This is a genomic window from Methylococcus geothermalis (assembly GCF_012769535.1).
Classification (GTDB): domain Bacteria; phylum Pseudomonadota; class Gammaproteobacteria; order Methylococcales; family Methylococcaceae; genus Methylococcus; species Methylococcus geothermalis.
The window spans coordinates 2,831,389-2,943,963 of sequence record NZ_CP046565.1 but is presented as its reverse complement, the minus strand read 5'-3'; the positions used below and the strand labels follow the sequence as shown (position 1 = coordinate 2,943,963).

At 64.1% G+C, this 112,575-nt stretch carries 104 protein-coding genes, 3 tRNA genes and 2 pseudogenes (1 of these 109 only partly in view); 62 read left to right on the top strand and 47 right to left on the bottom strand.

The features are described from left to right. A protein-coding gene (gene dksA / locus GNH96_RS13675) for an RNA polymerase-binding protein DksA (protein WP_169604176.1) crosses the window boundary here: on the top strand, positions 1–107 show its 3' end. The gene continues 325 nt to the left of window position 1, outside the view; the window shows 107 of its 432 coding nt (coding positions 326–432); its start codon lies beyond the left edge, outside the window; it ends in the stop codon at positions 105–107. Between the two features lie 18 nt (positions 108–125). Beyond that, positions 126–1,034: a tRNA glutamyl-Q(34) synthetase GluQRS gene (gene gluQRS, locus GNH96_RS13670; RefSeq protein ID WP_169604175.1), complete on the top strand. Its 909-nt coding sequence runs from the start codon at positions 126–128 to the stop codon at positions 1,032–1,034. Here gluQRS and GNH96_RS13665 read toward each other — a convergent pair. Continuing rightward, positions 1,015–1,494 (bottom strand): NUDIX domain-containing protein, encoded by a 480-nt coding sequence (locus tag GNH96_RS13665; RefSeq protein ID WP_169604174.1) that lies wholly within the window; start codon positions 1,492–1,494, stop codon positions 1,015–1,017. The genes gluQRS and GNH96_RS13665 overlap by 20 nt on opposite strands. A 154-nt stretch (positions 1,495–1,648) precedes the next feature. Between GNH96_RS13665 and GNH96_RS13660 the strand changes: the two genes are divergently transcribed. The 5 genes from GNH96_RS13660 to GNH96_RS16390 all read left to right on the top strand — a co-directional run bounded on the left by GNH96_RS13660 (position 1,649) and on the right by GNH96_RS16390 (position 4,096). Then, on the top strand, positions 1,649–2,284 hold the full coding sequence (locus tag GNH96_RS13660; protein ID WP_228719874.1) for a DUF2959 domain-containing protein: 636 nt from the start codon (positions 1,649–1,651) through the stop codon (positions 2,282–2,284). Further along, positions 2,284–2,730 (top strand): YcgN family cysteine cluster protein, encoded by a 447-nt coding sequence (locus tag GNH96_RS13655; protein WP_169604172.1) that lies wholly within the window; start codon positions 2,284–2,286, stop codon positions 2,728–2,730. The genes GNH96_RS13660 and GNH96_RS13655 overlap by 1 nt, the downstream gene beginning before the upstream one ends. A gap of 31 nt (positions 2,731–2,761) precedes the next feature. Continuing rightward, positions 2,762–3,223 carry a hypothetical protein gene (locus tag GNH96_RS13650; RefSeq protein ID WP_169604171.1) on the top strand — a complete coding sequence of 154 codons (462 nt, stop codon included), beginning with the start codon at positions 2,762–2,764 and terminating at the stop codon, positions 3,221–3,223. Positions 3,224–3,248: 25 nt separating this feature from the next. Next, complete coding sequence (locus GNH96_RS13645) at positions 3,249–3,719, top strand: FKBP-type peptidyl-prolyl cis-trans isomerase (protein WP_169604170.1); 471 nt, start codon at positions 3,249–3,251, stop codon at positions 3,717–3,719. 131 nt (positions 3,720–3,850) lie between these two features. Further along, the gene (locus GNH96_RS16390) at positions 3,851–4,096 is read left to right on the top strand and encodes a heavy metal-binding domain-containing protein (RefSeq protein WP_223163430.1); all 246 of its coding nucleotides are present in this window, start codon (positions 3,851–3,853) and stop codon (positions 4,094–4,096) included. Here the strand turns inward: GNH96_RS16390 and GNH96_RS13640 are convergent. Genes GNH96_RS13640 through GNH96_RS13625 form a run of 4 tightly spaced genes read right to left on the bottom strand, consistent with a single transcriptional unit; the run spans position 4,063 to position 6,565 of the window. Then, entirely contained in the window at positions 4,063–4,548 is a 486-nt protein-coding gene (locus tag GNH96_RS13640) for a cytochrome P460 family protein (protein WP_169604169.1), read from the bottom strand. The genes GNH96_RS16390 and GNH96_RS13640 overlap by 34 nt on opposite strands. Positions 4,549–4,596: 48 nt before the next feature. Next, positions 4,597–4,998 (bottom strand): hypothetical protein, encoded by a 402-nt coding sequence (locus GNH96_RS13635; RefSeq protein ID WP_169604168.1) that lies wholly within the window; start codon positions 4,996–4,998, stop codon positions 4,597–4,599. A gap of 44 nt (positions 4,999–5,042) precedes the next feature. Beyond that, positions 5,043–5,675 carry a class II aldolase/adducin family protein gene (locus GNH96_RS13630; protein ID WP_169604167.1) on the bottom strand — a complete coding sequence of 211 codons (633 nt, stop codon included), beginning with the start codon at positions 5,673–5,675 and terminating at the stop codon, positions 5,043–5,045. Continuing rightward, entirely contained in the window at positions 5,672–6,565 is an 894-nt protein-coding gene (locus GNH96_RS13625) for a CPBP family intramembrane glutamic endopeptidase (RefSeq protein WP_169604166.1), read from the bottom strand. The genes GNH96_RS13630 and GNH96_RS13625 overlap by 4 nt, the downstream gene beginning before the upstream one ends. Before the next feature lie 143 nt (positions 6,566–6,708). On the opposite strand from GNH96_RS13625, the gene GNH96_RS13620 reads away from it, so the two are divergent. The 10 genes from GNH96_RS13620 to GNH96_RS13575 all read left to right on the top strand — a co-directional run bounded on the left by GNH96_RS13620 (position 6,709) and on the right by GNH96_RS13575 (position 16,095). Beyond that, positions 6,709–6,793, top strand: a tRNA-Leu gene (locus GNH96_RS13620). A gap of 103 nt (positions 6,794–6,896) precedes the next feature. Then, a complete protein-coding gene (gene tig / locus GNH96_RS13615; protein ID WP_169604165.1) occupies positions 6,897–8,219 on the top strand; it encodes a trigger factor in 1,323 nt (440 codons plus the stop codon). Between the two features lie 11 nt (positions 8,220–8,230). Next, on the top strand, positions 8,231–8,869 hold the full coding sequence (gene clpP / locus GNH96_RS13610) for an ATP-dependent Clp endopeptidase proteolytic subunit ClpP (RefSeq protein WP_169604164.1): 639 nt from the start codon (positions 8,231–8,233) through the stop codon (positions 8,867–8,869). Positions 8,870–8,966: 97 nt separating this feature from the next. Continuing rightward, positions 8,967–10,250, top strand: a complete 1,284-nt coding sequence (gene clpX / locus GNH96_RS13605) for an ATP-dependent Clp protease ATP-binding subunit ClpX (RefSeq protein ID WP_169604163.1) — start codon at positions 8,967–8,969, stop codon at positions 10,248–10,250. A 132-nt stretch (positions 10,251–10,382) separates the two neighbouring features. Further along, a complete protein-coding gene (gene lon, locus GNH96_RS13600) occupies positions 10,383–12,809 on the top strand; it encodes an endopeptidase La (protein ID WP_169604162.1) in 2,427 nt (808 codons plus the stop codon). Between the two features lie 154 nt (positions 12,810–12,963). Further along, positions 12,964–13,236: an HU family DNA-binding protein gene (locus GNH96_RS13595; protein ID WP_169604161.1), complete on the top strand. Its 273-nt coding sequence runs from the start codon at positions 12,964–12,966 to the stop codon at positions 13,234–13,236. A gap of 14 nt (positions 13,237–13,250) precedes the next feature. Next, positions 13,251–13,326: transfer RNA gene (locus GNH96_RS13590), tRNA-Val, on the top strand. Between the two features lie 16 nt (positions 13,327–13,342). After that, a tRNA-Asp gene (locus tag GNH96_RS13585) sits at positions 13,343–13,419 on the top strand. 238 nt (positions 13,420–13,657) lie between these two features. Beyond that, the gene (locus GNH96_RS13580) at positions 13,658–15,523 is read left to right on the top strand and encodes a SurA N-terminal domain-containing protein (protein WP_169604160.1); all 1,866 of its coding nucleotides are present in this window, start codon (positions 13,658–13,660) and stop codon (positions 15,521–15,523) included. Positions 15,524–15,561: 38 nt separating this feature from the next. Next, complete coding sequence (locus GNH96_RS13575) at positions 15,562–16,095, top strand: hypothetical protein (RefSeq protein WP_228719873.1); 534 nt, start codon at positions 15,562–15,564, stop codon at positions 16,093–16,095. A gap of 4 nt (positions 16,096–16,099) precedes the next feature. Here GNH96_RS13575 and GNH96_RS13570 read toward each other — a convergent pair whose 3' ends face one another. Further along, positions 16,100–16,510: a hypothetical protein gene (locus GNH96_RS13570; RefSeq protein ID WP_169604159.1), complete on the bottom strand. Its 411-nt coding sequence runs from the start codon at positions 16,508–16,510 to the stop codon at positions 16,100–16,102. A gap of 124 nt (positions 16,511–16,634) precedes the next feature. Between GNH96_RS13570 and GNH96_RS13565 the strand changes: the two genes are divergently transcribed. Beyond that, the gene (locus tag GNH96_RS13565; protein ID WP_228719872.1) at positions 16,635–16,943 is read left to right on the top strand and encodes a hypothetical protein; all 309 of its coding nucleotides are present in this window, start codon (positions 16,635–16,637) and stop codon (positions 16,941–16,943) included. A 3-nt stretch (positions 16,944–16,946) separates the two neighbouring features. On the opposite strand, the gene rsgA is transcribed toward GNH96_RS13565, so the two are convergent. Continuing rightward, positions 16,947–17,849 (bottom strand): ribosome small subunit-dependent GTPase A, encoded by a 903-nt coding sequence (rsgA, locus tag GNH96_RS13560; protein WP_169604726.1) that lies wholly within the window; start codon positions 17,847–17,849, stop codon positions 16,947–16,949. Between the two features lie 17 nt (positions 17,850–17,866). Continuing rightward, positions 17,867–19,108, bottom strand: coding sequence for a M48 family metallopeptidase (locus GNH96_RS13555; RefSeq protein WP_169604157.1), 1,242 nt, complete (start codon positions 19,106–19,108; stop codon positions 17,867–17,869). A 99-nt stretch (positions 19,109–19,207) separates the two neighbouring features. Here GNH96_RS13555 and orn point away from each other — a divergent pair, with 99 nt between their 5' ends. Continuing rightward, positions 19,208–19,753, top strand: coding sequence for an oligoribonuclease (gene orn / locus GNH96_RS13550; RefSeq protein ID WP_169604156.1), 546 nt, complete (start codon positions 19,208–19,210; stop codon positions 19,751–19,753). A 5-nt stretch (positions 19,754–19,758) separates the two neighbouring features. After that, the gene (locus tag GNH96_RS13545) at positions 19,759–20,667 is read left to right on the top strand and encodes an SDR family oxidoreductase (RefSeq protein WP_169604155.1); all 909 of its coding nucleotides are present in this window, start codon (positions 19,759–19,761) and stop codon (positions 20,665–20,667) included. On the opposite strand, the gene GNH96_RS13540 is transcribed toward GNH96_RS13545, so the two are convergent. The 5 genes from GNH96_RS13540 to GNH96_RS13520 all read right to left on the bottom strand — a co-directional run bounded on the left by GNH96_RS13540 (position 20,624) and on the right by GNH96_RS13520 (position 27,616). After that, the gene (locus GNH96_RS13540) at positions 20,624–21,748 is read right to left on the bottom strand and encodes a glycosyltransferase (RefSeq protein ID WP_169604154.1); all 1,125 of its coding nucleotides are present in this window, start codon (positions 21,746–21,748) and stop codon (positions 20,624–20,626) included. The two genes, GNH96_RS13545 and GNH96_RS13540, sit on opposite strands and share 44 nt — an antisense overlap. Positions 21,749–21,752: 4 nt before the next feature. Beyond that, on the bottom strand, positions 21,753–23,573 hold the full coding sequence (gene asnB, locus GNH96_RS13535; protein WP_169604153.1) for an asparagine synthase (glutamine-hydrolyzing): 1,821 nt from the start codon (positions 23,571–23,573) through the stop codon (positions 21,753–21,755). Positions 23,574–23,669: 96 nt separating this feature from the next. Continuing rightward, positions 23,670–24,032 (bottom strand): hypothetical protein, encoded by a 363-nt coding sequence (locus GNH96_RS13530; protein ID WP_169604152.1) that lies wholly within the window; start codon positions 24,030–24,032, stop codon positions 23,670–23,672. Between the two features lie 201 nt (positions 24,033–24,233). Then, positions 24,234–26,318: an elongation factor G gene (fusA, locus tag GNH96_RS13525; RefSeq protein WP_169604151.1), complete on the bottom strand. Its 2,085-nt coding sequence runs from the start codon at positions 26,316–26,318 to the stop codon at positions 24,234–24,236. Positions 26,319–26,470: 152 nt separating this feature from the next. Next, the gene (locus GNH96_RS13520; RefSeq protein WP_169604150.1) at positions 26,471–27,616 is read right to left on the bottom strand and encodes a calcium:proton antiporter; all 1,146 of its coding nucleotides are present in this window, start codon (positions 27,614–27,616) and stop codon (positions 26,471–26,473) included. A gap of 148 nt (positions 27,617–27,764) precedes the next feature. On the opposite strand from GNH96_RS13520, the gene GNH96_RS13515 reads away from it, so the two are divergent. Then, on the top strand, positions 27,765–28,799 hold the full coding sequence (locus GNH96_RS13515; RefSeq protein ID WP_228719871.1) for a hypothetical protein: 1,035 nt from the start codon (positions 27,765–27,767) through the stop codon (positions 28,797–28,799). A gap of 37 nt (positions 28,800–28,836) precedes the next feature. After that, complete coding sequence (locus GNH96_RS13510) at positions 28,837–32,616, top strand: EAL domain-containing protein (protein WP_228719870.1); 3,780 nt, start codon at positions 28,837–28,839, stop codon at positions 32,614–32,616. Here the strand turns inward: GNH96_RS13510 and GNH96_RS13505 are convergent. Then, the gene (locus GNH96_RS13505) at positions 32,579–33,169 is read right to left on the bottom strand and encodes an rRNA large subunit pseudouridine synthase E (RefSeq protein ID WP_169604148.1); all 591 of its coding nucleotides are present in this window, start codon (positions 33,167–33,169) and stop codon (positions 32,579–32,581) included. The genes GNH96_RS13510 and GNH96_RS13505 overlap by 38 nt on opposite strands. A gap of 145 nt (positions 33,170–33,314) precedes the next feature. On the opposite strand from GNH96_RS13505, the gene GNH96_RS13500 reads away from it, so the two are divergent. Then, entirely contained in the window at positions 33,315–33,884 is a 570-nt protein-coding gene (locus tag GNH96_RS13500) for a Uma2 family endonuclease (RefSeq protein WP_169604147.1), read from the top strand. Positions 33,885–33,948: 64 nt separating this feature from the next. Beyond that, positions 33,949–34,779: a TrmH family RNA methyltransferase gene (locus GNH96_RS13495; RefSeq protein ID WP_169604146.1), complete on the top strand. Its 831-nt coding sequence runs from the start codon at positions 33,949–33,951 to the stop codon at positions 34,777–34,779. Positions 34,780–34,989: 210 nt separating this feature from the next. On the opposite strand, the gene GNH96_RS13490 is transcribed toward GNH96_RS13495, so the two are convergent. Further along, the gene (locus tag GNH96_RS13490) at positions 34,990–36,762 is read right to left on the bottom strand and encodes a serine/threonine-protein kinase (protein WP_169604145.1); all 1,773 of its coding nucleotides are present in this window, start codon (positions 36,760–36,762) and stop codon (positions 34,990–34,992) included. 11 nt (positions 36,763–36,773) lie between these two features. Further along, positions 36,774–37,217, bottom strand: coding sequence for a putative lipoprotein (locus GNH96_RS13485; protein ID WP_169604144.1), 444 nt, complete (start codon positions 37,215–37,217; stop codon positions 36,774–36,776). A gap of 207 nt (positions 37,218–37,424) precedes the next feature. Here GNH96_RS13485 and GNH96_RS13480 point away from each other — a divergent pair. Together GNH96_RS13480 and GNH96_RS13475 are read left to right on the top strand one after the other, a co-directional pair. Continuing rightward, positions 37,425–37,562 (top strand): annotated as a pseudogene (locus GNH96_RS13480) (IS3 family transposase); the annotation flags it as partial. A gap of 445 nt (positions 37,563–38,007) precedes the next feature. Next, on the top strand, positions 38,008–39,765 hold the full coding sequence (locus GNH96_RS13475) for a patatin-like phospholipase family protein (protein ID WP_169604143.1): 1,758 nt from the start codon (positions 38,008–38,010) through the stop codon (positions 39,763–39,765). A 44-nt stretch (positions 39,766–39,809) separates the two neighbouring features. Here GNH96_RS13475 and GNH96_RS13470 read toward each other — a convergent pair whose 3' ends face one another. After that, positions 39,810–41,972 (bottom strand): RelA/SpoT family protein, encoded by a 2,163-nt coding sequence (locus GNH96_RS13470; RefSeq protein ID WP_169604142.1) that lies wholly within the window; start codon positions 41,970–41,972, stop codon positions 39,810–39,812. Positions 41,973–42,149: 177 nt separating this feature from the next. Here GNH96_RS13470 and GNH96_RS13465 point away from each other — a divergent pair, with 177 nt between their 5' ends. Together GNH96_RS13465 and GNH96_RS13460 are read left to right on the top strand one after the other, a co-directional pair. Continuing rightward, the gene (locus tag GNH96_RS13465) at positions 42,150–43,148 is read left to right on the top strand and encodes a CHAD domain-containing protein (protein WP_228719869.1); all 999 of its coding nucleotides are present in this window, start codon (positions 42,150–42,152) and stop codon (positions 43,146–43,148) included. A gap of 37 nt (positions 43,149–43,185) precedes the next feature. Continuing rightward, entirely contained in the window at positions 43,186–44,508 is a 1,323-nt protein-coding gene (locus GNH96_RS13460) for an NAD(P)/FAD-dependent oxidoreductase (protein ID WP_169604141.1), read from the top strand. A gap of 41 nt (positions 44,509–44,549) precedes the next feature. Here GNH96_RS13460 and GNH96_RS13455 read toward each other — a convergent pair whose 3' ends face one another. From GNH96_RS13455 to GNH96_RS13425, 7 genes are all read right to left on the bottom strand, one after another. Next, positions 44,550–45,398 (bottom strand): 23S rRNA (adenine(2030)-N(6))-methyltransferase RlmJ, encoded by an 849-nt coding sequence (locus tag GNH96_RS13455; protein ID WP_169604140.1) that lies wholly within the window; start codon positions 45,396–45,398, stop codon positions 44,550–44,552. A gap of 54 nt (positions 45,399–45,452) precedes the next feature. After that, positions 45,453–45,866: a hypothetical protein gene (locus GNH96_RS13450; protein ID WP_169604139.1), complete on the bottom strand. Its 414-nt coding sequence runs from the start codon at positions 45,864–45,866 to the stop codon at positions 45,453–45,455. 66 nt (positions 45,867–45,932) lie between these two features. Further along, positions 45,933–46,070 (bottom strand): hypothetical protein, encoded by a 138-nt coding sequence (locus GNH96_RS13445; protein ID WP_169604138.1) that lies wholly within the window; start codon positions 46,068–46,070, stop codon positions 45,933–45,935. A 209-nt stretch (positions 46,071–46,279) separates the two neighbouring features. Continuing rightward, positions 46,280–48,640, bottom strand: a complete 2,361-nt coding sequence (locus tag GNH96_RS13440; RefSeq protein ID WP_169604137.1) for a P-type ATPase — start codon at positions 48,638–48,640, stop codon at positions 46,280–46,282. A 42-nt stretch (positions 48,641–48,682) separates the two neighbouring features. Next, positions 48,683–48,874: a hypothetical protein gene (locus tag GNH96_RS13435; RefSeq protein WP_169604136.1), complete on the bottom strand. Its 192-nt coding sequence runs from the start codon at positions 48,872–48,874 to the stop codon at positions 48,683–48,685. 56 nt (positions 48,875–48,930) lie between these two features. Next, positions 48,931–49,452 carry a hypothetical protein gene (locus tag GNH96_RS13430; protein ID WP_169604135.1) on the bottom strand — a complete coding sequence of 174 codons (522 nt, stop codon included), beginning with the start codon at positions 49,450–49,452 and terminating at the stop codon, positions 48,931–48,933. Positions 49,453–49,627: 175 nt separating this feature from the next. Then, positions 49,628–52,156 (bottom strand): heavy metal translocating P-type ATPase, encoded by a 2,529-nt coding sequence (locus tag GNH96_RS13425; RefSeq protein WP_169604134.1) that lies wholly within the window; start codon positions 52,154–52,156, stop codon positions 49,628–49,630. On the opposite strand from GNH96_RS13425, the gene GNH96_RS13420 reads away from it, so the two are divergent. Next, positions 52,155–52,295, top strand: a complete 141-nt coding sequence (locus tag GNH96_RS13420; protein WP_169604133.1) for a hypothetical protein — start codon at positions 52,155–52,157, stop codon at positions 52,293–52,295. The genes GNH96_RS13425 and GNH96_RS13420 overlap by 2 nt on opposite strands. A gap of 43 nt (positions 52,296–52,338) precedes the next feature. Here the strand turns inward: GNH96_RS13420 and GNH96_RS13415 are convergent, their stop codons facing one another. Continuing rightward, positions 52,339–52,680: a hypothetical protein gene (locus GNH96_RS13415; protein ID WP_169604132.1), complete on the bottom strand. Its 342-nt coding sequence runs from the start codon at positions 52,678–52,680 to the stop codon at positions 52,339–52,341. Between the two features lie 249 nt (positions 52,681–52,929). Further along, positions 52,930–53,997 (bottom strand): calcium/proton exchanger, encoded by a 1,068-nt coding sequence (cax, locus tag GNH96_RS13410; protein ID WP_169604131.1) that lies wholly within the window; start codon positions 53,995–53,997, stop codon positions 52,930–52,932. A 209-nt stretch (positions 53,998–54,206) separates the two neighbouring features. Here cax (GNH96_RS13410) and cax (GNH96_RS13405) point away from each other — a divergent pair, with 209 nt between their 5' ends. After that, the gene (cax, locus tag GNH96_RS13405) at positions 54,207–55,292 is read left to right on the top strand and encodes a calcium/proton exchanger (RefSeq protein WP_169604130.1); all 1,086 of its coding nucleotides are present in this window, start codon (positions 54,207–54,209) and stop codon (positions 55,290–55,292) included. 4 nt (positions 55,293–55,296) lie between these two features. Here the strand turns inward: cax (GNH96_RS13405) and GNH96_RS13400 are convergent, their stop codons facing one another. Next, a complete protein-coding gene (locus GNH96_RS13400; protein WP_169604129.1) occupies positions 55,297–56,469 on the bottom strand; it encodes a cytochrome-c peroxidase in 1,173 nt (390 codons plus the stop codon). 246 nt (positions 56,470–56,715) lie between these two features. Between GNH96_RS13400 and GNH96_RS13395 the strand changes: the two genes are divergently transcribed. The 4 genes from GNH96_RS13395 to GNH96_RS13380 all read left to right on the top strand — a co-directional run bounded on the left by GNH96_RS13395 (position 56,716) and on the right by GNH96_RS13380 (position 60,163). After that, the gene (locus GNH96_RS13395; protein WP_169604128.1) at positions 56,716–58,233 is read left to right on the top strand and encodes a hypothetical protein; all 1,518 of its coding nucleotides are present in this window, start codon (positions 56,716–56,718) and stop codon (positions 58,231–58,233) included. Positions 58,234–58,257: 24 nt separating this feature from the next. Then, a complete protein-coding gene (locus GNH96_RS13390) occupies positions 58,258–58,956 on the top strand; it encodes a hypothetical protein (RefSeq protein WP_169604127.1) in 699 nt (232 codons plus the stop codon). A gap of 83 nt (positions 58,957–59,039) precedes the next feature. Then, positions 59,040–59,630 (top strand): FMN-binding protein, encoded by a 591-nt coding sequence (locus GNH96_RS13385; protein ID WP_228719868.1) that lies wholly within the window; start codon positions 59,040–59,042, stop codon positions 59,628–59,630. Then, complete coding sequence (locus tag GNH96_RS13380; RefSeq protein WP_169604126.1) at positions 59,627–60,163, top strand: hypothetical protein; 537 nt, start codon at positions 59,627–59,629, stop codon at positions 60,161–60,163. Before GNH96_RS13385 ends, GNH96_RS13380 begins: the two co-directional genes overlap by 4 nt. 4 nt (positions 60,164–60,167) lie before the next feature. Here the strand turns inward: GNH96_RS13380 and GNH96_RS13375 are convergent, their stop codons facing one another. Further along, entirely contained in the window at positions 60,168–60,989 is an 822-nt protein-coding gene (locus GNH96_RS13375) for a hypothetical protein (RefSeq protein WP_169604125.1), read from the bottom strand. A 170-nt stretch (positions 60,990–61,159) separates the two neighbouring features. On the opposite strand from GNH96_RS13375, the gene GNH96_RS13370 reads away from it, so the two are divergent. The 5 genes from GNH96_RS13370 (at position 61,160) to GNH96_RS13350 (ending at position 66,325) form a co-directional block, all read left to right on the top strand. Further along, on the top strand, positions 61,160–62,044 hold the full coding sequence (locus GNH96_RS13370) for a cation diffusion facilitator family transporter (RefSeq protein WP_267313375.1): 885 nt from the start codon (positions 61,160–61,162) through the stop codon (positions 62,042–62,044). 116 nt (positions 62,045–62,160) lie between these two features. Then, on the top strand, positions 62,161–63,048 hold the full coding sequence (gene cysM, locus GNH96_RS13365; protein WP_169604123.1) for a cysteine synthase CysM: 888 nt from the start codon (positions 62,161–62,163) through the stop codon (positions 63,046–63,048). A gap of 1 nt (position 63,049) precedes the next feature. Further along, a complete protein-coding gene (gene rlmD, locus GNH96_RS13360; protein ID WP_169604122.1) occupies positions 63,050–64,381 on the top strand; it encodes a 23S rRNA (uracil(1939)-C(5))-methyltransferase RlmD in 1,332 nt (443 codons plus the stop codon). Between the two features lie 15 nt (positions 64,382–64,396). Further along, positions 64,397–65,902 (top strand): hypothetical protein, encoded by a 1,506-nt coding sequence (locus tag GNH96_RS13355; RefSeq protein ID WP_169604121.1) that lies wholly within the window; start codon positions 64,397–64,399, stop codon positions 65,900–65,902. A 180-nt stretch (positions 65,903–66,082) separates the two neighbouring features. Continuing rightward, positions 66,083–66,325 carry a hypothetical protein gene (locus GNH96_RS13350; protein WP_169604120.1) on the top strand — a complete coding sequence of 81 codons (243 nt, stop codon included), beginning with the start codon at positions 66,083–66,085 and terminating at the stop codon, positions 66,323–66,325. A gap of 94 nt (positions 66,326–66,419) precedes the next feature. On the opposite strand, the gene GNH96_RS13345 is transcribed toward GNH96_RS13350, so the two are convergent. The 4 genes from GNH96_RS13345 to GNH96_RS13330 all read right to left on the bottom strand — a co-directional run bounded on the left by GNH96_RS13345 (position 66,420) and on the right by GNH96_RS13330 (position 69,915). Beyond that, complete coding sequence (locus GNH96_RS13345) at positions 66,420–67,949, bottom strand: AAA family ATPase (protein ID WP_169604119.1); 1,530 nt, start codon at positions 67,947–67,949, stop codon at positions 66,420–66,422. Between the two features lie 204 nt (positions 67,950–68,153). Continuing rightward, positions 68,154–68,549 (bottom strand): cupin domain-containing protein, encoded by a 396-nt coding sequence (locus GNH96_RS13340; RefSeq protein WP_407658829.1) that lies wholly within the window; start codon positions 68,547–68,549, stop codon positions 68,154–68,156. A gap of 101 nt (positions 68,550–68,650) precedes the next feature. Continuing rightward, complete coding sequence (locus tag GNH96_RS13335; RefSeq protein ID WP_169604118.1) at positions 68,651–69,229, bottom strand: beta-class carbonic anhydrase; 579 nt, start codon at positions 69,227–69,229, stop codon at positions 68,651–68,653. Positions 69,230–69,270: 41 nt separating this feature from the next. Further along, positions 69,271–69,915, bottom strand: a complete 645-nt coding sequence (locus GNH96_RS13330; protein WP_169604117.1) for a DUF938 domain-containing protein — start codon at positions 69,913–69,915, stop codon at positions 69,271–69,273. A gap of 294 nt (positions 69,916–70,209) precedes the next feature. Between GNH96_RS13330 and GNH96_RS13325 the strand changes: the two genes are divergently transcribed. The 15 genes from GNH96_RS13325 to GNH96_RS13260 all read left to right on the top strand — a co-directional run bounded on the left by GNH96_RS13325 (position 70,210) and on the right by GNH96_RS13260 (position 85,273). Beyond that, positions 70,210–71,775, top strand: coding sequence for a sigma 54-interacting transcriptional regulator (locus tag GNH96_RS13325; RefSeq protein WP_169604116.1), 1,566 nt, complete (start codon positions 70,210–70,212; stop codon positions 71,773–71,775). Between the two features lie 223 nt (positions 71,776–71,998). Then, positions 71,999–72,271: a phosphopantetheine-binding protein gene (locus GNH96_RS13320; RefSeq protein ID WP_169604115.1), complete on the top strand. Its 273-nt coding sequence runs from the start codon at positions 71,999–72,001 to the stop codon at positions 72,269–72,271. After that, positions 72,271–72,945 (top strand): COG4648 family protein, encoded by a 675-nt coding sequence (locus tag GNH96_RS13315; protein WP_169604114.1) that lies wholly within the window; start codon positions 72,271–72,273, stop codon positions 72,943–72,945. The genes GNH96_RS13320 and GNH96_RS13315 overlap by 1 nt, the downstream gene beginning before the upstream one ends. A 21-nt stretch (positions 72,946–72,966) precedes the next feature. After that, positions 72,967–74,298, top strand: coding sequence for an AMP-binding protein (locus tag GNH96_RS13310; protein WP_223163429.1), 1,332 nt, complete (start codon positions 72,967–72,969; stop codon positions 74,296–74,298). Beyond that, positions 74,295–74,600: a hypothetical protein gene (locus tag GNH96_RS15900; RefSeq protein WP_223163428.1), complete on the top strand. Its 306-nt coding sequence runs from the start codon at positions 74,295–74,297 to the stop codon at positions 74,598–74,600. The genes GNH96_RS13310 and GNH96_RS15900 overlap by 4 nt, the downstream gene beginning before the upstream one ends. Then, the gene (locus tag GNH96_RS13305) at positions 74,597–75,544 is read left to right on the top strand and encodes an LpxL/LpxP family acyltransferase (protein WP_169604113.1); all 948 of its coding nucleotides are present in this window, start codon (positions 74,597–74,599) and stop codon (positions 75,542–75,544) included. Before GNH96_RS15900 ends, GNH96_RS13305 begins: the two co-directional genes overlap by 4 nt. A 5-nt stretch (positions 75,545–75,549) precedes the next feature. After that, positions 75,550–76,131, top strand: a complete 582-nt coding sequence (locus GNH96_RS13300) for a LolA-related protein (RefSeq protein ID WP_169604112.1) — start codon at positions 75,550–75,552, stop codon at positions 76,129–76,131. After that, positions 76,128–78,500 carry an MMPL family transporter gene (locus tag GNH96_RS13295; RefSeq protein WP_169604111.1) on the top strand — a complete coding sequence of 791 codons (2,373 nt, stop codon included), beginning with the start codon at positions 76,128–76,130 and terminating at the stop codon, positions 78,498–78,500. The genes GNH96_RS13300 and GNH96_RS13295 overlap by 4 nt, the downstream gene beginning before the upstream one ends. Then, positions 78,497–79,309, top strand: coding sequence for a polysaccharide deacetylase family protein (locus GNH96_RS13290; protein WP_228719867.1), 813 nt, complete (start codon positions 78,497–78,499; stop codon positions 79,307–79,309). Before GNH96_RS13295 ends, GNH96_RS13290 begins: the two co-directional genes overlap by 4 nt. Beyond that, a complete protein-coding gene (locus tag GNH96_RS13285) occupies positions 79,306–80,031 on the top strand; it encodes a class I SAM-dependent methyltransferase (protein ID WP_169604109.1) in 726 nt (241 codons plus the stop codon). Before GNH96_RS13290 ends, GNH96_RS13285 begins: the two co-directional genes overlap by 4 nt. A 783-nt stretch (positions 80,032–80,814) precedes the next feature. Then, positions 80,815–82,005 (top strand): beta-ketoacyl-[acyl-carrier-protein] synthase family protein, encoded by a 1,191-nt coding sequence (locus GNH96_RS13280; protein WP_169604108.1) that lies wholly within the window; start codon positions 80,815–80,817, stop codon positions 82,003–82,005. Further along, positions 82,002–82,802, top strand: coding sequence for a beta-ketoacyl synthase chain length factor (locus GNH96_RS13275; RefSeq protein ID WP_169604107.1), 801 nt, complete (start codon positions 82,002–82,004; stop codon positions 82,800–82,802). The genes GNH96_RS13280 and GNH96_RS13275 overlap by 4 nt, the downstream gene beginning before the upstream one ends. Then, entirely contained in the window at positions 82,793–83,254 is a 462-nt protein-coding gene (locus GNH96_RS13270) for a hotdog family protein (RefSeq protein ID WP_169604106.1), read from the top strand. Before GNH96_RS13275 ends, GNH96_RS13270 begins: the two co-directional genes overlap by 10 nt. Further along, positions 83,251–83,970, top strand: coding sequence for a 3-oxoacyl-ACP reductase FabG (fabG, locus tag GNH96_RS13265; protein WP_169604105.1), 720 nt, complete (start codon positions 83,251–83,253; stop codon positions 83,968–83,970). The genes GNH96_RS13270 and fabG overlap by 4 nt, the downstream gene beginning before the upstream one ends. A gap of 10 nt (positions 83,971–83,980) precedes the next feature. Further along, positions 83,981–85,273, top strand: coding sequence for a cation:proton antiporter (locus GNH96_RS13260; RefSeq protein ID WP_169604104.1), 1,293 nt, complete (start codon positions 83,981–83,983; stop codon positions 85,271–85,273). Positions 85,274–85,677: 404 nt separating this feature from the next. On the opposite strand, the gene GNH96_RS13255 is transcribed toward GNH96_RS13260, so the two are convergent. The 11 genes from GNH96_RS13255 to GNH96_RS13205 all read right to left on the bottom strand — a co-directional run bounded on the left by GNH96_RS13255 (position 85,678) and on the right by GNH96_RS13205 (position 99,691). Next, positions 85,678–86,214, bottom strand: coding sequence for a DUF2726 domain-containing protein (locus tag GNH96_RS13255; protein ID WP_169604103.1), 537 nt, complete (start codon positions 86,212–86,214; stop codon positions 85,678–85,680). After that, complete coding sequence (locus tag GNH96_RS13250) at positions 86,211–86,348, bottom strand: hypothetical protein (RefSeq protein ID WP_169604102.1); 138 nt, start codon at positions 86,346–86,348, stop codon at positions 86,211–86,213. Before GNH96_RS13250 ends, GNH96_RS13255 begins: the two co-directional genes overlap by 4 nt. Then, complete coding sequence (locus tag GNH96_RS13245; protein ID WP_169604101.1) at positions 86,345–87,511, bottom strand: Fic family protein; 1,167 nt, start codon at positions 87,509–87,511, stop codon at positions 86,345–86,347. The genes GNH96_RS13250 and GNH96_RS13245 overlap by 4 nt, the downstream gene beginning before the upstream one ends. 456 nt (positions 87,512–87,967) lie before the next feature. Further along, a complete protein-coding gene (locus tag GNH96_RS13240; RefSeq protein ID WP_169604100.1) occupies positions 87,968–90,937 on the bottom strand; it encodes a type III restriction-modification system endonuclease in 2,970 nt (989 codons plus the stop codon). Continuing rightward, complete coding sequence (locus tag GNH96_RS13235; protein WP_223163427.1) at positions 90,934–91,545, bottom strand: DUF4276 family protein; 612 nt, start codon at positions 91,543–91,545, stop codon at positions 90,934–90,936. Before GNH96_RS13235 ends, GNH96_RS13240 begins: the two co-directional genes overlap by 4 nt. Further along, positions 91,542–92,747 carry an AAA family ATPase gene (locus GNH96_RS13230; protein ID WP_169604099.1) on the bottom strand — a complete coding sequence of 402 codons (1,206 nt, stop codon included), beginning with the start codon at positions 92,745–92,747 and terminating at the stop codon, positions 91,542–91,544. The genes GNH96_RS13235 and GNH96_RS13230 overlap by 4 nt, the downstream gene beginning before the upstream one ends. Further along, complete coding sequence (locus GNH96_RS13225) at positions 92,747–94,813, bottom strand: site-specific DNA-methyltransferase (RefSeq protein WP_169604098.1); 2,067 nt, start codon at positions 94,811–94,813, stop codon at positions 92,747–92,749. The genes GNH96_RS13230 and GNH96_RS13225 overlap by 1 nt, the downstream gene beginning before the upstream one ends. Next, positions 94,810–95,259, bottom strand: coding sequence for a GxxExxY protein (locus GNH96_RS13220; protein WP_188114778.1), 450 nt, complete (start codon positions 95,257–95,259; stop codon positions 94,810–94,812). The genes GNH96_RS13225 and GNH96_RS13220 overlap by 4 nt, the downstream gene beginning before the upstream one ends. Before the next feature lie 37 nt (positions 95,260–95,296). Next, a complete protein-coding gene (locus GNH96_RS13215; protein WP_169604097.1) occupies positions 95,297–96,121 on the bottom strand; it encodes a DUF4391 domain-containing protein in 825 nt (274 codons plus the stop codon). Beyond that, entirely contained in the window at positions 96,118–99,321 is a 3,204-nt protein-coding gene (locus GNH96_RS13210; RefSeq protein ID WP_169604096.1) for a helicase-related protein, read from the bottom strand. Before GNH96_RS13210 ends, GNH96_RS13215 begins: the two co-directional genes overlap by 4 nt. After that, positions 99,296–99,691, bottom strand: a complete 396-nt coding sequence (locus tag GNH96_RS13205) for a type I restriction-modification system subunit M N-terminal domain-containing protein (protein WP_169604095.1) — start codon at positions 99,689–99,691, stop codon at positions 99,296–99,298. The genes GNH96_RS13210 and GNH96_RS13205 overlap by 26 nt, the downstream gene beginning before the upstream one ends. A gap of 187 nt (positions 99,692–99,878) precedes the next feature. Here GNH96_RS13205 and GNH96_RS13200 point away from each other — a divergent pair. Next, a pseudogene (locus tag GNH96_RS13200) lies at positions 99,879–100,108 on the top strand (IS110 family transposase); the annotation flags it as partial. A 330-nt stretch (positions 100,109–100,438) separates the two neighbouring features. Here the strand turns inward: GNH96_RS13200 and GNH96_RS13195 are convergent. The 3 genes from GNH96_RS13195 to GNH96_RS13185 are packed head-to-tail and all read right to left on the bottom strand — an operon-like array spanning position 100,439 to position 106,098. Beyond that, positions 100,439–101,167, bottom strand: coding sequence for an esterase family protein (locus tag GNH96_RS13195; RefSeq protein WP_169604093.1), 729 nt, complete (start codon positions 101,165–101,167; stop codon positions 100,439–100,441). Next, positions 101,164–102,117, bottom strand: a complete 954-nt coding sequence (locus tag GNH96_RS13190) for an acetylxylan esterase (protein ID WP_169604092.1) — start codon at positions 102,115–102,117, stop codon at positions 101,164–101,166. The genes GNH96_RS13195 and GNH96_RS13190 overlap by 4 nt, the downstream gene beginning before the upstream one ends. A 27-nt stretch (positions 102,118–102,144) precedes the next feature. Next, positions 102,145–106,098 carry a non-ribosomal peptide synthetase gene (locus tag GNH96_RS13185; RefSeq protein ID WP_169604091.1) on the bottom strand — a complete coding sequence of 1,318 codons (3,954 nt, stop codon included), beginning with the start codon at positions 106,096–106,098 and terminating at the stop codon, positions 102,145–102,147. A gap of 251 nt (positions 106,099–106,349) precedes the next feature. Here GNH96_RS13185 and GNH96_RS13180 point away from each other — a divergent pair, with 251 nt between their 5' ends. Genes GNH96_RS13180 through metA form a run of 6 tightly spaced genes read left to right on the top strand, consistent with a single transcriptional unit; the run spans position 106,350 to position 111,024 of the window. Then, complete coding sequence (locus tag GNH96_RS13180; protein WP_169604090.1) at positions 106,350–106,751, top strand: hypothetical protein; 402 nt, start codon at positions 106,350–106,352, stop codon at positions 106,749–106,751. Continuing rightward, positions 106,748–108,040, top strand: a complete 1,293-nt coding sequence (locus GNH96_RS13175; protein ID WP_169604089.1) for a glutamate-5-semialdehyde dehydrogenase — start codon at positions 106,748–106,750, stop codon at positions 108,038–108,040. Before GNH96_RS13180 ends, GNH96_RS13175 begins: the two co-directional genes overlap by 4 nt. 12 nt (positions 108,041–108,052) lie before the next feature. Next, positions 108,053–108,685 carry a nicotinate-nucleotide adenylyltransferase gene (gene nadD / locus GNH96_RS13170; protein ID WP_169604088.1) on the top strand — a complete coding sequence of 211 codons (633 nt, stop codon included), beginning with the start codon at positions 108,053–108,055 and terminating at the stop codon, positions 108,683–108,685. A gap of 13 nt (positions 108,686–108,698) precedes the next feature. After that, on the top strand, positions 108,699–109,097 hold the full coding sequence (locus tag GNH96_RS13165) for a group II truncated hemoglobin (protein WP_169604087.1): 399 nt from the start codon (positions 108,699–108,701) through the stop codon (positions 109,095–109,097). Positions 109,098–109,103: 6 nt separating this feature from the next. Then, positions 109,104–109,943: an ATPase gene (locus GNH96_RS13160; protein ID WP_169604086.1), complete on the top strand. Its 840-nt coding sequence runs from the start codon at positions 109,104–109,106 to the stop codon at positions 109,941–109,943. 13 nt (positions 109,944–109,956) lie between these two features. Then, positions 109,957–111,024 carry a homoserine O-succinyltransferase MetA gene (gene metA, locus GNH96_RS13155; RefSeq protein ID WP_169604085.1) on the top strand — a complete coding sequence of 356 codons (1,068 nt, stop codon included), beginning with the start codon at positions 109,957–109,959 and terminating at the stop codon, positions 111,022–111,024. Here metA and GNH96_RS13150 read toward each other — a convergent pair. Further along, positions 110,981–111,985: a bile acid:sodium symporter family protein gene (locus tag GNH96_RS13150; protein ID WP_169604084.1), complete on the bottom strand. Its 1,005-nt coding sequence runs from the start codon at positions 111,983–111,985 to the stop codon at positions 110,981–110,983. The genes metA and GNH96_RS13150 overlap by 44 nt on opposite strands. Positions 111,986–112,046: 61 nt before the next feature. Here GNH96_RS13150 and GNH96_RS13145 point away from each other — a divergent pair, with 61 nt between their 5' ends. Beyond that, on the top strand, positions 112,047–112,556 hold the full coding sequence (locus GNH96_RS13145) for a L,D-transpeptidase (RefSeq protein WP_169604083.1): 510 nt from the start codon (positions 112,047–112,049) through the stop codon (positions 112,554–112,556). Positions 112,557–112,575 lie beyond the last annotated feature (19 nt).

The following is a 112,575-nucleotide window of genomic DNA, read 5'->3' as shown; positions in this document are numbered from 1 at the left end:
CCTGCGGCGTCGAAATCGGCCTGCGCCGGCTGGAAGCGCGTCCCACGGCCACCCAGTGCATCGACTGCAAGACCCTGGATGAAATCCGCGAACGCCAGCTCGGCTGACGGGCAAGCCGCGCCGGTTTGAAACCCCTCCTTTCATCCGCCCCCTACCGGGGGCGTTTCGCTCCCTCTCCCACCGGTCCTCTTCACCTCGGTTCGCTCTACACCGCGCTGGTCGGATTCTGCGAGGCCCGCCGCCGGCGTGGCGCATGGCTGGTCCGCATCGACGACGCCGACCGGCTGCGCTGCCGGCCGATTCATGCCGACGACATCCTGCGCACCCTGGAAAAACACGGCCTGTGGTGGGATGAAAACGTCCTGTTCCAGAGCCATCGGGACGAAATCTACCGCGCGGCGCTGGAGCGGCTTGTGAGCGACGGCCTGGTGTTTCCCTGCACCTGTCCGCGCCGTGAGCTGGCGGCCTCCGGCCAGGTCTATCCCGGCAATTGCCGGACCCGCGACCGGCGTCCGCCCGCCGGCGAACACGCTCTGCGGCTCAGGGTGGACGAGGCGGTCGTCGGCTTCGACGATCGCCTCCAGGGGCGGTTCGAACAGGACTTGGGCAACGAAGTGGGCGACTTCGTCGTCCGCCGGCGCGATGGCATCCCCGCCTATCACCTCGCCACCGTCATCGACGACGCCGAGCAGGGGGTCACCGAGGTGCTGAGGGGTGTCGATCTGCTCGATTCCACCCCCCGCCAGATACTGTTGCAGGAACGCCTCGGTCTGCCACGTCCGGATTATTGCCACATCCCGGTACTGACTGACCGCGGCGGCATCAAGCTGAGCAAGCAGGCGGGAGCTCGCGCCGTGGACGCGAACACGCCGTCGAAGAACCTGTGGACTCTGCTGACATTGCTGGGATTCGCGCCGGAGCCGGGATTGCTCGGCGCGCAGCCTGCGGAGATTCTGGACTGGGTGGTAGCGCGTTGGGACATCCGTTGCCTTCCGGCCGGTCAGGGGATCGACGTCAGCGGGCTGGCGCCTTGATGCCTCCTGGCGGCTCGCTTCGATCGACGCGCAATGGCGCGGGTCGCCCCTGCTCCCGGAACCGCCGGTAGTCGGCGAGCACCTGGGCGTGATCGAACACGAGGGGGCTCGGCAGCTCGTCCAGGCCGACGATCCGGCAGGTCTTGGCATCGTCCGCGGCCTGCGGGTTGCCGATGGCTTCGGCGACGTAGACGGCAGTGACGGTATGGCCGCGGGGATCGCGCGCGGGGTCGGAATAGAGCCCGAGCAGGGCGGTGAGGCGCACCGCCAGGCCGGTTTCTTCCAGCGCTTCGCGGATCGCGGCGCGTTCCACCATTTCGCCGACGTCGACGAAACCGCCGGGGATGGCCCATCCCAGCGGTGGAAACCGTCGCTCGATCAGCACGATGGGGCGGCCGGGGCGGTCGGTCAGTTCGATGATCGTGTCGGCGGCGAGGGAGGGCGTTTCGGGACGGGGCATGGCCTTCCTTTTGTACGTGGGCGGTGTCTTGGGAGTAAAATCCGCAGCTCCCGCGGGTGTGCCCGCGGAATTTCTCGGAGTGGTTTCGACGATGCGTAAATCGGGTTTCGGTTGCGGAAATGATTTTACCTTGGCCGGGCTGCTGAGTCCGATCATGCGGTTGATCGGCGGCAGATTCCAGAAAATCTATTTCCAGGTGGTCGAATCGGCCGGGCGCCACAAGCGCGACATTCTGGTGGCGCGGGTCGACAGCGCCCGCGGCAGCCTGGAGGAGGCGAAGGAGCAGTTCCAGACCGCCCTGGAAAAATTCAGCGCCCTGACCCATTTCGACGGCGGCGCGCTGGAAGACGTCTACCGGCAGCTCAAGATCGAATTCGACTATTCCACCTCCAAGGCGCTGGCCGTGCGCGACCGGATCGACGCGGTGCAGGACGTGGCCGAGGCGCTGTTCCGGGAGTGGGAGGACGAGCTCGACCAGTACACCAACCGCAGCCTGCGGGCGGCGAGCCGGCAGAAGCTCAAGCTGACCCAGCAGCATTATGCCCAGCTGATGAGCGCCATGCGTCGCGCCGAGGGCAAGATCGACCCGGTGCTGCGGGTGTTCCGGGATCAGGTGCTGTTCCTCAAGCACAATCTCAATGCCCAGGCCATCGCCTCGTTGGAAAGCGAGCTGACCGGCATGAGCCACGGCGTGGCGGGTCTGATCCAGGCGATGGAGCGCTCCATCGACCATGCCGAGGTGTTCATGCGCACCTTGAGCGGTCCCAAGGCCTTGCCGGCCGGATCCTGATGGATGCGGCGGTTCCCTTTTGGCGCGCCAAGGCGCTAGCCGATCTGAGCGATACCGAATGGGAATCGCTGTGCGACGGCTGCGGCAAGTGCTGCCTGCACAAGCTGGAAGACGAGGACACCGGCGAAATCCTTTATACCCGCGTGGCTTGCCGCTTGCTCGACATTGCCGCCTGCCGCTGCACCGGGTACGAAGACCGTTTCCGCCTGGTGCCCGATTGCGTGAATCTGCGTCAGGTGCCGGATCAATTCCACTGGCTGCCCGCCAGTTGCGCCTACCGCCTGCTGTCCGAAGGGCGTCCGCTGCCGGACTGGCATCCCCTGGAGTCGGGCGCGGCGGATTCGGTTCATCGGGCGGGCCAATCCGTCCGGCGATTCGCGGTTTCGGAAACGGTGGTGGAGCGCATCGAGGATCATGTCATCGAAGGTTTGGGCGATGCCGTATGATGTCGCCCTTTGCAACGGATTTGAGGATGCGATGGATTCCAAGACTGTAGTCGATGCCTCTCTTGCCAGGCTCGATACACTGCTGGCCGAGGACTACGGCGCGAAGGGCCAGGGCCTCGCCGACAGGATTCGTGGCCTGACCGCAGTCCTGCCGGCGGATACCCGCAAACGCCTGCTCGACCTGGTGGCGCAGGGCGAATCCCTGGCGCGGACGGGGGCCGGAGAGCGGGCGTTGGCCGAGTTCGTGTTCGACTGCGGCGTGGCTTACGAGCGGGTCGATTTCCTGCGCAAGGCGCAACTGGCGGAGGACCTGGGGCTGGTCGGAATGAACGGGCTGCCGCCGGCCGAGCTGGAGCGCAGCGATCTGGATGCGATGGCCCGCTTCATAGCCGCCCGCGATCGGCTGGTGGCCAAGGTGGCGAGCTTCACGCTCAAGGCGCTCGCGGTCATGGGGGCTTTGTTCGTCATCGGATTGGTTTTCGGGGTCGTCTGACGGCTGCCGGCTTAGGGGGAATAAGATGTTTTCAGCAGCGACATCGATGTGGCGCGGGTTTTTGCCGGCGCTGTTTGCCATCGGCCTCGCAGCGTGCGGGCCTTCGTTCGACGGAGAGAAGAATCTGATGGAAGCCAAGCAGTTCATGGAAGCCAACAAGCAGAAAGCCGGCGTGGTCACCACGGCCAGCGGCTTGCAGTATGAAGTGATCCGCGAGGGCGCGGGCGAATCGCCCAAGGCGACGGATACCGTGACGGTCAACTACAAGGGTGGCTTTCCCGACGGTTCGACCTTCGATGCGGGGGACGGCATCAGTTTCCCGCTGAACGGGGTGATACCGGGATGGACGGAAGGTCTGCAGCTGATGAAACCGGGCGCCAGGTACCGCTTTTTCATCCCGCCGGAACTGGGTTATGGCGAGTATGGCGCCGGCCGGGTCATTCCGCCGAATGCCGCGCTGATCTTCGAGGTGGAACTGCTGAAGGTTGGCGGCTGACCGAACGCCGACGCACTTCATTTTTCCCTCGGAGCCGTTTTAGCGCGGCGCTGGGGTGAACTCGATGCCAACCGGAGAGTGACCGAAGCCAGGGCAGGCGGCGACGTGTTCGACTTCAGGGGGGACTCGACATGGCGGAAACAACCGAACCGTTCGCTGGGGAAAGGCAGGTTTACACCTGCCCGATGCATCCGGAGGTGGTTCGCCTCCAGCCCGGCCACTGTCCCTGCCTTTGTTCATTCTGGCGATGGGGCATGATTTTTTCCCGGAAGTCGTGGGGGCTTTCTGGAACCCTCAACGCTGCAGCGTCTCGAGGGCGAAAGCCCCTCCTGATACCGGGGAGTTACGGCAGTTTCGCGGGATGGGTGAAGACGTAGTCGGCGGCTTTGGCGCCGCTGTGGCAACCCATGCATTCCTGGGCGAAATCGGCGTTCACGCCGTAGGGCTTCTGTTCCATTCCCAACCAGCGGGCATAGCCCCAGCCGCCGGTCGAGGCGTACTTGGCGGCATCCTTCACCATGAAATCCGCTTGCGTGAAGTCGCCCGGTACCTCGGCCGACGGGAACAGCTCGTGGGTGCCCTTCTTCCAGGACAGCTTGACGAGAATCGCGCCGTCCGGCCAGGGATGGGTCTTGCCTTCGCGCGCGGCCTTGACGGCGATGTCGTTGCCGAGGATCGCGCGCAAATTGTTCTGCTCGATCCGTGAGGAAACGCCGATCATCTTCCAGTCCTTGTAGCCGGCAGGGAGCGAAATGCCGTTGGGCGCGGCTGCCGGTTCGGCAAGGGCCGCGGCGGCGGGAAACAACAGGGCGATGGCAAGTTTGCGCATGGGTAGTCTCCTTATGATGAGGACGTTGCTCTGGGATGTCAGGTCGAGTCAGGCCTTGGGGCCGACGTGCACATAATAGGCATGGCTGCGTTCGCAGCCATCCTTGCTGAAGCCGTTGATCAGTATCCGGACCCTCGCGCCGGGTTGGCCGATCGGGGCCTCGGGGCGGCCTTCGACGGTCAGGCGTCCGCTGCGCTGCGGCGTGATCGTGGGCGTGACCGGCTTTCCGTCCACCCAGATTTTCAGCGTGGCGCCGTCGGTATTATCGGAAGCCGTGAAGGAAAACCGGTCGAAGACTTCCACGCTCGACTCGTTCGCGGGCGACTCTTCGAAAAACAGGGGCGGGGTGCAGTCGAGGATCAGGCCGCCGTGATGGCTGAGCGCGGCGCCCGAGGCCGTCGCGGCGATCAGCGGCAGCGTCGCGCAGGCGATGATGGTCTTGAGTCTCATGACGTAGCTCCGTGGTGCGGTGTTCTTGCTGGTTGCCCCGCGACTCAGGTGTCGTCCAGTTGCAGGGCTTCGGCGAGGTAGCCTATCAGAATCCGGGCGGTGGCTTCGACCGTCCGGCCGTAGGCGATGATGCCGTCGGCGTGGCCCAGCATGGCGATCAGCGGTATGCCGGGCCGGGCGGCAATTGCTTCCACCGCCAGCGCCATCTCGGGCGTCCCGTAGTCGATGGCCGGGGAGGTGGTGGGAAGGCCGAGCCTCCCGGCGTGGCGCCAGATTTCCGGGGAATGGGCGTGCATGACGCAGTGCCAGGCCGGATCGGCCCGGTAGACGGCGGCATGGGTCAGGGCTTCGGAGGACGGCGGGACGGGGCCGCTTGCTTCCAGCCGGTTCGCCTCCAGATTGAAGCCATGCACCTCGCAATAGTCGCTGGCGCTCAAGCGAACTCGGCCCCCGGTCTGCGTGCCGCTGATCAGGAAGCGGATGCCGTCGCCGGGCAGCCGGAGGCTGACGTTGCCGTAGGCAAGGCCGCCGTAGCGTTCGGGGTCGCGGCCGTTGAGGCCGAGCATCCGGATGATGCTGCGCCAGGCATTCAGCTCCCGGATCGGGTCTGGCGAGGGCGCAGGGGCTACGGTGAAATTCAACCTGTATTTGGTGACGCCTTCGCTGCCTGCCATCATCGGGCGTTCGCTCCCGGGCGGGTGGCGAACAGGAACAGCAGCGTGCAGGCGCTGATCCAGCCGGCGGAGAGATAGCCGATGATGGCGTCGTAGGAACCCACCAGTCCGCCGAACGGCCCGGCGTTGCCGTCGTAGGTGAACGACTTGCAGGTCTTGATGACGAAGACCCAGCCGGCGTGGATGCCGATGCAATAGCCCAGACCCTGCGCGGTCCGCGCACGTACGCAGCCCAAGAACACGCCGGCGCAGACCAGCGCCAGAAAGGAGCTGAAGTCGGCTTCCGCGATGCCGTTGCCCACCGCGTCGGCCAGTACCGTGAAGCCGCTGTCCCAGTTCAATTCGCTCTCCGCCAATTTCAGCCGGCTGCGAAGGAAATGCGGCAGCACGTAATAGAAGGACGTGATGGCGATGACGTAGACGGGTCTTACGAACTTTGCCAGTATCGCGAAGGTCAAACCCCGAAACAGCAGTTCCTCGCTGGTCCCCAGCAGCAGTGCGGCGCCGATGTGCTTCAGCAGCAGTATCGGAAGGGAAGGGTGGCGGGCCGCCTGGACTTCACTGAAGACGCGGATGTCGAGCGCCATGATCACGGCGACGTGCAGACCCAGCATCAGCAGGCCCAAGCCGAGCCCGATGCCGATCTGGCGGCCGAATAGGGCGTAACCGGCGGGAAAACCCACCGACTGCCAGCCGATCCCCAGCCGCCGTGCGCCCAGGATGAGACCGGCGAAGACCAGCAGCAGCGTACCGCGGCTCAGGATCGTGGTGAGGGAGAGTGCGCCGCCGCTCAGCCGGGTCAGCGGGTAGCTGAGGGCGGCGACGAGGATCAGGGCAAGGGCGAGACAGACGAAAGGAGCAAGCGCGGCGGCGAGAACGGAACGGAGGCGCATCGGGGAGGATGTGAAAATTTGTCGAAATCCCTATAATACGGCGTGATTTTTTGCCGAAACCGGCCCCATCGTCTGCCATTTCCGCGCTTCCATGGCGCCCGTCTTGCCAGACGCCGCGAGTATAATTGAACCGTGAATTCATTGCGAATGTGGCGAAACTGGTAGACGCGCTGGATTTAGGTTCCAGTGGGGAAACCCTTGAGAGTTCGAGTCTCTCCATTCGCACCACCCTTGTTTGCCTGTCCGCCATCCGCGCTTGCGCGATGAGGCGTGTCCGGCACATCCCTGATTGAAGCGCCCAAGCCCAAGTTGAACCCGAGGTATTTTGAGTATGCAAGTGTCCGTTGAAGCCGTCTCCGAGTTGAACCGGAAAATGACCGTGAACGTGCCCGAAGAGAAGATTCGGGAAGAGGTCGAATCACGCCTGAAGTCACTGACCCGCGAGGTCAGGCTGGACGGCTTCCGTCCCGGCAAGGCGCCCTCCGGCCTCATCCGCAAGCGCTATGGCGCGCAGGTGCGGCAAGAGGTGCTGTCGGAGATGATCCAGTCCAGTTTTCAGCAGGCCGTGAACGACGAAAACCTGAAGCCGGCCGGCATGCCGCGGATCACCGCGACTGCCATCGGCGACGGCGAAGGTCTGTCCTACATCGCGGACTTCGAAGTCCTGCCGGAGTTCGAGCTGGCGCCTCTGGAGGATCTCCAATGCCGCCGCTTCACCAGTGAAGTGACGGACGGCGACCTCGACGCCATGATCCAGCGGCTGCGGGAGCAGCGCCGGATCTGGCGCGCCGTGGAGCGTCCCGCCGCCTTGAACGACCAGGTGGTGATCCATTTCGAAGGCAAGCTGGATCACGAGAGCTTCACCGATGGCCGGGTCGAAAATTTCCGCATCGTGCTGGGTTCGGGGCAGTTGATTCCGGGCTTCGAGGACAAGCTGGTCGGGGCCGAACGGGGCGCGCGGATGAGCTTCGATCTCGAATTCCCGGCGGAGTACGACAACGAGAAACTGGCCGGCAAGATGGCCTCGTTCGATGTCGAAGTCGCCGAGATCAACGAGAGCGTGCTGCCGGAAGTCGATGCCGATTTCGTCAAGGCTTTCGGGGTGGATGGCGATGTCGAGGCGTTCAAGTCCGACGTCCGGGACAACATGGAGCGCGAAATGCGGCGCGCTCTGAAGGTTCGCACCAAATCGGCCGTCCTGGACGCATTGCTGGCGGCCAACTCCTTTACCTTGCCCGAAGTCCTCGTGGCCGACGAGCTGAACGACCTCCTGCAGCCCTACCACAAGGCGGCCGAACAGGGGAATCCGGGCGTCGAGCTGGAAACGCTGAAAGAGCGTTACACCCCGCTGGCGAAGCGGCGCGTGGCCCTGGGTCTGATCCTGAGCAAGCTGATCGACGCCAACAAGCTCAGCGTAGATCGCAAGCGCGTGCGCGCCACCATCGAGGAACAGGCCCGGAGCTACGAAAATCCCGATCAGGTCGTCAATTGGTACTATTCCGACAAGAACAATCTGCGCGAGATCGAGAACCTGGTTCTGGAAGAGCAGGTCGTCGATCTGATCCTGTCCAAGGCAGCGGTGACGGACCAGAGCGTGGACTTCGCAAAGCTCATGGCGCCGGCAGGCACCGCCGAGCAGCAACCCCAAGCATGAGGCGGCCGACGATGTTTGGCGACATGGGCCTGAAACAGGCGGAAACCGCAGCGGGCGGGCTGGTGCCCATCGTGATCGAGCAGTCGGCGCGGGGCGAGCGGGCCTTCGACATCTATTCGCGGCTGCTGAAGGAGCGGGTCATCTTCCTGGTCGGCCAGGTCGAGGACTACATGGCCAACCTGGTGATCGCCCAGCTGCTGTTCCTGGAGTCCGAGAATCCCGACAAGGACATCCATCTCTACATCAACTCCCCGGGCGGCGTGGTGACGGCGGGCCTGGCCATCTACGACACCATGCAGTTCATCAAGCCGGACGTCAGTACCCTGTGCGTCGGGCAGGCCGCCAGCATGGGTGCGCTGCTGCTGGCCGGCGGCGCCGCCGGCAAGCGTTACTGCCTGCCGCATTCGCGGATCATGATCCACCAGCCGCTGGGCGGTTTTCAGGGCCAGGCGTCCGACATCGACATCCATGCGCGGGAGATTCTGGCGGTCCGCGACCGTCTCAACAAGATTCTCGCCCACCACACCGGCCAGCCCATGGAAAAGATCCAGATCGATACCGATCGCGACAACTTCATGGGCGGAGACGATGCGGTGAGTTACGGTTTGATCGATAAGGTGTTGACTCAGCGGGCCGTGACAGCGGTGTGAATGTCGGATAGATTTGGACCCTGAAGAAGGGTACCAGCCGCGATCGTGAGTCCGTCCCGAGGGCGGATTCCGGTGCGGAAGACGAAGAGGTAAAGCGATGAGCGAGGATAAACACGGCAAAGACAGCGGCGGCAAGCTCCTGTACTGCTCGTTTTGCGGGAAAAGCCAGCACGAGGTGCGCAAATTGATCGCGGGCCCGGCGGTGTTTGTCTGCGACGAATGCGTCGAGCTGTGCAACGACATCATTCGCGAGGAGTTGCAGGAGAGCGCGTCCACCGGCGCCGACAAACTGCCCAAGCCGAAAGAGATCAAGAGCGTCCTGGATGAGTATGTGATCGGCCAGGAGAAGGCCAAGCGCATTCTTTCGGTCGCCGTCTACAACCATTACAAGCGGCTGCGCGCCCACACCCACGGCAAGAAGAACGAAGTCGAGCTGGCCAAGAGCAACATCCTGCTGATCGGGCCGACCGGTTCGGGCAAGACGTTGCTGGCGGAAACGCTCGCCCGCCTGCTCGACGTACCCTTCACCATCGCCGACGCGACCACGCTGACCGAGGCGGGCTATGTCGGCGAGGACGTGGAGAACATCATCCAGAAAATCCTGCAGAAGTGCGACTACGACGTTGAGAAAGCAGAGCAGGGTATCGTCTATATCGATGAAATCGACAAGATTTCGCGCAAGGCCGACAACCCCTCGATCACCCGCGACGTCTCCGGCGAAGGCGTGCAGCAGGCCTTGCTCAAGCTGATCGAAGGCACCGTGGCTTCGGTGCCGCCGCAGGGCGGGCGCAAGCATCCGCAGCAGGAATTCCTGCAGGTCAATACCGCCAATATCCTGTTCATCTGCGGGGGCGCTTTCGCCGGCCTGGAGAAAATCATCCGCTCGCGTTCCGAGCAGGGCGGCATCGGTTTCGCGGCGGACGTCAAGAGCAAGGATGACAGCCGCAATGTCGGCGAGGTGTTGGCCGACGTCGAGGCCGAGGATCTGATCCGCTATGGCCTGATTCCGGAGTTCGTGGGCCGCCTGCCGGTGGTGGCGACGCTCGAAGAGCTGGACGAGCCGGCCCTGGTGCGCATCCTGACCGAGCCCAAGAATGCCCTGGTCAAACAGTACAGGCGGCTGTTCGAGATGGAGTCCTGCGAACTGGAAATCCGCGAAGACGCGCTGGGCGCCATCGCCCGCAAGGCCATGGCGCGCAAGACCGGAGCGCGGGGCCTGCGGACCATACTGGAGCATACGCTGCTGGACACGATGTACGAGCTGCCTTCCTCGGACCGGATTTCCAAGGTGGTGGTCGATGAAAAGGTCATCAACGGCGAAAGCGAGCCCCTGATGATTTATGACAACAGCCTGGAAAAGCAGGCGGCGGCAGCGGATTGAGCGGCCGCTGCGGGGAGGCGGCCCTGGGCTCCCCCTCCGGCGCGTGCGCATTTTGTCATGAACGACGCTTGTAATCGCGCGCCGCGCCCTCAATTCACTGACGTGGCTTAAGACAATCGAGAGGGTGCTCCGATGGAAAATTCAGGCGTCGAACATGATTTGAGCGGTGAGCGGTGGGTTCCAGTACTGCCTTTGCGCGATGTGGTGGTCTATCCGCACATGGTCATCCCCCTGTTCGTCGGGCGTGAAAAATCGATTTTCGCGCTGGACAGCGCCATGCGGGATAGCAAGCAGGTCCTGCTGTTGGCGCAGAAGGACGCGGAAGTCGACGATCCCGGATTCGAGGATCTCTATCGCGTCGGCACGCTCTCCAATATCCTGCAATTGCTGAAATTGCCGGACGGCACCGTGAAGGTGCTGGTGGAAGGGGCGCAACGCTGCCGGGTGGAGGACATCCGCCTCGTAGACAAGTATTACAGCGCCAGCATCTCCGAGCTCCGGGATGTCCCCGGCGTCGAGGAGCGGGAGCTGGACGTGCTGATGCGTACCGCGACCAATACCTTCGACCAGTACGTCAAGCTCAATAAGCGCATCCCCCCCGAAGTTCTCAATTCGCTGTCGGGCATCGACGATCCGGCACGGCTGGCGGATACCATCGCCGCCCATATGACGGTCAAGATCGAGGACAAACAGGCGATCCTGGAGAACCGCGCCGTGTCGGCCCGGCTGGAAAAGCTGATCACGCTGATGGAAAGCGAGGTCGACATGCTGGAAATGGAACGGCGCGTGCGCGGTCGCGTCAAGCAACAGATGGAGAAGAACCAGCGCGAGTACTATCTGAATGAGCAGATGAAAGCCATTCAGAAGGAGTTGGGCGAGATGGAGGAGGTGCCCAACGAATTCGAGGAGCTGGGACGGAAAATCGAAAAGGCCGGCATGCCGGAAGCGGCGCGCGCCAAGGCGGAAACCGAACTCAACAAGCTGAAGCTGATGTCCCCGATGTCCGCCGAGGCCACGGTGGTCCGCAACTACATCGACTGGATCGTGAACCTGCCCTGGAAGAAGCGCACCAAGGTGCGCCACGATCTGCGGCAGGCCGAGGAAATCCTCGAAGCCGAGCACTATGGGCTCGAGAAGGTCAAGGAGCGCATCCTGGAATATCTGGCGGTGCAGCAGCGCGTCAAGAAGATCAAGGGGCCGATTCTCTGTCTGGTGGGGCCGCCCGGTGTCGGCAAGACCTCCCTGGGGCAATCCATCGCCCGCGCCACCAATCGAAAATATGTCCGCATGGCCTTGGGCGGCGTCCGTGACGAGGCGGAGATCCGCGGCCATCGGCGGACCTACATCGGTTCGATGCCGGGCAAGATCCTGCAGAATCTGTCCAAGGTGAAGACGCGGAATCCGATGTTCATGCTGGACGAAATCGACAAGATGGCCATGGACTTCCGCGGCGATCCGGCGTCCGCCCTGCTCGAGGTGCTGGATCCGGAACAGAACCACACCTTCGCCGACCATTACCTGGAAGTGGACTTCGATCTGTCCGAAGTCATGTTCGTGGCCACGGCGAATACGCTCAACATTCCGCCCGCGTTGCTCGACCGCATGGAAATCATCCGCCTCCCCGGCTATACCGAGGACGAGAAGGTCAACATCGCGATGCGCTATCTGGTGCCCAAGCAGATGAAGAACTGCGGTCTGAAGGAAACCGAGCTGCATATCAGCGAGGCGGCCGTTCGCGACATCATCCGGTACTACACCAGGGAGGCTGGAGTTCGCGGCCTGGAGCGGGAGATCGCCAAGATCTGCCGGAAGGTGGTCAAGAACCTGCTGCTCAAGCCCAGTCACAAGAAGGTATCGGTGACCCCGCGCAATCTCGACGATTACCTGGGCGTGCAGCGTTTCCGCTTCGGGCGCGCCGAGGAGAGCGACCAGATCGGTCAGGTCACGGGGCTGGCCTGGACGGAAGTGGGCGGGGAGCTGCTGACCATCGAAGCGGTGGTCATGCCTGGCACCGGCAAGCAGACCTATACCGGCAAGCTCGGCGAAGTCATGCAGGAATCGATTCAGACCGCGGTGACCGTCGTCCGCAGCCGCGCCGAGAGGCTGGGTATCGATCCCGCGTTCTACCAGAAGCACGACATCCATATTCACGTGCCGGAAGGGGCGACGCCCAAGGACGGGCCGAGCGCGGGCATCGGCATGTGCACCGCTCTCGTTTCTTCCCTGACGGGCATCCCGGTGCGCTCCGACGTGGCGATGACCGGCGAGATCACCTTGCGCGGCGAGGTGCTGCCCATCGGCGGGCTGAAGGAAAAGCTGCTGGCGGCGCACCGGGGTGGCATCACCACCGTCCTGATTCCCAAGGAGAACGAAAAGGATCTGGCCGAGATACCCAGGAACATCAAGCAGGACCTGGATATCCGGACCGTCCGGTGGATCGACGAAGTCCTGGCCGTGGCCTTGCAACGCTTGCCGGAACCCTTGGAAAGGGCAGCGCTCCCCGCCGAGGAGTGCTCCCCGAAAGCAGTGGGGGCGGCCGGTGGCCTGACGGCACATTGAACCGCCGCATGGCGAGGAATTCCGGGGCTTGCGCGCCTTGACACGGCTTTTTTGCCGCTGCTAAGCTTCGGCAGCTAGGGGGACTGCCAGTTCCACTGGATTGACGGCCCGGCTTTTCGATGCAGCGATACAGTCAACTCAATAGGGGAAAGAAATGAATAAAGCGGAACTGATAGAAGCTATCGCCGATTCGGCCAATCTCACGAAGGCCGATGCGAGCCGCGCTCTGGATGCCATGATCGATGCCATCACCGGTGCGTTGAAGAACGGCGATACCGTCTCGCTGGTCGGGTTCGGGTCGTTTGCGGTCAAGGAGCGCGCGGAGCGCCAGGGACGCAACCCACAAACGGGCGATAGCATCACCATCAAGGCTGCAAAAATTCCGTCGTTCAAGTGTGGCAAAGCACTTAAAGATGCTGTAAACTAGTCATTCTTCAGTTGGGGTGCTTAGCTCAGCTGGGAGAGCATCGCCCTTACAAGGCGAGGGTCGTAGGTTCGATCCCTACAGCACCCACCAAGAGAAACGGTTCATTGGAGCGGTAGTTCAGTTGGTCAGAATACCGGCCTGTCACGCCGGGGGTCGCGGGTTCGAGCCCCGTCCGCTCCGCCACATCGAAACCCCAGGCATCCGCCGGGGTTTTTTTTTGCTCATGGTTCGTCCAAAGGCGCGCCGGAAAGTCCGGGCGTCCGCACGGGACATGGCGTGTCACGCGTTTTTTGGCCGCTCGAGCGGAAAAGATAGGAGTCAACCCCAAACCGGGTTTGGGATTGGCGCAGGAAAAATGGCCGGGAAAGCGATTTTTCCCGATTCCAAACGATGTCAACGAGAGTCATTCCGGTACTGATATATGCTGCAGGCCATTCGTGATAAAGCGCAGGGTATTTTCGCCTGGGCGATGTTGATCCTGGTGGGTATTCCTTTTGCCTTTTGGGGAATCAACAACTATTTCGATTCGGGCAAGGAGGCGCCCGTGGCGGTCGTCGGTGACCGGGAATTCTTCGAGCGTGATCTGGTTCAAGCCTATCAGCAGGATCTGGCCAACTTGGTGGGGTTGGGGGATGTCGACGAAAAACAACTGAAGCGGCAGGCCCTCGAACGTCTGGTACGCGACGAGCTGATCGCGCAGGCGGCAGCGGGCGAGGGGCTGGCCGTCCCCGATACCGCGGTGCGCGCCTTCATTCAAACCCTGCCGTATTTTCAGACCGACGGCAAATTCGACAAGGATAAGTACAACGTCATGCTTTCGGCTCAAGGGATGAGTTCGCCGGCATTCGTCGAGCAGGTGAAGCGCGCTCTGTTGATGGAGCAGTTTCAACGGGGCATTACCGACACCGCTTTCGCCACCAGGCAGCAAGCGGAAGCCTTCTTCCGCCTGAAGAATCAGGAGCGCGAAATCGAGTTTGCGACACTGCCATTGGCAAAGGCCGACGGAGAAGTGTCCGACGCGGCTGTCGACGAGTATTACCGCTCGCACCAGGAGGCGTTTCAATCCCCCGAATCCGTGACCGTGAGTTTCCTGTCGTTGAGCCTCGACGATGTGGCCAGAGAGGTGAAGCCCACCGAGGAAGACCTCAGGAATTTCTACGAGGAACAGAAGGCCGCGTTCACCACCGAAGAGCGGCGGAGGGTGAGCCATATCCTCGTGACGGTGGATCCGGCCAAGCCCGAAGAGGAGTCTGCTGCGCTGGCGAAGATCAACCAGATCCGGGATCGCCTGCTCAAGGGAGAGGATTTCGCCAAGGTCGCCAAGGAAGCATCCGACGACCGGGTTTCGGCCGAGAAGGGCGGCGATCTCGGTATGGTCGCCAAGGGCGCCATGGAGCCTAACTTCGAGAAGGCGGCGCTGGCCCTGGCCCAGGGCGCGGTATCCGAGCCGGTCAAGACATCTTTCGGCTATCACTTGATCAAGGTGACCGAACTGGTGCCCGCCTCGACCAAGCCATACGAGCAGGTCAAGGACGAGGTGGCCGCCGGCTTCCGGAGGAACGCGGCGGAAAACAGATTCTACGACTTGGGGCAGAAACTTACTGAGTCTGCTTTCGAACACCCCGACACGCTGGAGCCGGCGGCGCAGGCGCTGGGGCTGAAGGTCGAGGAAAGTCAGCCTTTCACCCGAGATGGGGGGGGAGGGATCTTTGCGGAGGAGGCAGTGCGCAAGGCGGCTTTCAGCGAAGAGGTGCTCGGCGGCAAGAACAGCGATCCCGTGGAAATCGGCGCGGACAGGGTCGTCGTGCTCAGATTGAAGGAGCATCGTCCGGCCGAAGTCAAGCCTCTTCCCGAAGTGCGCGGCGAGATCGTCGCCCGCCTGCGCGATCAGGCCGCGCGGGACAAGACCCGCAGCATGGCCGAAGCGGCAATCAAGGCTATCCAGGCGGGTAAGACCTTGGGCGAAGTGGCGAAGGTCCACCACTGGGAAGTCACCGGGCCTCTCATGATCAAGCGCGACGCATCGACCGTGCCTGCGCCCATCGTGAATGCCGCCTTCGGAACGCGGGAATTGGACCGCCCGAATCTGGTCGCGCTGGAAAACGGCGACCATGCCATCCTCCGCCTCACTGCGATCAGGGATGGAGAAGCGTCCCCGGAAGCGGACAAGGGAATGGAGACCGTGCGCCAGTCGCTGGCTCGCGGCGCGGGCCAAAAAGAATTCGCCGCCTTCGTGGCGGAAATGCGCAGGCATGCGGACGTCTATATCAAACCCGAACAGGATTGATCCGGTTCTCGGACATAAGCCCGCGATGAGATGATCGGATGCAGGGAGGCCGGCGGGTATTCGAGGTCCTTCTAGTCGTCGGGATCGATGCCATCGGCATCACGCGTTTTCCTCGTATTCTGCACGATGCCGGCTGTCGGGTGACGCTGTTTGCAGGCGTCGGGGCGCTGTGCGGATTCCACGGTTTCGCCGGGGTGGACTGGATGCACGATACGGACAAGGACCGCGTGTATCTGATCGAGTTCAACCCCAGGCCCACGCCGACCTACCATCTCGATGCGCATTCGAGGGTCAGCTTCGCGCGCAGCTTCCGCGCCATGCTCGAAGGCGCGCGCCGGATCGGCTGTCCGGACCCGTCGGCGGCGGCGTGCGGGTCGGTGATCCACCTGTTCCCGCAAAGCCTTTACCGTGCCGTCAGCGAACGCGACCTCAACAGTCTCTTGCGGTGTTGGAGCGATGCGCCCTGGAGTGATCCCCTGCTGATGGCCGCCTATCTGCGCCGGGTCTTCACCCATTTTCTGCCGATGCGATGGCGGCAGGCCGTGAAGCGCCTGTTGCGCAGACGAGCCTGAGCCCTCATCGGGTGGCGACGAAGGCAAGAATGAGGCCGGCCACCACGTTGCCGACGATGCTCACGACCAGTTCCCGGGTGAAGAATGCCCCCGGCCTCATCTTGCCGATGCGGGGATTCTTGTGCTTGGCCGAGATTTCTATGCTTCCCGTCGAGAGGTTTTCGACGGTCGCCCGCACCAGCTCCACCACATGGGCTTCGGTGTGGATGGCTGGATGATACTTGACGAGCAGAGTACCGGTCGTGATGTTGGGCTCGGCGTGGTAAATGCCCTTGCCAGCCGCGTCCCTGAGGATCGACTGCTTGAGGATTTCGGCGTAGGTCTGCCGGTACCGGATGAGCGGTACCCGGAAGCGAATCCGGTTGGGAACTTTGTCGTGGACGATGGAAACGAGTTCTGGCGTCGGATGCGTCATGGGGAATGGTCCGGTGTTGAAATCAAAGTCCGTCCAGGAGGCCGGCGGTGACCTGCCGCGTTCCCGATAGATCGGGAATGTTATCATCCTTGCTCCTTATTTCATGATGACGGAATGCCCGCCCGTGTTACCCAGAATCCCGCCGCTGCTTGTACTGCTGTTGCTTGGCCCGGCGTCGGCCGGGGCGGGACTCACCGGGCCGTCGAGCTATTGGGAGTGCATTCTTCACGGCATGGAGGACGTGAAAAACGACCGGGTGGCTCAGGAAATCATGAAAATCTGCCTCGCCGATTTTCCCGAGAGCCTTTCCGTGGACGAGCCGCTGGACGGGACGCCGACCGAATGCATCCTGAAATACGGGGAAGACGTGTCCAGCGCATTTGCCGCCCAGCAGATACAGACTGCCTGCAATGTCCTTTATTCCCGGCCATGAGGCTCAGCCGGCGCTGAACTCCACGGCCGAACCGAGCCGATCCAGCAGCTTGAGGTAGCGTTCATAGCGGGCCGATGCGAGCGTTCCGGCTTCAACGGCTTCGCGCACCGCACATCCCTTGTCCTTGACATGGCGGCAGTCGTTGAACCGGCATTTTCCGAGATAGGGCCGGAAATCGCGGTAAGCCTGGGCGAGCTCCGTAGGCGCCATTTCGGCCAGGCCGAACACGGCGACGCCCGGACTGTCGATCAGTTCTCCCCCCTCGGGCAAATGGTAGAGCGTCGCCGACGTGGTGGTATGGCGGCCCAGCCCGCTGTGGGCGGAGAGTTCGCCGACCCGCAAATTCCGGTCCGGCAGCAGCGCGTTGGTCAGGGAGGATTTTCCGACGCCGGACTGGCCGCTCAGCATGCTGCAGCCGGTGTGCAGGACCTGTTTCAGGGTATCCAGTCCCGCCCCGGTCCGTGTGCTGATGCGGAACACGCCGTAGCCGGCGGACTCATAATCGCGCAGGGCCTCGTCCAGCGCTGGCGCGCCCGGCAGATCGGTCTTGTTGAGGACGAGGAGCGCCGCGATGTCCCGGCGCTCGCACACCGCCAGGATCTGGTCGGCGAGCAGCCAGTCCGGTTCGGGTTCCGGCGCCAGGACCACGCAGACCCGGTCCAGATTGGCCGCAACGATGCGCACGCGCCCGCCGTAAGCGGGCCTCACCAGGCTCGAACGGCGCGGCAGGATTTCCAGCACCCGGCCCTGCTCGCCTTCACAGGGCTCCCACCGCACCCGGTCGCCGACGGCGGCATCGCCCAGCCGGCGCCGGGTGTGGCACAGCACGATATGGCCGTTTTCATCCTCCACCGCCAGCCCCTTGCCGAGATGGCAGACCACCCGGCCCTCCCGGACTTCCTCCATGACGGACGGAGCCGCCACTAGATTTTCGCGGTCAGGTGGTCGATGCGTATCGCGGCGGGCGGGTGGCTGTAGTGGAAAGCGGCGTACAGCGGGTCCGGGGTGAGGGTGCTGGCGTTCTCGCGGTAGAGCTTCACCAAGGCGTTGATGAGATAGCGGGTGCGGGTATGGCTGGCGGCGAAATCGTCGGCCTCGAATTCGTAGCGCCGCTGCACATAGGCCATGAGCGGCTGAAGGAAGACCGAGAACACCGGCGACACCAGCATGAACAGCAGCAAAGCGATGGCGTTGGATTGCTCACTGACACCGAGACCTTGGTAGAACCAGGCCTCGCCGCTCAGCCAGCCGAGCAGGCCGAAGCCGGCCAGCGTCACCAGCGACGTGCCGGCCAGCATCTTCAGCACGTGGCGGCGCTTGAAATGGCCGAGTTCGTGGGCGAGCACGGCTTCGATCTCGTCATGGTTGAGCGAGTCGACCAGGGTGTCGAAGAACACGATGCGCTTGTTGTTGCCGATGCCGGTGAAATAGGCATTGCCGTGGCCGGAGCGCTTGGAGCCGTCCATGACGAAGATGCCCTTGCTATGGAAGCCGCAGCGTTCGAGTAGAGCCTCGATGCGCGTCTTGAGCGTCACGTCCGCGAGCGGGGTGAATTTGTTGAACAAGGGGGCGATGAAAGTCGGGAAGGCCCAGCTCATCAAGATAGAGAACGCCATCAGGATGGCCCAGGCGATGATCCACCAGTGCGTGCCCGCGCTGTCCATCACCCACAGGATCAGCGCCAGCAAGGGGCCGCCGATGACCACGGAAAGCGCGGTCTGTAGCCCCAAGTCGATCATGAACTGGCGCGGCGTGGTGCGGTTGAAGCCGAAGCGCTCCTCGACCCAGAAGGTCTGGTAGACCCTCAGCGGGAGCTCCAGCAGCTGGGAAGCCAGCAGCGTCGTCAGTACGACGCCGACCCCGGTGGCGATCGGTGCAAGCCCGAAACCGTTCCAGAATGCGGCGATGGCGTCGATCCCTCCGCCCAGGGTGAATCCCAGCAGAATCGCGATGCCGACGATCCGCCCCACGTCGTCCAGGTTGCCCTTGGCCAGGGTATAGTCCGCCGCTTTCCGGTGCTCCTCCAGCGACACGCTGTCCCGGAACGCGTCCGGCACACGATCGCGATGCAGGCGCACATGGTTGGCCTGGCGCCGGGCCAGCCAGTATTCGATGCCGGAGGAGACGGCCAGGGCCGCCAGGAACAGGGAGGTGAAGGTATTCATGCGGTTTTATTGGATAGCGGTTTCGGAATCGGCGCTAGAGGGTAGCCTTTGATAAAATCCCTGACAAGTTGGGACACCCAAGCATTTTGAAGGATCGGCATGGCTCAGGACGCACAAAATCTCATCTGGATCGATCTGGAAATGACCGGGTTGGATACCCAGAACGACGCCATCATCGAAATCGCCACCATCATCACCGACAGCCAGCTCAACGTGCTCGCCGAAGGCCCGGTACTGGCGATCCACCAGCCGGAATCGGTGCTGGAGCGCATGGACGACTGGAACCGCAAGCAGCATGGCGAGTCCGGGCTGATCGAGCGGGTGCGGCGCAGCACGGTCGACGAAGCCGAGGCCGAACGGCTGACGCTTGGTTTCGTCGGCGAATGGGTACCGCCGAACGAGTCCCCCATCTGCGGCAACAGCATCTGCCAGGACCGCCGCTTCCTCGCCCGCTGCATGCCCAGGCTGGAGGCGTATTTCCACTACCGCAACCTCGACGTGTCGACGCTGAAGATCCTGGTCGAGCGCTGGGCGCCGGCGCTGAAGGAAGGCTTGCGGAAGCAGAGCGCCCATCGGGCGCTCGACGACATCCGCGAATCCATCGCGGAACTGCGGTATTACCGCGACACCGTGCTCAAGATCTGAAGGCCGTGACGCGAACGGTCCTGATCGTCGGCTGCGGCGACATCGGCAGCCGGGTGGCCCGGCTGGAACGGGCCGAGGGGCATGGAGTTTCCGGCTTGGTGCGCTCGGCGCAAACGGCGGCACGGCTGGCGGCGCAGGGTATCCGCCCAGTCGCCGGCGATCTGGACAAACCCGATTCCTTGGCCGGCCTGAAGGGCGGTTGGGCCACACTGTATTATCTCGCCCCGCCGCCAGCATCGGGCGCCGACGATCCGCGGCTGGCGGCTTTGCTCGACGGCCTTCCGGCACGGCAACTGCCCGATAGGGTGGTTTATGTCAGCACCAGCGGCGTCTACGGCGACTGCGGCGGGGATTGGGTGGGGGAGGACCGTCCCCCCCATCCTCAAACCGGGCGCTCCCGTCGGCGCCGGGCGGCGGAGGAGGCGCTTACGGCGTGGAGCCGCCGGCACGGCGTCACTGCGGTGATCCTGCGGGTGCCCGGCATCTACGGGCCGGGACGCCTGCCGCTCGATCGCCTCCGCGCGGGGGTCCCCGTCGTACGCGAGGACGAGAGCCCCTATTCCAACCGCATCCATGCCGACGATCTGGCCGAGGTCTGTTTCGCCGCGGGCTGGCGGCCTGCAGCCGAAGGCGTCTACAACGTCAGCGACGGCCATCCCACCACCATGACCGATTATTTCTATCGGGTCGCCGACCGCTTCGGCTTGCCGCGGCCGCCCGCGATTTCCCTGGAGGAGGCCAGGCGCGTCTTGAGTCCAGCCATGCTGTCGTTTCTCGAAGAGTCCAAGCGGCTCGACAACGGCCGGATGACGAGGGAGTTGCGACCCAAGCTGTTTCATCCCGATCTGGAGAGCGGTCTGGCCGCTTGTTTCAACGCGTCAGGCCCAGCGCTTCCAGGTATTTCCGCGCGCTGATGGCCGCCGTGTATTCGGACACGGCCTGCCGCAGCATCTGCGGCGGCAGGGGGTGATCCAGCGCATGCACCATGGCCGCGGCCAGCGCTTCGACATCGCCGACCGGCACCAGCGGCCCATATTGGCCGCCATCCAGCAGCTCGGCCGGGCCGCTGGGGCAGTCGGTCGAGACCACCGGCCGGCCCAGGGCCATCGCTTCGGTCAGGGCGTTCGGCGAGCCCTCCCACAGCGAGGACAGCACGAACAGGCGGCAGCGCGCGATCAAGGCATGCGGGTTCGCCAGGAAGCCCGTGAAGGCTACGTCTCCGCTCACCCCGAGCTCCTCCGCCAGCCGCTCCAGTTTTTCCCGGTCTCCGCCCTCGCCGACGATGACGAGCCGGCAGACGCGGTCCTGGCGGAGCCGGGCGAAGGCGGCGATGAGATCGGGAAATCCCTTCTGACGGGTCAGCCGGCCCATGCCGACGATGGCGGGGACGGCCGGATCGTTCAGCCAGGGGTGTTCGCAAGGGAGGGCGGCCTGCCGCTCCAGTGCCGGGGTGATGACGGGATTGCGGATGACCCGGACCCGCTCGGAGGGCAGTCCGGTGATGGCGAGGATGTCGTCTTTCACGCCTTGCGAGACCGCGACGATCGCGTCCATGTGCGGGTAGAACAGCCGCATGCCGCCGAACCAGGCCAGTTCCCTCAGCCGGCCCTTGCCTTTGAGGGCGGCCGAGACCGTCGTGCCCAGCCGTCCCACCAGCCGGGCATTCGAGCCGGCCAGCCGGCGGGCAAGCAGGGCGACCCGGATGGCGCGGTCCTTGGCGGCGAGGATGGCGTCCGGTTTTTCCTCGCGGAGGTAACGGGCCAGACCCGGCAGGGCGGTGAAGGTGTGGCGGACGTTCAGCTTGACGATGCGCACGCCGGCCGGGATCGAATCCAGGTGCTCCCCTTGGGCGCGCGCCAGCACCAGATCCACGGCGATACCGGCGTCGAGAAACCCGGTGGCTAGATTGGCGATCATCTTCTCCACCCCGCCCTGGCCGGAGAAGGAGGCGAAGATGGCCAGGCGGCGAGGATTGGACGTTTCGGAAACGCTCATGGGTTCAGCCCTGCAGGATGTCCAAGGGGTCGGCCAGGGCCGCCGGCCGCTCTCCTGTGCCCGAAATGAACAGCCGGTGCCAGATCGCGAACTGGATCACGGCCCAGAGCATGCTGCTGCCCTGGCGCTCGTCGCGGCAGCCGGCGATCAGCGTGCGGATGCCGTCGGGCTTAAGCCAGGGGGCGAGTGCCGGGTGCTCCGGCAGGATCTGGTTCAGCCGTTTGAGGAAAGGCTCGTCCAGCCACTCGCCGAGAGGGACGTGGAAGCCCCGCTTTCTGGCATAGAGCTGCTCCGCCGGTACCAGCCGCTCACCCCAGCGCTTGAGGAACAGCTTGCCCTGGCGTCCCTCGACCTTGAGCCGGTCGGGCAGGCCCAGGCCGAATTCGACGATGCGGTGGTCCAGGAACGGCACCCGTCCCTCCACACCCCAGGCCATCAACATGCGGTCGGCTTTGACCAGCAGGTTGTCGGGCAGCGCGTGGCGGAGGTCGACGTACTGCATCCGCTGCAGATCGCTCCATTGGCGTGGTGTCTCCCGCCAGGACTCCAGCACCGGCCGCCGGGCGTGTTGCGAGGCGGCCAGGAGCGCAGGGCCGAACAGCGTCTTCGGCCAGCGTCCGCGGAAGCTGCCGCGGGTGCGGAAGCCGCCGGAGCCGGGCGCCAGCAGGCCCTTGAACATGCGCTCGATGGGTGAGGTCCGGTAACGGCCGTAGCCGGCGAACACCTCGTCGCCGCCTTCGCCGGAGAACACCACTTTCAGTTCTTCGCTCGCAGCTCGGGCCAGCAGCGAGGTCGGCAGGTTGGCGTTGTCGCGCATCAGCTCGTCCGCTGCCCACACGGTCAGCGGCAGGCTGTGGAAGATGTCTTTCGGGTCGGGCCGGATCTCGCGGTGGCGGCTGCCGAAACGCTGGGCGATGGCTTGGGCCAGAGGCAACTCGTCGGTCAACGAGGTGCCGGGAAAACCGACCGAGAAGGTGCGGATGGGCTGGTCGGCGTAGCGGCTCAGCAGGGCGAGCAGCAGGGAGGAGTCGACGCCGCCGGACAAAAACAGCCCGAACGGCACGTCCGAGCGCATGTGTTCGACCATCACCCGTTCGATCAGCGTATCGAAGCGTAGCGCTGCTTCGTCGAAGGAAAGGTTTTCGGTGCGTACGCTCAAGGGCGACCAGTAGCGGAAGCGGCGGGACATTTGTCCGGCTTCGACGACCACGGCCTCGCCGGGCAGCACCCGCTCCACCCCTTGCAGGACCGTCGTGGCGCCGGTGGAAAACTGGTTCTGGAAATACTGGGCCAGCCCCTCCGGATCGATTTCGGGCGGCCGGTCGAGCAGCGGCAGCAGGGCCTTGAGCTCGGAGGCGAAAGCGATGCCGTCTGGACGTTGCGCCAGGAACAGCGGCTTTATCCCTAAACGGTCGCGGGCCAGGATCAGCCGTCCCCCGGCGGCATCGTACAGCGCGAAGGCGAACATGCCTTGGATGCGATCCAAAAAGCCGTCGCCGAAGGCGCGATAGGCGTGGAGGATGACTTCCGAATCCGAATGGGTCTGGAAGCGCTGGCCCAAAGCCTCCAGCTCCGCGCGCAGTTCGACGAAGTTGTAGATTTCGCCGTTGGCGATCAGCGCCAGCTTGTGGTCTTCGGAAAACAGCGGCTGGTGGCCGCCCGCCAGGTCGATGATCGAGAGGCGCGTGTGTCCCATGCCGAAGCGGCCGTCGAGGAACACGCCCCGGTCGTCGGGGCCGCGGTGGGCCAGCTTGGCTACCGCGTTTTCGAGACGGATTCCGTCGACGGGCGTGCGGGTGTTGAACAGGCCGGCGATGCCGCACATGGTGGCAGGTTCTTGAAGAGTCGGTAGGGGAGAGAGCGTCGCCGCCCGGTCGTGTCGGTGGGAGCCGTGTTTTGCGGCGGCTTGCCGGCCGTGCCTTTAGTCGGAATTGCCGAACGGCAGTCCCAGCCATTCCGGACCGGAGTCGGATTTCACGCCCATGGCTTTTTCCAGAGCGCCCAGCCGGTTTTTCACGACGTTGGATTCATGTGTCTTGCGCAGCATGTCGAGCACATAGGCCAGGCGGGTGCCGTCGTTGCAGTCGATCCGGCCCGCACGCATGTCGCGGTAGACGGCGGCCATTTCCTTGCGGATCACCTCGAGCGAGGCATCCACCGCCGGTTCCCGGCCGAGCCGGTCGTAGAGTGCTTCGACGTCCTCGAAGTCGGCCTGTCCGGCCTTTTTCCTTTCCTCGGTCATCCGTTTCTCTTTCCACCAATCGGCCATGCTCTTTTTGCTCATGAAATCCACCCCTCGAATCATTGTGTGGGCAAGCAAATGCCGCCATTAAGTTACAACGGCCGCAATCGGAAGGATAGGGATGACTGCGGTCAGGGAAGCCGCCGGGAAGGGCAAGGTGCGCCGTCGAATGCGGGAGAAGGGCCGCGAAAGGCGACCCTGGGGCCGCCCTTCGCGGTGAAGCTAAGGATGTGCGGATGGCCGCTATTTCTTGGCCACGCGTTCCTGGGCTTCCTTGATGACTTCGTCCGCGACGTTCTTCGGGCACGGCATGTAGTGCGAGAACTCCATGGAGAACTGGCCGCGACCGGACGTCATGGTGCGCAGGTCGCCGATGTAGCCGAACATTTCGGACAGCGGTACCTCGGCCTTGATGCGCACGCCGGTCACGCCGGCTTCCTGGGACTTGATCATGCCGCGGCGGCGGTTCAGGTCGCCGATCACGTCACCCACATGAGCGTCCGGGGTGAACACATCCACTTTCATGATCGGTTCCAGCAGCTGCGGAGCCGCTTTCGGCACGGACTGGCGGAAGGCCGCCTGAGCCGCGATTTCGAAGGCGATCGCCGACGAGTCCACCGCGTGGAAGCCACCGTCGGTCAGGGTGACCTTGAAGTCCACGCACGGGTAACCCGCAAGAACACCCTTGCCGAGCATGCTCTTGAAGCCTTTTTCAACGGCCGGCCAGTATTCGCGCGGCACGTTGCCGCCGGTGACGGTGGATTCGAACACGAATCCCGAGCCCGTTTCGCCGGGCTCGATGATGTAGTTGATCTTGGCGTATTGGCCGGAACCGCCGGTCTGCTTCTTGTGGACGTACTCGTCCTCGACGCGCCTGGTGATGGTCTCGCGGTACGCCACCTGCGGTTTGCCGACGTTCACCTCCACGCCGTGGGTACGCTTGAGGATGTCGACCTTGATGTCGAGGTGCAGCTCGCCCATGCCCTTGAGGATGGTTTCGCCGGACTCCTGGTCGGTTTCCACGTGGAAGGACGGGTCTTCCTGCACCATCTTGCCCAGTGCGACGCCCATCTTCTCGTTGCCCGCCTTGTCCTTGGGCGATACCGCGATGGAGATGACGGGATCGGGGAAGACCATCGGCTCCAGGGTGGCCGGCTTGTCCGGATCGCACAGGGTGTGGCCGGTCTGCACGTTCTTCATGCCCAGCACGGCCACGATGTCGCCGGCCTGGGCGGAATCCAGCTCGTTGCGGGCGTTGGCGTGCATCTCCACGATGCGGCCGATGCGCTCGGTCTTGCCGGTAAAGGTATTGAGGACGGTCATGCCTTTTTCCAGCCGGCCCGAGTACAGGCGCAGGAAGGTCAGGGCGCCGTAGCGGTCGTCCATGATCTTGAACGCCAGGGCCCGCAGCGGACGGTCCGGATCGACGATGGCGAATTCGCCGGTTTCGTGGCCTTCCAGGTCCACTTCGGGCTGCGGCTTGACTTCGGTCGGGTCGGGCAGATAGTCGACCACGGCGTCCAGCACCAGCTGCACGCCCTTGTTCTTGAACGAGGAGCCGCAGTAGGTGGGAAAGAAGTCCAGGTTGATGGTGCCCTTGCGGATCAGACGCTTGAGGGTGTCGATGTCCGGTTCCTCGCCCTCCAGGTACTTTTCCATGACCTCGTCGTCCTGCTCGACGACCTTTTCCACCAGGTCCGCGCGCCATTTTTCGACCTCGTCGGCCATGTCGGCGGGGACGTCCTTGATCTCATAGTTCATCGGGTCGCCGGAGTTGTCCCAGATCCAGGCCTTGCGGGTCAGCAGGTCGACTACGCCGACGAAGCTTTCCTCGCGGCCGATCGGCAGGGTCATGACCAGCGGGTAGGCCCCCAAAACGTCCTTGATCTGCTTGACCACGCGGAAAAAGTCGGCGCCGATCCGGTCCAGCTTGTTGACGTAGATGACGCGGGAGACCTCGGAGTCATTGGCGTAGCGCCAGTTGGTTTCCGACTGGGGTTCGACGCCGCCGGAGCCGCAGAACACGCCGATGCCGCCGTCGAGGACCTTGAGCGAGCGGTAGACTTCGATGGTGAAGTCGACGTGTCCGGGCGTGTCGATGATATTGAAGCGGTGATCCTTCCAGAAACAGGTGGTCGCCGCGGACTGAATGGTGATACCGCGCTCCTGCTCCTGCTCCATGAAGTCCGTCGTCGCGGCGCCATCGTGCACCTCGCCGATCTTGTGGATCTTGCCGGTGAGTTTCAGAATCCGTTCGGTGGTGGTGGTCTTGCCCGCGTCGACGTGAGCGAAGATGCCTATGTTTCGGTAACGCGATAAATCAGTCATGTCGATACTTCTGGGGTTGGAAAAAAATTCGCCAATTATATAGTGACGACGCGGTCTTTGTCTGCCCCTGTGGGGTGTCGCATCCACCGGTCTCGAGCGCGGCCGATGGTACAACGGCTTGGTTGACGGCGTTTGCTGCGCACGTTGCCGGTTCAGGGAACGAATACGAAAAACAGGTACGCTACGAACAGCATGAGGTGAACCAGGCCTTGCAGGACGTTGGCGGATCCGCTGACGAACGTCATGACCGAGACCAGAAGGGTGGCGTACAGCAGGGTTTCCTGAGCGCCGTCCAGGCCGAGGGTCAGCGCATGCCCTTGGAGGCTGGCGGCCACCACGATCGTCGGCACGGTCAGGCCGATGGTGGCGAGCGCCGACCCCAGGCAGATGTTGACCGCCCGTTGCATCAGATTCAGCGCGGCCGCCCGCTGGGCGCCGACACCTTCCGGCAAAAGGACCAGTGCCGCGACCACGAGCCCGCCGAGGGCCGCCGGCGTGTGGGATCGCTCGATGGCGAAATCGATGACCGATCCGAGGTGCTCCGCGAGCAGGACGACGGGCAGCAGCGCGGCCAGGAGGTTCATCGCCCCATGAAGGATGGCGCCGCGGCGTCGGTGTAATGCCGGGGCAGCATTGCCGTTGCCGTTGTCCTCGGGCTCTTCGTCCAGGACGGCGCTCAGGTTGGCGAAATAGGAGCGGTGCCTGCCGGTCTGGATGAGCAGGAACACCCCGTACATCAGCAGGCAAAGCAGCCCCAGGAACGCTTCCTGAACGGGATCCAGAGTCGGCCCGTCCGTGCTGCTGGTATAGTTCGGAAGCACCAGCAGCAGCAGCGAGAGAGGGGCGATGAGGTGCAGGAACGACAGGGCGCCGCGCAGGTTGAACGACTGTTCGACGTTGATCCATCCGCCGCTGACCAGGGACACGCCGACCATGCCGTTGAGGACGACCATCAGGGTGGCGAAGATGGTGTCGCGCAGCATCGCGGGATTCTGGCCGCCACCGGCCATGACCATCAGCATCAGGCTGACCTCGATGGCGGTGGCCGACAGGGTCAGGACCAGCGTGCCGTAGGGTTCATCGAGCAGTTCGGCCAGCTCGTCGGCAGATCGCACCACCGAAAACACGCAGCCCAGCATGATGCAAAAGGTCAGCGCGGAGCCTGCGGCCAGCGTTCCCAGGCTGTCGCCGTCCCCGAACTTGTGGCCGCTGAGTTGAAGGGCAATCCAGATGAGCCAGCCCAGGATGACGAAAACGTGGTCGCGGAACAGCTTCCCAAGCCTTAAACGCTTGTACATGTTTGTGGCGCAATTTTCATTTTGTTCTCCTGTCTTAAGGATACCATTCGCCAATGGGGCATCTCGGCCGGCTGGCTGGCCGTCCGTGGAGGAGCCTTGGCGGGCAAAGAGCCGGCCATTGCGGGGCGGCGGAAACGAGGATTGAGCGATGCCGGATTTTCGGATATCCCTTTTGCTTTCGCGGTTGACGGCGTTGTTTCTGCTCGCCGTTCCGGCATTCGCCACCGAGGCCGCCGCCTCACGGCCTCCTCCGTCCGTAACGGCGACGCTCGGCATCGAGGATACCGCCGGCCTCGAGCGGGGCGAAATCGTCGCCTACGATGTCCGCGAGCCGAACGACAAGACCCTCGCCGCCGGTCTGGCCATGCATGTCGAGGCGGCGCCCGAGCGGCTGATCGCGGCGGTCCGGGAAGGCGCTCTTCTGGCGGGAGATCCCGAAGTCATCGCCTCGGGCACGATCCTCCCGGACAACGGCCCGGAGGCGCTGGAGAGATTCGAATTCAGGCCGTCCGACAGCGAGGAAGTGGAAGCGTTGCGCGAAGTCGAACCGGGCTCGGAATTCAACCTGTCGGAGGCGGAGATCGAGGGATTCAGGACGCTGGCGCAGACGTTGGAGAATGAACCCGAGGCGGCGAAACTGCGCGCCATCTCGCGCCGGTATCGCGAGGTTCTCTGGCAGCGGCTGGCCAGCTACCGGAAGGACGGCCTGGGCGGCATCGCGCCTTACGCCCGGTCGAGCGGACAGGCCGTGGACGTCGCCGCGGAGCTGCGCCTGTTCACGGAGCAAAACGCGGTGCTCCGGCATTACTCGCCCGAACTGCAGATGGCTTTGCTGACATTTCCGTCGGTCCTGCCGGCAGGTGTGACCAGCACGCTGCAATGGGTCGAGCGCAAGGTGGAGGGCCGGCCTACCCCGATTCTGGTTCACCAGATGATTCAGCGCGGAGGCGGCGGAGCCGTTGTCGCCGTACGCGATTTCTATGTCGGCCATTCGTTCAATTCCAGCCAGATGGTTCTCGGCATGCTGCCTGATCGGAATGGCAGTCTGGTGTTTTACAGCCATTACACGTCGACTGACCAGGTCGCCGGCGTGGGAAAGGGTCTCAAGCATGCGATCGGCCGGGAACGCTTGAGGGCGGTCATGTTCGGACGCATGGAGCGGTTCAGGGCGTTGGCGCGTTGACGCCGGCCATTTCCAAAGTCGACGGGATTTTATGGGCATGAGTCTCCTGTACGGCCGACCGGATCTGATTTATTTCCTTTACGGCCTGTCATTCATCCTGCTGGCGGCCGTTTGCGGGGCGATCCACGACAGGGTCCGTCAGCGCCTGCCTTGGCTGTGGCTGGGGATGTTCGGCGTCGCTCATGGCGCCAACGAATGGCTGGATCTGTTCGCCTTTTCCCTGGGCGATCATCCGGTCTTCGCTTGGGCGCGGTTGGCCGTTCTGACGATCTCCTTTCTCTGTCTGCTCAATTTCGGGCGGCAAGGGCTGGCCGGTCAGGGAGTCCGGCTTCCTGCGCGATGGTTTTATCCCGCTCTTGCGGCCCTGTTCGTCGGCGCCGGAGGCTGGCGCGTCGAAGGGCTGAGCGGTGCGGTGCATTACGCCCTGGGGCTGAGCGGCGCGTTGGCAGCGGCCTGGGCGCTCGGCCTCGCGGCACGGATGATGGACCGGCGGCATGATCTCCCTCTCGGTCTGGGGGCATTCGCCATGGTTGTCTACGCCGCGAGCATGGGAGGCGACGTTCCCGGAACTCTTCCCTTCCCGCCGGCCGGCTCCGGCGTGGTGCCGACCGGGACCGCGCTGTCCCTGGCGTTGCTGCGAAGCCTCTGCATGCTGGCGATGACCTCCGGCATCTGGCTCCATTACCGCCGCAGCGGGGAACTTCCGGTTCCTGTGGAAGAGCTCAGCGCCGGGATGGGATTCGGTCTGCGGCTCGCTCTGATTGCATCGATCGTCCTGGGGGTTGCGTTCGTACTGACGGAATTTTTCGCACACGCCGCCGACCGGGGCATCCGCCGGGAGTTGTCTGTCCAGGCCGAGACCGTGGCGGCGTCGATCGACCCGGAGCGGGTTCGCCGTGTACGCACAGGGTCGGCGGAGGCCCGGGAAAGGGAGGGGCGCCGGCTTGCCAGCGTGTTGCAGCGTATCGATGCGGCGGATCCCAAACTCGAGCGTCTGTATCTGCTTTTTCCGGAGGGGGGAAGGTCCGTAGGTGCCATCGGGTCCGAAACGGCTGCCCGAGGGGCCGGCGCGGCGATTTTGCAGGCGTATGCCGAGCATGCGGCGGCCCTGGCCGGGTTATTCGCCAGCGGCAGGTCCCTGCTGGTAGGTCCTTACGGCGAAGGCGGCAAGGACACGGTTTCCGCTTTCGCGGCGGTGCGGGATGCCGACACTGCCGAGGTACTCGCCGCGCTGGGTCTGGACATCGACGGCACCGTGCGGCGGGAGCGGCTGGCGGCCTATCGCGTGGTTGCCATCGCAATCACGCTGTTGATCGCCATGGGTACGCTCGGCTTCGAGGTGAGCCGGCAGCGCCTGTGGCTGTCTTCGCGGATCGCCAAGGCGGAGCGGCGGCGTCTGGCCGAAGCCCAGCGCCTCGCCCACGTCGGAAGCTGGGTCTACGATCCGGCGACGGATCGTATGACCTGGTCGGACGAGACCTCCCGGATCTTCGGGCTTGCCCCCGACCGGGAGGCTCCGCGCCGCTTTGGTGAATTCGTGGCAATGTTCGCGCCGGAGGACCGGGAGGCCGTCGAGGCGGCGCTGCGTGAGGAACGCGACGACGCGTTCGGCGTGGAACATGCGCTGCGGGTGCGGCGGCCGGACGGAGTGGTCCGGCATGTGAACTTCACGGTGGAACTGCTGGGGCGGCGGGGGGATTCAAGGCCCGTGCTGCAAGGAACTGTGCAGGATGTCACCGACCAGTGGGAGGCGGGGCAGGCTCTTCGGCAATCCGAAGAAAGGCTTCGCCTTCATGTCGAGCACCTGCCGCTGGCGGTGATCGAATGGGACTTGGATTTCATCGTCACCCGGTGGAATCCGGCCGCGGAAAAAATCTTCGGCTATAGTGCGGACCAGATGATCGGCCGTTCCGTCGACGCGCTTTTCCTGCAGGAGGTGGGGGAGCGCGTGCACGCGGCTTGGCGGGAGGTGTTGGCGGGCAAGGGAAACCGCAGCGTCAACCAGCATCTGACGGCGGACGGCCGCAGAATACTTTGCGAATGGTACAACACCCCGTTGACGACGCCGGAAGGCAGGGTGATCGGGGTGGCGTCGCTGGCGGAGGACGTCACCCAGCGCGAAACGGTCGAGGCCGAGCTGCGGCTGGCGGCGACGACCTTCGAGACCGACGAAGCCATCATGATTACCGACGCCGACGGCCGTGTCCTCAGGGTCAACGCCGCATTCACCCGGATGACGGGCTACCGGCAGGAAGATGTCGTCGGAAAGAATCCACGGCTGTTCAAGTCCGGCCTGCACGGCGCCGAGTTTTACCGGGAGGTCTGGCGAAGCCTGGAGCAGACGGGACGGTGGCAGGGCGAAATCTGGAATCGCCGGAGGAACGGCGAAGTCTATCCCGAGCGCAAAACGATCACGGCGGTTCGGTCCGGCAGCGGCGAGGTCACGCATTATGTCGCGATCTCGTCCGACATTTCCGAACTCAAGCGTACCGAGGGAAAGATCCGCCAGCTCGCCTACTACGATTCCCTCACCGGGCTGCCGAACCGCAGCCTGATTCTCGAGCGCCTCGCCGAGCAGATGAAGATGGCTCGCCTGCATGGAACCTATGGCGCGCTGCTGTTCATGGACCTGGACTATTTCAAGACCTTGAACGATTCTCTGGGACACCATATGGGTGACCGGCTGCTGGTGCAGGTCGCCGAGCGTCTGAAAAATTGCATGGAGGACGAGGAGGCGGCGGCGCGTTTGGGCGGAGACGAATTCGTCATGCTGCTGCCGCCGGTCAAGCCCAGCGCATCGGTGGCGGCCGGGCAGGCGATCGTCCTTGCGCGGCGGGTGCGCGAGCTCCTGTCGGCGCCTTTTTCGCTCGAGGATCACGTCCATTACGTTTCCGTGAGCATCGGCATCACCGTGTTTCCGGACGGCGTCGATAGCGCGGACGATGCGCTCAAGCAGGCCGACACGGCCATGTACGTGGCCAAGAACGAGGGGCGCGACGGTATCCGCTTTTACAAGAGTGCCATGGAGGCCGTCGTCCGCGGCCGTCTGGAACTGGAAAAGGCGCTGCGCAAGGCGTTGGCCAACGACGAGTTCGAGGTCTACTACCAGCCGCAGATGCTCGGCGACGGCCGGGTGGTGGGCGCCGAGGCGCTGATCCGCTGGTTCCACCCGGAACGCGGAGCGATCTCGCCCGATCAATTCATCCCGGTCTGCGAACAGAACGGCATGATCCTTCGGGTCGGCGCCATCGTCCTGCGGCGGGCGTGTTTCTGCCTTGCGGAGATGAACGGCAAGGGGCTGTCCCTTCCCAAGCTTTCCGTGAACGTCAGTCCGCGCCAGTTCCTGCGCAGCGATTTGATGAGTCAGTTGGAGCAGTTCTGTCTGGAGGCCGGTATTTCGCCGGCAGGCCTTTGCCTCGAACTGACGGAAGGCGTGCTGCTGAACCACACCGATCTCGCCGTGGCGCAGATCGAGCGCCTGAAGAACCTCGGCGTGGCTTTCTCCATCGACGATTTCGGAACGGGCTATTCCTCCCTGGCCTATCTGAAACACCTGCCGCTGGACGACCTCAAGATCGCCTCGGCGTTCGTCCGCGACCTGGAGCAAGACAGCAACGACGCGGTCATCGTTGAAACCATCGTCAGCATGGCCCGCCATCTTGGGCTCGACGTCATTGCCGAAGGCGTGGAAACCCGGGCCCAGGTCGATATCCTGGAGCGCTACGGCTGCCGCCGGTTCCAGGGCAATTACTTCGCCCGGCCGATGCCCAAGGACGAGTTCATCCGCTTCGTCGCCGAGCGCCAGCGCTCCGGCTGAGGCCGTTTCCGGGAGGCGGCGGCAGTTCCCGCCATGTCCCCGGCGCCAGCCCTTCGAGAGTCCAGGCGCCGATGGCCCAGCGGATCAGGCGCAGGGTCGGGAAGCCCACGGCCGCCGTCATCCGCCGCACCTGGCGGTTGCGGCCTTCGCGCAGCACCAGCTCCAGCCAGGCGGTCGGGATGGCCGCGCGGTAGCGGATCGGCGGTTCGCGCGGCCACAGCCAGGCCGGTTCGGGGATCATGCGCGCCTCGGCCGGACCGGTGCTGCCGTCGTTCAGCCGCACCCCTTGCCGCAGCCGCTCCAGCGCCGCTTCATCGGGCAGCCCCTCGACCTGGGCCAGATAGGTCTTCGCCATCTTGTGGCGGGGGTCGGCGATGCGGGCCTGAAGACGGCCGTCGTCGGTGAGGACCAGCAGACCCTCGGAATCGCGATCGAGGCGGCCGGCAGGGTAGATGCCGGGGATGGGAATGAAGTCGGCCAGCGTCGCCCGGCCGTGTTCGCGGTCGGTGAACTGGGTGAGGACGTCGTAGGGTTTGTTGAAGAGGATGATCATGGGTAGTCCTCCGAGGTCTATGCAACGGCGCCGGGACGCTTGGCGGCGTTGCCGGCCCTATTGTCAATCACGAGGGTTCGGTTGTGGGCTTCGGCGGGGGATAATGGGCGCGTGCCAGGCCATCTGATCGCTGGAGGTAGGAACGATGTCGGCTGTTATCCAAGATGCGAGCCCATACGCCCGGCTGCTGGCCTTGCCGGAAACTCTGGTCGGGGAAATCATAGGCGGCGAGCTGTATGCGCAACCCCGGCCAGCCGGTCCTCACGCGGTGTCGGCTTCTGCGCTGGGCGGGGAGCTGTACGGCTTCTTTCACAAGGGCCGGGGTGGTCCGGGGGGCTGGTGGATCATCGACGAGCCGGAGGTTCATTTCGTGCGCGATACCGAAGTGCTGGTCCCGGATATCGCTGGCTGGCGCCGCGAGCGGATGCCGAATCCGCCGCAGGACCATCGCTTCGAGATTGTCCCCGACTGGCTGTGCGAAATCCTTTCTCCCGCCACGCAAAGGAAAGACCGGGTGGTCAAGATGAAAGTCTATGCCCGTTACGAAGTGGCCTATCTATGGCTGGTCGATCCCTTCGCGCGGATTCTTGAAACCTATGCCCTCGACGGCGGTCATTGGAGCGTGACCGGCTTGTATCAGGACCAGGACGAAGTTTGCGCCCCGCCTTTCGAAGCCGTCACGCTCGCTCTGGGCGACCTTTGGGGAGGAAGCTGACCGGCTTTACCGCGGGGGCGGCCGATGTGCCGTATCGTAGCGATTTTTCGAAAGGGATGTTTTAGTGAAGCAAAAAACCAGACAGCCCGCAGGTTCCGGCAGGCGTAACGCCGGAGCGGTTCGCCGGAAGCCGGTTTCTGCACGGGTGGCCGGAGCCGCGGAAGAGAAGCTTACCAAAGTTGCCGGGCTGTCGGCCGTGGCGGCGGTGTTCCGGCGCGATCCCGAGCGGGTGGTGCGGCTGTATTACGACGAGTCGCTGAAAACAGCGGCAGGGCCGTATTGCGCCGAGCTGGCGCGGCGGCGCCGGCCGTACCGCCTGCTGGCACCGGACGAACTCGCCCGTGTCGCCGGCACCGTCTTGCACGGCGGCATCGTGGCCGCGGTCAGGCCCCGAGAGGTGCCGGACCTCGCCCTCGAAACCGCGAAGCAATGGGCGAAAGCGGGCGCTGCGGCAGTGCTGCTGGACGGCGTGGGCAATCCCCACAATCTCGGCGCCATTGCCCGCACCCTGGCGTTCTTCGGGCTGGAGCACCTGCTCCTGTCCGACCATCCGGCCCAGGCGGGTCTGTCGGACGCGGCCTATCGGGTAGCCGAAGGCGGGCTGGAGTTCCTGGACGTCCGGCGCCTTACCGGCGTGGCGCAGCATCTGAAAAGCCTGCGGCTGCATTACCACGTCGTCGGCACCGCCCTGCATGCCAAAGGCGTTCCGCCCGAAGCCGTGCCACGGGACCGCCGCCCCTTCCTGCTGGTCCTGGGCAACGAAGAAAACGGCCTGCCGCCCCAGACCCTCGCCGCCTGCGAAACCATCGTCACCATTCCGGGCAGCGGGCAGGTCCAGTCCTTGAATGTTTCGGCGACGGCGGCGATTCTTGTGTATTCGCTGCTGTCGCGGTGAAGAGTCGGGTCACGACCGCCGATGACTGACGGATAATCTCGCGCCGCAAGGTAACCCAATCCTGGTTGGCCAGGTTCAAGGTGGGCGCACGCCATCGGAATCAAGGATCGGCGGATCAGGGTTACCCCGTGCCTCGGGAGGCGCTTCGCATGCAGGCTTGCTGGCCAGCTCCGCGTCGTTGGTCCGGCAAATTAGACGGATTGGCTTGATTCATCCGCCGCCTCGATGAAACGTCCCCTTGCGAATGTTGAAAAAAGCCAATTCCGGCAGGCTGACCAGCATCCCGCGCAAGCCTAGGTAGAACGTCCGGCCCGAGTCGAACGGGCTCGTCACGATGCCGGCCAAGGTTTCCAGCCCGCCGGTAGCCAGATTGGCCGCGCCGAACAGCGGCCGGGCCAATGCCGGGGCATCGGTGAAGAACAGGAACAGCGAGTCTTCGTCATTCGGGCGGTAAATCGCGGAGCTCAGCGGGCTGAGTTCGGCCAGGTAAGCTTCGCTGTCGAGGGTTTCGAGGAAACGCTTACGGCGGGATGCGAGTTCGAAGGATTCCACGACCCGGTACCGTCGCTCCACGTTCTGCGCGGAGACGAAGGGGATGGCGTTGGCGGCCATCGGCTCGATGCGTCCGCCCAAGCCTTCGACGCCGGGCCGGGCGCCTTCGTCCAGGGTCCGGAAGATCTCGGTGACGCAGTTCCGGTTCACCAGATGGTAGCGGTAGAGCGCGGCGAGCCGTTCGCCATGCGCGGCCTCGGCGGCGCGGAGCCCTCGCGCGGCGTCTCGCATTTCGTCTGCGCCCAATGCCGGGCGGACGATTTCTTCGGGAATGCCGGGGCGTGCAGGCATCAGTCCGCTGGGGACGCGCAGCCGGAACGGTACTCGGCCCGCCAGCGCCTTGCGGGCATCGAGCCGGCGGTTCGCCGCGTTTTCCAAGAGGCTGTAGCCGACTTCGTCGAGTTCCCGGCCGTTCGATAGCTCCCGCCGGGCCTGCCGGAAATCGGCATCCGCGGCGCTGAAAATGGGTGGGGCGCCGCGCCAGGGCAACTCTGCCGCTTCCCGTCCCTTCAGTGTGTCCAGGAACACCAGCCGGCCGTAGCGCAGGGTCTTGCCCAGCGCTTCCAGCCGGGCCAAGGCGACGAGGAGGCCGGGACCCTGGTCCGGGCGCGGATGCTCCAGCGTCGCCAGCACCGATTCCGCCAGCTTACGGCTGAAGGCTTGGAGTGCGTCGATCTCGTCCGGCTTGAGCGCGAATTCGCGGCCGGGCGGCGCATGGTAGGCATCGCGCCGTAGCGGGGCGGCGCGCTCCAGCAGCCGATAGGCTTCCAGCAGGGCGTGGAAGTCGTGATAGCGGTCGGCGAAGCGGTAGCGCCAGGGAGCTGAGCTGTGGACGTCGGCCGGCAGAGGGTCGTCCGGCGGGTCCGGCCGCAGCGCCGAGATCGCTTGGCGGACGGCGTCCATGCGCATCCGGATGCCGTCGGCGCCATGGCGGGTCAGGACGCGGGCGCGCAGTTCGGCCAGCGCGGGGTCTTCGGGCGGGTTCGATTGCGCCGGCTCGAACAGGCCGAGCCCTTTCACGAGGAGCCTTGGCGGCGCACCGGTGGCATCGGCCAGCATTTCCAGGATTTCACGGTCGCGGCGCAGCGCTTCGGGTACCTCGAACTGGGCGTTCTGCCGTTCGAGCCGGGTTTCGAAGCGCTGGTGCAGCGCGGCATAGGTGTCCGGCGTCACCGCGATCCGGCTGATGTGCAGGGTCCGGTTCTCGGTCTCGGTGTAGAGGAGCCGGAACGGCTCGAACGCCTGGCGGGCGGCCCGGATCAGGCCGCCTTCCGCGTATTCGAAATGGTAAACCTCGTCGCCGAAGCGCAGCGCGGCATGGCCTCCAGCGGCCTGTCCCTCGTTGGCGTCGAGATAGAGATAGTCGATGCGGGCGGAATAGTCCTTTCCGGCATGGACTGCTCCCGCAGCGACGGCCAGGAGCGCGGCCATGGCGCTACGGATCAGCGGTAGCCCTCGTCGATGTACTGCATGCGGGTCGGATCGGAATTGGCCAGGAGGCGCCGCAAGGCATCGTATTGCGGCTGGCCCAGCTTGGCACCGGCCAGGCCCTTGCCGATGGCGACGTAGGTGTCCTTGTCGCTGTCCCAGCCGGTGATGCCGTATTCCTGCGCCAGCTGGCTGATCCGTGCGTAAAAGGCCACGGTGTCGCTGCTGCCGGAATTCGCGAACTCGGTGGTGTACTCGCTGACGCTTTTTTCGTAACGCGCCTTCTTGTTCTGCGAAGACTTCGAACTCGACGAGCTGGATTCCGAAATGGACGCCGACGAAGTGAACGGGCTGGCGGAAGTCTTGACCGAACTCTCCGAACTGTAGGAGAAGGAACAGCCTTGCAGGACCAAAGTGGCCGCGGGGGCGAGGATCAGCGATTTGAAATGCATAGCCATCGGAGTGTTCCAGGCGTTGGCCCAAAAGGGGTGGATGAAAAAGGCGCGGATGAGCACGCTTGCCGAGATTATAGGCTTCTTTCATCCCGCTTTTTGAGAGCCTGCGGAAAGTCTACGGCGCTGACGAACGTCACGGCGTCGCGGGTCGTCAAGGTCTGACCTGCCCCGGGATTTTCCGGAGACGCCCTTGTTTGAGAGCATGGAGTCATGAACAGATCATCGAAATTTTCACCGGAAGTCCGAGAGCGAGCCGTCCGGATGGTTTTTGAACACCAGGGCGAGCACGAGTCGCGGTGGGCCGCGATCTACTCCATCGCCAGCAAGATCGGCTGCGCGGCCGAGACGCATCTTTGCTCTGACACTCCCGGTCCCTGGGTCTATCGAGGGGACGGCCAGTGTTACCAGTCACACGTGTCGTCCTGACCGTCGAAAGACCTTCACGCCGCCGCAACCGGTGTCGTCGACGCGCAGGTGATCGAGCAGCAGGCGCTGGTTGAGCAGTTCGAATACCTTGTAACAATCCTCAAGAGATCATGAATTAGCTGTAAATGTTCTACAGGGTTCGGGGCGAAATGGAAGCAGATTTCTTAAGTTGGGAGGATTGGCTATGGTGGTGGAGCTGGCTCCTGTTTCCTGCCCTGGGCCACCGCTGCGACCGTTTTGATTCTGGTCATGGCGCTGCCGTACCTGGTTTTCCGATGCCGGGGCGCGCACAATCTGAAAAATGGTGTTAGCCTGGTGAAGGTACTGATGCCATCCCAAAAAACATCTACGAACGGGGGAGAGTGCCATGTCTGCAGATTCCAATGCGTGGAAGCTGGGCAAGGATAGCAAGCTCGGTTTGGCCTTGTCGGGCGGTGGCTTTCGAGCCTCGCTGTTTCACATCGGCGTTCTCGCCAGATTGGCGGAACTCGATCTACTACGCCAGGTGGAAGTGCTGTCCACGGTATCCGGAGGTTCCATCGTAGGCGCTCTTTACTATTTGAAAGTTAAGCAGCTCCTGGAAGGTCGCAGACCCGACGGGTTAAAACCGTCATCACAGGCCTATGTCGTCATCGTACAGGAAATCGAACGGGAATTCGTTAAAGGCGTACAGAACAACTTGCGCATGCGGGCGTTATCTGATCCGCTGAAAAACGCCAGGATGATGCTCAGCGATGATTACTCCAGAAGCGATCGCATGGCGGAGCTCTATGAGGAGTATTTTTACCGCAAGATCTGGCATGAAATGGAATCGGATGATCAAGGAAGCATTCGTTTGAAGGACATCAAAATAACGCCGGCTGGATATAAGGTGCCGTTCAACGTGCGCGAATACAACAAGGAGGAGACGATTTATAAGGTGCCTATTTTGGCCATTAACGCAACTATTTTGAATACCGGGGAGTCGTGGCTGTTTACGGCTTCTTATATCGGGTCGTCCGGCGATAAGGAAGACAATTCCGCTCTCCCCTATTCAAAGCTTCGGTTTGGTGATGCTGCATTGCCACCAAAGGTGCGTGCCAAGCTCGACACAATCAACCTCGCCGATGCTGTGGCAGCGTCTGCGTGCGTACCGGTCCTGTTGTCACCTTTTGCCATTCATGACTTGTATCAGGAGGACGGGAAAGAGGTGGTCGTCGAACTGGTCGACGGTGGTGTCTATGACAATCAGGGGTTGGAAACGCTGTTCCGCGAGGAGTGTACTCACATTATCTGCAGCGATGCCTCCGGCCAACTGCAAAGCGACCGTACTCCGAATAGTTCAGCCTCATCGGTAGGTGCGCGGAGCAACGAAATACTCATGAAGAGGGTGCGGGAGGAGACCCTGGACGAGTTGGGCAGCAGGGTGGAACATGGACTGCTCAAATCCGCCGCTTTTTTTCACCTGCGAAATACGTTTTCAGGAACGGATCAGTTTCCAAATCTGAGCGAGCCGGTCGATCGTAGCGACAATGCAACCAATGGCGAGGTATTTCTGCTATCCGCATTGCGTACCGATCTGGATTCGTTTTCAGATATCGAGGCTAGCGTGCTGATGTATGATGGGTATTGCCTTTGCGACAGTCATCTGAATGACGGCGCGGGTCTGACCGAGGTTTCGGCCAATCAGTGGGGGTTTCTGAGGATTCGTGAGTTGATGCGTCACGATCGGCGAAGACTCATCAAGCATCTCGCTGTGGGAAGAAACATGTTATTCAAGGTATTCTTTTTGCTCGGACATCTCGGATGGGTCATTGCTGCGCTGTTGGTGGCGGGGCTGTTGGCGTTGCTTTGGCTGCTTTCCGGTACTGGCGTATATCAATCAATAGGGGAATTCTGCGATATTTTTGAATCTCCGGACGCATTGGTCGCTGCGATGGCGTTCGGATTGTTATCATGGATTTTGACAAAGCTGTCGCATACCTCTGGGTTAAGGTTCGTCTTCGATGCCATTCGAGGTTTCCGTACCGGTAACGTAGGCGGCCTGGTGTTTCCGTTGGCGATTCTTGGCGCGGTGGGGTCGCTGATTTCTTATATCCATGTGAACATTTTCGACCGCGTGTTTCTTAAACTTGGAAAGTTGTAGTCCATAACTACAATGTGCTGTTCCCCTTTCTGCATCCAATCCAGTTAGCCATGCAATTTGCGCCGCGCCTCTTGCACATTATGAATCTGCCCGATCTTTTCCAATGCGGTGCTGAGCTGGCCCAGGTCGTGGACTTCGACCGTAATGTCCATGACGACGCTTTGGTCCCGCGGATTGGTCTCGGTATAGGTCCGCGCGATATTGATGTGCTCGTGCGCCAGCACCTGGGTGACGTCTTTGAGCAGTCCCTTGCGGTCGAACGCGCGGACTTCGATGTCGACCGGGAATACCCGTGTTTCCGCGCCCCAGGCGACATCGATCAGCCGGTTGCGTTTTCCCGGGGGAAGCTGGACGACGTTCGGGCAGTCCTGGCGGTGGATGGTCACGCCGCGGCCGACGCCGATGTAGCCGATGATCGGGTCGCCCGGAATCGGCGAGCAGCAGCGGGCGAAATGGGTCAGCAGGTTTCTGACGCCTTGCACGGTGACTTCGCCAGCGCCGCGGGCGGGCCGGGGGGCCGGCTTCCGTTGCGGCGCGGGCACCGGTGGTTGGAATTCCGGCACCTGCAGGGCGGCGGCTAGCTGGCCGGGGCCGATGTCGCCGCGGCCGATGGCGATCAGGACGTCGTCGGGGCGGGGCAGGTGGAAGTGGCGTGCCAAGGCATCCAGGTCGATGTCCCGCGTCTGGAGCTTGTGCTTTTCCTTGTCGAGGATGGCCTTGCCGGCGCGCAGGTGCTTGTCGTGATCCTGCTGTTTGAACCACTGCCTGATCTTGTTGCGGGCATGCGCGGTTCGGATATACCCCAGGCGTTGGTCGAGCCATCCCAGCGTGGGGCCGCCCTGCTTGGCGGTCAGGATTTCGATCTTGTCGCCCGATTTCAACTGATGGGTCAGCGGCACCATGACGCCGTTCACTTTGGCGCCCCGGCAGCGATGGCCGACTTCCGAGTGGATGGCATAGGCGAAATCGATCGGGGTGCTGCCCTTGACCAGGCGGATGACCTGGGCGCGCGGGGTCAGCACGAAGATCGCATCTCCGAAAGGCTCTTCACGGAAGTCCTGCAGCAGGGAATCGTTGTCTTCCTCGCTTTCCAGCAAGCGGCGCAGGGAGGCGATGCTGCGGTCGAAAGCCGCGTCCTGGCCTCCGCCTTCCTTGTAGCGCCAATGGGCGGCCACACCGTATTCGGCAAATTCGTGCATCGCGGCGGTACGGATCTGGACTTCCACCGGCCGGTCATCGGGGCCGATGACGACGGTGTGCAGTGACTGGTAGCCATTGTCCTTGGGGTTGGCGATATAGTCGTCGAATTCCTTGGGAATGTGCGGCCACAAGCTGTGTACGGTGCCCAGCACCGTATAGCAGGTCGGGATACTGTCCACTATGACCCGCACCGCCAGCAAGTCGTATAGATCGGCCAGTTGGGCGTGCTTGCGCTCCATCTTCTTCCAGATGCTGTACAGGTGTTTCGGGCGTCCGGAAACCCGCGCATTGACGCCGAGTTTCTTGAGTTCTTCCCGGAGCAGGCCCATGAATTTCTGGATATAGACCTCGCGCTCGGCGCGGTTGGTGGCGAGGGAATTGGCGAGCGTGCGGTATTCGTCCGGATGCAGATAGCGGAACGACAGGTCTTCCAGCTCCCATTTCAGCTGGCCGACGCCGAGGCGGTGCGCCAATGGCGCATAGAGTTCGAGGGTTTCGCGGGCGATGGATTCGCGGATGCCGCTGTCCTGGTACTTCAGGATGCGCATGCGCTGCACCCGGTAGGCGAGCCGGACGAGCACGGCACGGACATCGTTGACCACCGAGAGCAGCATGCGCCGCAGCAGTTCGGCCTGCTCGGGCCCGGGATTTTCCTGCAGCGAATATTCGTTGAAGGTGTTGAGCCAGTTGACCTTTTCCAGCAGCCGCACGGTCTCGTCGTCGAACTGGGTTCGGACGAACTCCGCCGGCAGAGTCTCCCGCAGATAGGGGTCCGCCAACAGGGCTGCCTGGACGCTGTAGGCATCGACCTTCAGTTTGAGCAGGATATGCCCCACGTCGACCCCGCGCGGCCGGGGCGCGGGATCCTTGTCCACGGCTTCGATGGCGAGATCGAGTGCCTTGCGTATATTTTCCGCCTGGGCGGCAGGATAGCCGTTCTCGAACAAATGGTGCAGTTGCGCCGGGTCCAATTTCGAGGCGTCGGATTGGTAGTGCGTATGCTTCATTCAGGCTCGGGGCAAGTGGAGAGGGGCCGGGGGGGGCGAGCGCGAGCGGCCGGTTGCCGCGCCCAAGAGTTCGCTCCCATAATCGGCTGGCGAAAGGGTTCTTCCGCAATCTTAGCAGAACTCGGCTTTGCGGCTGTGGGCCGGCGTCGAAACCGTATGTTGCTCGAGGAGCGCGGCGTGATTCAGGAAACCGAAGGGGACACAGGACGGGCCGGCGTCGAGCCGACGGCGGCATGCCGTGCCGATGTGGCGGTCCGCCGGTTCATTGCGCAGTTCCTCGAGCGCATGCTGTCGTGCGAAGCGGGGATTCTGGAAAACCGTGATCCCGAGGCATTGCACGAATACCGCGTGGCCCTGCGCCGCAGCCGCGCTTTGCTGGGGGAGATGAAAGGCGTGTTCCCCGAACGCGATACCGTCCGCTGTCTGCATCGCTTGAAGTGGCTGGGGGCGCTGACCGGACCGCTGCGGGATTGCCATGTCATGCTTGGCGAATTTCCGGTCTACGAAGCGGCAGTGCCCGAATCGCTGCGGCCGGCGCTGGCGCCGCTGAGGTCGCATCTGGAACAGGAGGCCGCGCGGGCTCACCGGGTTCTGGCGGATCGTCTGCGGCGTCCGGCCTACCGGCGCACGATCGAAAGCTGGCGCCGGTTCCTCGAACGGCCCGCACCGAAGCGGCCGTCGGCGCCGAACGCCCGCGCGCCCGCCGGAGTCGTCTGCGGGCGGCGCATCTGGAAACTCTATCGACGGATGTTGCGGGACGCCGCAGCGCTCGGCCCGGACAGTCCGCAGGAGGCGTTCCATGCCTTGCGCAAGCAGGGCAAGAAACTGCGTTATCTGCTGGAATTTTCGGCCTCGCTCCAGGCCGACGGCAAAATCCGCGGCCTCATCGCCCAATTGAAAAAGCTCCAGGACGTGCTCGGCGAATTCCAGGACGCATCCGTGCAGCGTGCCCGTCTGCTGACGTTGGCGGAACTCATGAGGCAGGAGGGCCAGCCGGTCGAAGCTTTGCTGGCCGTGGGTGTCCTGGTCGGGTCCATGGAACAGCGCCAGTCGCGCTGCAGGGGGGCTTTCCGGGAAAGCTGGGAGGCATTTGGCGGCAAGCCGACCCGCCGGCGTTTTCGCCGGCTGTTCGGCCCGGGCGATGGCGAAGGAGACAGAGACCGGCGCGGGGTTTAAACTTTTTCGGACTCCATACAGAACGGGAAGGGGATTCATGCAACAGAAACAGAACAAGGAGCCGGTACCGCGAATTCTGATCGTCGGCGGAGGCGCCGGAGGCCTGGAGCTTGCGACCAGGCTGGGCAAGACCCTCGGTAAAAAAGGAAAGGCGCGGATCACCCTCATCGACGCCCAGCCCACCCACATCTGGAAGCCGCTGCTGCATGAGGTGGCGGCGGGCACCATGGATGTGAACGACGATGAACTGGATTACCTGGCCCAGGCCAATGCCTGCCACTTCCGTTTCGTGCTCGGACGCATGAACGGCCTGGACCGCACGGCCAAGCAGGTGATGCTCGCGCCGACCCTCAATGCCGCGGGCGAGGAGGTCATTCCCGCCTGCTCTCACCCCTACGACATCCTGGTCATCGCCGTCGGCAGTGTGTGCAACGATTTCGGCGTTCCCGGCGTGGCGCAGAACTGCATCTTTCTGGATACGACCGAGGAGGCCCAGCAGTTTCACCGCCGTCTGCTCGAAGCCTACATGCGCGCCCATGCCATGGGCGGGGCGAAGCAGCCCGGTCAGCTCGACGTGGCCATCGTCGGCGGCGGCGCCACCGGCATCGAGCTTTCGGCGCAACTGCATCAGGCCAGCCGGCTGCTGGCGGCCTATGGCTTGGATAACGTCAAACCGTCGGATATCAAGATTCATTTGATCGAGGCCGCCCCCCGGCTGCTGCCCGAGCTGCCGCCGCGCCTTTCCGAAGCCACCGTCAAGCAACTGCTGGCTCTCGATGTGCAATTGCACCTCGGAGAGCGAGTCGTGGAGGCGCGGCCGGACGGTGTTCTGACGCATACCGGCAAATTCATCCCCGCCGCGCTGAAAGTCTGGGCGGCCGGGGTGAAGGCGCCGGATTTCCTGGCACGGACCGACCTGGAAACCAACCGCATCAATCAGGTCGTGGTGCGCCAGACGCTGCAGACGACGCGGGACGACCACATCTTCGCCATCGGCGACTGCAGCGCCTGTCCCTGGCCGGAAAAGAACGGCGTGGTGCCGCCTCGCGCCCAGTCGGCCCACCAGGAGGCCGACACGGCCTACAAGAACATTCTGCGGCTGCTGGCAGGCAAGGCGCTGGTCGATTATCACTACCGCGACTATGGCTCGCTGGTCTCGCTGGGTCAGTACAGCACGGTGGGCAATCTCATGGGGAACCTCCTGGGCAGCGTGATGATCGAGGGTGTGATCGCCCGGGTGGTCTACCTGAGTCTTTACAAGATGCACCAGTACGCCTTGTTCGGGCCGTTCCGGGTCGGCCTGTTCATGGTCGCTCAATTCTTCAGCCGGAAGTTGCGGCCGAAGATCAAGCTGCACTGAACCAGAAGCGGGAGCGGGCTGGGAGTCCGCTCCTACCGATGTCAGGCCGTTTCGCCCGCCAGCCATTCGATGCGCCAGCCGCCTTCCCCTTGGGGGCTGAGGGCCGCATGCAGCCAGGGCAGCACCGTCTTCATGTGCTCGTCGAGATGCCAGGGCGGGTTGACGATCACCAGGCCGCTGCCGTTCATGTGTTTCTCGCCCGTTTCGGGGCATACCGACAGGTCCAGGGCGAGGAGGCGGTCGATGCCGGTCCGGCGGAATTTCCGGTGCAGCCAATCGGCCGTGCGGCGGTCCTGGATCGGGTACCAATAGGCGAAAATGCCGGTGGGCCAACGTTTCCATGCGGCCGCCGCGGCTTCCACCATCCGCTCGCGCTCGTTGCGCAGCTCGAAGGGCGGATCGCAAAGCACGAGGCCGCGTCGCTCCGCTGGCGGCAGGAAGGCTTTGAGGCCCTGGTAGCCGTCCATCTGGTCAACCGTGATCCGGCGCTCGCCGCCGAAGACGGCGCGCAGCGAATGGATCTCCGTGCCGTGCAATTCGCACAGCGCCATCCGGTCGCCGCTGCGAAGAAAATGCCGGACGATCAGCGGCGAACCGGGGTAATGCCGCAGTTTGCCGCCCGGATTGAGCGCTCTCACCGCGGCGAGATAATCCTCGAGTTCGGGCGGCACCGATGTTAGTTTCCACAACCGTTCGATGCCGCTCCGATGCTCCCGGTTCTTCTTGGCCATGGCCGACTCCAGGTCGTAACGGCCGGCACCGGCGTGGGTGTCCAGATAAAAGAACGGCGCGGGTTTGCGCAGCAGCGATTGGACGATCCGCACCAGCACGGCATGCTTGAGGACGTCGGCGAAATTTCCGGCATGGAAGCCGTGACGGTAGCTCAGCATCGGTCGATTCGAAAGTGGGGGGCGGAACCCGGAAAATCCGGGGCAGGGAAGGGCTCAGCGGGACGACGGCGGGTAGCGCCGTTCCAGGTCGTCCAGGAAGCGACCGATCTGTTTCATGCTGCCTTTCAGGAACCGTGGCGGCCGGCCGTTAAGCCAGTGCTCGATCCGCCCGCTGGTGCCGGGCCACAGCACCAGTCCGCCCATGGCGAGGAAGGGCAGGCCAAGCACGCCCGGCGTGACCAGGCCGACGACGCCGGCGGTGATCAGCAGCCAGGCGACATCATGCGGCATGCGCCGTATCCGTCGTTCGGTCTTCCGTTCAATCGCCAGGGCATCCAGCGTTTCGAGGCTCTTTTCGAGGGCGTCCTCGCCCGCTTGCCGCCCGTCGGTTCCGGACGGGTGCGGATCGCGCCCCTGCTTGCCTTGCCGCCTTGTCGATTTGCGTCCGGGATGAGGAATTTCGGTCATGCTCTGATGAATTCATGGGGAAACGCCGCATGGTACCTTCAGCGGTCGGTGCAGCTCAACCGCCGTTCATGCCGGCGGTATCCGCGCGCCGATGTCCGCCAGACCGCGGAATCCGCTGTGGCGCAGAATCCAGCCGTCCCGCACCCGTTGCTCGGCCATCCTGTCGAGGGCAGCGAGCGCGAATCGCGAGGCCGGGATGGGCACGATTTTCCGCCTCAGCCGGACCGGCGGCCGCTGTGCCCGGTCCGGGAGATGGCTTCCCAAATGAGGCTTGCGCCGCTTCCGGGCGGCGATGGCGCGGACCCCAAGCCGCCTCGTAACGGCTCAGCGGGGCGGAAGGGGTGAGCTGTGTCATGAGACTCCGCAAGGCCGGGAGGGAGAGGCGGCGGCAGTCTCCCCCGACCGGGGAGGGATCAGCGTAGAACCGGAGAGCGGCGCGTCCTTGCCATCTGCAGGGCTCGCCGCATGCGGCGGTCGACGTTCATGACGCCGATATTCGCGATGATCCCGGAGGTGATGCCGTTGAGCAGCCCGGCGAAGGCGCCGGCGATACAGAGCAGGTTCGGGATCGCCGCCATGCGGCAGGCCGAAACGACGTCGGCTTCGTGGCCCTGAGCCAATCCCATCAGATCGACCAAGGGATCGAGCGACTCGCCCAGGATGGCGATGTCACAAGGGCCTCCGTCGGCAGTCTGGCTTCCGAACGCGACGGCGACATGGGCTTCACCGGCGGCGTCCGGATTCCTGCCGAAGTCGAGGACCACCGTGGCGCGAACGCCGCGTTTTTTCAGACCCTGTAGAAAGCGGAGCTTTTGCTCCGGGCTCAGTCCTCCGCCGGAAAGATCGGCCCCGAGGCGCTGCGCGAGTTCGGCGGCTTCGCTTTCCGCTCGGGACGAAACGACGACTATCTGCTGCATGCCGAGCGCGCGGAGACGGGCCAGGGTGCGGGCCGCATGCGGCAGGGCGCCGTAGGCGAACCGCAGTTCGGCGACGTCGACGCCATCGATGCGCACCAGCAAGGGCGCCGGAGCCGTCTTGGAACGGCCGGGACGGTTCACCAGGCTGACGGTATGGCGGCCGATTCGCACGCCGACCGCATCGGCGTCCAGGGACAGCAATTCCGGCTCGCGGACGACCAGCCCCCGCTGCAGACAGCTCCGCGCCAGCGCCTCGGCGCGTTCATCGCCGAGGAAGAGCCCGGCGCCTGCGGCGTGTCGCAGGAGCGTGTCGGTGTCCGGCAGCCGACTGTCCACCTGAGCCAGCTCGAGGTCCGGATCGAGGAGGCCCGGCAGATCGCCGTCGACCACCAGGAAATCGCTTTCCCGGAGACGGACCAGGGCGGAGGGCGATTTGAGCAAGACGCCGCTGTGCAGGGCCAGCCGCATGTCCCGCAGCGTCTGCATCGGGAGGGCGAGACCCGGTCCGCTGACCCAGTCCTGATGCAGGATGGCGCCCACGGTGATCAGATCCCCCGCGGCCCAGCCCACGCCGGCGGTGGCCAGCGTGGGGAGTACCGTGCGGTCCGCAAGATCTTCGGCCTTGCGCCGCATCGTCCGGTCGGCGGGCATCCCCGCGGCGGTTTCGAGGATGGCCCGGGTAAGCTGGGCGGCACGGGTGTCCGGGCCGGTACGGACGACTTCGAGTTCCAGGGCGCCGCTGACGACGACGCTCCCCGCGAGCACTTCGTCACCGGCGCCTTTTCTCATCAGGCCTCGGCTTCCGCGGAGGCTGGTTTCCTGAACCAGGGCGTTGCCGGCGACGACGCGCCCGTCGACCGGACAGGGTTCCGATGTCGGAACCCTGATGCGGTCGCCGGGCCGCAAGTCGGCCACTGCCTCCCGGGTTTCGCGTCCGCCGGTGCCCAGCACGGTGGCCTGAGCCGGAAGCGGCAAACTGTCTTCCAGGAGCGCATGCGTTTCCTGCGCCAGGTTTCTCCGCCAGTTCCGCTGCCAGTAGCGCAGCGACCACTCGGTCAAGGCATAGGCGAGCACTTGGCCGGTGGCGATAGAGCAGGCCAGCAGGGCGGTATGAAAGACCGGCACCCCGAGTTTCCCGCGGCCGATCTGCTTGCCGGCATCCTGCAGGACGCCGAGGTTGGCGGCGACCAGCAGGCCGGCTGCGACCGGCGTCGCAAGCGGCAGCATCAATTCTCCGACGGCGCCGAGGCCCACGCTGGCATGGGCGACCCGGAAATCGACCGATGCGGGTTCGGGAACACGCGACATGTCATTGCCCGTGAGGAATCCTTCGGCAACGCGCACAACGGTCAAAGGCTCGAGCGCCGAGGCGTCATAACGTACCCGGATCGTACCGGAGGCGGCATTTCCGGAGACTCGCGTGACGGCCCCCAGTGCCCCGAGCCCGGCTTCGATGTTCCGGGCGAATGCCGAATGTCCCTTCAGCCGGGGATGCTGCAACTCCAGCCAGCCTTCCTCGATCGCGCCGATCCGGAACAGCGAGATCAAGCCCTCGCGCCGATGGAGCGTCAGCTTGGTATCCGCCGGCCAATGCGGCAAAGCCCGGTCCTCCAATCCGCCGCTGTCGGTGCCGATCGCCGCGGCCAGCCGCTGCCGAAACGCGCTGAGGTTGGCTCCAGCGGTGCGGTGCTTTATGACAGCGCTGCTTTGGGACGGGTCCAGGGTGAGTGATTCGATGTCGGGAAGAGCCAGTACCTGCCGGGCAAAACGGCGGGCAGTCCTTCCGCCGCCCGGGCCGAAGACCCGTCTGTCCTCAATGCGCAGCCAATTGGAACCGAACGTGATGCTCTCGGCCATAAACCAGTTTCTGTTCAGCGTTTGTAGAAAGATATCAAACGGCTAATCGGCGTATGGCTGGATTTCGCCGAGTTCGACCATGCGGTCGAGCTCCATGACGATTTGTTTATCCTGCGCATCCAGTACGTTGTACAGTTCCTGGAGTTGCCTCTGTCGGCGCCGGACCTCGATGACCATGGCCGAGAGAAAGATGGCTGCAAGCGCGGTGGTCAGTGCGTTCGTCACCTGTTCCATGCGGGTGTCCTCCGGTTTCGGTATGCCAAAAAATGCGAATTGACCGAGGCTTTCCGTCAGGCGCCCATGGCGTCTTTGGCGCCTTCACGGATCACCTCGATGGTGCCGATGAAGCCATCCTTGTGAAGCCTGTCCCTGATGTCCTTTTCGATGTTGGGGCTGTCGCGGTGCATGCTCAGGAAGCGTAAAAATTCCTGCAGGGCATGCAGCGCCCGAACGGGTTTCTGGATCAGTCCGAGATTGAGGTGGAAACCATGGTATTCGCCGCCGTCGCGCGGACCGGAGCGGTGCATGTCGCGGACGATGACGACCGGATCCTTTCCGATGAACTGGGGATGCCTCTTGACGATGTCACGGGACTGCTCCGGCGACAGCACATAGAGCGGATCGCCGTCCTGGAACGAGCGGATCATCTCGAAATTGTCCCGGATCACCTGCGCGGCGGGCGAGGTCCAGCCGGTGTCCAGAATGAAGATGCGAAACCGCGGCTGATGGCCGCCGCGGGATTTTTCCGTTGCCGCCGCCGCGGAATGCCCGGACTCGCTGTTGCGGCTGTGGGATGCGTTGGGTTCGGACATGAGAATCCTCCAATGGAATGTTCGGAAACAGATACGTCATGGCGTGAAAGCCGCTCAGCGTATACCCCGGCCAGCTTTCCCCACTTGTTCCATGAAGAGGGCCGGGTGAGGGAGGCGGCCCTGGCAGGAGCCGCCATGACCGCCCGTTGTTCCGGGGCTGGCGGAAGCGTGCTTCTCATGCCGCGAGCGCGTCCTGTCTGCCGTCGTCGGCATCCTCGATACCCGTCGCCGTGCCCGCGGTTTCCATGGTGACGGCGGCATCAGGGATTCCGGTTCGGCCCACATTATCACAGCCCGCACGCTTCAATTCGAGTTCGAGCTGATGGCGCCGTTCGGCTTCCAGGAGGGCGACCTTTCGCATGGGCAGCAGGCCGTTGGCGAGCGCCGCGAGCGCCGCGACATTGTTGGTGAAAACCGAGGCCGCCACGCCGAAGCCGAGGGTGAACACGCCGAGGACACAGGCGACATTGGGGGCGATGATCATGGCCCAGCTGCGGGCGATATTGCGGTCCAGCTCCCGTGAAATATCCCGCAGTTCGCAAAGTTTGCCCAAGCCCTGTTCCAGGAACACGATGTGGGCGGTATCCGTGGCGATGGAGGTGGCGCCTCGCAGCGAGATCGACACGTTGGCCTTCTTCAGGGCGATCGAGTCGTTGATGCCGTCGCCGACGAAGCAGACGGTGCGGCCTTCCTGTTGCAGCCTTTCGACATAACCGGCCTTGTCCGCCGGCAAGACCTGGGCGAAGTAACGGTCCATGCCGAGCTCTTCGGCCAGTTTGCGAGTGGGCGCTTCGTGGTCGCCGGAAATGATCGCCAGATGCTTGACCCCGCGGGCCCGCAGGCCGGCGACGATCTGCTTCACTTCGGGCCGGACCGCGGCCCGGAGTTCCAGTGCTCCGCCGATCCGGTCTCCGATCGCGACCATCACCATCGTATAGCCTTCGAGATGGGCGGCATCGAGTGCTTCCTTGATCGCCGGGGTGAGGGCAATGCCCTCCATCTCCATGAAGCGGGGGCTGCCGACCCGGATTCGGTGGCCGTTCACCCCGACATCGATGCCGTAGCCGACCTTGTACTGGGTCTCGTCGGTCGCCGGCAGCCCGATCCCCCATTCTTCCGCCTTGTTCAGGATCGCCAGGGCGATGGGGTGATGGAATTTCTGTTCCGCCGCCGCGGCATACATCAGCACCTCGCTTTCTTCGAACCCCTTCGCGGTGATGACCCGGCCCACCTCCGGACATTCCCGGGTCAGGGTGCCGGTCTTGTCGAACAGAACGGTGTCGATCTTGCCCATGAGTTCGAGCGCCCGGCCATCCTTGACGAGGATGCCCTTTTGCGCGCACAGCGCCAGCGAAGACAAGAGGGCAAGCGGCGCCGCCATGCGGATGCCGGTACCCAGGTCGCTGTTGAGCGCGGCGACGGCGCCGCCCGGACCGATGGCCGCCATGGCGACGCCGCCCACGACCAGCGTGGGAAGGGCGGCCTGATCCGCCAGCTTTTCTCCCCGGTGCTGGGAGGAGAGCTTGTAGCCCGCGGTGTCGTTCAATATCTGGCTGATCTTGGAGGAGGCGGTTTCGCTGCCGGACTGTTCGACCGAAACGAAGATCTTGCCGGCGACCATGATCGTGGACGCGAAGACCCTGTCGCCCACGCCCTTTTCGGCGGGGGTGGATTCGCCGGTCAGAGCATGCTGGTCGATCATCGCCATACCTTCGACGATATGGCCGTCCACCGGCACGGTATCGCCGGTATGGACGGCCACGATGTCGCCTTTCTGGACTTTGTCCATGGGCACTTCGATCTCGACGCCGTCCTTGACCAGCCAGACGTAGCGAGGCTGCTTCCCGAACGCATTGAGCAGCATCTTCTTGGAGTTGTCTTCGGTTTTCTTGACCAGCAGCCGGCCGAAGGACAGGCACCAGGCCAATACCGCGCCGGGCAGAATCTGCAAGGTGCCCAGGCAGCCGAGTACCACGATGGAATCCAGAAAATCGCAGCCGATCCGCTTTTCCTTGAAAACGAGTTCGTACGCACCCTTGAAGCAAGGGATGGCTGTGTAGGCGAATACCGCCGCCGACACCGGGAGCAAGGCCGGAACCGCGAACTGCGCGGTCGCCGCCAGCGGGACGGACAGGGTGCAGATGGTCAGGTCGAGATCGAGTTTGTCCAGCTCCTCCTGGTGTTCGGCGTTCTCCAGCGCGCTGTCGAGGATCTCGATGAGATTCGATGGGCTCAGCCGGCGCGGATCATAGTCGATTTGCACCGTGCAGCGCAGGGAATGCGTCTTGTAGCGGTCGATGCCGAGCACGCTCATCAGTTCGCGCTCGATGGCCTGGCAGAGGTTGTTCTTGCGATAAAGGACGGGATTTTTCAGCCTGATCGAGCCGGTCTTGTCGTTCACGACCTGCCAGCCCGTCACCCTCTTGCCGAACCGGTGATAATGCACGACGCCGTGGCGGTCGCGCGCGGTGATCATCGGTGAGATCAGCGGAGCGGTTTCGCCTTCGGCCGGCATGCCGTTTTCGTCCACCAGGCAATCCGCCACCTTCCACAGCACTTCTTTCGCGGCATGCCGCGTGGCGTCGAAATGGAGCTCTGCACGACAGGCCGGCGCCGTTTTGATCGTCGCTCCCCGGATTTCCGGTACCAGGAATACTCGCCGCAAGAAAGCCCGGCAAACCGGGGTGTCCGGATCGCCGAACATGGCCTGTCCCTGGATTGCAACCGTTCCGGGCGCCGGAAATGAGATCGTGGTGCTGGAGCCGATGGGGGGGTTCGACGCGCTGGTGTTCGAAGCGGGATGGGGCATTATCAACAGTCCTGATCGAATAACAATTTTCTGATGATTCCTTTGACGAAGAAGCGTCATCGCGCCCCGTGTGCGGCTCAGGCGCCGGAGGCGGGCGCGGAAATTTCCTTGGCTTCGTTCAGCGCATCGAGAGCGGCGCGGCCGCCGTCGATGAATCCTTCGACGATGGGGTTGTCCTGGGGGATGGCGCGGGCGACGAAGACGGTGCCATAGACGATGCCGTAGGACACCATGTAAGAACTGGTGTAGGCGAAGCGCGACAACGACCGGCCCACGTCCATGCCGGCCAGCTTCTCTCTCACCTTGGCCGCGTCTTCGGTCGCGTTCTGCACGGCGTCGCGCATCGCGTCCGAAATCGATTTCAGCGCTTCGGCTTCGCCGGCATCGGTGCTGGTACTGTTCGCGGTTTGATCTGCCATGGTATCGGATGCTCCCTTAGAAGTTTGACATGCTCTTTTTGACGGACGGGCCGGCCGTTGGAAACCGGCTTTGACATTCATTCTCAGGCTAACACGCATTTCCGGCGAAAGCCAAGGTCGAGACGCCGCTGACGAGCCGATTTAACCTTTCTGTCACGGTTTGGCGCTGCCTTCAAAATGATCCGCACGAGTATCCGCAAGCCTCGTTAAGGTTTCGTTGGAATTTCATGTCCGTTTTCGGTCCTTGGATCAAGGCGAAGGCGCATAAAAAAAACCGATGCCGAGCATCATGTAGACTCCGATCAACATCACGCCTTCGAGCCAGGTCGAGGTATGGTCGCCCAGCAGGTTCCTGGCGACCATCACCGACAGGATGATCCCCACGAGTTCGAACTGGGTGAACAGCAGGTCCATGTTCATGCCCATGAGGTTGCCGGCGATGACGAGGACGGGAGCGACCAGCAGCACCAGTTGGGTCGTCGCGCCGAGGTTGACCGATAGGGCGAGGGTCATCTGGTTCCTGTAGGCGAATGATGTCGAATTCATGAACTGAGCCACATTGCCCACGATGGAAAGCAGAAACACGCCGGCAAACACGGGAGTGAGGCCGATGGCGTCGGCTGCGTCGTCGATGGAGTCGGTGAGCGCATCGCTCACGACCGCCAGGACGATGGCGACTCCGCCGAGCACCCAGAAGGCGGTGTTGCGGCTCCATGCCGGCCTCTCGTCCTTGGAGGATTCCCCTTTTTCCTCCAGCTCGGCTTTGACGGCAGCGGCACCGACGGCCGGCCGGTGTGTGACCAGGGTATAGATCATGCTGGCGAGATAAACCAGAAACAACACGACGGATATTTCCAGGCTGATTTCCTGGTCGGGCTTGGCGCCGAACTTGAATACGGCGGGGATCACGAGGCCGAACGTTCCGAGCATCAGCAGTGCACCGTTGACCGACACCATCTCGCTGTCGAAGCTCTGGCGGGGCTTGCGCAGCCCGCCGGCGAGCAGGGAAAGTCCCATGCCGAACAGCAGGGTGCCCATGATGGACCCTGCGATCGATGCCTTCAGGATGTCGATCAGGCCGTTGCGCAATGCGGAAATGCCGATGATCAGCTCGGGTGCGTTGCCCATGGTTGCGTTCACCAGTCCGCCGTAAGTGGGCCCCAAATAGTCCGACAGGGCATCCGTGGCTTTTTCCATCAGACCGGCCAGGGGAACAATGGAAAGGGCGGAGCAGAGGAAAACCAGGATCGGATCGGCATGGTACCAATTGAGCGCAATGGCTACGGGTATCAGCGCAAGCAGCCAGTTCAGGTTCATCGGCAGCCTCATGCAGGCAATAAAAATTGAGTTAACCAACGACCCATGATCCTCAGTTGCTGGTCGTGGCGATACGGATCGTCGCAGCGGTGCCTGGAAGGTATATCACGACTATTTCACAAATCGCACGATCATACCGACGGCGTACAATGTTTTTTTCCGAAAGGGATTCTTGGTCAAAAGTTCGCAATGAGCCTGGGGAGCCGAGTGTGAGATTGAACTGGTTGCTGATATTCGTTCCGATCGCGTTGGGTCTGGACTGGAGGGAGGCCGACCCCATCGTGGTTTTCCTGGCTTCGGCCTTGGCGATCGTGCCCCTCGCGGGCCTGATGGGCGATGCCACCGAAGCGCTCGCGAGCTACCTGGGACCGACTTATGGTGGCTTGCTCAGCGCCACCCTCGGCAATGCCCCAGAAATCATCGTGGGGCTGTTCGCGCTTCACCAGGGGCTGGTGGATGTCGTGAAGGCCTCGCTTACCGGTTCCATCATCGGAAATTTGTTGCTGGGCCTGGGACTGTCCCTGTTTGCCGGCGGCGTAAAATGGGGCGAGCAGGAATTCGACTCCAGGACCGCTCGCCGCAACGCCGGTTCGCTAATGCTGGCGGCGATAGCGATGATCATCCCCGCCGTCTTTCATTTCAGTGCGCGTTCGGACGAGGAAATCAGCGTCCACATCGCGGCAGTGCTCTTTTTCGTGTACTGCGGCAGCATCATTCTGACCCTGCGAAGCCAGAAGGCGGTTTTCGGCGTCGCGGCGGCCGCGGAGGAGCTCGAAGAGAAAGGCAAGGCCGAGCCGGAGCCGTTGGGCGGCGAGCTAGGATGGAGCAGGAACCGTGCGCTTACGGTCCTCGCCGTGGTGACCATCGCCCTGGGCATCATGAGCGAAATCATGACGGACGCGATCCAGCCGGCGGCTGATGCGATGGGGCTGACCCCGCTGTTCGCCGGCGTCTTCCTGCTGGCGATGGTGGGTAACGCCGCCGAAACCTTCAACTCGATCCGGTTCGCCCGCTCCAACCATGTGGAACTGGCTTTGGGTATCACCGTCGGGGCCAGCACCCAGGTTGCTCTGCTGGTCGCCCCCGTTCTGGTGTTCTTCAGCATGCTCATCGGACAGGACATGGACCTCCTGTTCTCCCCGTTCGAGATCGTCGCCGTCATGCTCGCGGTCGTGGTCACACGCGACCTGGTCCGCGACGGCCAGTCGAGCTGGTTCGACGGGCTATTGCTGATGGGCGTTTACTGCATACTGGCCATCGGCTTCTTCTACATCCCTGCGGCGCAACCCGCCTGAGCCTTCATTCCGGCTGGTAGCCGTCGGTCAGGGTCTTGAGGAAAGCGACCAGGTCGTCGACTTCCCTGTCGCTCAGGCCCAGATCGCCGAGTTCGTCGCGATTGACGTTCTGGCTGACCTCGGGCGCCGGCCAGCAACCCAGTCGCTCGGCTTCGGCTTCGGTCACGAGTTCATTCCAGCAGGTGGGGCGAACGTCCCGGGTATTGTAGAAATCCACCACGGAGCGCAGGGTGCTGAAATAGCCGTTGTGCATGTAGGGCGCCGTGAGCGCAATGTTGCGAAGCGTCGGCACTTTTAGTTTTCCGTTTTCCCAGAACTTGCCCACTTGTTTACCGAGTCCCTGGTCGACGAAGGCAGGGCCATCGGGATTCAGCTTCGACGGAAGGGCATAGAACGGATTGTCCGGGTTCTTGGGCACGCCGAGGTTGTCGTAGGTGTGATCCGTGAACAATGGCGGGGTGCCGTTCGCGCTCGGCCTGCTCGGATGACAGGCCGCGCAATGGCCTTTTTTTTCGGACTCGAAGACCACCAGCCCCCGCATTTCCTGCGGCGTGAGCCTGACTTTCCCCTTCAGGTAGTAATCGTACTTGGAATCGAACCGGGCGAATACCGGGGATCGCTCGAAGGCCGCGATCGCAGCAGCGATCCGGTCGTAGGCCTTGCGGGTATGGTCGAGCGAGCCGGGACCAAAGACTTCATCGAACATCCATGCATATTCCGCTTCCCTGACCTTGGTCACGACGGTCTGTTTGTCGGGATTGGCCATTTCCACTGGATTGAGGAATGGCCCTTTGGCCTGGTCCTTGAGCGTCGACGCGCGTCCGTCCAGGAACTGTCCTCCCACGAAGAGGCGCAGGGTGGTGTCGTAATGGAATGGCGGGGTGTAGGCGGCGTAGGTCACGGTCGGCGCATTGCGGTTGCCCTTCAGCGTCGCCAGCACGCCATTGGAGGTCGGTTGATTCTTGTTCGGGTCGGTAAATGCCGAGTTCGGATCGTGGCAACTGCTGCACGACTGACCGGGCGGCGTGGACAGGTTGGCGTCGAAGAACAGCTTCTGTCCGAGTTGCGCCTTAAGGGAAAGACGCTTTCCGCCTGGCAGCGCGAGATCGTCCGATAAAGCGGGGTGGGAGGCGATCAAGCCGAAGATGCCTGCTGCCAAGGTGCGACGGTATTTCATTCCAGGTTCCCCCGATCTTGCGTCTGTAATTTAATGAGAACAATTCTCGTTACGAGGCTCGGCATGGTCAAGCATCGTAGTCGACCGCGACCCAGGTCCTGACGATTCGGCTTGGTTCATCGCCGTCAATGGACTCTTTCTGGCCGGGGGCGCTTGCATGATGTCCATGCTAATGCTAATGTACACGCAAACGCAAATCAATCGCATTTGTAGGCGCGTTATTTTTTCACAAGGGGAGAATCGCCAATGAGTGAACCAACAGCCAAGCCGAGCCCTCTTCGAACGGCTCTGTCCACGGCCCTTCTTTCGTACGGTCTCGCAGGAGCAGCGAATGCCGCCCAGAAGCTGCCCACGGTCGAGGATCTTTGGAAAGTGATTCAGCAGCAGCAGCAGGAAATCGAAGCGCTGAAGACCAAACTCGGCCAGACCGAGACCGTACAGAAAGAGGTCAAGCAGGAGGTACAGGATCTCAAGACGGCGAACAAGGCGGAGGCCACGGCCGAACCGGAAAAGCCGGGCGGCGCTGCAAGCAAGAAAAAGGCGAAATCGGAATCGGAGCGCAAGACCGACATCCTCGCGGCCGAGGTCGAGAAACTCAAGACTTCGCTGATCATCCCGGAAAAACGGGAGTACAAGAGCATGTACGGCATGGCGCCGGCGGCCTCGCAGGTGTACATGAACAAACGGGGCCTATCGCTCGGCGGCTACGGCGAATTCTTCTATACCAATTTCCAGAACGACGGGGTGAAAAAATCCCTGCAGGAAAAGAACACAGCCGACATGGCCCGGCTCGTCATTTATGCCGGTTACAAGTTCAACGACTGGATCGTGCTGAACAACGAAATCGAGTTCGAGCACGCCTCGACCGGCGAAGGGAGCGAAGAAAAGGGCGAGGTGTCCGTCGAGTTTTCATACCTGGATTTTCTGTTCGACCCCAGAGTCAATGCGCGTACCGGTCTGATGCTCGTGCCCATGGGCTTCATCAACGAAATCCATGAGCCTCTGTTCTTCCACGGCAACCGGCGTCCCGCGGTCGAGCAACTGATCATCCCGACGACTTGGCGGGAGATGGGCGTGGGGGTGCACGGCGAGATCGTGCCTGGCTTGGTTTACCGCGCCTACGGCGTGAACGGACTGAACGCCGAGGGCTTCGATTCGCTCGGCATCCGGGAAGGCCGCCAAGGCGGCAGCCAGGCCCTGGCGGAGAATCTGGCGTTCACGGGACGGGTGGACTACATGCCGCCCGAACTGCCGGGCCTGATGATCGGCGCCTCGACCTTCCTGGGCGACGCGGGGCAAGGCAATGTCTACATGACTGCGGCGGGCCCGCAGAAACCGAACGTGTTCACCCAGCTCTACGAAGGGCACCTGCAGTGGCATTACCGCGGCTTCGAATTCCGCGCGCTGGGCGCCTGGGGCGGCGTCGGCGACGCGGCGATACTCAGCGAGGCCAAAGGCGAGACGGTGGGCAGCTCCAATTACGGGTGGTACGTGGAAGGCGCTTACGACGTGCTGCCCTGGCTGTGGCAGGGGACCACCCAGTACCTCGCGCCGTTCGTGCGTTACCAACGCTACAATACCTTAGCGACCGTGCCGGACGGCTTCACCGATTACGACGGCCTCTACGACCAGCGCATCTACCAGGCCGGTCTCACTTACAAACCCATCACCAACATCGTCATCAAGGCCGACTACCAGAACATCAGTTCCGGGGCGGGGCAGTTGCCGGGCCAGTTCAACCTCGGTGTCGGGTTCATTTACTGAGCAATCCAGTCGAAAGGAAAACCCATGCTGTATCGCGGACTCTTATTGGCGGTGGTGGCGATTGCGGGCGTCGCTTGCTCGCCGGCGCCGGTCATCGACCAGTCGAATTTCTCGGACGTTTCGGGGCTCGAGCCGCCCCTGGGACAGCAAGCGCAGGCGCCAGCCGGCGGTCGAATATTCATGGTCTACAACTATTGGCACCGCAAGGGCGCCGTATTCACCGGCTCGAACCGGCAGGTGGTCGGCGAAGGCGCGGTCTTCGTCGACGCCGGCGATGCGGTCTTCCCGGCGACGGTGCAGAACGATCCGGTCTATTGTTCGGACAAGCTGCTGTACATCGATCCCTTGATCGGGGCCTACAAGACGGCCTGCTTCTCGGACGAAACGGGTGACGGTCTGTTCGACCACGTGCGGGTGGCGCCGGAATCGTCCTGGATCAAGCAACCGCTGTCGCCGCGGCTGCCCTACAAGACCCAGGAGATCGTGGTTCCGCACGGAGGCGCTTTCCGCTACGAGCTGATCTATCAGGGTTTTGCGAACAACACCCTCAGTCTGCGGTTCATGGAGTACAAGGGAGGCGATTTCGACCGACCCATGGTCACGCTGGACATGAGCTACGCGGTCGATGCCTTTCCGACCACCATCAGCTTCCGCAACCTGAAGGCTGAGGTGCTGGCGGCGGACAATCACAAGATCGTTTACCGCATCCTCAGTGGATTTTGACGTTTTCGTGACCCGGGGTGGTCCGTAAAACGCGGTCTTTGGTGTAGCATGGGCATGTAAATGACATTGAGGAGTATTTTTCTTTGCATAGCCAGTCCCGTATCTCCAGGATCGATCAGGGGAAAAAGAAGATCGCGTTTTTCGCCGGCCTGTTGATGGGCGCCTTGCTGGTCGGAGTCGTTCCCGGTGCCAGTGCAACGGTCTATCACAGTCAGGAGGAAGCTTTCGAACTGGCATTCGGCGTGGGTGTGCCCGTGACGGCGGAGCCGGTGTTTCTGACCGACGAACAGATGGCGGCGGTGGAGCGGGAAGCGCGGGTGAAGCTCGATTCGGGCCTTTTCACCTTTTATACCGCCGAGCGGGATGGCAAGTCCTTGGGATTCGCGGCCATCGAATCCCACACCGTGCGTACCCAGCCGGAAAGCCTGTTAATTGTGCTGTCCCCCGGCGGCGAGGTCGTTCGTGTGGAGGTGCTGGCATTCCACGAACCGCCGGAGTATCAGCCGGCGGCGCGGTGGTTCGAACAGATGAAGGGACGGTCGATCGAACAGCTGATACCGGGCAATGGCATCGACGCGGTCTCCGGGGCCACGCTGAGTTCGGTGGCGGCGCTGGCCAGCGTCAGGAAAGTCAAGGCAATTTTCAGGCAGGCGCATCCCGCCGGAGGTGAATGATGCGATTTTTCGTTACCGGAGAGCAGAATCGGCAGATGATGCTCAATGCCGTGGTGCTCTTGTTTCTGGGGTACATCGCTTTGTTCTGGATCAGCAACGGCCTGATGTATTTCCACAAGATGGGACTGACGGCGCAATCGGTCGTCGAGTACTACCTCGGCTCGCCGGAAAAATTCACCCAGCCCCGGAGTTACCAGAGTCTGCTGGAAGTGACGCATTTCCACCTGTTTTCGATGGGGATACTGGTGGTCACGCTCGCCCACCTGGTGCTGTTCACTCCCTTGCCTCCCAGCCTGAAAGTGTGGCTGACCGGCGTGACTTTTTTCGGCGCGGTGGCGGACGAACTGGCGGGCTGGCTGGTCCGTTTCGCCCATCCGGCGTTTGCCTACTTCAAAATCGGGGCGTTCCTGCTGCTGGAACTCAGCCTGGCGGCGCTGATCGTCGTCGTATCGTTGTCGCTTCTGGCCCAACGGTCGAGGCAGCGCCGGAAAGAAACGCCTCGTCCCGCCCAGGCCGTGACGGACATTGTCTGATTGCTCACCAGAGCTTCAGCTTCTTGGCCGAATAGCCTTCCGGAATGCCCACGACCCCGGCCGACAGGGCATCCGAGCTGATCTTGCTCAGCGTCATGGTGGCGGCCTGTCGGGACGAGGCATCGTGAAGCTCGACGGGGATGCCGGGATAGTCGCTGAGATTCACAGCCGGTAGCGGTCCCAGATCGACGTAGCGTGTCGCCGCGCCCTTGGCTTGATCGGCGATCCTGGACGAAAAAATCAGCATGGCGCGCAGGGTTTCGTAGTCCCCTACGGCAAGCTTGAGCGCTTCGGCCGAAGCGAGGCAGATGTCGCCCTTCTTGTCGCCACCCTGGCGCAACTCCACTTTGCTGCAGGCGATGCCGCCTTGAGTTTTTGCGGCGCCGGCCGGCGACAGGGTGATCGGCCTATGGTCTTCCGATTTCGCCGTGACCCGGTCCAGATCGACCCCGCCCAGCATGTCCGACCACTTGGCTTTTTGTTCCGGGGACACTTTCTTCAACTGTTCGCCCAGCCCGCGCAGCAGCGGCTGCACGTCCTGGACCTGGGAGGCAAGCTCGGCGACTCGCTGCTCGGTCACCGGCATGTAGGCCTGCTTGCGGTGATCGATCAGGAATGCCGCGTTTCGGCTTCGATTGAAAAGAATGTCCAGATTGCTATCGCCCCCCGCGGACTTGATCAGCACCTGGCCATCTTTGACGAACAGCGACTGCAGCGCTTTTTCGCCGCTGACCTGATATTGCAGAGTGCTGTCGGCGAAAGATGCGGCGACGGGAACGGAGGATACGATGAGTGCGCATGCGATGCGTCGGGAAATACTTGCCATGGAATGACCTGCTCGGATGACGGTAAAGCGGATGACTCGGGACGCTGAGCGACGCTGCCGGTACGGCAAATCCGTTAAAATAAGCGTTTTCGCGCGGCTTGGAGGCGGCGGTGTCTCACGACGACCACGAACATCATCATGCGGCTGATTCTACCGGATCACAAGGACGATTGATCTGGGCTTTGATCGTCACCGCGGGCTTCGTCGTTTTCGAAGCCCTGGCGGGGTGGAAGGCGAACAGCCTTGCCCTGCTGACCGATGCCGCGCACAACCTGAGCGACGTGCTGGCGCTGGGACTGAGCTGGTACGCGATGCGGCTGACCACGCAGCCGGCGCATGCCGCCAAGACTTTCGGCTACCACCGCGCCGGCATCCTTGCCGCCCTGGCCAATTCCGCCGGACTTGTGGTCGTTGCCTTGTACGTTCTCTATGACGCCTATGGCCGGCTGCAGAGCCCGGCCCCGGTTCAGGCCGACATCCTGATCGGGGTGGGCGGGGCGGCGCTGCTGGTCAATGCCTTCACCGCCTGGCTGGTCCATCACGGCAGCCACGACGACCTGAACATGCGCAGCGCCTTCCTGCACCTGTTGGGCGATGTGGTTTCAACCCTCGGCGCCATCGCCGCGGGCGTGGCGATCCGCTACACCGGCCTGTACTGGCTCGATCCGGCGGTCAGTATCCTGATCGCCCTGCTCATCCTTTGGAACGCCAAAGGGCTGCTGGCCGAGGTCATGGACATTCTGCTGGAGAGCACGCCGCGCGACGTGGACATGGGATCGATGGTGCGGGACCTGATGCAGGTGGAAGGCGTGCACGGCGTGCACCATCTGCACGTCTGGAGCATCTCGCGGCAGTTGCGCATGCTATCGGCCCATATCGTGACGGACGACATCCGGCTGAGCGAAGGCGAGGCGCTGCAGAAGCGGGTGACCCGCCTGCTCGGCAAACGCTACGGCATCGCGCACACCACGCTGCAACTGGAGTCCGAGAGCTGCCAGCCGGATCTCCTGTATTGCGACATCGCCAAGCCGAATCACCGCTATCACGAAGAATGAGCCGGTGTCGTGCGATGAACGGAGCGTTGACCCTTGGGCGGCTAATCCTTAGAAAATCGCTAAACCATTGCCGGCTACAATAGGATCATCCCAAGTTTCCACAGGCATCCTCCTCCATGTTTCCCACCATCGAATCCTTCGTCGGCAATACGCCGCTGGTGCGTCTGCAGCGGCTGCCCGGCGACACCGGCAACGTCATCCTGGCCAAGCTGGAAGGCAACAACCCCGCGGGGTCCGTCAAGGACCGGCCGGCCCTCAGCATGATCCGCTGTGCCGAGGCGCGCGGCGACATCAAGCCGGGCGACCGGCTGATCGAGGCGACCAGCGGCAATACCGGCATCGCCCTGGCCATGGCCGCTGCCATCAAGGGCTACCGCATGACCCTGATCATGCCCGACAACATGAGCGCCGAACGCAGGGCGACGATGAAGGCCTTCGGGGCCGAGATCATCCTGACGCCGGCGGCGGGCAGCATGGAGGCGGCCATCGATCTGGCACGGGCGATGGAGGCGCGGGGGGAGGGCAAGATCCTCGACCAGTTCGCCAACCCGGACAATCCGCGCGCTCATTACGAAGGCACGGGGCCGGAAATCTGGCGCGACACCCAGGGGCGGGTCACACATTTCGTCAGTTCCATGGGTACCACCGGCACCATCATGGGCACGGCGCGCTACCTCAAGGAGCGGCATCCGGCGATCCAGATCGTCGGCGTCCAGCCCAAGGACGAGGCCAAGATCCCCGGTATCCGGCGCTGGCCGCAGGAATACTTGCCGAAGATCTACGACGCCTCGCTGGTGGATCGCATCCTCGACGTGACCCAGGAAGAGGCCGAATCCACTACCCGCGAACTGGCGGCGCAGGAAGGCATCTTCGCCGGCATTTCCTCCGGCGGCGCGGTGGCGGCCGCCCTGCGCTTGTCGCGGGAAGTCGAGAACGCGGTGATTGCCGTCATCATCTGCGACCGCGGCGACCGCTATCTCTCCACCGGCGTCTTTCCTGAATAAGATGGGTCATCGAGGCAAAAGAAAGTCGCTGCCGGTCGAGCCGATCGCAGCGCACATCGAGTCCTTCGCCCACGACGGCAAGGGGATCGCCCACGTCGACGGGCGAGTGGTGTTCGTCGACGGCGCCTTGCCGGGCGAGGATGTCACCTTCGTCTACACCGAAATCAAGCGCGACTACGCCGCCGGGCGGGTGGAGGAGGTCGTGACGGCCTCGCCCGACCGCGTGCCGGCGCGATGCCAGCATTTCGCCCTTTGCGGCGGCTGCAGCCTGCAATATCTATCCGAGGAGGCGCAGGTCGCCCTGAAGGAGGATCTGCTGCTGGAGCAGTTTCGCCGCATCGGCAAGGTCGAGCCGGAGGGCTTGTTCCCGCCGCTGCAGGGGCCGCACTGGGGCTATCGCAGCCGGGCGCGCTTGGGCGCGCGCTATGTCGCGAAGAAAGGCAGGGAATTGGTGGGTTTTCGCGAGCGGTCCAGCGCCTTGATCGTCGACATGAAAGCTTGTCCCGTGCTGCATCCTGCCCTGGGCGAGCGCATCGAGGCTTTCGCCGAACTGATCCAGGGCCTTTCCGTGCGCCAGCGGCTGCCCCAGATCGAGGCCGCCGTCGGCGAGGCGCGCACGGCGCTGGTGTTTCGGGTGCTGGATGATCCAACCCCCGAAGACCTCGCGAGGCTCGCCCAGTTCGGCAGGGAGCATGGCCTGGATGTCTACATCCAGCGCCACGGGCGCGACTCGGTTGCGCCGGTCTATCCGGAGTCCGCGCACGACTTGAGCTACAGCCTGCCGGACTGGGACGTGACCTTCCGCTTCGGTCCCCTGGACTTCACCCAGGTCAACATGGCGATCAACCGCCAGATGATCGACCGGGTCATGCAGGTGCTCGATCCGCAGCCGAAGGAACGCGTGTTGGACCTGTTCTGCGGCCTGGGGAATTTCACCCTGCCGCTGGCGCGCCGCGCCGCGCATGTCACCGGGGTGGAGGGAGGCGAGGAGGCGGTGGCGCGTGCGATCCGCAACGCCGCGGATAATGGCATCGGCAACGTCGAATTCCACGTCGCCGACCTGTCCAAGCCGGAGCGCTGCGGCCCCTGGGCCGAGCGGGAGTACGACAAGGTGCTGCTCGATCCGTCCCGCGCCGGCGCCCAGGAAATTTTGCAGTGCGTGCCAAAGTGGAAAGCCGGGCGCATCGTCTACGTGTCCTGCAATCCTTCCACCCTCGCGAGGGATGCTGGCATTCTGGTCCACGAACACGGCTACCGTCTGCTTCAGGCCGGAGTGATGGACATGTTCCCGCACACCGCCCACGTCGAATCCATCGCTCTGTTCGAGCGCTGAACCTAGGTTTTCACCATGAAAAGACTGCTGCTCGCGCTGGCCGGCGCGCCCGGACTCGCCCTGGCCATTCCGGCCACGCCGGTGATGACGCTATACCAGTTCAATGGGCCGCTGGATATTCCGTACTACGACGCCGATGCCTTTCTGCGCAACGGCCCCGCGTCGCCGGCCGGGACGCTGAGCCAGGGCAGCTCGGTCATTCCCTGCCTGGTCTTGAAGAACGGCCAGCCGCTGGCCGATGCCAGCGGCACGCCGTATGTGGGTTTCAAGCTCGTCGTGGATTCCCGCACCGCCACGCCCGCCTCGGTGGAGACATTCAAGCAGGCCGTGGCGGAGCGCAAGGCCCTGGCCGTCGCCAATCATCATTGCGACGGCTCGGTCCGGCACGTGATCGACGTTCGCAAGCTCTATCCCATGGAAAAGGCGCCTTTCTTCGATCCGCCCCCGGCTCCGGCGCGCCGGCCGGCCAGGCCGGACCAGGGCGAGCTGGACCGGATCGTGAAGGCGTTCCACGACTCGCCCCCATGCGAAAGCGCCAATGGCGACCTGACCGGCCGCCGCTCCGCCCTGGCCCGCGCCTGGGATCAGTTCTCGCGGGCCAACCCCGGCCATTGGCCGGCGCGGGCGCTGGAGCAGGCCAGGCATCTGGACTACGTCATGCGCACCGCCCTGTTCGAAGGGCACCTGGAGCGTGGCTGTAACGCCTACGGTGCCTGCGAACGCAACATCATCGCCTTGTCCATCCGCAACCGCGGCAAGGAAGGCTGCACCCTCGGCCAGGGCTGTGGCGGGCCGGGGGATTTCGAGGGAGTGGCGTCGAAGCCCTCGCAATACAACATCTGGGACGAATACCTCACCCAGGTCACGGGCCTCACGGCCTGCTTCCTGCGCCAGGACTTGAGTCATGCCGAGCGCTACGCCAAGCTGCAGGCCATGTACGAGCAGAGTCTGCCCGACGTGCAGCGCATCCTGTTCGGCGACGATGCGGACCTTCGGGAAATCTTTCCCGGCGCCGCCCTCACGGACCTGAAGAGCCTCAAGCACTACTACCATGCTCCGGCCATGGGCAAATGCTTCCCCGGCCACGAGCGGGCGGAGTACATCTCCGGCGCGGTGGCCCGGAAGGGACGAGATTTCGCGCTCATTGCCAATACCCGGATTCAGGTGGAGGAGCGCGCCGACGGCGGCTACTTCTTCCAGGACTTCATCGTGACGCAAAAGGACGACCGGGACGAGATCACGATCGTCGACAACTACCCCGGTTTCCTCATCGACGCCCGCAAGATCGATCTCAAGCCTGCCGCCCGCTGCGTGCCCTACGGCATCCCAGCCGGCTGCGAAAGCGGCGAACCCGGGCGCTACCGTACCACACCGGCGTGGCTGAACTCGGGCAAATCGCTGGAGCTGCGCTGTCATCTCAAGGATCGCGGCGAAAACTGCCAGGCGCCCGCGGTCGACCAAACCGTCGGCGTCGGCGGCAGATGCGACACCCAGATGCGGCCGGTGGCGGGGGTGAAGTGATTTCCCGCCCGTATGCTTGCCGGTGATGCGACATTGCCGGCTTTGCGACAATGGATCATCCGGCCGGTCGCTCGCGGTGAATATGCAACCGTCTGTTGTACAAGCCTTTTTTCGGGATCGTCTCATGGCTCGGATCTTGCCTCCCATAGCGCGAGAACATTTTCCCTCAGAGGACCGATCATGGCGGTAGCACCAGGCTTTTTCGTGGATTGGAACGGCAACGCGCGTCGCACCGAAGACGCTGGCGGGGATTTCGTGGTCGACGTCGACACCGCTGCGAGATACGTCGCGCTTTACACCCGGAATGGGACCTTGATGCACGAGGCGACGTATTACAAGACCTTGGAAGACATGGAGAAAAAGGGCATCAAGGCGCCCTTGGTGGATGGCGCCACGCCTTGGGGTATGAAAAACGAGTGGTAGCTCCCGGTGTCCTTCCGGGCGCAGACCAGGAAGGGATCGCCGTAAGGGGACGACCCCATCCTGACTGCGGTAAAACGGAAAACCCGTTCCCGGCTCAGTGCGCAAACTCCGCGGGCGAGGCGCGCACGGCGCGGTTGTAGGCCCAGCTGCGGATATGGTCGACCTGCTCTTTCATGGTCTTGGACAGCGGTACGATCTTGCCGGCGGCCCTAAGCAGATCTTCCACCGTCACGTCGCGGTTTTCCAGGTGGGCCGAGGTCAGGGCCGACACCACGCACTGCTCCACCTCGGCGCCGACCCAGCCCTTGGTGATCTTGACGAGGCGGGTGAGGTCGAACGGGCTGGTGTCGATGCCACGGCGCTCCAAATGGATGCGGAAAATCTCGACCCGCTCGTCGTCCAGCGGCAGGTCGACGAAGAAGATTTCGTCGAAACGCCCTTTTCGCGTCATTTCAGCCGGCAGGAGGTCGATGCGGTTGGCGGTGGCGGCTACGAACAGGCCGCTGGTCTTTTCCTGCATCCAGGTCAGGAAGAAGGCGAAGATGCGTCCCTGTTCGCCGGAGGACTCGGTCGAATTGACGCCCATCTCGATTTCGTCGAACCACACCACGGCCGGCGCGATCTGCTCCAGCATGCGGCAGGCGGCGACGAAGGCGCCTTCGGCGCTGCCGTGGCGGCCGGAGAAGATTTCGGTCATGTCGATGCGGTAAAGCGGCAGGCCGAAGGTGGAGGAGATGGCCTTGACCGAAAGGCTCTTGCCGCAACCGGAGACCCCCATGATGAGCACGCCCTTGGGCACGATTTCGGCGCTGATGCTGTCGCGGAGCTGGAACAGTTCGCGCCGTTCCGTGAGCCATTTCTTCATGATTTCCAGGCCGCCGACGTTGTCGATCTTGGTGCCGTCGGCGACGTACTGGATCATGCCGGTGCGGTTCACCAGGAGGCGCTTTTCCTCGTACAGCGCGGGCAGTGAATCCGATCCCAGGCCGCCGCCCGCGGCGAGGGCGCGGCGGATGGCGTGGCGCGACTCGTCCAGGGTCAGGCCCTGCAAGGCCCGTGCGATCTGGGTCAGAGTCGCATCGTCGGTGTCGACGCTGCCGCCCAGCGCCTTGACGGCGGCGACTTCGTCCCGGAGGAAGTCGATCAGTTCGGCCAGATCCGGCAGCGTCAGTTCGATGTACATCATGCTCCGGCCGAGTTCCTCGGGAATATATCGGACCGGTGAGGAGATGATGACGAACTTGCCCTGGTCGAAGCAGGCGCCGTACAGGTCGCGCAGGCGGCGGCGGATGTCGGCCCGCTCGCGCAGGGGCTCGTGGAAGTCCTTGAGGTGGAACAGCGCCGGCCCCTGGTGCGCGGCGATGAAATCGAGCGCGGCGCGGGGATCGGTGGCGGAAGCGTCGGCCGTGCCATCGTCGCGGCGCAGTCCTTCGGTCAGGCTCCAGGTCCAGACCGGCACCTTGGCGCTGAAAAAGCGCTGTGCGGCGTCTTTCAGCAATCTCTCGACGCGCTGTTCTTCGGACGAGCGGATGTAGCTCAGCGGCCGCGCGGATTCGACGATCTCGCGCAACGCGGCGATGGAACGGCTTTCGGATTCGGTGTGGGAGGTGTAGGAGGATGTCATCGACGGTGTTCTTGCTTGCTTGATAGGGAGACGCGACTTGCGACACGGGGGAGCATGCCACGCGTCCGGAAAAGAACGGCGGATTGCCGGGCTCGACCGGAAAACGATAGGCGGTCGGGACAACGCAAGATGATACACCAGAGCGGTCCGCCAGGCGGTATGTCGCCGGCGGACCGGGTCATGAGATCGACGAGACGCTCCTCTTCATTTGGCCGCGGCGAGTTCGAATATCACCAGTTCGGCATCGCTGCCGCCGATGTTTTCGACGGTCATCGCGCTACCGGTTTCCCAGAACACGTCACCGGCGCCGTAGTCATGGCGTTCGCCCGCATCCTCCACCCGCAGTCTGCCCTGGAGGACGTAACGCGGGCCGGGGCCTTCGTGGGTATGGAGAGGCGTCTTGTAGCCGGGAGGAAACCGCACCCGGATGAGCCGGGTTTCGACCGTATTGGCGGGCAGCGTCACCGTTTTTTGCAACAGCATTTGCCGCGGCGCCGCTGCTGCAGGATCCTGCCCGGCAGCGGCCGGAGCGGAGCCGGCGCCGAAAACCGGCAGGCCCAGCATGAGGAAGAAGGGCATGGAACGGGGCTTTCTTGGCATGGTTGGCCTCCGATAAAAGGTGGCGGGCGTCCTGCCGATGGAACACCAAAGCAGCGACCCGGCCGGTGTTGGTTCCGGCCGGCTCCGCCTCTGGCTGTGGCCTATCCGGCCATTCCGGCCGCGGTCGCTTCCGGCACCTCCACCAGCCTACCGGTACGGACGTCGTAGATATAGCCGTAGATCGGGATGTCGGCGGGCACGAGGGGATGGCGGCGAATGCGGGTGACGTCCTCCAGCACGCTTTGTTCCTGGTTCTCGATGGTCAGCCAGTTGATGTACTTGCCCTCGGTGCTGCCGGGACCTTGACAGCAGTCGTGCCAGCCGCCGGCATCGATCGACGCCGTTTTCAGGCTGCTGGAAAGGAGGTCGACCATGACGTCGTTGGTGAAGGTTTCCATGCCGCAGTCGGTGTGGTGGATCACGAACCATTCGCGGGTGCCCAGCAATTTGTAGGAAATCACCAGCGAGCGAATGGCGTCGTCGCTGGCGCGTCCCCCGGCATTGCGGATGACATGGGCGTCGCCTTCGCTGAGACCGGCGTACTTGGCCGGATCGAGGCGGGCGTCCATGCAGGTGAGAATCGCGAAACGTCTGCCGGGCGGCATGGGCAAATCGCCCTTGTCGAAAGTGGATGCATAGCCTTGATTGGCTGCCAGTACTTCGCTGAGAATCTGCGACATGGTGTTATCTCTTCATGGTTGAGTTGTTATGGATAGAGGGATCAGGCGCGGCGATAGATCAAGGCAAAATCGTTTGAAGGCATATCGATTTCGTCGTCCAGTCTCATGCCGTTCCTACCGGCGGCGCGGTCCAACTCGGCGATGTCCTTCAACCCCCACCCGGCTTCTCCGGCCGAACGCAGTCTACGGTCGAATTCCTCGTTGGAAGCGGCCGTGAACCGACCGTAATCCAGGAACGGACCATAGACGAACAGGAGGCCATCGTCCGCCAGGACCTTGGAAGCGCATTTCATCATCCCGTCGGCAATGGATACCGGAGCGACCTGAAGGACGTCGATACAGTAAATGGCGTGGAACTCTTCACCGTCCGGCCAGGTGTGCGGTAGCCCCAGATCCAGCCGTCGCGGCTTGGCGACGTTGCGGAGCCCGCTTTGCCTGGTCCGCTCCTCGATGTGGGGCAGCACTTCTTCGTCCTTATCGGAGGGATGGAAGGTGAGATGGGCGAAATGCGGCGCAAAGTAGTGTACGTGCATCCCGCTGCCCGACGCGAATTCCAGCACCCGGCACTTTTTCCTGGGAAAGATGTCCCGGAGAACTTCGAGGATGGCATCGCGGTTCCGGAATCCGGCCCAGGCCATAGATGGGCTGAACGGATGCGGATCGAGCGGTGGTGTGTCCAAGTTCATGCCAGATAGTCTCCTCAGGGAAAGCGACGGTTGCGAGCATGCCATCCATCGCGGCTGGTCGCGCGCGTTAGCTACGGTGCAGGGGCTGTGCCAAGGCCTGTCATGGGTAAAATCAGTCGCTTACAAAATACTGCACCGGCAGGATGAGAAGATTGATTTCAATGAGTGAAATTGCATTTCACAAGTCTCGCCGGGCATGGTAGCTTTCACGGTTTCCGGCGAGACGCTTTGCTTATTCGGTATTTCGGGGAAGCACGTGTCGCCACGACAGTCAGACGACTCTGCCGGCCACGCATGCACAGCGCGAATTTTTCCCATTTGACTCCCATCCGGTTCCTTCAGACGTTCGTCCTCGAATTGATGCACGTCTGCGAGGAGGCGGGCATCGCCCCCGCGGAACGGTTGATCGACCAGATCGCGCGCAGCGCGAGCCGATTCTTCGAAGAGGCTTTCCGGGAGGAGTTCGCGGTGGAGGGTGCGTTGGACGCCGAGCGCTATGCGGACTTGATCGTCGGATTGAAAAACCATATCGGCGGCCGGTTCTCGCTGGCTTCGCGCGATGTCGGCTGCATCCGCGTGGTGAACGACCGCTGCCCTTTCGGTGAAGGCGTGAAGAATTCTCCGGAACTCTGCCGCATGACTTCCAGCGTATTCGGCGGGATTGCAGCGCGGAATTTCGGCTACGCCAAGGTGACTCTGGCCAGGCGGATCGCCTTGGGCGATGCCGGCTGCGAGGTGCATGTCCATCTCGATCGCGGGGCCGCCCGGGACGTGGAAGGGGTCGAATATCTGGCGCCGACCGCGCCCGGCGATGACCGCCGGACCATGGACGAATTGCAGGCGCGCATCGACGAACGGATGCATCGGATCTGGTGCCAGATGAACGCGCGCCATCAGGCCGAGGAATCGGTCAGGCGCCCGATCATCGTCGCCCGCTCGCCGGCCATGCAGGCGGTGTTGCAAGCGATCGAGACGGTCGCGCCCACGCCCGCCACGGTCTTGATCCACGGCGAGACGGGTGTCGGCAAGGAACTGGTGGCTCGGGCCGTCCATGCCATGAGCGAGCGCTGCCAGAAGCCGTTCATCGCGGTCAACTGCGGTGCGATTCCGGAAGGCATCGTCGAAAGCGTATTGTTCGGCCACGAGAAGGGCGCTTTCACCGGGGCGATCGAGGTTCACCGGGGCTATTTCGAAAGGGCCGACGGCGGCACCCTGTTCCTGGACGAGGTGGATGCGCTGACGCCTGCGATCCAGACCCGCTTGCTGCGGGTCATCCAGGAAGGCGAATTGGAGCGCGTCGGGGGACATCAAACGCTGATGGTGGATACCCGGATCATATCCGCCACCAATTGCGACCTCGAAAAGGCCGTTGCGGAAGGCCGTTTCCGCCAGGACCTGTATTATCGGATCAATGTCGTCAGGATCGCGATTCCGCCACTGCGCCAGCGCCCGGAAGATCTGCCCCATCTGGTGGACCTGATACTCCGGCGTTTGAGCAAGCGCTACGGGAAACCCGTGAATTCGGTGAGCCCGGAAGTCATGGCCAGACTGCGGGCTTGCGCCTGGCCCGGAAACGTCCGCGAACTGGAAAACACCCTGGAAAAAGCGGTGCTGTTCGCCCGGCTTCCGGAAATCACCGACATTCCCCTGCCGGACCTTCCGCCTGAGGCGAGGGAGCAATCCTGGAAGGAACTTCGCCGGCAGATGCTCGACCGGCTGGAGCGGGCCTATCTGGAGCAGGCGCTGCGGCGCGCCCAAGGCAATGTGAACGCGGTTGCCGAAGGGATGGAGCTGACCCCGAGAGCGGTGTACCTGAAACTACGCGCCTACGGTATGGACCCGGCCAAATTTCGGGGCTGAAGGCGCAGGAAGGCGCGGGAGCGGCCCCGTTGGGCGGGATGTACTCCGGCGGAGCCTTGGGCTTGGCATTGTGTGTGCATCCTCTGCCAGGGATTCCTGCAGGTGGCGGCCTCGGCGGTGCCGATCCTGCGGCCATGCACAATCCACCCGGAAACCCTATAATTTCGATTCTTTATCGTTCAACTAGCCTATGTCTCATCCACTGAATCACGGAAGGACGACGATGACGCTCGCGAACGAGACGCTCGAGCGTGAGGTGACGGATCTGGTGATCTCCACCCTGAATCTGGACGTCAGCCCCGAGGCCGTCGATCCGGAAGCGCCCTTGTATCGCGAGGGACTCGGCCTGGATTCGATCGACATCCTGGAGATCGCGCTGGTCGTTTCCAAACGTTACGGCTTCCAATTGCGGGCGGACAACGAGGACAACGTCCGAATCTTCGGTTCGCTGCGCAGTCTGTCTCAGCATATCGCGGTCCACCGGGTCGAGTGTTGATGTCCCGGAGCCGCCTTCCGTTGTATTGGATCGTTGCCGGGATCGCGCTTGCGGCTTATGCCGTACTCAATCATTACGTCATGGCCGTTCATGCGGGGAGTTCGCTGGCGGCGTGGCTTCCCCTCGCGCCGGTAGCGGTCGCGGCGGGGGCTGTCGCCTGGCGGTCACGCTGGCGTTACCTGCTGCTGGGGGCCGGCGCCGGCCTGCTGGTGCTGCTGTGGTTGTCGCCGGAGCGGATGGCGCCGGGCGACAAGGTGCTTTACGCCTATCTCGCCGAGCATGTCGGCATCAACGCGCTGCTGGGATGGGGGTTCGGGAGCACTCTGCTGGCCGGGCGCGAGCCGTTGTGTACCCGGCTGGCGCGTTCGGTCCATGGCGTCCTGCCACCCGAGGTGGAGCGCTATTCCCGGGCGGTGACAGCGGCCTGGACGGTTTTTTTTGGAAGCGTCGCGGCGGTATCCCTGCTGCTGTTTTTCTTCGCTTCCATCGACGCCTGGTCGATCTTCGCCAATTTCGTGAATCTGCCTCTGGCGATCGCGATGTTCGTGGCGGAATACCGTATTCGCTTGCGGGCGCTGCCGGATTTCCAGCATGCCTCGATCATGACGAGTTTCCGCTCCTTCTCGGCGTCGTCCAAGCCTGCCGGGGCTGTCGCGGAATCGGGACAGGGATGAGGTCCGCAGCGGACTCGAGGCATGATCGATTTCCCCATCCTGACGCATTCTTCCGACCGGGACATCATTGCCTGCTGCAAGGGGCGTGCAGTCACCGTTCGTGAGTTTCTCGGCGAGGCCGCCAGCCTGGCCGGCCGTCTGCCCGAGCGGCCTTATCTGCTGAACGACTGCGCGGATCGCTACCGTTTTGCCGTGGTTTTCGCCGCCGCCTTGCTGCGCCGCCAGATCAGCCTGCTGCCGCCGACCCTGACGCCGGAGACCGTGCGGCAATTGGCCCGATCGTTCCCGGGGGTCTACTGCCTCACGGACGACCCGCATCGGGCGATCGATCTGCCGCTCCTCCTTTATCCGGAGGATTTGTCCATCGCGGACGTGGAGCGGGTGCCGGTTCCCCACCCCGACCAGATCGCGGCGATCGCCCTCACCTCGGGTTCCACCGGCGCACCCGTGCCGCACGCCAAGACCTGGGGGAACCTGGCGCGGAGCGCCCGTGCCGAGGGCGAACGGCTCGGCATCACGGCGGGCAGGCACATCGTGCTCGGCACGGTGCCGGCCCAGCACATGTACGGGTTCGAATCCACGGTGCTGCTGCCGCTCCAAAACGGGGCCGCGCTTGCCGCTGCCCGCCCGTTCTATCCGGCGGACGTCTGCGCGGCGATCGAGCAGTTGCCGGACGCGGCCGTGCTGGTCACCACGCCTTTCCACCTGCGCGCGCTGCTGACTATCGAAGGGACGTTGCCTGCCGTCGATCTGCTGGTCTCGGCGACCGCGCCTCTGGCGCCGCAGCTTGCCCAGGCCGCCGAAGCCCGTTTCGGCGCGCCGCTCCTGGAAATCTACGGCTGCACCGAGGCCGGTCAGCTCGCGACCCGGCGTTCGGTCGAGGGGCCGGAATGGACGGCGTTTCCGGGTATCTCGATCTACCGGGCGAAGGACGGTTTCCGGGTGCGGGGCGGGCATGTCGCCGGCGAAGTGCGTCTGGACGACGTGCTGGAACTGACGTCGCCGCAACGCTTCGTCTGGCTGGGGCGTTCCGGCGACATGATCAACATCGCCGGCAAGCGCACCTCGCTGGCCTATCTCAATCATCAGATCGCGGCGATTCCCGGCGTGTTGGATGCCGTGTTCGTGATGCCGGACGAGCAAGCCCACGGCTCGGTCACGCGGCTGACGGCCTACGCCGTCGCCCCGGGCCTGACCCAGGCGAGTCTGATGCAGGCGCTCCGGGAGCGGCTCGATCCGGCTTTTCTGCCGCGTCCCTTGCATCTGGTCGCCTGCCTTCCGCGCAATGCCACCGGCAAGCTGCCCCGCGGGGCGCTGGAGGCGTTGTCGGAAAGCCTGCGGGAGGCGTCGTGAGCGACGCGGCGGGAACCATCGGGTTCCGCATCGCGGAGGACCATCCGGCCTGTGGCGGCCATTTTCCGGGGTTTCCGGTGGTGCCGGGGGCGGTGCTGCTGGACGAGATCCTGGGCCGGCTGGAATCGGCATTGGCGATCGATCTCTGCGCCTGCCGCCTGTCGGCCGCCAAGTTTCCGGCGCCGCTCGCGCCCGGCAGCGAGGTGTCGCTGGAATACCGATGGGCGGAGCGGGGCGCCGTCCGGTTCAGTCTCGCCTCGAACGGCCGAACGGTCGCCAGCGGAACCCTGATCCCCCGATGAACGATTCGTCCCCGCAGCGCGAGTCGGCAGCCGCCCCGCACTGGGCGGAGCGGCCCGAGCGCAGCAACATGTTCTTCCTGCGGATCATGGCGTGGATTTCGCTGCATCTGGGCCGGCGCGCCGGGCGCCTGGTGCTTCATCTCATCGTGATCTATTTCCTGCTGTTCGCGGCCGGCGCCCACCGGGCGTCCCGGAACTATCTGAGCCGGGTGCTCGGGCGTCCGCCCCGGCTCGCCGATTGCTATCGCCACTTCTTCCGTTTCGCCTCCACCATCCACGACCGGGTGTACCTGCTCAACGACGAGTTCGCCCGTTTCGATGTCGCCATCGTCGGGGAAGAAGCGATGCACGAGGTCCTGGCCGAGGGACGGGGCGCTTTCCTGCTGGGGGCGCATTTCGGCAGTTTCGAGGTGTTGCGCGCGGTCGCCAGGCAGCGTCCCGGTCTCGAGCCGGCGATGGTCATGTACGAGGAGAACGCCCGCAAGATCAACGCCATGCTCGCGGCGATCGCTCCCGGCCGGGTTGGAGATGTCATTCCGCTGGGACGGGTCGATGCCATGCTGCGGCTGCGCGAGGCGCTGGATCGGGGCAAGATCGTCGGCATGCTGGGCGACCGCACGCTGGGTTCCGAGCCCGCCATGAAGTTGCCGTTCCTGGGCGGGGTGGCGCGGTTTCCGACCGGTCCTTTGCGGATGGCGGCGCTCATGAAGCGGCCGGTGCTGTTCATGGCCGGGCTGCATAGGGGCGGCAACCGCTACGAGATCCATTTCGAGAGGCTGGCGGATTTCTCCGACATATCCGCTGATCAGGCCGAAGCGGTACCCGCCGCCCTGGCCCGCTATGTATCCCGCCTGGAAGCTTTCTGCCGTGCCCAGCCTTACAACTGGTTCAATTTTTTCGATTTCTGGGCCGCGAGCGAAGGGCGGACCGAAGTCGAGGGGTAGGATTCATGGGATTTCGCGCGGGATTCATCGGCTTTTTCCTCGCCCTGATCGCCTTTGCTACGGCGGCGCAGGCCGAGCCCTGGAGTCTCGCCCAGTTGATGCGGGCGCTTGCCGCCCAGACCTCCGGCACGGCCGAGTTCGTGGAAAAAAAATACGTCTCGGTATTGACCGAGCCGGTCGAGTCCTCGGGCGAGCTGTCGTTCGCCGCACCGGACCGGTTGGAGAAGCGGACGATCAGGCCGCTGAGGGAGAGGCTGGTGCTGGAAGGCGAGCGCCTGAGCCTGGAGCGGGGAAGCGAGCGCCGCAGCGTGGGATTGGATGAATACCCTGAAATCGCCGCCCTGGTCGGCAGCATCCGCTCCACCCTGATGGGCGACTGCGCCGCTCTGGAAAAAATCTACCGGCTGTCCCTCAATGGTGATGCCCGCCGTTGGACGTTGCTGCTGGTCCCTTCAACACCGGCGGTGGCCGAACGGGTCGCCTACATCCGCATTGGCGGTTCGGACGGCAGGGTCGATCGGGTCGAAATCCACCAGCCCGGCGGCGACTACTCGGTCATGTCGATCCGGGAGATTCCGCAGCGATGACCGCTTCGCGGCGTTGGCCGCTCGTCGTCTGGCTCGTCTCGGTCTGCGTCTTCGCTGTGGCGGCGGGTCGCATGCGGCTGGCGACCGACCTGTCGGCGTTCCTGCCGAGCCGCCCCAGCGCGAGCGAGCAGCTGCTGATCGACCAGTTGCGGGAGGGCCCCGCCTCGCGGCTGATCCTGATCGCCGTCGAAGGCGCGACCGAAGCGGTCCGCCTCCGTCTGTCCGGCCTCATGGCGGATCGGCTGCGTCAGGACGCCCGGTTTTCGGCGGTGAGCAACGGCGCAGCGGCCGAGGGCGAGCCCGAACGGGAACTGCTGTTCCGTCGGCGTTACCTGCTGAGCCCGGCCGTGACGCCCGAGCGATTTTCGGTGGAGGGGCTGCGGGCGGCGGTGCGCGCTTCCATCGACCGGGTCGCCTCCTCGACGGGACTGATGACGAAGTCTCTGCTGCCAAGCGATCCCACCGGCGAGCTGCTGGAAATCCTCGACCGTATGGAGACGGAGGCGCGTCCGGAAACCGCCGGGGGAGTCTGGGTGTCGCGGGACCGCAAGCGAGCGCTGTTGCTCGCCCAGATTCGCGCCGCAGGATCGGACACCGACGCGCAGCAGCAGGCGCTTGCCGCGATCCGCGCCGCATTCGCCGGCGCCGCGGCGCAGGCCGGCGGCACCGATGCCCGGCTGATGCTGTCCGGCCCGGCGGTATTCACCGTGGAGGCGCGGGAGCGGATCAAGGGCGAGGCCATCCGCCTGTCGGCGATCGGCACGGCTCTGGTGGTCGTCCTGCTGCTCGCCGTATACCGCTCGGTCACGGCGCTGGCGCTGGGGCTGGTGCCGGTGGCCACCGGCGCGGCGGCCGGCATCGCGGCCGTGAGCCTGGGCTTCGGCGTGGTCTACGGCATGACGCTGGGGTTCGGCGCGACGCTCATCGGTGAAGCGGTGGACTACGCCATCTATCTGTTCGTCCAGGCCGGCGAGGGAAGCGGGGAGGACGGGCGCCGTGGCTGGTTCGATCTGTACTGGTCGACCATCCGGCTGGGGGTGCTGACCTCGGTGTGCGGCGCACTGCCTTTGGCCTTGTCCGGCTTCCCCGGTTTTTCCCAGCTCGGAGTTTACTCGATCGCGGGACTGCTTGCGGCGGCGGCCGTCACCCGCTGGGTGTTGCCGGGCTTGCTGCCCGGACATTTCCGGATTCACGACCTGAGCCGGGCGGGAGAGGTTCTGGTTCGGCTTGCAAGCCGGCTGCGGCCGTTACGGTGGCTGGTGCCGATGGCGGTGGCTCTGGCCTGCGCGATCATCGGGCTGCACCGCGATACCCTGTGGAATGAACAGCTCGGCGCGCTCAGCCCCGTCCCGGTGGAGGCCCAGAGGCGCGACGCCGAACTCAGGGCCGACCTGGGCGCGCCCGATGCGGGCTATCTGGTTGTGGTGCGGGGGGCGGACGCCGAATCCGCCTTGCAGGCCGCGGAGCGTGCCTCGGCGCGCCTGGCCGCGCTGGCGGGAGAAGGCGTCATCGCCGGCTTCCAGAGCGCCTCCACCTATTTGCCCAGCCGCCTGACTCAAAGCCGGCGGCGCGACGCCTTGCCCGAGGAGCGGGCGCTGCGCGAGCGCTTCGCCGCCGCGGTCCGCAGCCTGCCAGTCCGTCCGGACCGATTCGAGAGCTTCTTTGCCGACGTGCGGGCCGCCCGCGAGGCGCCGCTGCTCACGCCGGGGGATCTGCGGGGCACCCGCTTCGCCCTTGCGGTGGATTCCCTGCTGGTGCCCGGCGCGGCGGGCTGGACGGCTTTGTTGCCGCTGCGGGCGCCGGCGGAGGATTCCGGGCATGGATTGGAGGCTTCCCGAATCCGCGCGGCGCTGTCCGATGTTCAGGAGGCGATCTTCCTCGACTTGAAGGCGGAGACCGACCACCTCTACCGCGGCTATCTGGCCGAGGCGACCCGGCTTTCCGCCGGCGGGGCGGGGGCGATCATCCTCCTGCTGGCCCTCGCCTTGCGTTCGCCGGGGCGGGTGCTGCGGGTCTGCCTGCCGCTCGCAGCCGGCCTGGCCGTGGTGACTGCGGCACTGGTGGCGAGCGGACATCAGCTCACCATGCTGCATCTCATCGGGATGATGCTGGCGGTCGCGATCGGCTCCAATTATTGCCTGTTCTTCGACCGCCTCAACCAAGCCGGCACGACGGCTCCGGCCGGGCTGGGAAGGACCCTGGTTTCGCTGACCCTGGCGAATCTCGCCACCGTCGCCGTCTTCGGCCTGCTGGCCGGCTCGTCGGTGCCGGTGCTGAGCGCGATCGGCGTGATGGTGGCGCCGGGGACGTTCCTGGCGCTGGTGATTTCGGCGATGTACTCGAAGCTGGACGGGAAATGCGCGGCATGAAGGCGAGGCATGGGCAGCGCTGGACGCCTTCCCTCGGCATCAAGGCTTCCGTGGTCCTCCATGGCGCGGCGGCCGCGCTGACCCTGTGGCGGCCCGAATCGTGGTCCTGGGCGCTGGGGGCGGTGGCCGCCAACCACGCCTTGCTCACGGTGGCGGGCTTGTGGCCGCACAGCCGCGTGCTCGGCCCGGTCATGACCCGCTTGCCGCCGGACGCCGCGGCGAGGGGCGAGGTGGCCATCACCATCGACGACGGTCCCGACCCCGAGGTGACGCCCCAGGTGCTGGCTATCCTGGATGCCTATGGAGCGAAGGCCACTTTCTTCTGCATCGGCCGCAGGGCCCGGGAGCACGCCGCGCTTTGCGCCGACATCGCCGCCCGCGGCCATGCGGTGGAAAATCACAGCTACAGCCATCGCCACACGTTTTCCCTGTCTGGTCTGAGCGGATTCGAGCGCGAATTGCGTCGGGCGCAGGAAGCGCTCGCCGGAATCACCGGGCGAGCACCCCGGTTCTTCCGGGCGCCGGCCGGCTTGCGCAATCCCCTGCTCGATCCGGTCCTGGCCCGGCAGGGTCTCTCCCTGGTGAGCTGGACCCGGCGCGGCTTCGACACCCGCCGCGGCCAGCCGCAGCGCGTGCTCGCCTCGCTGACCGGCAAACTTCAGGCCGGAGACATCCTGCTGCTGCACGACGGCAACGCCGCGCGTTCCGATTCCGGCCAGGCCGTCATCCTCGAAGTGCTGCCGCGGCTCCTCGAGACCATGGGGGAGCGGCAACTGCATCCCGTCACTCTCCGCGCCGCCTGCCCATGACCGAAAACTTCAAACGGTTGCTCGTCGAAACCGCCGCCGCGCCATACCGCCGGGCCGGATACTTCGCCTGGCATTTCGCCCGCGGCAAGCTCAGGGCCGATCCGGTATTCATGGCGTTGTTCGAGCGCCATCTGCTGCCCGAGCGGGCGAGGCTCCTGGACCTCGGCTGTGGCCAGGGGTTGTTGGCGTCTCTTCTTCTCGCAGCCCATTCCTTGCGTGCGTCGGGCCTTTGGCCGCAGTGCTGGACGCCGCCGCCTCGGCTCGATGCCCTGCGCGGCATCGAACTGATGGCCGCCGACGTCGCCCGGGCCAGGACGGCCCTGGCGGAGCGGGCCGAGATCGTCGAAGGAGACATCCGCCGGACCGATTTCGGCATCGCCGATGCCATCGTCGTGTTGGACGTGCTGCATTACATGACGTATGCGGATCAGGAAACCGTGCTGCGCCGCATCCGCAATGCACTCACCCCCCGCGGCGTGCTGCTGCTCAGGGTGGGGGACGCGGAGGGTGGCTTGCCGTTCCTGATCAGCCTATGGGTCGATCGTCTGGTGACCTTTCTGCGCGGACACAGATTGCCGTCGCTGTACTGCCGCCCCTTGCGGGTTTGGCGGCGCCTGCTGGAAGAACTCGGCTTCAGTGTCGAAGCGATTCCGATGAGCGAAGGGACGCCGTTTGCCAATGTGCTCCTGGCGGCGCGGCATGAAGGCTCTCATTCGGCATGAAGCGCTTTCCGTTCCCCTCGTCCTTCCGCCAAGTTGCGGCATTGGCCGCCATGGTCAGGAAAATCGAGCTGCCGAAAACTTCGTCCGGGATGGCCGCCCAATGCACGATGGCGTTGACCAAGTCGGATCCCGGCCCTTTCGGCCCTACCAGGCGACCCCCGAAGGCAAGGTATCTCCATGGGGCGTAGCAAATGAGCACGATCCAATGGAGCCGGTTCCTGATCAGGTTCCTTTGAATATTTTCGGCCGGATATCAATATAAGGCGTAAGGACGGGCGGAAGCGGAACAGAGGTCCGTGGCGCGCCACGGACAAGGTAATCACACGATTATCATCGGAAGCAATTCTACTATATCAGGGTGATCGCGGGCGTCGGGCGGATTCAGGAAATAAACGGAAGCATGTCGGTCGTCGTGCTCTGAATGGCGGCGGCTGGCTCGTGTCAGTATGGATCGAAGGGCGGGATCATGGCATAGTCTGTGCCGAATTTCTTTCGCGAGACCGAGCCTGTGCGGCTTCGGGAGAGCCGGGCTTCAGCCCGGGAGGTACCAGCCAGGACGTTGCGTGATATGTCAGGGTGGTTTCCGGGGCTGAAGTGCTGTTGTATAGGCGCGCATATGTTTTAGGGTCCAGTCCCTATCCGAAGGTGAATGAGGTCGAATAAACCATCGGGGCATGGTTCATCAGCGAGATGTTTTTGCCTTATTGATGGCTCGCTATTATCATATTGAGCCAATATATCGCTATCTGGGCAAGTTTTATAATTACCCTTTAATTCATTGTCGTGGTTCCCATTCTGATTTCAGCCTTTACCGCCACCAGTTCGTTGGGATGCGGGTGCGAGGCGATGCTTCATGCTTTGGCAGAGGGCGAGTGCGGGCTTGCACCCTGCCGGTTCGAAACGGTCGATCTGAACACATTCGTCGGTGAAGTCACGGGAGTCGATCAAATCGTCATTCCCTCCGGCTTGTCCGCGTTCGATTGTCGCAACAACCGGTTGGCCCTGCTCGGGCTGGGACAGGACGGCTTCGAGGATGCGGTGCGGGAGTCGGTGCGGCGGTTCGGGACGCGCCGCGTCGGCGTGTTCATCGGCACCAGCACCTCCGGCATGCTGGAGACGGAACTGGCCTATCGCCGGCGCGATCCGGACAGCGGGGCTTTGCCGGCGGATTTCGACTATGGCGGGACCCACAACTGTTTTTCCGTCGGCGCTTTCGTGCGCGACCATTTCGGTATCGAGGGTCCGGCGGTGGTGGTGTCTTCCGCCTGCTCGTCCAGCGCCAAGGTCTTCGGCAATGCTGCCCGCATGATTCAGGCGGGGCTGATCGACGCGGCCGTGGTCGGCGGCGTCGACTCGCTGTGCCTGACCACGCTGTACGGATTCAATTCGTTGGAGCTGCTTTCGCCCCGGCCTTGCCGGCCTTTCGACGCCCATCGCGATGGCATCTCGATCGGGGAGGCGGCGGCTTTCGCCCTGCTGCAACGGACCCCGGACGATGCCGGACCCGAGGCCCTGTTTCTGCTCGGTATCGGCGAGAGCAGCGACGCTTATCACATGTCGGCACCGCATCCGGAAGGGAGGGGCGCCAAGGCGGCGATCGGCGCAGCATTGGCATCGGCCGGCCTGTCGCCGGCGCAGATCGGCTACGTCAACCTGCACGGCACCGGCACCCGTGCCAACGACGCGGCGGAGGCCTTGGCCGTGCAAGCGGTCTTCGGCGATGCCGTGGCCTGCAGTTCCACCAAGGGCTCGACCGGCCATACCCTGGGGGCGGCGGGGGCCGTCGAGGCTGTCATCAGCCTCCTGGCGATCCGCCACGGGTTCATGCCCGCGGGCGTGAATACGGGGCTCTTGGAACGGGGATTTGAGCTGGACTATGTCCGCTCCCGCCGCCAAGCGCGTCTGGAGACCGTGCTGTCGAATTCGTTCGGATTCGGCGGTTCCAACTGTTCGCTGGTGTTCGGACGGTTATGACCCTACTGCAATGTCATATCGAGGGCGTGGGCGCGATCGGCCCGGGTTTCGCCAGCCTTGAAGAATTCCGGAAGCTGGTCGAGACGGGCCGGGCCGATCCCTCTGCGCCGACCCCGGTGCCGCCGCCGGCCTGTCTGCCGGCGGCGGAGCGGCGGCGCGCCGGGACCTCGATCAAGCTCGCCCTGGCCGCAGGGTTGCAGGCATTGGAGGTCTCCGGGCGCGATCCCACGGCGCTCTCGACGGTATTCGCCTCCTCCGGCGGGGATGGGGATAACTGCCACAACCTCTGCGAGTCCTTGGCGTCCGACGACCGGCAGATTTCCCCCACGCGGTTTCACAACTCGGTCCACAACGCCCCCTCCGGCTACTGGGGCATCGCCCTCGGCGCCACGGCGACCTCGACCAGCCTGTGCGCGTTCGACGCCAGTTTCGGCGCGGGGCTCCTCGAATCGATGGCGCAGCTCGTCCATGACCGCCAGCCATGTCTGCTCATCGCTTACGACGTGCCGTATCCCGATCCCCTCGACCGGGTTCGGGACATCGGCGGGGCCATGGGTGTGGCTCTGGCGCTGGCGCCCGAGCCCACGGCCCGGAGCCTGGCGCGGCTAACGCTGAATCTGGGGGAGGGGCCGTGCAGCGAGCTGCCGGAAGCCGGTCTGGAAGCCATGCGGCGCGGCATTCCCGCCGGTCGCGGGCTGCCCTTGCTGCGGGCTTTGGTGCTTTCGGAGTCGTGCCGTCTCGTCATCGATTATCTCGATCCACTGCGGCTGGAACTGGAGCTTACGCCATGCCGCTAGACCGCGACTGGATCGCGCAGCGAATCCCGCACGCCGGCGCCATGTGTCTTCTGGACCGCGTGCTGGCCTGGGATAGCGACCGGCTGCGCTGCCTGGCCACCAGCCACCTTCGCCCGGACAACCCGCTCCGCTCGGGTGGTTGCTTGTCGGCGGTCTGCGGGATCGAATATGCGGCCCAGGCCACCGCCGTGCATGGCGCATTGCGCGCCGACGGACGCGAAGAGGCGCCGCGCAGCGGCTTCCTGGTCAGCGTGCGCAACGTCGAATTCAAAGTACGCCGGCTGGACACGCTGGACGGCGATCTCGTGGTCGAGGCGGAACGCCTCACGGGGGACGGCAATGACGCGCTCTATCGATTCCGTCTTCTGGCGGCGGATGGCCGGGAGCTGCTGACCGGGCGTCTCGCGATGCGGCTGGACGCGGAAGCGGGTGAAGGAGGAGCGAAACCATGAGGCAGGCCCTGGTCAGCGGCGGCAGCGGGGGTATCGGCGCGGCGATTTGCCGCCGGCTGGCGCACGACGGCTTGCACGTCTGGGTGCATTACCACGGCCATCGCGAGGCGGCGGAGCGGGTGGTGGATGCCATCCGCGCCGGTGGCGGCCGTGCGGAGGCGATCGGCTTCGACGTTTGCGACGCGGCGGCGGCCGCGGCGGCCATCGAGACGATGTGCGCCGAACGGCCCATCCAGGTGCTGGTGAACAACGCCGGCATCCACGACGACGCCGTCTTTCCCGCCATGCGGGCCGACCAATGGCACCGGGTCATCGACGTCTCGCTGAACGGCTTCTTCAACCTCACCCAGCCGCTGGTCCTGCCGATGATCCGCGAGCGCTGGGGCCGGATCGTCAACATTGCCTCGGTGGCGGCACTGACCGGCAACCGCGGCCAGGTCAACTATGCCGCCGCCAAGGGCGCATTGCATTCGGCCACCAAGTCGCTGGCGCTGGAGCTGGCCAGCCGGGGCGTGACCGTCAATGCCGTGGCGCCTGGGATCATCGAGACGGGCATGGCCGAAGGCGCGTTCGACCGGGCTGCCATCGAACGGCTGGTGCCCATGAAGCGGGCGGGCCGGCCGGATGAGGTGGCCGAGCTGGTGGCGTTCCTGGCTTCCGAACGGGCCGCCTACATCACTGGGCAGATCATCTCCATCAACGGTGGGATCATCTGAAGGACACCCCATGAGCGCGGCTCCGGCGACAACCGTATCGGTCCACGCGGCTGAAACCCTGCTGTTTTTCACCCTGCTGCAGCTCGCCGTCATCGTGCTGATCGGGCGGATCGGCGGCGCCCTGGCCTCGCGCGCCGGCCAGTCGCCGGTGGTGGGCGAAATCATCGGCGGCATCGTTTTGGGTCCCTCCCTGTTCGGGCTGCTCTCGCCCGACATCTTCAAGTTCGTGTTCCGCTCCGCACCGCCCGAGCCGCTCACCATCCTCTCGCAGCTCGGCCTGATCCTGCTGATGTTCCAGATCGGCCTGGAGTTCGATTTCTCGCATCTGAAGGAGCGGCGCAACCGCCGCGCGGTCCGCGACGTCGCCTTGGCCGGCCTGGCGTTGCCGTTCGTGCTCGGTCTGGGGTTCGGCTATCAGACCGCGCCGCTGCTTTCCCCCGACGCCGACCGCCTCGCCTCGTCGCTGTTCATCGCCACCGCCTTTTCGATCACCGCCCTGCCGATCCTGGGCCGGATCATGATCGAATTCGGCATGACCGATCACAAACTCGGCGTGATTGCCATCAGCGTGGCGGCGATCAACGACGTGGTCGGCTGGCTGCTGCTGGCGCTGGTGACCACCCTCACGGTCGCCGAATACTCCCATGCCGAATTCGCGCTCAAAGTGGGGCTGGTCGCCGCCTTCGTCGTGCTGAGCTGGTTCGTGGTGCGGCCGGGGATGAAGTGGCTGGTGCGGCGCTTCCAGACGTCCGAAGCCGGTCTGTCGGGCAACCTGCTCGGCGTGCTGCTGGCCGGGATATTCCTCGCCGGCATGTGCACCTACGAGCTGGGGATCTTCGCGATCTTCGGCGGCTTCATGATGGGCGTCGTGCTGCACGACGAACCCGAACTCCGCGCCGCCTGGAAGGAGAAGGTAGGGCACTTCGTGACGGTGTTCTTTCTCCCCATCTTCTTCACCTACACCGGCCTGCGCACCGAGATCGGCGGACTGGACACCCTGCAACTGTGGGGCTGGTGCGCGCTCATCGTCCTGCTCGCCACCGTGGGCAAGTTCGGCGGCGCCTATGTCGCGGCCAGGCTGTCCGGCCTCGGTCGCCACGAGTCGGCCATTCTCGGCATCATGATGAACACCCGGGCCCTCATGGAATTGATCGTGCTCAACGTCGGCTACGACCTCGGCGTGATTTCCCGCAACGTCTTCACCATGCTGGTGCTGATGGCCATCGTCAGTACCGTCCTGACCACGCCCTGTTTGAGGGTTTGGTTGCCGAAGGCGGGGTTTGCATTGCCTGGCCGACGCTGAAAGGATGATAAAGACCCGAGGGAGGCAGGTGAAGGGCAGAAGCATCGCTTACCCAGGGACGGCGTCTCGTGCTTCCTGACCCGCAAGCTCAAGCGGGGGGTCAAGACCAGTGCCGCCGAATTCCTGGGGTTTACCTTCCGGGGAACGAAACTGCGTTGGAGCGAGCCTTCGAGGACTTCAAGCACCGGGTCCGGAAACCGAACGGCGATCAGCCGCACAAAAGCGTCGGGAACGATTTTGGACAGCCGGAGGCTGGTCCGAAGGGCGCAGCTCCAAGGATGGAGTCCGCAACAGCGACTGGCGCCTGTCGCGGACACGGGCGACCCACACCGGGATGTCCAACCAATGGCTGAAGGCCCGCGGCTACGCCTGAGATCGCCGTGTGCTCCCTTCCCGTGAACCGCTTAGGGAGCGGCCCCCGTGCCGGGTGGTGTGGGGACCGGGGGTTGGAAGCCCCTGGTTATCCGATTCGGCATGATGGTTGATCGGATAGCAGCTATATCCGGTATCGCCTTCGCCTGCCAGCGCACTATGCGAATACCCGCCGAAGAAAGGGCTTTATCCTTCTTTGCATCGGCGGCTTGGCGGTCTTCTTTTTGATGGGTTGCGTCGTCAAGTTCGATGACGGCGACAATGCTGGAATCTTTGTTGCACACCACGAAGTCGGCACTCATTCGGTTGATGCGATTGAGCCAGGCCTGATAGTTGTTGCCCTTCTTGACCCCGAGCAAGCGGGAAAGCTGAACTTGGGCGAGCACAATGTGCTCGGGCAGCGCCCGAGTAAGGCGAAAGTACAAAACCTGCTCAGGTTGAGAAAGCGGTTTCTTGGCGTAGAAAGGCCAAACTTCATCGGTGCCCCCACCTTGGGACTTGGCCTTGAGAACTGCCAGAACTGCTCCCACTGCGATGACAACGACCAACAGCAAAATCATCGTGCTCATTGTTTTAGTTTCCTACGGGCGTTGTCCTGATAGAGCAGCCGGCGGCACGGATCGGCGTGCACCGCCCCTGCCGCCTTCGACGTCGCTTCGAAGACGGCGGGCCATTCCTGTGCAAGGAAGGTGAACTGGGTCATTGGGATACCTCCAGTTCGGCAGCCAGCACCTCGACATAGCGGCGGTAGCTGAACACGCGATCACGCTGCCGGTTCGTGAGCTCGGCCACGATACCCAGGCGCGCGAGATGCGCCAGCGATTTGTTGACGGTGGCCGGCGTCAGCTCGGTGGCCTTGACCAGCGCGGCGGACGTGGCCAGCGGCTGGCGCTGTAACGCCTGGTGCACCGCCAGCGCCGAGGCGGCCGCCCGGCCCAGCCCGGCGATGCGCTCGCGATCCGCATCCACGAGTGACAACAGGGCATGCGCCGTCGCCACGGCCTGTGTGGCGCTGGTCTCGATGCCCTCGGCGAAAAAATCGAGCCAGCGCTCCCAGTCCCCGTTCAGGCGCACCGCGTTCAGCAACTCGTAGTAGAGCGCGCGATGCGTCTTGAAGAACAGGCTTGGGTAGAGCATGGGCGCACGCAGCACGCCGTCGGCCACCAACTGCAGCACGATCAGCAGCCGCCCCAGGCGTCCGTTGCCGTCCAGAAACGGGTGGATGGTCTCGAACTGCACATGGGCCAACGCCGCCTTGAGCAGCGGCGGCGTCGGCTCCGGCTCATCGTTAAGGAAACGCTCGAACGCGGCAAGACACTCCGGAACCGCCTCGGCCGGCGGCGGCACGAACACGGCGTTGCCGGGCCGCGTGCCACCGATCCACACCTGCGTGCGGCGCACCTCCCCGGGCGTCTTGCTCCGGCCGCCAGGGTGATCCATCAGCACCTCGTGCATCTCGCACAACAGGCGCGTGCATAGCGGCAGCCCGCCACGCAGCTTTTCCAGGCCACGCTCCAGTGCCGCCACGCAGCGACTGACTTCGCGTGCATCCTCCACCGGCACGCCCGGCTGCTCGTCGATCTCGTACAGCAACAGGTCCGCGAGGGACGACTGCGTGCCCTCGATCTGTGAAGACAGCACCGCCTCCTTGCGCACGAAGCCGTAGAGCAGCAGCGCCGCATTGGGCAGCAGGGCGCTGACCGCATCCAGCCGACCGAGCGCCACCAGCGCCGCATCGAAACGCCGCCGCAGGGCGCTGGACCAGACGATGGGCGGCTGCGGCGGCAGCGGCGCAGGCACAAAGGCCCGGAACGGCTCCCTCGCCGTAGTGACGGTCAGGTAGTGACCGGGCGCAGGTCGTTGCATGGGGCGAACCTAAAATAAGGGCGTGCGTTATTTTAGTTTGACAATGTATCGTAAAACTATGCCGGGCGCTGATTCAGAATGCTCCTTGTCATCGTGGCGCGGCGCTCCGCAATGGCGCGCTTGATTGCCCCGGCTGCCCTCGGTCGCCGTACGCGGGTGATGGTTACGATGCCAAGACAGCAAAAGCGCCAGCGCCCGCCGTGCGCGGATCGGCGTGCACCACGCCTTGCGCCTTCGCGGCAGCCTTGAAGACGGCGGGTCATTCATGCACGAGGAAGGAGAAATGGCTCATGCCGCGCGCAACTCCTCGCCCAGGTCCGGTAGCGCCACGGCGGGGACTTCGTCCAGGGCGGAGGCGACGGTCGGCAGGAGGCGGCGGGGAATCATCCTTGCAGTTGTGGAGTGTCGCTCCGTAATTGCAAGGTAGTTTGGCCTAGCCTCAGGGGCAGCGCGCAGTCATTGCAGAAGGTCGTCAACCTGACGGGCTACGACGAATCGCGCCGGCGCTACTCCCATTTCCAATGCTTTGAAGTGCGCCTTCCCGCACTCGATCTTGGCCCACTCCTTATCCCGCAAATCGTCGGCGAACAAGCCGCTCTTCGTCTCCACCACAAAATACAGCCTCTCGGCGCCATCCTTCTCTACCAGCACCGCCCAGTCCGGGTTGTAGCTGCCGAGCGGCGTCGGCACGGTAAACCAGCCCGGGAGCTTCGCGTACACCTTGATGGCGCCGTTCTTTTCGAGCTGGTCGCCAAAGGTTCGCTCGGTGTCCGAGTCGTAGACGATCTGCTCGTAGACGGCTTTGTTGGCGTCGAGCAGGTTCCTGAGGTAGCCGGTCAGCTCTTCTTGTTCGAACAGCTCCTGCGCGTAGTAGTGCTCGTCGCCCAGGCGCTGGTACTTGATGCCGTCCACCACCGCCAGCCGCTTGCAGCGGTTGATCGCTTCGGCGGTCAGCTCGATGAAGGCCTGCGGGTTGCGCTTGAAGTCGTCGAGCCGCCGGCTGCCGCTCAGGATGCGCTGGATGCTGCGGCGCGTGAGCTGGGTGCGGTCCTGCAGTTCCGTGAGCAGGTCGGGCAGTTCAATGTCGGCTTCGTCAAGCACCACGGTCGCGGCGCCTTCCCGCTCGGTCGCCTCCACACCCGCCTTGCCGATGGCGATGTCGGCCTTGCGCCATTGCAGGCGCGTCTTCGGGATCGCGGGCGCCTCCTGCACGGCGCGGATACAGCTCTCGATCAGCTTCTCGTTGTCGAACTGCACCCGATACGTGGTCTTGTGCTTGATGCGGTCCCACAGCGCCTTGAACTCGGGGCTGTGCAGCACCGCCTGGCGGGTGCGCACCTGGCGGCGCTCATCGGCGTTCTTGATCTCCAGCCGCCCGGCGAGCTTCTTGAGCACGGCGGTGATCTGGTCGCGTTGCGCGGCGAAGGGCTCGGGCACTGCCAGCGTGCCGTCCTTCAGAGCCTGCTTGAGCGAATCCTGCACCTTGCCCTTGGCGTCGATGTGACCCGCGGCCTTGAGGTGTTCCCACAGGGCCTTGGACTGCTCCACGCCAAGCGGCGCCGTGCTGCCGTCGGGCTGGGCGACCGTGACGCCGGCGAACTGGTGTGGCTCGACGACACCGAAGCGGATGCCGGTGTCCTGCTCAATTTCCTTCTGCAGGTTCTCGGCGAACTGCTCGTAGCTCTCCATCGCCACCACGGTGAGCGTGTTCACCTCGAAGCCGCGGACGCGATCGCCCTGCTGGTTGACGCACAGGCGCAGGCCCCGGCCAATCGTCTGGCGCCGCTCGCGTTCGGTCTGGATGTCGCGCAGGGTGCAGATCTGGAAGACGTTGGGGTTATCCCAGCCTTCCTTGAGTGCAGAGTGGGAGAAGATGAACTTGAGCGGCGTGTCGAAGCTGAGCAGATTCTCCTTGTCCTTCATGATCAGGTTGTAGGCACGCTCGGCGTTCTCGCGATTGCTCGCGTTGTTCTCGGCGGTGTCGGTCCAGCCGCCCTTCTTGTCGATGGAGAAGTAGCCGTTGTGCACCTCCTCGGCGGCGCGAGTGAGGTCCACTTCCTGGAAGAGAGTGCGGTAGTCGGGCAGGTTCGCCGCACGGCGGTACTCCTCCTCGAAGATGCGCGCGTAGTCTCCCTTCACCGGGTTGCCGTCGGCGTCGTACGACCGGTACTTCGCCACCTCGTCAATGAAGAAGAGCGACAGCACCTTGATGCCCTGCGGCCGCAGTCGCTTCTCTTTTTCGAGATGCTCGCGGATGGTACGGCGGATCATTTCGCGCTGCACGGCCAGCGCGTCTACATCGCCCCAAGCCTGCCCCGGCTTCAGGTACTGCTCGCCCCCCGGCACGCGCAGCTCCAGGTACTCGTCGCCCCTGGCCACGCGGATCTCGCCGATGCGGCAGTTGGCGTAAATCGCCCGGCCGGTGGTCTGCTCCAGGTTGTCGCCGTCCTGCACGGTGACTTCCTGCCGCCGCACCTTGCCGCCCGCGGTCTGTATGTCCAGCTCGACCCGCGCGCTGATCGTGCCCTTCTTGTTGCTCACCGAGATCAGGCGCACGTAGGGCTTGTTGTGTGCGTCCTCGACCGTGGCCGAGGCCACCTCGATCTGCTTCACCAGCCGCTTCTCATAGGCATCCACCGCGTCCAGCCGGTAGACCATGTGGTGCTTGTCCACGTGGGTGGCCGAGTAGCGCAGCGTGCACAGCGGGTTCATCGCATCGAGCGCGGCCTTGCCTTGGCCCTGGAGGCCGCCGTCCACGCTCTGCGGCTCATCCACGATGACGATGGGGCGGGTGGCCTTGATCAAGTCGATGGGCTTTTCGCCTCCGGTCTTCTCGCTGTCCTTGTAGAGGTTGTTGACGTCCTTCTTGTTGATGGCCCCGACGGTGACCACCATGATCTGGATGCTGGCGCTGGTGGCGAAGTTGCGCACCTGGCCGAGCTTGGCCGAGTCGTACAGGAAGTAGTCGAAGGGTACACCTGCATACAGGCTCTTGAAGTGCTCCTCGGTGATCTGCAGCGACTTGTACACACCCTCCTTGATCGCCACCGACGGCACCACGATGACGAACTTGGTGAAGCCGTAGCGCTTGTTCAGCTCGAAGATCGTGCGCAGGTAGACGTAGGTCTTGCCGGTGCCCGTCTCCATTTCCACGGTGAAGTCGCCCGAGGCGAGCGTGCCCGAGGGCGGCAGGCCATGGCGGAGCTGGATGTCGGTGAGGTTCTTCAGCAGCTCGTCGTCGAGCAGGGTCAGACGGTTGCCGACGCCCAGGTCGCTCTCGGCAAACGCCAGACTCGCCTGCGGGCTTGCGGTGTCGCGCGTGACGGTGAACTCGGTGCGGCAGATTTCCTGCCCGCGGAACAGGTCGCACACCGCCTCGATGGCCTCGAGCTGGTAGTCGAGGTTGGGCTCAAAATGCAGTTTCATAGGCAGGCCACCACGCCTTGCAGAAAGCACTGAAAACTGCGTGAGCGATTGCGGCGAGGGTCCATGTGTTTGGCAATATTGCGGGCCGCGGCGATCTTGGGAAAACTGTTACGGTAGATACCGTTTTGTTTGAGGAAATGGTGAAGCCGCTCCCAGGTGCCGCCATTGTCGGGATTGTTGAATGAGTTCGGAAAGCGAATACCACGTAACGATGTAAAAGCGCATTGCAATGCCGTGGTATCGCCTATAAACCACGCCTCCAATTCCTCGATGGCGATGCGATTGACCACCTGGAAAGCAGCACCACCCGTTCCTGCAGCCGTTTTTGTCTGCAATCCGGCGTTGCGAGCCATGTCTTCAAGTTGCCGTTTCAGGTCATGACAGTTGTCATTGTCCCGATCGATCAAGACAATGACCTTGATCTCCTCGCCTCCATCCATCCGCCTTTTGTAGCCGCGGAGCCGGTCAGGGAGCTCTTTCATGAGCCGCCCCTTGCTCCGCATGTTGATCACCTTCCACCCGGTGCGATTCCCGATGATCTTCGGCAGCAGGTGCCGCAAGGCCTCTTCCATGGATGGCTCCTCCACGAGCACTTCCAGTCGGCTCATGCCCCTTCCTCCCCAGCCAGGGGGTCGCCCACTTCGAAATGCCCCTCCATCCACAGATCCCCCAGGGATGCCCCCGCCTCAAGAAATTCCCTGATGCCGGGCATATCCGCGACCCGCTTCGCCCGGGTGTAACCATCGGCGCCTCGATAGAGAACACGCACCTGTTCAGGACGCAGCCGATCAATAAAGAAGGGGGAGTGGGTGGTCACGATGAGCTGGGTGCGCGCCGAAGCCATGTCGCACTCTTCCGCCAGTTCCGGCAGAAGCCGGGGGTGGAGATAGTTTTCCGGCTCTTCGATGCCGATGAGCTGCGGTGGTTCCGGATCGTAGAGCAGGATCAGGTAGGCCAGCATCTTCAGTGTTCCGTCCGAGGCGAAGCGCGCCAGCACCGGGGAAGAAAAGGGTGCATCCTTGACCTGCAGCAGCAGGCGGCCGTCGTCCAGCGGGCGTGAGGTCACCTCCTCGACGCGGGGGACACGGCGTTTCAAGGTCTGGAAAATCTTGTCCAAGCGTTCCGGATGTTCCTCGCCCAGGTATTGAATGACGTTGGCGAGGTTGTCGCCCGTCTGGGACAACCGTTCTTCCGCCCCTGCCTCCGGGTTGCCCCGTGCCGCGTCGGCGGAAAGGTACGAAAGATGCCAGCCGGTGATAAAGGCGCGCAGGGCGATTACTCGCGGGTTCTCCGCGAGCTGCCCCAGAGTGTTCACCGCCAGCACATCCGGTCCGGAAAGAGGCTTTTCAATACGGTTGTCCTGCGATTCCGGCTGTTCCCCGGTAATGACCTGGCCTTTGCCTTCGCAATAATCGAGAAAGTAAAAAGGGGCCCCCGGGTGGGTCCGCTTCCAGCGTAAAGACTCACGTTTGACCACCGGTCCCCGATCTTTTTCGTCGATTTCCAGGTGATAGGTGATCAGCGGCGTGCCCGGCTTTTCCCGGTATTGCAGCTCGATGACGATGGGGCCGTCCGAATCACGACTTCGGAGCTCACGGAAGCGTCCCCGCCGGTCCCACGCCTTGCGCAGCCCTTCACCGAAACACTCGGACAGAAAGGCGAACACGTCGAAGACCGTGGACTTGCCGCTACCGTTGGGGCCGAGCAAGACGGTCAGCGGCGTGATGGAATCCAAGCGCACGTCTCGCAGGGCGCGGTAATTCCGCACATGCAGAGCCTCTACACGCGGGGGTTCAAAGAATTGACTCATCACAAACTTCTCACGTTGGCGATGCCGTGTTGCTCGAGGATGGCTGCGAGGTTGGTCTTGGCCACGTCGTCGGCAAAGGCGCTGTCGCGGAAGACGCAGGTGGTGTCACCGGCCGGGGCGAGTTCCTGGTGCCAGGCGACGATGCCTTGGGCCAGCGGCTCGACGTCCTCGCGAGTGATCCGCGTGGCGAGGCAGGCCAGCAGCACGCCGCCGCCGATGCTGTAGACGGTGAAGGGGTCACGCGGAGGCGGGGAGGCGCGGAGTGAAGTCATCGCGGACTTGTCCCTTTCCTCCGTGTTCTCCGCGGCTCCGCGTGCGATGCTTTTCGTTTCGATCGGCACGCACAGATCGAGGCCGAGCTTGAGCAGCAGCTCGTAGAGGATGTCCTGCTCGGTGCGGCCGTCCTTGATGTGCTCCACGTGGTCGAGCAGCGTCTGGTCCAGGTCGGCGCGGTCCGGCTCCCAAGCGCGGATGTTGCTGGAGTCGAGCTTGAAGACGCGGAAGCCGAGGTCGGGCTCACGCGGAGGCGCGGAGGCGCGGAGAGGGTCAGAAAACAACCCGCCTTCGCTCTTCTCCGCGTTCTCCGCGGCTCCGCGTGCGATCTCTTCCCGGATCTTCTTCGCGGCCCGGCGGAGGCGTTCTTTGGTCAGCTCGGCGATGGTGCGGGGCTTGCCGAGCTTGTCGCAAAACTCAGCGGCGACCTTCTGGTCCTTGTTCTCCGGGTCGAGCGGTTCGGGAAGCTGGACGAGGATGAATCGTCGGGGGCGTCCGTCGAGTGCGCTCCGCAACCACGTTGCGTGACCTGTAGTACCTGATCCTGCGAAGAAGTCCATAACTATGGATTCTGAATGTGCGGAAGATCCGTACTGAATGAGCCTGCTAATCAGGGAAGTCGGCTTTGGGTAATCGAATACCCTTTTTTTGCCCATGAGACTCGCACACTCTTCTGTCCCGTCCTTAGTCGTCCCAGCGTCGGTCAGCATTGAGCTGGGGGTTCTGGTTTCTCCAGCTGCCAATCGCTCCTTCAGATACAGCTTCTTCTTGGGCGCAGAATCGTCGGTCTTGCCGAATTTAATGCGCCCGTCGTCCAACAGCCGTTGGTATTCGTCTGGGTTAATTGCCCAGCTACGCCCTGTTGGGGGCCAGTAGTCCACCCCGGTCTTGGGGTTTCTAATTGGGTACATGGTATTACCGCCCGGCTTGTTCGCATCAAGGGGAACCAGCTTCCAGGGACCTCTTACGTCGTTGTCCGGGTTCTCATACTCCGACTCGTTTAATGGTTCACCATGGTACTCCAAAGCCTCACGCCGTTTCGCATAAATCAACGTGTGGTTGTGGTTCAACGATACTTCCTGATCGTCCGAAATGGAGGTTCGCGATTGCCAAACCAGATTCGAGACAAAGTTCTCTTCACCGAAAACCTCATCCAAGATTGCTCTAAGCCGAGAGACCTCCTTCTCATCGATTGACACGAACATCACGCCGTCACTTCGCAGAAGCCCCCTGGCCAACTTCAGCCGCGGATACATCATGTTCAGCCAGTCCGCGTGAAACCGCCCGCTGGCCTCGGTGTTGCTGCTGATCTTCCGCCCGCCTTCGACCTGCCCGGTCAGCTCCAGGTAGTTTTTGATGTTGTCCTTGAAGTCGTCGGGATAGACGAAGTCCTTGCCCGTGTTGTACGGCGGATCGATGTAGATGAGCTTCACTTTCCCGGCGTAGCTCTTCTGCAGGAGCTTGAGCACCTCCAGGTTGTCGCCCTCGATCATGAGGTTCTGCGTGGTGTCCCAGTCCACGCTGTCCTCCGGGCAGGGGCGCAGCGTGCCGGTGGAGGGCGTGAGCGCGAGCTGCCGGGCGCGGCGCTTGCCGTGCCAGTTGAGGCCGTACTTCTCGTCGGCGTCGGTGACGGTCTTGTCGCCCACCAGCGCCTTGAGCACGTCCACGTTCACGGCGGCGCCGTCCGGCCCCTCGGTCACAAGTTCAGGGAACAGCGCCTTGAGCCGGGCGATGTTTTCGGCGACGAGGTCGGGGCTCTTGGTCTCGGGGTCGTTGGCGGTCAGCTTCTTCATTTTGGTCCTCCAGAATTTTGGTTCACGCGGAGGCGCGGAGACGCGGAGTGAGACGGGGAATAGTGGTTGACTACGCGCTGCAGGCCTTCCTTGAGCGTGGGCGCACCGAAATTGATCAAGAGTCCGACGGGGAGCTGCATCAGGCGCAAGTAGGTGAGAAGCTGTTTGGGATGAACTGGGGCCAGCTTCTCCACGGATTTCAGTTCCACAATGACGCGATCCTCCACCAGCAGATCGAGCCGCAGGCCCTCTTCGAAGACCATGCCGTCGTATTCGAACCGGACGATCTTCTGGCGTTCGACTCTCAATCCGCGGCGTTCGAGCTCGCGTGCCAGGACTGCCTCGTACACCGACTCCAACAGTCCCGGCCCAAGCCCGGTGTGCAGCGCATAGGCGGCATCGACGATGGCGCCCGTGATGTCGTCTATCTCTTTTATCTCTTTCATCCAGTCTTCTCCGCGTTCTCCGCGCCTCCGCGTGAGTTCATAGCTTTTCCCTCGCCGTCGCGCGGGCGGCCTCGGCGCGCTTGAGTTCCAGGTTCAGTTCCACCTGCCGCGGCACCTGCCGCTCCTTCGCTGCGGCCTTGCGCAAGCGGGTGATCTCAGCGTCCAACCGGGCGCACTCGCGCAGCGCCTCGCGTCGGGCGGCCGCCTGATCGGCCGACGTGACCATCGCAAAACGACCGGTCACCTCGGCGGCCTTGAGCGCCAGCAGGGTGTCGATCCAACCCTGATAGAGCTGGTAGAGGTCGGCGCGCGGCTGGCGAGCCAGCGAGAGCGCCTGGCGAAACGACGACGGCAACCCGTCGGTCTCTGCCTCCGTGACTGCGACGGCTATCGGTTCGCCATCGAGCACGGTGGCACCCACCTGCCCCTGCGACCAGCGCGTGTGGGCGGCCGAAATGGAAACAAGTTCATGCGGAGGCGCGGAGACGCGGAGAGGTTTATCCGGCTGGTGTCCCGCGTCCTCTGCGACTCTGTGTGCCATTTGAGTGATCAAAAGCGTTGGGTACGGCACGGCGCGATGGATCAGCTCGGCGAGACGCGCCGCCTTGGCGCCCCCACGCAGCGTCGCGCTCAACACGTTGATCTCCAGGTACTCGCGCACCTCGTCACGGAACGACGGCACGCCGATGGTGGAGGGCTTGAGCGTCGCCACCCACTGCACCGCCTCAATGCCCTCATGGATGCGCCGCTTGTCTGCGGCCGTCGGCGCGCCGTGTTCTACCAGCAGCGCCTTGGGTACGCGGCGGTCCACCCGCGCGCCGGGTGGCAGGTCGAGCGCGGCGATGACCTCGGCGGCGTTCAAGCGGACACCTCCGGCAGGATCACCAAGAAGGCCACGACCTCAAAGTCGTTGATCCCCGCGAACTCACCGGCCAGCGCGTGTGTGCCGCCCGGTGTGAACAGGCTGGCGACGGCGCGTTCCTCCGTCTTGCCGACCACCGACGCCACCGCGGCGGCGAGCAGGCGCTGCGCGTGGCGCATGTCCTCGCCCTCCTTTGTGGCCTTGTCGAACCGGGCGCAGGCCGCGGCGTCGGGCAGGTTGCGACCGACACACAGGCGCTTGAGGCGGTCGAGGATATGCTTGGCCTGCGTGAACGGAAGCAGCACGGCGCCGTCGTCGCCCACGTGCACGAGGTAGTGCGGCGCCAGCGGGTAGCCCGGCTCGAACGCCCGCGTGGCGGCCGCATCCTCGGTTCGCAGGCAGAAGACGATCCCCGGCGGAATCTCGGCGTCCTCAGTGGTGGTGATGGCCATGGTGCCCAGCGGCAGCCCTTCGAGCACGCCGGGGTGGGCGCGCAGGTACTCGGCCAGGTCGATGCGGAAGTCCGTGAGCGTGAGGTCGGCGATGGAGACGCCGGTGGACAGGTCCTCAAGGTCGATGACTGCGTCCTGCAGCTTGAGCAACTGCTTGCGGCGATACTCGAGGTCGTTCATCGGGTTGCCGGACTGCTGCTCGATCAGGTTCTCCTCGCCGGTGGCGGAGATGTCGAGCAGCACCATGCGGCCGCTCACCCGCTGCTCCAGGTTGATGTACTCCTCCAGCTCCATGTTGGGCCAGAAGTTGACGAGCTGGATGCGCTGGTTCGGCGAGCCCAGGCGGTCGATGCGGCCGAAACGCTGGATGATGCGCACCGGGTTCCAGTGGATGTCGTAGTTGATGAGCCAGTCACAGTCCTGCAGGTTCTGGCCCTCGGAGATGCAGTCGGTGGCGATGAGCAGGTCAAGTTCACCTTCGCCGGCAAGGTCCTCGGGGCGCTCCTTGGAGCGCGGCGCGAAGGCCGTGAGGATCGACGCCAGGTCCTTGCGCAGCCCCGGAAGCGTGGTCTGGTTGCTACCCGCGCCGGTGACCAGCGCCGAGTCGAGCCCAAGCGTCGTCTTGGCCCAGGGCGCGAGCTGCTCGTAGAGGTAGCGGGCGGTATCGGCAAAAGCGGTGAAGACAATCACCTTGCGGTTGCCCGGGTTGATCGGCTGCCGACACTTGTCTTCGATCACCTTGCGCAGCTCGGCCAGTTTGGCGTCGCGCTCCGGTGTGATCTCGCGTGCGGCGGCGAGCATGTTGGCCAGGCGGTTGCGGTCCTCGATCAGGTCCTGCTTCCAGCGCACGAGGTCCACATCCTTGAGCAGCACCTTGACCTTGCGGCCCACGACCAGACTCTCGAAGGCGGGGTCGTCAAGGTCGAGGTCGGCGATCGACATGTCGATCTCTTCCAGGTCCTCGGCCTGCGCCTCGATGCGTGCCAGCGTCGCCTCCACGTCGCGGAGCTGGCGCTGTACGGTGAGCGCGAAGGACGGCACGGCGCTTTCCATCCGCTTGAGCACGTTGACGCGCAGCAGGTGGATCAGGCTCTCCTCGCGGTCCACCTGCCGGAAGAAGCCGGTGCCGCCCTTCACCTGCGTGCTGTACTTGCGGTCGTAGGCCTCCTGCTTGTGCGGCAGCACGTAGCGCAGGGGGGCGTACGAGGCGAGGTGCAGGCGGCGGATTTCGAGGTTGATCTGGGCGATGGCCGGAAACGCGCCGGCGAGGTCCACATCCGCCTTGATGTTGATGGGCTTGAGCCGCTCCGGAAAGCGGCCGGTCTCGGTGGTGCCGTAGTACTTCTCGATGTGGCGGCGTGAGCGCGCGATCGTGAGCAGGTCGAGCAACGTGAAGTAGTCGAAGCCCAGCATCTCGATCAACCGCGAGGGCGTGCGCTCGGACTCGTCAAGTTCCAGCCAGCGGTTGAACTGCTTCTGCGCCTGCCGCGTGGTGGCGTCGATGCTGCCGATGCCGTGATCGCTGAGCGCGGTGTCGTCGCCCTCGGTGGCGAAGGCGATCTGGTTGCGCAGGTCGGCCAGGCGGTTGTTGACTGGCGTGGCAGAAAGCATCAGCACGCGCGTCTTGACCCCCTCGCGGATGATCTTGCGCATCAGCCGGTCGTAGCGTGTCTCCCCGCCCGCCTGCGGCGTCTTCTTGTTGCGGAAGTTGTGCGACTCGTCGATGACGACAAGGTCGTAGTTGCCCCAGTTCACGTGGGCGAGGTCGATGTCGCCGGAGAGGCCGCGGTCGCGCGACAGGTCGGTGTGGTTCAGGACGTCGTAGTTGAAGCGGTCGGACGCCAGGACATTGCGGCGGTCGTTGGCCTTGTAGAGCGTCCAGTTGTCGCGCAGGCGCTTTGGGCAGAGCACCAGCACCCGGTCGTTGCGCAGCTCGTGGTACTTGATGATGGCCAGCGCCTCGAATGTCTTACCGAGGCCGACGCTGTCGGCGATGATGCAGCCGCCGAAGCGGTTGAGCTTGTCGATGGCGCCGACTACGCCATCGCGCTGGAACTTGTAGAGCTTTTTCCAAACGACGGTGTTGCGAATGCCGGTCGCCGACTTGACGATCCGCTCTTCGTCGAGCTCGTCGCTGCGGCTGGCGAACAGATTGTGCAGGATAAGTGCGTAGGCGAGGTGCGGATCTCGGTGGCGGGCGATCTGATTGAGCGCGTCGAGGACCGCGGTCTTCGCCCCGGGGTCGTTCGGCAGGCTCGCCCACTGCCCATCGAACCACTGGCTCAACAGCAGGGCTTCTTCCGGGGTCTCGGAGGCCTGGATCAGGCTGAGTGGGTTACCCGGGGTCAGGCCGAGGCCGTCGGTGGTGAGCGCGAACGAACCGAGGAGTGCCTGTACCGGCTGGGCACCCGCATCGCGGATCACGAGCGCACCCTGCGGTACGCCGCCACGTGCGAACCGGATATCCGCCTTCTCGACAATCCAGTCGCGCATGCCACCTGCGAGCCAGCGCGACTGCAGCTGGTTCCGTGCCGAGCGGTCCGTGGCCGAGCCGAGGAGCGGCGTCATCGATGGGTCGGCGGGCAGCACAAATCGGCATCGTTCGGCGCGGCGGAGACCGCGCAGCAACTGAGCCCAGGCGAAGATGGAGAGTCCCGGCGTCACCGCGTCGAGCTGGCGGCCATCGAGGACCGCCGGCTGGATGAGATCCGCGACGCGGTCGCTACCGGTGTTGCGGACGAGCTTCATCTAACCCCGACCCTGGCCCCGCCTCGTTGAACAGCGCTGCTATATACGGCGCATAGCAAAACCGCCTGTTGCGCGCAAACCCGATGATTTCGCCGTAAATCTCGGCCGGGGCGAAGTGCTTGAAGCGCGACCAGCGATAGTCCTCGAAGGGGCGGCCTTTGGCGTCCCTGCCTTCGGGAAAGATGCGCCGTGCCATCGGCTGCCTGAGGCGGTTGGCCTTGTTTTCTTCCAGGGTGTGCAGGTCGTCCAGGCGGCGGATGAAGAGCAGGTAGGTGATCTGTTCCATCACCTCCAGGGGGTTTGAAATGCCGCCGGACCAGAAGGCGTCCCAGATGCGGTCGATCTGGTTTTTGATGGGGCCGGTGATCATTCGGGGGATCTTACTCCGTGTCTGGAATCGGGCGCCGGTGTTTCCTCGTGCCGGCTCAGTGGGCGCACTGCGAAGGTCACTCTGGGGTGCCTAACGGACGAAATGGACTCTCCCGCCCGTCACGCCATCACATGTGCCTCATGGAAGGCTGCAAGACCGATCAATCGAACGAGGAGTAGAGTCTACCGTGAATATTACTACCGCAGGAATTGACTTGGCCAAGAACGTGTTCAGGGTCCATGGCGTTGACGTGCATGACAAGGTGGTGCTGAAGAAAACGGTCTCGCGCGGCAAACTGCTGGAATGCCTTGCCAAGCTGCCGCCGTGTGTCGTTGGCATGGATGCCGTACCGGTGCCCACACCTCACGGGCTTTGCGCGAACTCGGACATGACGCCCGCATCATTGCCCCTTCGTTTTGCTGGTTGCGCTAGTTGGTTGCCAGGCGTGGCTATAACGCGCGGCGGTGGCCCTGGTCGCTGAGGACGCCCGTATCATCCGGGCCTTACTGACAAAGGGGGAGGATTACCGGTCGCTACCCCTGGCACAGGCGGCTGCCGCATGCGGTTTATCATCCCCCGTCGCGCGATGGGCAGATCTGGCAACCCTACCATGACGCTTCCGCCGGAACTTCGTGGGTCGAGCTTGGGGACTGGGGCGGGCGTTTTTACGAAACCGGAGGCTACCTCAGCCGGTCCGCTCGATGCCAGAAGCGGGCAGACCGGACATCGGTTGGGAACATTCGCGGTTCAGACGTACAGCGGCGCCATCTTCCGCCAGGCGTGACCCTGGTGGGCGCGTCCGTCCCAGGTATGGAAGGCGTGGGGGATGCCTTTGGACCACAGAATCCGGCTCAGGTCGCGGTTGTTGCCGAGAAAGGGATCGTCGCCGCCCACCACCAGCACGATGTCCATGCGCCGCAGCGATTCGAGCCGCCAATGGCAATCCAGGTTGGGGAGAAAATGGGAGGGGGTGTGGTAGTAGATGGTGTCGTCGTAATAGCCATCGAACAGGTCGCGGAAGTGTTCCACGCCAAGCGTCAGATCGTAGCGGCCGGAGAATGCGGCGACCTTGCGGAACAGGTGGGGGTGGCGGAAGGCGATGTTGACGGCGTGGAACGCGCCCAGGCTGCAGCCGTGCGCAATGGTGCAGGGATGCGGGTTCTTGGCGGCCATCAAAGGGAACACCTCATTGAGGACGTATTCCTCGAACTGGACGTGGCGCCGGATGCGCTCGGCCGGGTGCCGCCAGAAGCAATAGAGGGCTTCGTGGTCGATGCTGTCCAGGCAGAACAGCTGCAGGTGTCCGGCCTCGATCTTGTGCCGCAGGCTTTCCACCAGCCGGAGGTCTTCGTACTCGTGGAAGCGGCCGTCACGGGTCGGGAAGACCAGGACTTTCGCGCCGGCATGGCCGAACACCAGCAGTTCCATGTCACGGCCCAGACGTTCGGTGTACCAGCGGTGATATTCCCGGTTCATAGCGGTTCGAAAAAAGCCGCGATGGCGGCGGACAGCGATCGATCCTGTTCCGGTTTGCGCGGATAGTCGAAATGCCCCGCGTCCAGCACGAACAGCTCTTTGGGCCCGGCGAGCGCGTTGAAGATGGCGAACTGCCCGGGCGGCGCGACCGCCGGATCGAACAGGGCGGCGGCGACGTGCACCGGGATGCCGACGAAACGCGCTGCCACGGCGGCATCGTAATAGGCCAAGGTTGCCATCACGTTACCGTGGGCGGCTTGATAGCGCCTGATCGCTTCCCCGCTGCCGATGGTCGGCAGGGTCAGCCGCAGCGGCTGGTGGCCGAAGGTCGGGACGTTGAGATGGGCCCTGCGGATGCGCGGCTCCCACGGCAGGCTCAGGGCGCCGATGCCGCCGCCGAAGCTGATGCCGAGGTAGCCCACGCGGCCTTCGACCTCGGGAAACAGTTCGAGCAGGGCACTGACGGCCAGCCAGAGGTCTTCCACGCAGCCGCCGAGAACGTAGCGGTCGCGGTCCTCGATGCCGCACAGCACATGCCGGTCCGGCGTGTCGGGAATGCCGGAACGGCGGCTGCGGGAGAGGCCGCGGAAGCAAGGAAACAGGATGGCGGCGTCGTCGAAGGGGAGGTCGAGATCGGGGCCGCCGCGCCCACCGTAGCCGTGGCCGACGACGAAGCCCCGGTTGATCCGGCCGTGCGCCGGGATCAGCGCCCAGCCGCCGATGGTGATCGCGCCGGTCGAGCGGTAGGCGAGGTCGAATGCCTGGAAGCGCGGATGGTTCCAGCCGCAGCGGCGGAGTTCCGGCCGGGGCGCAACGTTCCTGGCGTCGTCGTACCGCGCCGACCAGAAAGCGGCGAAGTCCTCCGGCGGGTCGGGTGGTTCCACCCGGAGCAACGAGTCGAGGGAAAACCCGTAGGTCGGATCGAACGGGTAGGCATGGCTGTACGGCATGGTTTCCGCCAAGGCCGGGATGCGGGGTCAGCGCCCGCTGCTCCGCCGGGCGCGCGCCCGGCGCCTCAGTTCGTCGGCCAGCGTGCGGACGTGCGGTTCGCCGAGCAGGGTGTAATGGTTCCCCGCCACCTCCACGACGTCGATGTTCTCCGCCAGTCCGTTCCAGCCGAGCAGCGGATCGTCCAGGGCGGAGGCAGCTTGCTGGCGGGCGCGGAACAGCGTGAGGGTGCCGGGATAGAAACCGGGCGTGTAACGGTAGGCGGCCTTGACGTTCGCGGCTTTCATTCGCTCCAGTGGGCGGATGTCGGCCCGGCCGGGCGCCAGGCGCGCGTTGAGGCACTGTTTCGCCCACTGCATCTTGTCGCGCAGGAACCGCAGCTTGTCCGGGGTGTCGAGTTTCAGGAAATGGACGGCGAGGCGGAGCAGCTTAGTGGCGAAACCGGGGGCGTCCGCCGCGCGGTTCCAGTTGTCGAAATTCGCCACCAGCGCGACCTCGTCTCCCAGGGCGTGGAACTGGCGAGCCATTTCGAAGGCGATGATGCCCCCCATGGAGTGGCCGCCGATCCAATATGGCCCTTGTGGCTGAATGGTCTTGATTTCCGAGATGTAGAGCCGGGCCAGACATTCGATGTCGGCGCCGACCATGTCGTCCTCGTCATCGTCGATGCCGGGCGACTGGATGCCGTAGACGTCGAAGTCGGCTTTCAGCCATTCAGCCAGGGCGTGATACCAGTGCACGCTGCCGCCCACGCCATGGACCAGGAATAGCGCAGGTCCCTGGGCGGCCTCCAGGCTCAAGGGAACGATGTGGGTGTTCGGAGCCTCCGTCTTGCCTCTGCCGTCGATCAGTGCCGCCAGTTGTTCGACCGTGGCGGCCCTCGCCAGGGCGGCGAACGAGAGCCGTTGGCCGCAAACGAGCTCGATGCGCGTGAGCAGTTGGAATGCCCGCAGGGAATCGCCGCCCAGGGCGAAGAAGTTGTCCCGGACGCCGATCGAGCGCGCCGGGAAAAGTTCCTCGAAGATCGCGGCGAGTTGCCTCTCGGTGCCGTTGCGGGGAGGGGCGGCCCCGGCGGCGCCGGCCGTGGCGGAGGGGGTGGCCGGATCGGGCAGGGCCTTGCGGTCCAGCTTGCCGCCCGGCGTGAGCGGGAATGCCTTCATGGCTACGATTACCCGGGGGATTTCGTGTTCCGGCAGGGTGTCCCGCAGGAAGGTTTCCAGGTCCTTGGCGTCGAACCGGCCGTCCGGTGCCGGAACGACGTAGCCGGCGAGATAGTTTCCGCTCGGCGTTTCGATGGCCTTCACCGCGGCCTGGGCCACGCCGTCATGGCGCTCGATCGCCGCTTCGATTTCGCCCGGTTCGACGCGGAAGCCGCTGATCTTGACCTGGTCGTCATTGCGTCCCATGAAAGACAGCTGGCCGTCGGCGCCGTAACGCACCAGGTCGCCTGTGCGGTACATCCGGGCCTCGGGCTCGCCGGCGAACGGATCGGGGACAAAGGCCGCCGCGGTGAATTCGGGACGCCGCCAATAGCCTTTCGCCACCCCGGCGCCGCCGATGTACAGCTCGCCCGGCACGCCGATGGGCACCGGTTTCAGGTGGCGGTCGAGCACGTACAGGCGGACGTTGTCGATGGGCCTGCCGATCGGCGGATCGGTGGCCGGCGGGCCGGCAGGGGAGGGCTGTGGCGGCTGGTAGACGGTCGCGGTGACCGTCGTTTCGGTCGGCCCGTAGGTATTGAGCCAAGAAACGCGGGATGCGCCGGGCAGCCGGTTCCAAGCCTCCAGCATGGCGCGGGAGGCCTTTTCTCCGCCGACCACGGTCAGTCGCAGGCTGGCGGGAAGACCAGCGCCGCTGGTGCCGAGTCCCCGCACGAGTTCGTTCCAGAACGCGGTGGGGATGTCGAACACGGTGATCCGTTCACGGGCGGCCCAGTCCAGGAACTCGTGGACCGAATGGCCCTGGGTCTCGTCGCGGAACACGACCGTGCCGCCGGCGTGCCAGGTCGGGTAAATTTCCTCCACGCAGATGTCGAAACTGAGGGAGGCGTACTGCAGGACGCGGTCGTGGGGCCCCAGCCGGTAGCGGCGCCGCATTGCCGAGCACAAGTTGACGACGCCGCGGTGCGGGACCATCACGCCTTTCGGCAGGCCCGTGGAACCGGAGGTATACATCAGATAGGCGACATCGTCCGGCGTCGCGCGGCAGGGGGGTGCTTCATCCGAGCCGGCGGGGTCTGTTTCCCAGCCGGTGTCCAGCTTCAGCGGTTCGACGCCGGAATGGCGAAGGGCATCGGCTAGCGCGGTCCGGGTCAGTACGATCCGCGCGCCCGAGTCCTCGAGCATGTAGGCGAGCCGGTCTTCGGGATAGGCGGGGTCCAGCGGCAGGTAGGCGCCGCCGGCCTTCAGCACGCCGAGGAGGCCGACCGCGAGTTCGCAACTGCGGTCGAGCAGCAGGGCGACCACGGAACCGGGCCCCGTGCCTTTGCCCACTAAAAGGGCCGCCAACCGGTTCGAGCGCCGTTCCAGTTCTCCGTAGCTGAGGCATTGATTCCCGCTTTGGACCGCGATGGCGTCCGGCGTGTGGCGCGCCTTTGCGGAGAAGAGTTCACCCAGCGTGACCTCGGGGTAGCTGGTGCCGGTGTCGTTCCATTCCACCAGCAGGCGGCGCAGTTCGTCGTCCGGGAGAGTGCGCAGCTCGCCGAGTTGGCCGTCGGCGTGGGCGGCCAGGCTCTCGAGGATCGTCAGGAGCTGTTGCAGCATGCGCTCGACGGCGTCGTCCTCGAACAGGCGGCGGTCGTATTCGATCTTGAGCAGCAGGCCGTCGGCGAGGTAACCCGCCAGGATGAGGTGGTCGGTCTGTTCCTTCAGTTCGAAGCGGCGCTTGTCCCAGTCGCCGCCGCGCGATTTCACCACGTGGTAGTTCTCGAAGACCACGATGGTGGTGAACAACGGCAGACCGGCGGGCAGGCCGCTCCAGGCGTGGATGCGGGCCATCGGCGTGTGCTCGTGCTCGCGCACGCTCAGGTGCTGGCGCCGAAGCTCGCGGATGAATTCGGCGACGGACTTGGCGGGGTCGGTCTTCAGGCGCACCGGCGTGGTGTTGATGATCGGGCCGACGATGGCCTCGCCCTCCGGCACGGACTTCCGGCAGGAACGCGTGGCGCCGAACACCACGTCATCGAGCCCGCTGTGGCGTGCGATCAGCAGGCCCCAGGCGGCCTGGACCAGGGTGTTGAGCGTGACGTCCCGTTTCTTCGCGAGTTCCTGGAGCGCATCATAAAGGGCCACAGGCGCCCAGGCTTGAACCAGTCCGCCGGTGTGGGCGGGCGGCAAGGGCCGCGGCTCGGGCAGGGCGGTCAGGATGCGGTTGGGTTCTTCGAAATCCGCCAGCAGACCGCGCCAGTAGTCTTCGCTCGCCGCGAAATCGAGGGACTCCAGCGAGCCGATGTAGTTGCGGTAAGGCGTCGGCGGAGGCAGCTCCGGCTCGTGGCCGTCGCGCAACGCCTGGTAGACCCGGAACAGCTCTTCCATGACGATGAGCCGTGCCCGTCCGTCCAACAGGGCGTGGTGGTAAGTCCAGACCGCCCAGTGTTCGTCTTCGGCGATGCGAATCAGACTCAGGCGGTGGAGAGGTGCCTCGGCCATGTCGAAGCCCCGCAACCTGTCGTCGGCGAGGAAGGCGTCGAACCGGCTCTCCTGTTCCGCCCGAGTCAGCCCGCGCCAGTCGAGGTCGGCCCAGGGCATCGTGACGGCCGGTTCCACCCGTTGCAGCGGCGCCTCCAGGTTTTGCCAGACGAAGGCCGTCCGCAGGATGTCATGCCTGGCGATGAGGCGGGTCCAGGCGTTGCGGTAAGCGTCTTCGTCGAGATTTTCGCTGGTTCGCAAAACCAGTTGCTGGATGTAGGTACCTTCCCGCTGATCGTACAGGGTCGCCGACAGCATGTGTCCCTGCATCGGCGACAGCGCGTAGCAATCCGTCACATTCTCCTCCTTTACGCCCTTGCTGTAGGGCTGCAGGTCCTGCCCAGATTAGTTCCAAAATGTGTAAATCATTGGACTTTATAGGCTATTGCTGGGTCCGGCGAAAGCCGGTGCCGCTCCGTTCCGCAAAAGGTGTGGTTTCGCTGTATCATTTCCGCTTTGAGGCCTCGTAGACCCGAGTTGCGAGTGCCATCCGGCCCGATGGCGGCGAGTGGCCGACTCGGCATTATTATCATCAAACGGTTGATTCCATGAAGGGGACATTCTTATCGGTTCTGCTGCTTGCGCTGCTGACCGCATGCGCCGGCAAGGAACAGGGCGATTTACGCGAAGCACTGGTCGCCAAGCTCCAGGAGGACAGCGATCTCAAGGACTACAAGCTCGATCCGGGTGAAATCGCGGACTGCGTGGTCCACGATCTGACGGACGATTTGCCGGGCTTCCCGGGCGACCCGCGGCGCAAGCAATATCTGACGGCTTACGCCAAGTTCTATTCGGTGAAGGGCTCGGGCGATTTCGAGCAAGTCGCAGAGGAGTACAAGGACCTGTTCGGATCGGTCAAGGCCGCGAACCAGGCGGCGCTGCGCATGACCGACTACATCATGACCTGCATGGGCCAGGCGATCGAGCGCAGCGGGCCGAAGGAACGATGACGGCAGCGAGCGCAGCCCGTCCGGCCGAAGCGGTGGCCGTGGCGGCGTATGTGGACGGCCTGGCCCGGCGCGCCCGTGAAGTCGGCCGGGTACTGGGCCGGGCCGAGACGGCGGCGAAGAACCGGGCGCTGTTGGCGATCGCCGATGCGCTCGAGAATTCGGCGGCCCGGCTGATCGAGGAGAACCGCAAGGACCTCGATGCGGGGGCGGCCAAGGGGCTGGAGCGGGCCCAGCTCGAGCGCTTGGGTGTCGATGCCAAACGCGTGGCCGCCATGGCCGCGGGCCTCCGGGAGATCGCGGCACTGCCCGATCCGGTCGGCGAAATCAGTGGTCTGACCTACCGGCCGTCCGGCATCCAGGTCGGACGGATGCGGGTGCCGCTCGGCGTCATCGGCATCATCTACGAATCCCGCCCCAACGTGACTGCCGACGCGGCGGCGCTGTGCCTGAAATCCGGCAACGCCTGCATCCTGCGCGGCGGCTCGGAGGCGATCCACTCCAACAAGGCCATCGCGGCCTGCATCCGGCTGGGGCTGGAAGCCGGCGGCCTGCCGGCCGATGCGGTCCAGCTCATCGAGACCACCGAGCGGGCGGCGGTCGGCGCGCTGCTGGCGGCGGACAAATACGTCGACATCATCGTGCCGCGCGGCGGGCGTTCGCTGATCGAGCGGATCATGGCGGAGTCGCGGATTCCGGTCATCAAGCACCTGGACGGCATCTGCCATGTCTACATCGACGACGGCGCGGACCGCGACAAGGCCCTGAACATCGCCCTCAACGCCAAGACCCAGCGCTATGGCGTCTGCAACGCCATGGAAACCCTGCTGGTCGCCGCGGGCGTCGCGCCGGCGATCCTGCCGGAGCTGGCCGCGCTCTACCGGGACAAGGGTGTCGAACTGCGGGGCTGCCCGCAAACCCGCCGGATCGTGCCGGATTGCGGTCCGGCTTCGGAGGCGGACTGGGACACGGAATACCTGGCGCCGATCCTGGCGATTCGCGTGGTGGCGGGGCTGGACGAGGCGATCGAGCATATTCACCGGCATGGCTCGGGCCACACGGATGCCATCGTCACCGAGGACTACAGCCGCGCCCGCCGCTTCCTGCGCGAGGTCGATTCGGCTTCGGTCATGGTGAACGCCTCGACTCGTTTCGCCGACGGTTTCGAGTACGGCCTGGGGGCGGAGATCGGCATCAGCACCGACAAGCTGCATGCGCGAGGGCCCGTCGGCCTGGAAGGGCTCACCACCCAGAAGTTCATCGTCCTCGGCGATGGCCAGGTCAGAACTTGAGATGACGCGCGGATGATCGGCATCTACGGCGGCACTTTCGATCCGGTCCATTACGGACACCTGCGGGCCGCGCTGGAGGTCAAGGAGGCGGTCGGCATGCGGGAGCTGCGCTTCCTGCCCTGCCGTCAGCCGCCCCATCGTCCGCCGCCGGTGGCCGATGCCGGGACCCGCCTGCGCATGCTGGAAATCGCGCTGGCCGATGCCGATCCGGGCTTTACCCTCGATACGCGGGAGCTCGAACGGAGCGGCCCGTCGTACATGGTCGATACCCTGGGCTCGATTCGCAAGGAAGTCGGCGACGAGCCGCTCTGCCTCATCCTCGGGCTGGACGCATTCCTCGCGCTGCCGGCCTGGCACCGCTGGCGCCGGCTGTTCGGGCAGGCGCACATCGTGGTGCTGCAGCGGCCGGATTACGACGTCGACTACGTGGAAGACCTGGAGCGCTGCGTCGAGGAGCGGCAGGTCGCGGACCCATCGCAGCTCACGACTCAGCCGGATGGCATGATCTACTTCCTGGAAGTGACCCAGCTCGCCATCGCCTCCACCTCGATCCGCCGCATGCTGCGGGAAGGGCGCAGCGCCAAGTATCTCGTGCCGGACGCGGTGCTCGAACTGATCCGCCGGGAATCGCTATACGCCAAGTGAGACCGTTTCAGCCATGCAGGAACCCCTGACACAGACACCCTACCAGCGCCTCGGCGGCGAAGAAGTGCTGCGTGAACTGGTCGAACGCTTCTACGGCTACATGGATACGCTGCCGGAAGCGGCCCCGATCCGGGCGATGCACGCCGATGACTTGTCCGGCGCCAAATCCAAGCTGTTCAAGTTCCTCTCCGGCTGGCTGGGTGGACCGGATCTGTTCATGCAGGAGTTCGGCCATCCTCGCCTGCGGGCGCGGCATTTCCCGTTTTCGATCGGTGTGCCCGAGCGCGACCAGTGGCTCTTGTGCATGCGCAAGGCGCTCGACGACATCCCGATGGACGGCCCGTTCCGCGAGGCTCTGTACGAGGCGCTGGCGCGCACCGCCCATCACATGATCAACCGCGAAGACCGATAGCACCCCATGCGTTTGACCCCCCAAGAATTCCTGGACTGGGACCGCAAGAAGATCACCCTGCTCGGCATGTCCGGTACCGGCAAGACTACACTGGCCAACAGGCTGCCGAAGCGGACCTGGTTCCATTATTCCGGCGACTACCGGATCGGCACCCGCTATCTGGACGAGCCGATCCTGGACAACATCAAGCGCCAGGCCATGGACGTGCCGTTCCTGCGCGATCTGCTGATGTCGGATTCGATCTACATCTGCAGCAACATTACCGTGGACAACCTCGCCCCGATCTCGTCCTTCCTCGGCAAACTGGGCGATCCCGACCGGGGCGGCCTGCCGCTGAAGGAATTCAAGCGGCGCCAGGCGCTGCACCGTCAGGCCGAGATCGCGGCGATGCGCGATGTGCCGGAATTCATCGACAAGGTGCGCGAGATTTACGGCTACCAGCATTTCATCAACGATGCCGGCGGCAGCGTGTGCGAGCTGGACGATCCGGAAACCCTGGAGGTGCTGGCGGAAAACACGCTGATCCTGTACATCCGCACCAGCCCCGAGCTGGAGCAGATGCTGGTCGAGCGCGCCGCCCGCGACCCCAAGCCGTTGTATTACCGCGAGGCTTTCCTGGACGAACACCTGCCGGTTTTCCTGAAGGAAAAGGGCTATCCCACGGTCGAGGCCATGCCGCCCGACGAATTCGTGAGCTGGGTGTTTCCGTACCTGTTCAAATCGCGGCTGCCGCGCTATCAGGCCATCGCCGACCGCTACGGCTATACGGTGGACGTCGCGGACGTGGCCAAGGTGCGCGACGAGAGCGATTTCGTCCGGCTCGTGGCCTCGGTCCTGGGCGGCTGAGAGGGATACCGCCATGCCCCTGGTCGCACACACCGATCTACCCACCTTCCAGCGCCTGCGGGAAGAAGGCCAGGATGTCTTGAGCGTGGAGCGGGCCGCCCGCCAGGACATCCGGGAAATGCACGTCGGCCTGCTTAACATGATGCCGGACGCGGCGCTGGAGGCGACCGAGCGGCAGTTCTTCCGTCTGGTCGGCGGTGCCAATCCGATCGTCCAGTTCCACATGCATCCGTTCACCATCGATGGATTGCCGCGCGGCGAACAGGCGGCGGAGCACATCGCCCGCTATTACGAGAGCTTCGACCGCATCCGCGAGGAGGGACTCGACGGCCTGATCGTGAGCGGGGCCAACGTCACCCAGCCGCATCTGCAGCAGGAGCAGTTCTGGCAGCCGCTCACCGAGGTGTTCGATTGGGCGCGCAGCAACGTCACCTCGATCCTCTGCTCATGCCTCGCCACCCACGCCCTGTTCCAGTACAGCTACGGCGTGGAGCGCACCCATCTCGGCTTCAAGCGCTGGGGCGTGTATTCGCACCGGGTGGTCGAGCCGCTGCATCCGCTGGTGGCGGACATCAACACCCGCTTCGACGTGCCCCATTCGCGCTACAACGAAATCTTCCGCGAGGACATGGAGGCCGCGGGGCTGCGGGTCCTGGTCGAGAGCGAGGAAGCCGGGGTGCATCTCGCGGTGAGCCCGGACCTGTTCCGCGTCGTCTATTTCCAGGCCCATCCGGAATACGACACCGTGAGCCTGCTCAAGGAATACAAGCGGGAAATCCTGAGGTACTATTCCGGCGAGCGCGAGGATTACCCGCCGTTCCCCGAACACTATTTCTCGTTGGAGGTGGGCGCTGCGCTCAACGATTACGGCCAAGCCCTGCGCAGCGCCCGCCGCGCGGGCAAGGCGCCGCCGGAATTCCCGGAGGAATTCGTGCTGCGGCACCTGGACAACACCTGGCGAGACACCGCCAAGGCGGTGTTCAACAACTGGCTCGGCAAGATCTACCAGATCACCGACCAGGATCGCCGCAAGCCCTTCATGGCTCACATCGATCCAGACAATCCGCTGGGGCTGGCATAGGGGCGTCGAACGCATGCCCCACGGCCGGCAGGGGTTGATGCGCGCGCAGCCGCCACCACCCCGCCAGCAGGCTGCCGATGATGGAATGGAAGCTGGCGGAAATCGCCGAAGGGATGGGCGCCAGCGCCATGCTGGCGAAATTGGCCTTGGCCAGCACGGTTGCCAGTCCCGAGTTCTGCATGCCGACCTCGATGGCGATGGTGCGGACCACGGCATCACGGTAGCCCAGAACGCGGGCGAAGACATAGCCGAGTCCGAAGCCGCCGACGTGCAGCAGCGCCACGGCGCCGAACAGTTTCAGGGCGGTGGCCTTGATGGTTTCGGCATTGGCGCCGATGATGCTGGCGCAGATGAAGGCGATGAAGATCACCGACACCAGTGGCGTCACCGGGCTGACGGCACGCACCAGCCGCGGCGCATAGCGGTTCAGCAGGAGGCCGGCGGTGACGGGCATGACGATCACCTGCAAGGTGTTCAGGAAAATGCCCCAGCCGTCCACCGGCGTGTAGGCGCCCGCCAGGACCTTCACCAGCAGCGGCGTCATGACCACCGCGGTGAAGGTCGATACCATGGTCAGCAGCACGGACAGCGCCACGTCGGCGCGGGCGATGTAGCTCACCACGTTGGAAGCCGTGCCGCAGGGGCAGCAGGACACCAGGATGAGTCCGACCGCCAGTTCGGGTTCGAGTGCGAGCCCATGCGCGATCGACCAGCCCAGGAATGGCATGATGCCGAAATGCGCGACCGTGCCGGCGATGATGATCCGCGGCATCTTCGCCACCCGGCGGAAATCGTCGAAAGTGAGCGTGATGCCCATGCCGAGCATGATGATCGACAGTCCCCAGACGATCATCGGCCCGGTGAACCAGGTGAACCAGGCGGGGAAATACAGCGCCAGCCCCGAGCACAGCAGCACCCAGACCGGAAACAGGTTCGCCAATGAATTGCAGATTCGAAGCATCGTCGGAAGCCGTGAAAGACAAACCGCGAAGTTTACGGCTTATCGCGACAAGCTGTAACTCATGACGATCCCGAACAACGTTACGGACTTCCTGCGCGTCAGCGTGCCGCGGCAATGCCTGGAGCTGATCGAAGCAGGGAAGGTGGTGGCCCGCTACCGCGTATCCACCGCGAAGAACGGCGTGGGCGAAAAGCGCGGCTCGGAATGCACGCCGCGCGGCTGGCACCGGGTCCGCGCCAAAATCGGCGCCGGCCTGCCGCCGGGAGCCGTCCTGGTCGGGCGCCGGCCCACCGGCGAGATCCACACGCCCGAACTCGCCGCCCGCCATCCCGGCCGCGACTGGATTCTGAGCCGCATCCTCTGGCTGGGTGGCCTTCAGCCCGGCTTCAACCGCTACGGCGACGTCGATACCGCCTGGCGCTACATTTACATCCACGGCAGTCCGGACGCCGGCGTCGACGGCACGCCCCAGTCCCATGGCTGCATCCGCCTCATTTCCGCCGACGTCATCGATCTGTTCGACCGGGTTTCCGCGGGAGCGCTGGTTTATGTCGATGCGGCAGGACCGTAGGACCGTAGGGCGGATGCCG

Excerpts from the sequence above, each read along its gene's own strand:
- GNH96_RS13665 (WP_169604174.1), bottom strand. The coding sequence starts at position 1,494 with ATGCCCCGTCCCGAAACGCCCTCCCTCGCCGCCGACACGATCATCGAA.
- GNH96_RS13660 (WP_228719874.1), top strand. The coding sequence starts at position 1,649 with ATGCGGTTGATCGGCGGCAGATTCCAGAAAATCTATTTCCAGGTGGTC.
- GNH96_RS13655 (WP_169604172.1), top strand. The coding sequence starts at position 2,284 with ATGGATGCGGCGGTTCCCTTTTGGCGCGCCAAGGCGCTAGCCGATCTG.
- GNH96_RS13650 (WP_169604171.1), top strand. The coding sequence starts at position 2,762 with ATGGATTCCAAGACTGTAGTCGATGCCTCTCTTGCCAGGCTCGATACA.
- GNH96_RS13645 (WP_169604170.1), top strand. The coding sequence starts at position 3,249 with ATGTTTTCAGCAGCGACATCGATGTGGCGCGGGTTTTTGCCGGCGCTG.
- GNH96_RS16390 (WP_223163430.1), top strand. The coding sequence starts at position 3,851 with ATGGCGGAAACAACCGAACCGTTCGCTGGGGAAAGGCAGGTTTACACC.
- GNH96_RS13640 (WP_169604169.1), bottom strand. The coding sequence starts at position 4,548 with ATGCGCAAACTTGCCATCGCCCTGTTGTTTCCCGCCGCCGCGGCCCTT.
- GNH96_RS13635 (WP_169604168.1), bottom strand. The coding sequence starts at position 4,998 with ATGAGACTCAAGACCATCATCGCCTGCGCGACGCTGCCGCTGATCGCC.
- GNH96_RS13630 (WP_169604167.1), bottom strand. The coding sequence starts at position 5,675 with ATGATGGCAGGCAGCGAAGGCGTCACCAAATACAGGTTGAATTTCACC.
- GNH96_RS13625 (WP_169604166.1), bottom strand. The coding sequence starts at position 6,565 with ATGCGCCTCCGTTCCGTTCTCGCCGCCGCGCTTGCTCCTTTCGTCTGT.
- tig (WP_169604165.1), top strand. The coding sequence starts at position 6,897 with ATGCAAGTGTCCGTTGAAGCCGTCTCCGAGTTGAACCGGAAAATGACC.
- clpP (WP_169604164.1), top strand. The coding sequence starts at position 8,231 with ATGTTTGGCGACATGGGCCTGAAACAGGCGGAAACCGCAGCGGGCGGG.
- clpX (WP_169604163.1), top strand. The coding sequence starts at position 8,967 with ATGAGCGAGGATAAACACGGCAAAGACAGCGGCGGCAAGCTCCTGTAC.
- lon (WP_169604162.1), top strand. The coding sequence starts at position 10,383 with ATGGAAAATTCAGGCGTCGAACATGATTTGAGCGGTGAGCGGTGGGTT.
- GNH96_RS13595 (WP_169604161.1), top strand. The coding sequence starts at position 12,964 with ATGAATAAAGCGGAACTGATAGAAGCTATCGCCGATTCGGCCAATCTC.
- GNH96_RS13580 (WP_169604160.1), top strand. The coding sequence starts at position 13,658 with ATGCTGCAGGCCATTCGTGATAAAGCGCAGGGTATTTTCGCCTGGGCG.
- GNH96_RS13575 (WP_228719873.1), top strand. The coding sequence starts at position 15,562 with ATGCAGGGAGGCCGGCGGGTATTCGAGGTCCTTCTAGTCGTCGGGATC.
- GNH96_RS13570 (WP_169604159.1), bottom strand. The coding sequence starts at position 16,510 with ATGACGCATCCGACGCCAGAACTCGTTTCCATCGTCCACGACAAAGTT.
- rsgA (WP_169604726.1), bottom strand. The coding sequence starts at position 17,849 with ATGGAGGAAGTCCGGGAGGGCCGGGTGGTCTGCCATCTCGGCAAGGGG.
- GNH96_RS13555 (WP_169604157.1), bottom strand. The coding sequence starts at position 19,108 with ATGAATACCTTCACCTCCCTGTTCCTGGCGGCCCTGGCCGTCTCCTCC.
- orn (WP_169604156.1), top strand. The coding sequence starts at position 19,208 with ATGGCTCAGGACGCACAAAATCTCATCTGGATCGATCTGGAAATGACC.
- GNH96_RS13540 (WP_169604154.1), bottom strand. The coding sequence starts at position 21,748 with ATGAGCGTTTCCGAAACGTCCAATCCTCGCCGCCTGGCCATCTTCGCC.
- asnB (WP_169604153.1), bottom strand. The coding sequence starts at position 23,573 with ATGTGCGGCATCGCCGGCCTGTTCAACACCCGCACGCCCGTCGACGGA.
- GNH96_RS13530 (WP_169604152.1), bottom strand. The coding sequence starts at position 24,032 with ATGAGCAAAAAGAGCATGGCCGATTGGTGGAAAGAGAAACGGATGACC.
- fusA (WP_169604151.1), bottom strand. The coding sequence starts at position 26,318 with ATGACTGATTTATCGCGTTACCGAAACATAGGCATCTTCGCTCACGTC.
- GNH96_RS13520 (WP_169604150.1), bottom strand. The coding sequence starts at position 27,616 with ATGTACAAGCGTTTAAGGCTTGGGAAGCTGTTCCGCGACCACGTTTTC.
- GNH96_RS13515 (WP_228719871.1), top strand. The coding sequence starts at position 27,765 with ATGCCGGATTTTCGGATATCCCTTTTGCTTTCGCGGTTGACGGCGTTG.
- GNH96_RS13510 (WP_228719870.1), top strand. The coding sequence starts at position 28,837 with ATGAGTCTCCTGTACGGCCGACCGGATCTGATTTATTTCCTTTACGGC.
- GNH96_RS13505 (WP_169604148.1), bottom strand. The coding sequence starts at position 33,169 with ATGATCATCCTCTTCAACAAACCCTACGACGTCCTCACCCAGTTCACC.
- GNH96_RS13500 (WP_169604147.1), top strand. The coding sequence starts at position 33,315 with ATGTCGGCTGTTATCCAAGATGCGAGCCCATACGCCCGGCTGCTGGCC.
- GNH96_RS13490 (WP_169604145.1), bottom strand. The coding sequence starts at position 36,762 with ATGGCCGCGCTCCTGGCCGTCGCTGCGGGAGCAGTCCATGCCGGAAAG.
- GNH96_RS13485 (WP_169604144.1), bottom strand. The coding sequence starts at position 37,217 with ATGGCTATGCATTTCAAATCGCTGATCCTCGCCCCCGCGGCCACTTTG.
- GNH96_RS13475 (WP_169604143.1), top strand. The coding sequence starts at position 38,008 with ATGTCTGCAGATTCCAATGCGTGGAAGCTGGGCAAGGATAGCAAGCTC.
- GNH96_RS13470 (WP_169604142.1), bottom strand. The coding sequence starts at position 41,972 with ATGAAGCATACGCACTACCAATCCGACGCCTCGAAATTGGACCCGGCG.
- GNH96_RS13460 (WP_169604141.1), top strand. The coding sequence starts at position 43,186 with ATGCAACAGAAACAGAACAAGGAGCCGGTACCGCGAATTCTGATCGTC.
- GNH96_RS13455 (WP_169604140.1), bottom strand. The coding sequence starts at position 45,398 with ATGCTGAGCTACCGTCACGGCTTCCATGCCGGAAATTTCGCCGACGTC.
- GNH96_RS13450 (WP_169604139.1), bottom strand. The coding sequence starts at position 45,866 with ATGACCGAAATTCCTCATCCCGGACGCAAATCGACAAGGCGGCAAGGC.
- GNH96_RS13440 (WP_169604137.1), bottom strand. The coding sequence starts at position 48,640 with ATGGCCGAGAGCATCACGTTCGGTTCCAATTGGCTGCGCATTGAGGAC.
- GNH96_RS13435 (WP_169604136.1), bottom strand. The coding sequence starts at position 48,874 with ATGGAACAGGTGACGAACGCACTGACCACCGCGCTTGCAGCCATCTTT.
- GNH96_RS13430 (WP_169604135.1), bottom strand. The coding sequence starts at position 49,452 with ATGTCCGAACCCAACGCATCCCACAGCCGCAACAGCGAGTCCGGGCAT.
- GNH96_RS13420 (WP_169604133.1), top strand. The coding sequence starts at position 52,155 with ATGGCCTGTCCCTGGATTGCAACCGTTCCGGGCGCCGGAAATGAGATC.
- GNH96_RS13425 (WP_169604134.1), bottom strand. The coding sequence starts at position 52,156 with ATGTTCGGCGATCCGGACACCCCGGTTTGCCGGGCTTTCTTGCGGCGA.
- GNH96_RS13415 (WP_169604132.1), bottom strand. The coding sequence starts at position 52,680 with ATGGCAGATCAAACCGCGAACAGTACCAGCACCGATGCCGGCGAAGCC.
- cax (WP_169604131.1), bottom strand. The coding sequence starts at position 53,997 with ATGAACCTGAACTGGCTGCTTGCGCTGATACCCGTAGCCATTGCGCTC.
- GNH96_RS13400 (WP_169604129.1), bottom strand. The coding sequence starts at position 56,469 with ATGAAATACCGTCGCACCTTGGCAGCAGGCATCTTCGGCTTGATCGCC.
- GNH96_RS13395 (WP_169604128.1), top strand. The coding sequence starts at position 56,716 with ATGAGTGAACCAACAGCCAAGCCGAGCCCTCTTCGAACGGCTCTGTCC.
- GNH96_RS13390 (WP_169604127.1), top strand. The coding sequence starts at position 58,258 with ATGCTGTATCGCGGACTCTTATTGGCGGTGGTGGCGATTGCGGGCGTC.
- GNH96_RS13380 (WP_169604126.1), top strand. The coding sequence starts at position 59,627 with ATGATGCGATTTTTCGTTACCGGAGAGCAGAATCGGCAGATGATGCTC.
- GNH96_RS13375 (WP_169604125.1), bottom strand. The coding sequence starts at position 60,989 with ATGGCAAGTATTTCCCGACGCATCGCATGCGCACTCATCGTATCCTCC.
- cysM (WP_169604123.1), top strand. The coding sequence starts at position 62,161 with ATGTTTCCCACCATCGAATCCTTCGTCGGCAATACGCCGCTGGTGCGT.
- rlmD (WP_169604122.1), top strand. The coding sequence starts at position 63,050 with ATGGGTCATCGAGGCAAAAGAAAGTCGCTGCCGGTCGAGCCGATCGCA.
- GNH96_RS13355 (WP_169604121.1), top strand. The coding sequence starts at position 64,397 with ATGAAAAGACTGCTGCTCGCGCTGGCCGGCGCGCCCGGACTCGCCCTG.
- GNH96_RS13350 (WP_169604120.1), top strand. The coding sequence starts at position 66,083 with ATGGCGGTAGCACCAGGCTTTTTCGTGGATTGGAACGGCAACGCGCGT.
- GNH96_RS13345 (WP_169604119.1), bottom strand. The coding sequence starts at position 67,949 with ATGACATCCTCCTACACCTCCCACACCGAATCCGAAAGCCGTTCCATC.
- GNH96_RS13340 (WP_407658829.1), bottom strand. The coding sequence starts at position 68,549 with ATGCCAAGAAAGCCCCGTTCCATGCCCTTCTTCCTCATGCTGGGCCTG.
- GNH96_RS13335 (WP_169604118.1), bottom strand. The coding sequence starts at position 69,229 with ATGTCGCAGATTCTCAGCGAAGTACTGGCAGCCAATCAAGGCTATGCA.
- GNH96_RS13330 (WP_169604117.1), bottom strand. The coding sequence starts at position 69,915 with ATGAACTTGGACACACCACCGCTCGATCCGCATCCGTTCAGCCCATCT.
- GNH96_RS13325 (WP_169604116.1), top strand. The coding sequence starts at position 70,210 with ATGCACAGCGCGAATTTTTCCCATTTGACTCCCATCCGGTTCCTTCAG.
- GNH96_RS13320 (WP_169604115.1), top strand. The coding sequence starts at position 71,999 with ATGACGCTCGCGAACGAGACGCTCGAGCGTGAGGTGACGGATCTGGTG.
- GNH96_RS13315 (WP_169604114.1), top strand. The coding sequence starts at position 72,271 with ATGTCCCGGAGCCGCCTTCCGTTGTATTGGATCGTTGCCGGGATCGCG.
- GNH96_RS13310 (WP_223163429.1), top strand. The coding sequence starts at position 72,967 with ATGATCGATTTCCCCATCCTGACGCATTCTTCCGACCGGGACATCATT.
- GNH96_RS13305 (WP_169604113.1), top strand. The coding sequence starts at position 74,597 with ATGAACGATTCGTCCCCGCAGCGCGAGTCGGCAGCCGCCCCGCACTGG.
- GNH96_RS13300 (WP_169604112.1), top strand. The coding sequence starts at position 75,550 with ATGGGATTTCGCGCGGGATTCATCGGCTTTTTCCTCGCCCTGATCGCC.
- GNH96_RS13295 (WP_169604111.1), top strand. The coding sequence starts at position 76,128 with ATGACCGCTTCGCGGCGTTGGCCGCTCGTCGTCTGGCTCGTCTCGGTC.
- GNH96_RS13290 (WP_228719867.1), top strand. The coding sequence starts at position 78,497 with ATGAAGGCGAGGCATGGGCAGCGCTGGACGCCTTCCCTCGGCATCAAG.
- GNH96_RS13285 (WP_169604109.1), top strand. The coding sequence starts at position 79,306 with ATGACCGAAAACTTCAAACGGTTGCTCGTCGAAACCGCCGCCGCGCCA.
- GNH96_RS13275 (WP_169604107.1), top strand. The coding sequence starts at position 82,002 with ATGACCCTACTGCAATGTCATATCGAGGGCGTGGGCGCGATCGGCCCG.
- GNH96_RS13270 (WP_169604106.1), top strand. The coding sequence starts at position 82,793 with ATGCCGCTAGACCGCGACTGGATCGCGCAGCGAATCCCGCACGCCGGC.
- fabG (WP_169604105.1), top strand. The coding sequence starts at position 83,251 with ATGAGGCAGGCCCTGGTCAGCGGCGGCAGCGGGGGTATCGGCGCGGCG.
- GNH96_RS13260 (WP_169604104.1), top strand. The coding sequence starts at position 83,981 with ATGAGCGCGGCTCCGGCGACAACCGTATCGGTCCACGCGGCTGAAACC.
- GNH96_RS13255 (WP_169604103.1), bottom strand. The coding sequence starts at position 86,214 with ATGAGCACGATGATTTTGCTGTTGGTCGTTGTCATCGCAGTGGGAGCA.
- GNH96_RS13250 (WP_169604102.1), bottom strand. The coding sequence starts at position 86,348 with ATGACCCAGTTCACCTTCCTTGCACAGGAATGGCCCGCCGTCTTCGAA.
- GNH96_RS13245 (WP_169604101.1), bottom strand. The coding sequence starts at position 87,511 with ATGCAACGACCTGCGCCCGGTCACTACCTGACCGTCACTACGGCGAGG.
- GNH96_RS13240 (WP_169604100.1), bottom strand. The coding sequence starts at position 90,937 with ATGAAACTGCATTTTGAGCCCAACCTCGACTACCAGCTCGAGGCCATC.
- GNH96_RS13235 (WP_223163427.1), bottom strand. The coding sequence starts at position 91,545 with ATGAGCCGACTGGAAGTGCTCGTGGAGGAGCCATCCATGGAAGAGGCC.
- GNH96_RS13230 (WP_169604099.1), bottom strand. The coding sequence starts at position 92,747 with ATGAGTCAATTCTTTGAACCCCCGCGTGTAGAGGCTCTGCATGTGCGG.
- GNH96_RS13225 (WP_169604098.1), bottom strand. The coding sequence starts at position 94,813 with ATGAAGAAGCTGACCGCCAACGACCCCGAGACCAAGAGCCCCGACCTC.
- GNH96_RS13220 (WP_188114778.1), bottom strand. The coding sequence starts at position 95,259 with ATGAAAGAGATAAAAGAGATAGACGACATCACGGGCGCCATCGTCGAT.
- GNH96_RS13210 (WP_169604096.1), bottom strand. The coding sequence starts at position 99,321 with ATGAAGCTCGTCCGCAACACCGGTAGCGACCGCGTCGCGGATCTCATC.
- GNH96_RS13205 (WP_169604095.1), bottom strand. The coding sequence starts at position 99,691 with ATGATCACCGGCCCCATCAAAAACCAGATCGACCGCATCTGGGACGCC.
- GNH96_RS13195 (WP_169604093.1), bottom strand. The coding sequence starts at position 101,167 with ATGAACCGGGAATATCACCGCTGGTACACCGAACGTCTGGGCCGTGAC.
- GNH96_RS13190 (WP_169604092.1), bottom strand. The coding sequence starts at position 102,117 with ATGCCGTACAGCCATGCCTACCCGTTCGATCCGACCTACGGGTTTTCC.
- GNH96_RS13180 (WP_169604090.1), top strand. The coding sequence starts at position 106,350 with ATGAAGGGGACATTCTTATCGGTTCTGCTGCTTGCGCTGCTGACCGCA.
- GNH96_RS13175 (WP_169604089.1), top strand. The coding sequence starts at position 106,748 with ATGACGGCAGCGAGCGCAGCCCGTCCGGCCGAAGCGGTGGCCGTGGCG.
- nadD (WP_169604088.1), top strand. The coding sequence starts at position 108,053 with ATGATCGGCATCTACGGCGGCACTTTCGATCCGGTCCATTACGGACAC.
- GNH96_RS13165 (WP_169604087.1), top strand. The coding sequence starts at position 108,699 with ATGCAGGAACCCCTGACACAGACACCCTACCAGCGCCTCGGCGGCGAA.
- GNH96_RS13160 (WP_169604086.1), top strand. The coding sequence starts at position 109,104 with ATGCGTTTGACCCCCCAAGAATTCCTGGACTGGGACCGCAAGAAGATC.
- metA (WP_169604085.1), top strand. The coding sequence starts at position 109,957 with ATGCCCCTGGTCGCACACACCGATCTACCCACCTTCCAGCGCCTGCGG.
- GNH96_RS13150 (WP_169604084.1), bottom strand. The coding sequence starts at position 111,985 with ATGCTTCGAATCTGCAATTCATTGGCGAACCTGTTTCCGGTCTGGGTG.
- GNH96_RS13145 (WP_169604083.1), top strand. The coding sequence starts at position 112,047 with ATGACGATCCCGAACAACGTTACGGACTTCCTGCGCGTCAGCGTGCCG.